Origin of the sequence: Bacillus sp. B1-WWTP-T-0.5-Post-4, assembly GCF_009183795.1 — a bacterium.
Lineage (GTDB): Bacteria > Bacillota > Bacilli > Bacillales > Bacillaceae_G > Bacillus_A > Bacillus_A cereus.
In genome coordinates this window covers 806,070-921,412 of the sequence record NZ_WEIJ01000002.1, presented here as the reverse complement: position 1 = coordinate 921,412, position 115,343 = coordinate 806,070, and the positions used below count along the sequence as shown (strand labels likewise).

Here is a 115,343-nt window from a genome sequence, read left to right as displayed (position 1 = left end):
GGAGAAGTGGCCTGTTGTGAAATATCCGGGGTTTTCATATAGTCCGAAAAGTGATGAGTAAAAATGAAAAATTGCGTTATTCTTTCTGGAGACTGATAAGAAGGGATGGCGTATTTTTTATGCCTAATCTAGTCTTTATCCCGCTATTTGCCGGGTAGTAAGACCCCCACCTCAAAATTCAGCTGAAGTAAAGAAGTTAGGTGGGGGGGGGCGGGCTGTCCGTAAAAGTCCGATTGGTGAGGGCTGATTAAAGTTTCACTTTATTAGTATCCGTCCCTTGTATTATTGTTCGGGAAATTATTATTGGAGCATAGTATAGGGAAGATACATATAAAATAGCGCCATTATAAGCTGTAACGCATAAGTTGCGCAGGAAATGCAACGATAACTAGCTTTACTCTTCATCATTTATTTGAACATAATGGACATAGAGAGGTGATAAACACAGTATGATTTTTAGTGAGCGTTTAAAAGAAGAAAGGGAAAAAAGAAATTGGTCGCAAAATGATTTGGCTGAAAAACTTCATGTGAGTAGGCAATCTGTTTCGAAATGGGAGACGGGAAAGAACTATCCGAGCATTGAAATTATTATTCATTTAAGTGATCTGTTCGGTATTACAATTGATGAACTGCTAAGGAGTGATGAAGAATTGACGCAGAAAGTAATTGAAGATAGTAAGCAATTGGCGTATCCAAAATGGAAGGTGTTTTTGGATAGTCTATTTATAATAGGAGTATTTTTATTTATTGCAAAAATCGTTGTATGGATGCTAAATAAGTTTGCTGGAGCAAGTATTACAATTGTAGCAGATGCGCCATATGTAATGAATCTTTTGCCCCTTGTATTCATGATTATAGGTGGTATAGGTTCTGATAAGTTGAAGAAAATATATAGATAAGAGAAAGATTTGAAAGAAATCCCCGACACTAGCTGTTCTTTTCACTTAAATTGTGTACTATAAAGGATAGGATGACATAAAGAAGGGGACGTATAGAATGGAATTTCATGAACAGAAAATTTTGCCGGCAGTGAGGCAAATTAAAGATTTGGAAAAGCTATTACATAGTTCGTATGAATATATCGTTATTTTAGATATTCATGTCGGCCAATTGAAGAGTGTTATATCGCTTGCGAAGCAATATTGTAAAAAGGTGTTTTTACATGTGGATCTAATTCATGGTTTGCAGAGTGATGGGCATGCGACGGAATATTTATGTCAGGAGTTTAGACCGTACGGGTTACTTTCAACAAAGGCGAGCGTTATTATGAAGGCGAAGCAAAAAGGTGTTGTGGCAATACAACGCATCTTTTTAATCGATTCGAGTGCGATGGAGAAGAGCTGCAATCTTTTAGATAAGACGAAACCGGATTATATTGAGGTACTTCCTGGAGCATTAACGGATGTTATCGCTGAAGTGAAAGAGCGTACTGGTGTACCGATTTTAGCAGGTGGTTTTATTCGTACTGTAGAAGATGTGGAAAGAGCTTTAAACGCTGGTGCGACAGCAATTACGACATCAAAACGCGAATTATGGAAACATTACCAAAAAAAGTGACGAAAATGTGAATTTTTTCGTTGACACCGCTTTCATTTACGGTTAACATTATAGACAAGTTAATAAACGTGACGGAGAAAAGTAGAGATCCACATTTCATTGTTTCTATATAAATTTATATAGAAGCGTGCAAGCTGTGGGTCTTTTTCTTTTGACAAAAACGAATGGCCATTCATTTTACCTCTATCACATTTGAAAGCGTTTAAATTGATTGTGGAGGGATACTATGTCAGCATTTTTAGGAGAGTTAATAGGGACTGCGTTGTTAATCGTACTTGGTGGCGGCGTTTGTGCTGGTGTAAGTTTAAAGAAATCGTTTGCGAAAGATTCAGGTTGGATTGTTATTACAATGGGCTGGGGCTTAGCAGTAGCGGTTGCAGCGTATGCGGTTGGATCAATTAGTGGGGCACATTTGAATCCAGCTTTAACGATAGGATTAGCATTTAAGGGAGCGTTCCCATGGAGTGACGTACCAGGTTATATCGTAGCACAAATGATTGGGGCAATTATCGGGGCAGTTATCGTATATTTACATTACTTACCACACTGGAAAGAAACAGAAGATCCAGGAACAAAGTTAGGTGTATTTGCAACAGGTCCAGCAATTCCGAACACATTTGCAAACCTTTTAAGTGAAATGATTGGAACATTCGTTTTAGTATTTGGTATATTAGCAATTGGTGCAAATAAATTTGCAGATGGATTAAATCCATTTATCGTAGGTTTCTTAATCGTAAGTATTGGTTTATCATTAGGTGGAACAACAGGATACGCAATTAACCCGGCTCGTGATTTAGGTCCGCGTATCGCACACTTCTTCCTTCCGATTGCAGGAAAAGGCGGTTCAAACTGGAAGTATGCATGGATTCCAGTAGTTGGTCCAATTTTAGGTGGATCACTTGCAGGTTTATTCCATCAAGTTGTATTTGAGGGAAAACAAAATTCAGCACTTATTTATGTGATTATCGCAACTGTGATTGTACTAGCAATCTCTTATATGACAAGTAAAAAAAGCGGAAGCAATACAAATAGTAGAAAAGTAGCATAAGGGGGAAACCGATATGAAAAAATATATTCTTTCATTAGACCAAGGAACAACAAGCTCACGCGCAATTCTTTTCAATAAAAAAGGTGAAATTGTTCATTCAGCTCAAAAAGAGTTTACACAACATTTTCCAAAGCCGGGCTGGGTAGAGCATAATGCACAAGAAATTTGGGGATCTATTTTAGCAGTTATCGCAACTTGCTTAAGCGAAGCGGATGTAAAACCAGAACAAATCGCTGGTATCGGTATTACGAACCAACGTGAAACAACGGTTGTATGGGATAAAACAACTAGTAAACCAATTTACAACGCAATCGTATGGCAATCTCGCCAAACAGCTGAAATTTGTGATGAGTTAAAAGAAAAAGGTTATAGCGAAATGGTTCGCGAAAAAACAGGTCTTTTAATTGATGCATACTTCTCTGGTACGAAAGTAAAATGGATTTTAGATAACGTTGAAGGTGCAAGAGAGAAAGCAGAAAACGGCGATCTATTATTCGGAACAATTGATTCGTGGCTTGTATGGAAACTATCTGGTGGTAAAGCACACGTAACAGATTACTCAAACGCATCACGTACGTTAATGTTTAACATTCACGACTTACAGTGGGATGATGAGCTTCTAGAAATGTTAACAGTACCAAAGAGCATGCTTCCAGAAGTGCGTCCATCATCTGAAATTTACGGAGAAACAATTGATTATCACTTCTTCGGCCAAAATGTACCGATTGCAGGTGTAGCTGGTGACCAACAAGCAGCATTATTTGGACAAGCTTGTTTCGGTGAAGGTATGGCGAAAAATACTTACGGAACTGGTTGTTTCATGTTAATGAACACTGGTGAAAAAGCAGTAGCTTCTGAGCACGGCCTATTAACAACAATTGCATGGGGAATAGATGGTAAAGTAAACTACGCATTAGAAGGAAGTATTTTCGTAGCAGGTTCTGCAATTCAATGGTTACGTGACGGAATGCGCATGTTTAAAGATGCAAGTGAGAGTGAAGTGTACGCAAATCGCGTTGAATCAACTGACGGTGTATACGTTGTACCAGCATTCGTTGGACTAGGAACACCTTATTGGGATAGTGAAGTACGCGGCGCTATGTTTGGTGTAACACGCGGTACGACGAAAGAGCACTTCATTCGTGCAACGCTAGAATCTTTAGCTTACCAAACGAAAGATGTATTATGCGCAATGGAAGCAGATTCAGGCATTGAACTGAAAACATTACGCGTTGATGGCGGAGCAGTTAAAAATAACTTCTTAATGAAGTTCCAAAGTGATATTTTAGATGTTCCTGTAGAGCGTCCGGTGATCAATGAAACAACAGCTTTAGGTGCAGCATACTTAGCTGGTCTTGCGGTTGGATATTGGAAAAACCAAGATGAAATTAAAGAACAGTGGCATATGGACAAACGCTTTGAGCCAACGATGGAAGCGAAAACAAGCGAAGAGCTATATGCTGGATGGAAAAAAGCAATTGAAGCAACAAAAGCTTTCAAATAATCATAAACAGTGTTATAATGGTGACAAGTTAATAATTCGGTAGGAGATTTGGAGAGACCACAACGCGCTATAGAGGCGAAATCTATAGCGGAGTTTGTGGTCTCTTTTTTCGTTATCAAAGGGAGGAATTACCATGAAATTTTCAAGTAAACAACGTAAAGACGTATTAAACGGAGTAAATAAACAAGAGTTAGATGTGATCGTAATTGGTGGAGGTATTACTGGTTCTGGTATTGCATTAGATGGAGCAACACGCGGGTTATCAACAATTGTGTTTGAAATGCAGGACTTTGCAGCAGGTACATCAAGTCGTTCAACGAAGCTTGTACACGGTGGTCTACGTTATTTAAAACAACTTGAAGTGAAAATGGTAGCAGAGGTGGGTAAAGAGCGTGCGATCGTATATGAGAACGGTCCCCATGTAACAACACCAGAGTGGATGTTACTTCCGTTCCATACAGGCGGTACGTTCGGATCATTTAGTACATCAATTGGTCTTCGTGTATACGACTTCTTAGCAGGTGTAAAACGAAGCGAGCGCAGAAAGATGTTTAACCGTGAAGAAACGCTAAACAAAGAGCCTCTTGTAAAAAAAGAAGGATTAAAAGGCGGCGGTTACTACGTAGAATATCGTACAGACGATGCGCGTCTTACAATTGAAGTAATGAAAGAAGCAATTGAGCACGGCGCAAAAGCTGTTAACTACGCAAAAGTAGACAGTTTCTTATATAAAGATGGAAAAGTATGCGGTGTACGTGTAATCGATTTACTAGACGGTGAAGTATACGAAGTTTACGGTAAGAAAATTGTAAACGCAGCTGGTCCTTGGGTAGATACACTTCGTGAAAAAGATAACTCGAAAAAAGGAAAAGTACTTCAGTTATCAAAAGGTGTTCACTTAGTAATTGATCAAAAACGTTTCCCGTTAGGTCAAGCGATTTACTTCGATACACCAGATAAACGTATGGTGTTCGCGATTCCTCGCGGCGGAAAAACATACGTAGGTACAACAGATACGTTCTATGATAAAGACGCAGCTGTACCACAAATGACAACAGAAGATCGCACATACATCATTAATGCGATTAACTATATGTTCCCAAGCGTAAAAATTACGGAAAAAGACATCGAATCAAGCTGGGCTGGTGTTCGTCCGTTAATTTATGAAGAAGGTAAGAGTGCATCTGAAATTTCTCGTAAAGATGAAATTTGGACTTCTGAATCTGGTTTAATTACAATCGCAGGTGGTAAATTAACTGGATACCGCAAAATGGCTGAAATGGTAGTAGACTACGTAACGAACTTACTACAAAAAGAAGGCCATAGTGCATATCCGAAGAGTACAACGAAACATATGCCAATCTCTGGTGGACATGTAGATGGTTCACACGGATTCCCAGCATTCGTTGCGAAAAAAGCTGGCGAAGGTACGAAATATGGTTTAACGACAGCACAAGCAGAAGAATTCGCAAAATTCTACGGCTCTAACGTTGATGTACTATTCGACTTAGCGAAAAAACATAAAGACGAAGCGAAAGAATATAACATGCCGCTAGACGTTCTAATCCCGCTTGTATACGCAATGGATTACGAAATGACAGCAAAACCAGTCGACTTCTTCGTACGCCGCAGAGGCGCTGTATTCTTCAACATCCACTGGGTATACGAGTGGAAAGAAGCAGTAATCAACTACATGGCTGCGAAACTAGGCTGGAGCAAAGAAGAACAAATGAAATACACAGCTGAACTAGAAAAAGCACTAACAGACGCTGTAATTCCTGTCGATCAACAAGAACAGGCGGCTGCTTTAGCGTAAAATAGAAAACCACCTGAAGGGGAGCCTTTAGGTGGTTTTTTTTATGGAATATTCTTCTAACTATATTGCATAACGATATATGTTGTTATACGATGTATATAAGGTGGTGGTATTGTTGGACAAAGAAATCTTAAAGGGAAGTATAGATATTTTATTACTTTCTATCATTGCAAAACGTGATACATACGGCTACGAAATAGCTCAAAGTTTAAAGGATGCAAGTGAAGATTTGTATAGTATGGGGCAGGGAACTTTGTACCCTGCTTTAAAGAGATTAGAGAAAAAGGAGTTTCTTGAATCTTATTGGAATGAATCTGAGAATGGGATGAAAAGGAAATTCTATACTATTACAGATAAAGGGAAAAAAGAATTGCAGAAGAAAGTGAACTCTTGGGAGAGTGTAACAGCATTAATTCAAGCTTGTCAGAAAGGAGTTATTTATGAGTGAATTTGACGAGTATATTAAGTCTATTTTAGCCTATTCAGAACTTAGTGATATTGAACAGGATGAGTTATTTCTAGAAATGTATGATCACTTGAACAGTTTGAAAGAAGAATATATGGAACAAGGTATGAATGAAAAAGAAGCGATTTATAAAGCGATTCAAAGTTTTGGAGAATCAAAAGTTATTGGCGTAGAGATTAATAAATCGGTATACGAAGTTCCTAGGCCATTAAAGGTATTATCAAAAATTTTATGTATTCCTTATATAATCATTTGTTTTATTGTCTTTTTAGGAACATTTATTTCAACTTCTACATTTGACTCTGTTCGCAGTTTGACAGGTGGGACTGTCTATCATCCCATTGAATTTTGGCAGCAATTTTTACATATATCTGATTTAGAAACGTTATTACAACTTTTTGGAATAACACTTTGGCAAGTTAAAGATTTTATTGCACATCCAGGTCCTTGGGGAAACTCAACTTATTGGTTAAGCGTTTTACAACATATAATATTAGTAGTTCCATTCGGATTTTTCGTTCCAGTGCTGATTAATAAAGTGACTAACTATAAGAAAGCTCGTAAGTGGTATGTTATGACCTTTCTTGTTTGGGAGATATTACATTTACTAACTTTGTCTGATGTTTTTGATGTGTGGCGGATTGCTATAAATATGCTCGGTGCGTCGGTAGGATATCTTTTATTTATAAGCATGATACAAATAGATAATAAATTTAGGATAATGCGCAAGAACATATTTGAAAATTAACTTGCTATTCTGTAGTTTAAATTATACAAATTTAGTTTGATGGTAATAGAGTATTGCTGAAAACATAGGTGCTATGTAGTGAGGGGATTTTTTATATTCGTAATAGGTGTTGTTCCTTGTTTATTCATCCTGTTATGAAGCGGGTACATAATCCGTCTTTATTGGTGCTATAAATGATGAGAGCGGCACAGCTGAACTAGAAAAAGTCTAGAACAACAAGAACAGGCAGCTGCGTTAGCGTAAGATAGAGAACCACCTGAAGGGGGAGCCTTTAGGTGGTTTTTTCTCTTGACTAAAAATAAATAAAATGTGTTACAATGATGATAGAGTATTTAGTGTGAATTTTGCATAAAATAAAAAAGACAGAAGCCTGAGAAACTTCTGCCTTGTGTAACCTAACTTGCTATTGTGGTGGTAGTAGGTGCGGTTATAAGACAATTACATTAACGTTTTAGCCGAGAACCGCCCTTACCTTTTCCACGAAGCAGGGTGGTTCTCGCTTTTTTGTATACAGAAATTAGCCACGGACCGACGTATCTTCTACCGATGACAACGCCAGCTCCGGTTAGGATACCATACACTAATTTAATTACAAACATCGCGATCATATTATCACCTCCCCCCTTTTTCAAAATGGAAGAGATGATTGCCACACCTACTAGTTATAGCTTATTAAGTTACATTTTAATTGTATTATGTTTTAAAATAGGGAACAAGATATATGGATGAAAATTCCTGTTTTTAAGCAGAGCATTAGTGTCAGGGGACAAGAAGTAAATAAATATTCATAAAAAAACGGTATGGACATTACCATCCGTATTTTTTTATGTATTTATAAAACTTTTCCATACAGTGCGTCGTCTAATATATGGGAAGGAGGAAATGATGTGGATGAATTAACGATAGAAGCGTTTGAAATAGAAGATAAGGAGGACCTTATCGACGAAATAATGAACAAGTATGGACAAGAAGTCCTACAGCTTGTGTATTCATATGTGAATAATAAAGAGGTTGCGGAGGATGTAACGCAAGATATATTTGTGAAATGTTATAAATCTCTTCATACATACAAAGGGAAATCGAATGTGAAAACGTGGTTATGGAGAATTGCGATTAATCAATGTAAGGACTATATAAAAAGTTGGTATAACAAAAAGGTAATCGTTACAGAGGATGAATTTGCGTATATTGGGATTCAAAATGATAGTGTCGAACAAACTGTCATTCAAAATGCTGAGGATAGTAGGTTAGCTTCTGCAGTAATGAATTTACCGATAAAATATCGAGAAGTCATTTATCTATTTTATTATGAGGAATTATCAATTAAAGAGATTGCTACAGTAATAGATGTGAAAGAAAACACGATAAAGACAAGACTAAAAAAAGCGAAGGAACTTTTGAAGGAAGGATTGGAGGAATAATCAAATGGAAGATCGATTAAAAGGCTTGCGAAAATCAATGGAGAACACAACGTTTAAACATTTGAGTTTTTCTGATCAGCACCAGAAGCAGGTGCGCGAAAAAATTAAGCAATCGTCCGAAAAGGAAGAAGATATCCTTTTAGCAGTGTTACAACTTCTTATGAATGAAAAAACAGGTTATGAATTGATGCAGTTACTAAGAGGAAGAGGGATTCAAAAATTCGAAGGTGATGAAGGGTCTCTATACACTTTATTACATCGTCTAGAACAGAATCGCTTTATCCAATCTAATTGGGATCACGCAGGAGCTAAATATTATCAATTAAATGATAAAGGAAACAAGATGCTGCGAAAGGCAGAAAAAAATGCTACGAAGGCACGATTTATATTAAAAGGCTTAGTACAGGAGTGAGAAAAAATTGAACAAAAAAGGGGAGCGTTTTTTAAAAGAAGTTACGAACCATATTAAATCAAAAGAAGCGAAGGACTTGGTAGCAACGGAACTAAATTTTCACTTAAAACAGACGAAGAATATGTGGATGGATAAAGGGTTAAGTGAGGAAGTTGCTGAAGATAAGGCTGTTGAACAAATGGGAAGTCCGATTAAACTTGGCCGGGAACTTAACAAACTTCATAAGCCAAAGGTGGATTGGTTCTTACTTATTTTATTAGTAGCTGCTATGGGGTTAGGGTTTTTACCAATAATCGCTCTTGGGCATACGAACGATTTACTAATGAACAAAGTAATTTTTGTAATTCTCGGCATTGCAACAGCTGTTGGGATGATGCTGCTTGATTACCGGAAGCTAGAAAGACTCGGGTGGCTGTTTTATACAATTGGAATACTTATCTTGTTAGCTATAAAATGTTTTCCGACTGGTTACGTGATTGGGGAAGCGATAATAAAAATTGGCCCCATCAAAATTGACTGTTTAATGACGATACCATTCTTCTTTTTAGCTTGGGCTTCGTTTTTCAATAATAGTAGGTTAAAGTTTATACATCTTCTCATGTTGTACGTATTTTCTTTATATTTATTTTCAACTATATCAATTCTTTTACCCATTTTCATCTACATTACGATGGTATTTGTTATGCTTTGGTGGAGTAAGTTAGGAAAGAAAACGGCATGGCTCATTACGATTTTACCTATTGTACCATTGATTATTAGGGATCTACTTTCCTGGTCTGCTGTAAAAGAATACCGTATGGCCAGAGTTTTAGGAATGTTAAACCCAGAGCATGATCTATGGTATTTACGTTTAAAAGAGGCGATGTCTTCAGCAGGTTGGTTTGGTACATATGAAAATATAAAGTCTATCCGTGCTGCCCATACTGATTTTGTATTTGCAAGTTTGACTTACTATTATGGATATGTACTTGCGCTAGTTCTTGTCGTGATTCTTTCTCTTTTTGCAGTAAGAATAATGAACATAGCTTATAAAATAAATGATGGTTATGGTAAATTGCTTCTCGTTGGCGGAGTGACTCTTTTTGTAATCCATTTTATTTGTAACGTTGGCATGACCCTCGGGATATTACCACGTGTTTCTATATCATTACCTTTTATTAGCTACGGATTGATACCAACTCTGTTTCATGCATTTATAATGGGGATTGTGCTGAGTGTATATCGCCGTAAAGATGTGTCGTTTAGAATGAAGAAAACACCTTGATAATGATCAAGGTGTTTTTTGTAATATACAAAAAGAATTCACTATTATAACCAACTACGGCATACTAAAAGAACAACAAAAGTTATAGGGAGGACAAATAAATTGAGTAACCATACGCGTTTACGTACACAAATTTTAATAACGAACACTTTCATAGAACTATTAAAAGAAAAACCATTCTCATCCATTACGATTAATCATATTTGCGAAAAAGCAATGATTCATAGAAGTACGTTTTACCGTTATTACGTTGATAAGTATGAGCTCTTTAGTGCCACGATAAATACTATTGCCATAGAGCTATTTGAACAAACGAAGCAAGGTTTGAATTTGGAACGTACATTTTTTGAAGAAGTAATTGACTACATAGATGTGAATCGTGCGTTGTTTTTTAATGTTACGAGTAAAAATAATAGCCGTGAATTATATGATAAGTTGATTCAACTTGGCGGGGAGTCCTTATATGAAAATGCAACGCAATATAACGACCCTCTTTCAAGACAAATCCAAAATTCAGATTATCCAAATGTGTTATGTGATTTTTATTGTAGTGGATTTTTTGAGATCGTAAAAAAATGGGTAAATAATGAATATCCGTATTCAAAAGAAGAACTCATCCATATCGTTAACAATTTTCTCATAAATGAACCAAAATAAGACATATGTCTCATTTTGAGACGTATATTCATTTTTATTCATCGTTTTCCTCTAAAGCCTATGATAAATTATTGAGCATAGCAAAGGAGGAAAGAAAAATATGAATAAGGTTTTTGATACAATTGGACGGTTTATCATCAAGTACGCAAAGATGAATATTGCACTTATATTATGTTTAACGATATTTTTCGTATTTGGTATAACGAAAATTGAGATGAAGATGGGGAATGATGTATTTCTAAGTAATACATCTGATGTTTATAAGGATACAGAAACGTACCAAAAACATTTTGGCGGGGATGGTATATACGTATTGCTTAGTGGAGAGAGTGATACATTGCTTTCACAAGAAACAAATAAAGCAATTGTAGAATTCACTAAAAAACAGAAGGTATTAAAGATATTACCGGATCAACACATTATGTTGGCTTATTAAATGAAATGTTATCCGCTCCTGCTCCTTCATTTTCAACATTTGATACAGGAGTAGCAAATGAGAAATTAGAAACAGCTTTGAAAAACTCTATTTCAAGCGAAAAAATGAATGAAATTAATAATAACGTCAAAAGCAGTTTAACGAATGAGCAACGTGAAAAAATGGGAGTGTTTATTCAGCAACAACTTGCAGCTGAACAAATGCAAGAAATACAAAAACAATTAGTCGCGCTCGGACATACTCCTACAGTTGATGAGCAAGAGAAAATAACGCAATCTGTTTTAATGGAAAAGCAAAATGATGAAGTTGCAAAGTATACGCAAAGCATTTTAACAGAGCAACAAAAAGATCATATGCAACGAGCTATTTTGAAAGCTCTACCGAATGTTCAAAATATGAATAATGATTTACTTCATGAAATCGTCTTTTCTAATAAAGGGAAAGTACCAGACCAATTGAAACAACTCATTCCTGGGAATGGAAAACACGTTGTGATTCAGCTTCACACATCAAATAATACAGAGATGACGACGTATGTACGTATGAATAAAGAGCTAAATGAACTTATTAAAGATACGAATTTCAGTCAAGGTGTAACAGTAAAGGTAGCTGGAATGCCTGCAATTTTAGGGGATATTCAAGAAGAGGTCATAACGACATTAGGAATCATGCTCGGTTTAGCGGTTCTATTAATGATTGTTGTACTATTCTTCGTATTCCCTGTAAGACGTCGTATTATTTCATTAGCCTTTGTGTTAATTGGATTAATATGGACATTTGGTTTCATGGGATGGGCCGGAATCCCGATTACGCTCGCAACAATGGCGACACTACCAATCATTATAGGGCTCGGCACTGACTTCGGTGTTCAATTCCATAATAGATATGAAGAGGAATATAAAACGAGTGGATGTAATGCGAAGCTTGCAACATTACATGCCGTTCGTCATATTGGACCTGGCGTGGGAATTGCAGTTGTGATTATGAGTTTAAGCTTCCTGACAATGTATTTATCGAAAGCGCCGATGATGCAACAATTTGGATTAACTTTAGCGATAGGTGTTATATTCTGTTACGTTGTTGAACTATTATTGATGTTCTCAACATTCTACTTATTAGATCGCAAAAAAGAAGTACCTACATTAAAAGGTGATGTAGATAAAAACACAATGTTATCACGTTTCTTAAATCAATACGCGAATCTAGCTATGAAACTCGCAATTCCTATTTTAATCGTTTCAGTTATTTTATCTGGTCTTGGATTTATAGCAGAAAAGTCTATACCAACTGAAACAGACCTAACAAAAATGATTCCGCAAAATATGGAGACATTAAAAAATACGAAACAATTACAAAAGATAGTTGGCTCTACAACATATATTACGTATTTAGTAGAAGCAGAGGACGTCACGGAACCGAAAGTAATGTCTTGGATGCATAATGAAAGTGAAAAGATTGAAAGCAAATATAAAGATGTGAGTGATGTCATATCACTGCCTAAAGCTATTTTGCAAATCAATGGGAAAAGTGCGTTGCCAGAATCTACTGCACAAGTAGCAAATGAGCTTGAAAACGTGCCAAATTCTCTGAAAGAAACCGTTATAAGTAAAAACAAAAAATACGCAACAGTTCAGTTCCAAGTGAATCCAGATCTGTCTTCGGCGGATCAATTGAAGTTGATGCATAACATATCAAAGGATATGAAGCCGATCGATGGTGTGAAAATGAAGCCAGCGGGCGCGCAAGTTATGATGCTGTATGGTATTGATAACATTGGTGCAAATAGTGAATTAATGATTGGCGCAGGGCTGCTCATTATTTTCTTATCTTTACTCCTTGTGTATCGCCGCGTAAAACATGCATTATATCCATTAATACCAATTGTTTTAGTATTAGGATTTTCGCCTGGTGCTTTAAAACTACTCGATATTTCATATAATCCGCTAACAACAGCGCTAAGCTGCCTTGTACTTGGAATTGGAACAGAGTTTACGATTCTCATTATGGAAAGATATCGTGAAGAAGAGGCGAAGGGACTGTCTCCCAAAGAAGCAATTCGCGTCTCTCTTTCAAAAGTGGGGCAAGCCATTACAGCTTCAGGATTAACAGTAATTGTTGGATTCTCAACGTTAATTTTTGTTAACTTCCCAGTCTTACGTGAATTTGGTATTACAACTGTTATTGATACAACACTTTCTTTATTCTGCGCTTTAACCATATTACCAGTCTTAATTGTGTTGTTTCAAAAACGTAAATAGATAGTTAGGAAAAATAACATTCTTATTGTAAAAAAACACCTTGATAATCATCAAGGTGTTTTAGTTATTAGTTCAAAACTATCCGAATCAGCCCCAAGTATAAAAGGACTAACTTCGCCAACGCTATAAAGTTGTAATTCGTGCATTGCGCGCGTACAAGCAGTGTAGAACAATCTACGAACGCTCTCATCGCTGTACACATCTTTAGAAGCATCGTAAATAATAACAGCATCAAATTCAATACCCTTCGCTAAGTAGGCAGGGATCACGACGACGCCTTGCTCATACTCGGCTGAGTTACTCTTCACGAGTTTAATATTCTCGATATGATTAAGTGCTTCGTAAGCAGCGGCGCTTTCAGCCGCAGATTTACATATAATTGCGATCGTATTGTGCTGTTGTTTTTGTAATTCAGCAACTTTGGCAGTAATACGGTCGTGCAGTTCGCTGTGATTTGCTATTCTCGTCACTGTAGGTTTCGCGCCGTCACGTTCAAAGGCGTGAATGTTCTTGCCTTCCGGTACGAGAGCACGTGTGAATTCAATAATCGGTTTTGTTGAGCGATAGCTACGAGTTAAGTTGATACCGTTCGTTTCATCTGGTCCGTATAAGCTAGTAAGTGTATTGAAATTCACTGTTTCACTCGCATGGGCAAATATCGCTTGGTTAAAGTCCCCGAGTACCGTCATTCTTGCAGCAGGGAAGAGACGTTTTAAAAACTCGAACTGAAACGGAGAATAATCTTGCGCTTCATCTACGAGTACGTGTTTAATCGATCTGTTCGTTTGGAAGCCTTCAATTAATTCTTTTAAAAGTAAAAATGGAGTCGCATCCTCGTAATATAGCTTTCCTTCATCAAGCATATTTACTGTTAATGAGCAAATATCATCCCACTCTTTCGGTTTTTCTCCAGTAACCCATGATGCATCTGTGAATAGCTGTTTATATATTCCTGTGAAATTGATAAAGCGCAATGTTTGAACACCTTTACGAAGTGGCTTCAATTTTTTACGGACAATCATACGTCCAAGTACTTTCGCCTCTTTCTCAAAATCGTTAAAGGAGTTGTCGTCAAACTCGCCTTTTTTCTGTAAATATTTATAAGCCTTTTGATATTCATCTTTACTAAGTAGTTCGATTTCTTCTTCTACCCAAGGCTTTTTCAGTTCTGCTTTTTCAAGTGCATCTATTTGCTTATTTAGCCAATCCGTTAACTTCTCAATTCGGCTATGGAAGCGGAGAGAGGAGTCAGTATTATAAAATTGCTCTGTGATTTCTTTAGCTGAGGCAATCAGTTTCCCTCTAAATTTCATTCCTCTAAATAGCATGCCTGAAGATTCAAGAGACTGTCTGTAAGCTCTAATCATCTCGAAAAATTGAGTAGATGCTTTAAATCGGATGCTAGCATTTCTCGTTTTATAGGTAGGGCTATTTGATTCAGTTAGCATATATTCTAATTGCTCATAAGGGTCTTCAACGTCAAATGACTTACTCAGTCTATGATTTAAATATTCTTGGAATGTCACTTGCTGCATATTTTCTTCACCAAGTTCAGGTAGTACGTTAGAAACGTAGCTATTGAACATAGAGTTAGGGGAGAAGAGAATAATTTGATCCGCTTTTAGCCATTCGCGATATTTATATAGTAAGTAGGCGATTCGCTGAAGGGCAGCTGATGTTTTACCGCTACCAGCAGCTCCTTGCACGATAAGGAGTCGGCCTTCATCGTGACGGATAATTTCATTTTGCTCGCGCTGAATCGTAGCAACGATGCTTTGCATATGTTTGTTTGTACCTTTTCCGAGCGCTTGTTGCAAGATTTCATCACCAATTGTCAGGCTCGTATCGAACATAGAATCAATCTCGCCATTTTGAATAATGTATTGTAATTTTTTCTCCACATTACCGTGGATTACGCCGCCTGGTGTACTGTATTCAGCCGGTCCTGGTGGATAATCGTAGTATACACTCGAAATAGGTGCGCGCCAGTCATATATAAGAAAGTTTTCTCCGCTAGCATCCGTAAGTGTAGCAACACCGATATAAATTTGATCCGCAGCAGATTCTCCTTCTTCTTTGAAATCAATTCGTCCAAAATAAGGTGCTTTATGCATGCGTTTTAGTGCGGCAAGTCGATTAAAGGTGTGCTTATGAGTAATTTGTGTGACAGCTAGTGACTGAGCTTGTTGTCTTAAGTTGATAACTGTTTCAAGATAATCATCAAAAGTATCCGTGTTCACTTTCACATCATCCCAAAAGTGTTTACGAATATTGATTACTTCTGCCCGGCGTCTGCCAGTTTCGTTTTCCAGTTTATCAATTTGTTGCGTAATCGTTTCGATTACGGTATCCAATCTTTTTTGCTCTAAATCAAGTTTTTTGTTCATACGGTAGCACTCCTTTAAAAGTGAAAAATAGAGGTTGACTGAAGATGTGTTTTGGTGTACAATTAAGATACGGATAAATACGTTCCTTTCGTTTTAGAAAACGTGTTTCTGTACTAATTTAACATAGTTTTTGAATTTAATCAATGATAATAAGATAAACCTTGGTTCTGCGTGGCGTGGATCAAGGTTTTTTTGTGTTTTTCTTTAAGGAAGAATTGCAATTTTATTGAGGAGAATGTAAGTAAAGCAAAGAAGAAAATCAGGAATAGGGGGATACTGATGCAAAAATATTTTGAGGAAGCGCATCGTTTTTGTTCTCGTAATAGAAAGCACTTAGAAAAGGATGTTATATGTGGTTGTTTCTATTGTTTAGAAATTTTTCATCCAGAAAAAATTACAGAGTGGTGGGATGATGATAACACAGCAGTTTGTCCGCATTGCGGGATTGACTCTATTATAGGAGAAAATTCTGGATTTAAAATTACAGAAATGTTTTTAAGTGAAATGCATAAAAGATGGTTTTAGTTAAACGAATGAAAAAATAAACTTTCATTAACGAAGAGGATACATAAAAAAGCTCGGGCCGAAGCCCAAGCTTTTTTTTACTTCATTATTTCTTTTCTTCTTTTTTATCGTCAGCTTTTTTCTCTTCGAAAAGATCTTTTAAATCTTTATCGTCAACTTTTACGTCAGCTTTTTTGATTTCTTTCATCATAAGATCGTTCATGAATGCGCCATCTTGCACTTTCTTCGCAACAAGTTCTTTTTTGATGTCAGCTTTAGATTGTTCGAATGATTTTTCTGGCTCTTTAATGTCTGTAACTTTAATGATGTGGTAACCGAATTGTGATTTTACAGGCTCACTTACTTCATCTTTTTTCAGTTTATAAGCAGCATCTTCGAATTCTTTAACCATTTTACCAGGTCCGAAGAATCCTAAGTCTCCACCTTTTTCTTTTGAGCCAGTATCTTCAGAGTATTGTTTCGCTAACTCTTCGAAAGATTTACCTTGTCCAAGTTCTTCTTTTACCTTTTTCGCAGTAGCTTCATCTTTTACAAGAATGTGGCTTGCTTTAATTTCAGGCTTGTAGTTGTCTTTTAATTCTTTATCAGTGATTGTTTTTTCAATTGCTTTTTCTTGAGCTAATTGAGCACGTAACATATTTTTAAATGTTTCTTCTTTCAGACCTTGTTGTTTTAACAGTGTATCGAATTGATCACCAACTTGTTTTTTCGTTTCATCGAACTTTTTATCTACTTCTTTGTCGTCTACTTTGTAGTTTTTAATAAGTACTTTTTCCATAACCATGTTGTTTAGTACTTGTTTACCAGCTTGTGTCTTCATTTGATTGTAAAATTCTTCTTTTGTAATGTCACCAGCTTTAGATGTAACAATTTTGTCTGATGATGATGTTCCACATGCTGATAATGCGATTACACTTGTTGCGGCTAAGGCAAGCATAGCTTTCTTCATTCGATAAACACTCCTACTATTATGTATTTTTAATTTATCCTACACCAATGAATTTTGATTCATAAGAGCCCGATTAAGTCTCACTGATACTTTTGCTTTTTTATATTGGTAAAGCGCGCTTAACAGGGCTTACCGAGGCTGAGGATAAAGTTTTGATGAATGTTTTGTTCTATAGTATAAGCAATATGTACAAAATTTAATATATCATATTTCGAACCGTTTTCATATTGATAAAGAAAAATTAACCAGCACGTGTCAGATTTTGAAAGTGTGCCATATTGGGCGTATGCCGCATATATAGAATAGAGGAGGGGATGGGGATGAATTCTCAACTTATTTTATTACTTGTACTGTTTATTTTATTGGTTATTGTAGGTATAATTTGCTTATAGAGGAAAAAAGTGAGGAAGGGGCTTTCCTTCCTCACTTTCCATGAAATATAATTTCTATATAACTAGAAATTAATAAAATTGTTATACATACATTAATAACCCGAAAGACACCGGGCTGGCGGCTCGCAGCTATTTGTTTTCGTTCACACAGTGTATGTGTCATGAAATTCGTGTAAAATATAACAAGAAGTGCGAATGCGACAAAAACAACTGTTATAAGTGTCATGAGGCGAGACCTCCTTTTGGCTAAAATACATATACATATATTGTATCACACGATATTTTGTTCGTGTTACAAAATTCAGAAATAGAAGACTTTGTGTTAGAAAGTGAGGGAGAAAATGGACGTTGTTAGAAGATTAGAACAAGCTGAATACTATGTAGACCTACTATTTAAAATGATTGATGAAGAGAAGTGTCCATTTTATTCTTTGATCATAAAGAAAAAAGCTCGTAAAAAAGATATTGAACGTATACTAAATCTTTGTGAAAAACTGAACGAGCAATATGTAGTGGAGAAAGCAGAAGGGCTTCTTTTGTTCGATGCGCTGTTAGATCAATTTGAAAAAGCGCTTCCACATCAGCTCGAAGTACACGAAACTGCAGAAGCGCTAGCAAAACAAGGTTTATTTAAGCCGCTTATGAATGAATTCTTAAGCATGATTGCGAAAAAATAAATAGATTATTTCTTAACTAACTTTTGATCGGATTCTGTAAAGTTCTCTTCAATATCTTCTAATGATTTCTCAAAAATATCGATAAAGTCTTGTCCGTAAATATTACGAAGGATTGCAATCAGTTCGATATTTTCTGGGAACTTCCCATAAAAATTACGAAGTGCAAGAGCTCCATTAAACACTGAATTATTTTCAGGATCATACTCCTCCATTAAGCGAAGTAGTAATTCTTCCCCTTTGTCTGTAATTTCAATGTACGTATTTCGTTTATCATCTTCCTTTTTTGAGAATACAAGATAGCCGCGTTCTTCCAGCTTTTTAGAGAAGTTAAACGCCGTTGATACGTGCATAACTCCAAACTTAGCAATCTCAGAAATAGAAGCCCCTTTTAAATGATAAGCGATTGTTAAAATATGATGTTCATTAATATTTAAATCGTAAGGTTTAATCCACTGCTGCCAATCTTTCTCTACACATTTCCATAACGCTTTCGATAATTGAGCAATGCGTTGGCTGAAAATCATCGCTTCTTTTACCGAGTAATCTTTTTCTCCACTTTTCATTTACTCACCCACTTTAACATTCTTTTTTCATTACTATCTATTATGCCAGTAAAATAAAAATTAATAAAGTCTTTTTGTGAGAATTGTGAAAATTTTTCGGAAAAATGACATTCTATACAAATCATGCATAACTATGGAAGCGTTTTATGAGTCGTGAATACATACGTTGTCCTTACATGTTAAGTGATAACATATATTGTAAATGCATAAAAACACGGCATATCTATACGACATGCCGTGTCAAGGTCAATTTATATAAAAAATATTTGTTATATGCAAAAAACTAAGCAGGAATTTGTTTACGCTTTTTCTGGAACAGCTTCTTGTAGTTTCTCAATTGACTTTTGGATGTCCAAAATTTCTTTCTCAATATGTCGCTTGTTTTGAGAAATATCTTGCTTCCAGTTAGAAAGTGTATCGTGCATATCGTCTTTTAATTCTTGGAACACTTCTTTACCTTCTGAAGCAGTTTCAACGATTTGACGTTTTAATAATTTCGTATCAGCTGTAATATCAGCTAAAGTCTTTTTAATATCATTTCCTTTTTCTTTTAACTTGCCGCGCATGTCTTTACCAGAAGAAGGAGTTGAGAAAAGAACAGCTAGTCCAGCAACTGCTCCGCCGCAAATAACACCTGTAATAAAGGATTTAGCTTTTGACATAAAAGGAGACCTCCTTATTTTTTGTTCGTATTCATGATGGGAAAATATGCATATCTTTCTTATATGTGCTATGCACAAACAATCATCCCTGAGCATTTTAAGTAAAGAAACAAGCCATGCGGAATTTGATGACTTCAGGGAAGTGGCTTGTTATGTATTACGCCTTCTTATAGTGTCATTATTTCACACTATTTGCAATTGTACTTGCGATGTTTTGTAAATTTTCCATAGTGTATTCATTTTGGTGTGATTTCCAAACAGCACCGAAACCATCTTTTTCACCGTAGCGTGGAATTAAATGAAGGTGGAAGTGGAACACAGTTTGTCCAGCTTTTTCACCGTTATTGTTAAGTAGGTTAAAGCCAACTGGATTAAACTCTGCTTTAATCGCATTTGCGATTTTTGGAACGACAGAAAAAATGTGTGATGCGATTTCTGGCGTTAACGCAAAAATGTCTTGTTTGTGAACTTTCGGAATAACAAGAGTATGTCCTTTTGTTACTTGACTAATATCTAAAAATGCAAGCACATGTTCATCTTCGTATACTTTTGAGCAAGGGATTTGCCCGTCAATGATTTTACAAAAAATACAATTGTCTGCTGTATGATTCATTGATCTCATCCTTTCAAATATCCTTAGCCGTATTTTACCATAATTACATAAGAGAACAAACACGAAAAACAGGAAGCTGACTCAGCTTCCTGTTTTCTGAAGAGGGATTGAAAAAGCATTATCGTAATTTACGTTTCGCAGACACCTCATTTATTTAAGAAATGCACGGTAAATCGGCTAAAGTTTCTGCCGCAGACACCCCATTTTCAAGTGAAATGAATTGCAATCTTTTTTAAAATGAAATTGTTTATTTTTTAAAACAGTATATGCTCTTTCAGAGACACCCCGTTTCGAAAATGAAACAAATGATCTGGTTATGTGTAAATTTCATTGTCCAACTTGGACACCCCATTTCATGATGACTTCACTATGTTGTTGTACTCATCAATTGGTGGTTGCTTTTTCAATGTGTTCCTTCTTCAATAATTATGATGTCCGCTTTCGGGAAATTATATGCTAATAAATTTAAAAATTTTTTTTGAGTACATGGATACTATGTAGTACAGCATAATTTTTGGTAAGATGAATATAGAATGAATACTAATGAAGAAAGTGGTGTCGTATGAGCGAGTTATTGCGTGTGGAAAATGTTACAGGAGGATATACGAAACGACCTGTATTAAAAGACGTTTCGTTCTCTGTTAATAAAGGCGAACTTGTCGGCTTAATCGGTTTAAATGGAGCTGGTAAAAGTACGACGATTAAACATATTATCGGTTTAATGGAACCGAAAAAAGGAACTGTCACAATTAATGGGAAAACAATTCGTGATGATATGACAGCGTACCGTTCTAGCTTTTCATTTATTCCGGAAACGCCGGTATTATATGATGAATTAACGTTAGAAGAGCATTTGAAATTAACAGCTATGGCGTACGGCGTGGATGAAAAACAATATGAAGAACGTGTAGGACAACTACTACAAGAGTTTCGTATGAAAAATCGTTTAAAATGGTTTCCATCTCATTTCTCAAAAGGGATGAAACAAAAAGTAATGATTATGAGCGCATTTTTAGTGGAGCCATCTCTTTACATAGTAGATGAACCTTTCGTTGGATTAGATCCGTTAGCGATTCAATCCCTTCTTCAAATGATGGACCAAATGAAAAAGAGTGGTGCCGGTATTTTAATGAGCACACATATTTTAGCGACGGCAGAGCGTTATTGTGATTCGTTCATTATTTTGCATCAAGGTGAAGTAAGAGCGAAGGGAACGCTATCTGAACTGCAATCACAGTTTAATATGCCAGGTGCAACGTTAGATGATATTTACATCGCGCTAACAAAGGAAGAAGATTATGAATAGCACAGCGTTATGGAAAGAACGATTTCGTCACTTTCTAAAAGAAGTTCGTACATATAGTAAATACGTATTTAATGATCATTTGAAATTTATTTTCGTGTTCATCATCGGTGCGGGAGCGTATTATTACCAGCAATGGTTACAAACGTTAACAACTTCGTTTCCAACTGCGCTCGTAATGGCAGTATTAATTGGACTCGTGTTAACGGCTGGATCCATTCAAACGTTATTAAAAGAAGCGGATCTCGTTTACTTACTGCCAGTTGAAGAAAAGTTAAAACCTTACTTCACAAAGGCATTTCTTTTTACATTTATGATTCAGTTATACATAATCGCAATCGTAGCAGCTGCGCTTGCTCCGTTATACTTCCAACAAATGAAGCAAACAGGAGCTGGCTACATATGGATCGTACTCGCATTTGTCATTGTAAAAGCGTGGAATTTATTTGTAGCGTGGGAAAAGTCATTTTTAACAGATCAAAATATACAAAGGGCTGATTGGTTTATTCGTTTTATCCTAAACGGTTTATTTGTATATTTTCTTGTAGAACGTACTTCAGTTCTTTTCATTGGTGGAATCGTCCTTCTCATGGTGTTATACCTTGCTATCATGCATCAAATGGTCAAAGGAAAGCCACTAAACTGGGAGTATTTAATTTCCGAAGAAGGTAAGAAGATGATGCTACTGTACCGCATTGCGAACATGTTCGTTGATGTACCAGCATTAAAAGAAAGAGTAGCCCGCAGAAAATGGCTAGATTTCATTCTGTCGATGATAGGCGAAAAGCGTACATATTTATACTTATATACGAGAACATTTTTAAGATCTGGTAATTATTTTGGATTATATGTGCGTCTGCTCGCTCTTGGCGGAGTAATTCTTTACTTCATTCCATTTTTATATGGACGATTTATCGTAAGCCTTATCTTCCTATACTTAATCGGTTATCAGCTATTAACTTTATGGAAACATCATCGCATGAAAATTTGGCTTGATTTGTATCCAGTAGGGGGAGAAGAGAAGAAGAAAGATTTTCTTGCTTTATTAAACGCGATTCTAATCATCGGAAGCGTAATCTTTACAGTTATATTTGCACTAGCAACGAAAGATTTCATGATGACAGGAATTTTACTTATCGTAAGCATATTATTTAGTATCGGTTTCGTTTACCAATACGGGGCGAAGCGCATTGAGCGTTTAAATTGAAAGGAATGAACCTATGATTACATACGAAGAGAAGGTTATAAAAGAATTGGAGCAGTGGAAAGCTACATTCATGAAAGATTCTTCTATGATGACACGGTTCTCCAAAAAAGTGCAGACGAAGGTGCAACAGCTCATTCCGGCGAAAGTACAAAAGGTACTAACAGAGACGATTCGTATGATGGTGCAAACGATTAGCGCCGGGTCAAACTTTATAAAGCCGAAACTAAAAGAGACGACATGGTCACTGCAAAGACGTGACGATGAAGTTCGTAAAAAAATGGATGAGTACAAAAAAATAGCAGCGGCAGAAGGAGCAGGGACTGGAGCTGGTGGTATTCTCCTCGGTCTTGCTGACTTTCCGCTTTTACTTACAATTAAAATTAAATTTTTATTCGATGCAGCGACATTGTACGGATTTGATACGAGTAAACAAGAAGAGCGTCTTTTTATCCTTCACGTTTTCCAACTTGCCTTTTCAAGTGACGATCACAGAAAAGAAATATGGAAAGCAATCGAAACGTGGGATACAGAAAAAGAAAATCATATGGACTGGGAAAAGTTCCAAACAGAGTACCGAGACTATATTGATTTAGCGAAAATGCTTCAGCTCGTACCAGTAATCGGTGCCCCAGTCGGCGCATATGCGAACTATCAATTACTGCAAAGGCTTGGAGAAGTGACGATGAATTGTTATCGTATGCGATTGCTGAATAGAGATTAAAAACAAGGCGTCCTACATTACATATGTAATGTAGGACGCCTTTTCTTAGAAGCTAAGTCCGATATAGCTAATTCCAGCTATAATCAATACGATAAAAAGTACAATGATTAATGAAAATCCGCTCTTACCAGCTTGTCCCGCTTCACCGCCGCCATTACCACCACTACCGCCATTACCACCAAGTCCCATATGATATCCTCCTTATTCTTATATGTTGCTTTTACTTTATAACTTTCTGTATTTTCCAATAAATACCTTCTGTAGTGCTAACTAAATTGAAAATCATTTCGTTTTGTTTTATAATTTACTTACCGAACGGTAAGTAAAAATAAGTGAGGTACAGTATGACGAAGAATTTACAAACATCGCAGAACATTGTAGAGGCATCATTTAAACTTATGGCAGAACACGGCATTGAGAAGATGAGTCTTTCCATGATTGCGAAAGAGGTAGGTATTTCAAAACCGGCTATTTACTATCATTTTTCTTCTAAAGAAGCGTTAGTTGATTTTTTATTTGAAGAGATTTTTTCTGATTATCATTTTACAAAATACTTTAATGAAGAGCGGTATACGAAAGAAAACTTTGCAGAAAAGCTAATCGCAGATGGTTTACATATGCTCTCTGAGTATGAAGGGCAAGAAGGAATACTACGCGTTATCAATGAATTTATCGTAACTGCATCGCGAAATGAAAAGTATCAGAAACGTTTATTTGAAATACAAGAGGATTTTTTGCATGGTTTCCATGATTTATTGAAGAAAGGCGCGAGACTGGGCGTTGTGTCACAACATGAAACGGAAGAAAATGCTCATACGCTAGCGCTCGTGATCGATAATATGAGCAACTATATGCTCATGGGATTCCAGTTAAAGTATAAAGAAATTTGGATTCGAAATGTGAAAAACGTAATGAAGGAGGAGTAAAAATGAAAATGCAAAAAAACTGGTGGCTCGGTTTTCTTGGATTTATTGGGGTTTATAAAATACCAGGTATGATTGAAGCTTTTCAAGCGGATGGAAATTGGATGAAGTTAATCGGTTTCATTTGGCTACTTTGGTTCGGATATTTTATTCCTGAGAAGAAAGAAGATTAAATTCCAATTTTCTGTAAAGTTACGTAAAATATAGATTGAGAGTATTCATATATTAGATTACTAGATTTGGAGTGGTTACATGGATCCATTGAAAAATGAAATTCACCCTGACATGGTCAAGGTGTGGAAAGTTCGTGCTGTAATTGAAGAAGGGATCGGTATACTCGTCATTTTAGCTTACCTTTTCCTTATGATAAAGTTTGATTGGTGGGCGTGGATTTTGTATGTGATGATTGGGCTAACAGTTGTGTTCGCACCATTTTCGTACTTCTTATTCCCGAAACTACGTCAACATTATTACAGCTACCAACTAAATGAAGAAGAACTTGAAATTCAGCATGGCCTTTTCGTTGTTAAGCGCGTATTAGTGCCGATGATTCGTGTACAGCACGTAACGATTGAACAAGGGCCAATTATGAGAAAATACGGATTAGCAGAATTACACATTTCAACAGCAGCAACTTCTCATAGCATCCCAGGTTTAACGATGTATGAAGCTGAAATGTTGAAAACGAAAATCGCAGAATTAGCGAAAGTGAGTGATGAGGATGTATAAAAGGCAGCATCCAATCACGATGTTATTAGAGTTAAAAATAACAGACTTTATACCACTCATTATTTTCATGTTTAGCTTAAACGGAAAGTTCCCGTTTTGGTATTTAATTCCCGCTGCATTCGGTTTACTCACCGTCTTTTCAGCGTTTGAAAAATGGTATTACACAACATACTGGGTTGAAAATAACGTATTACATGTGAAACAAGGTCTCTTTGTGAAAAAGGAGAGCTACTTAAATAAAGAACGTGTTCAAACGATTAATACAAGTTCTAACGTACTATATCAAATGCTCGGTTTGAAAAAAATTCAGATTGAAACAGCTGGCGGAGGCGATGAAGCAGAAGTTAGCTTAGCTGGAATTACGGTAGAAGAAGCGACAGAGCTTATTACTTTGCTAAATGAGCCAACTCCAGAAGTGAAAGTAGAAAAAACGTTAGACGAAGCAGCAGAAAATACAGTAGAAAGAGCAATTGTTACAGAGGAAAAACAAGCGAGAGAATACAAATTAACGTGGAAAGAGATTTTAATAGCCTCTGTTACATCTGGTCAATTTGGATTATTATTCTCATTAATCTTTTTTGTGTATCACCAAGTAGATGAGTACATTCCGAAATGGATAGAGAATAGCGTAAAGTCGTATGTAATGGAACATGATATATATGGCTGGATTTTGATGATAGCTATTTTGCTCGTCCTTTCGTGGATTATATCGACAATTGGTTATGCGCTAAAACATGGAGATTTCACAGTGAATCGAAGAAATGACGAAGTCCGTATTTCGCAAGGATTACTGGAGAAAAAAGAACTCGTACTAAAATTGCACCGTATTCAAGGGATTACGATAAAAGAAGGTATTTTACGCCAACCGTTCGGTTATTGTGCTGTGCAAGTAGAAGTCATTCAAAGTAAGGGAACGGGTGACGAAAAAGAAAAAGTTACACTGCATCCTATCATTCGAAAAGATCGAGTGCAACAGTTACTCGCGCATTTACAATTACCATACGAACTGAATGCAAATATTACTTCGTTACCAAAAGCAGCATTGCGCCGCTATCTCATTGATAGTTTCATCTTTTTCGCTATGCTCGCAATCCCGCTTACTGGAATAGGCATATACTTTGAAAAGTATTACATCATGTGGGCATTACTACCGCTCGCAATCCTTATCTTTACACTTGGATACGCAACATTTAAAACAAATGGTTACAGTGTTAACGGAGAACAAATTACACTTGTCTATCGTAGCGTCGGAAAATATACAGGACTTATTAGAAGAAGACACGTCCAATCAATGGAGAAGACACAATCCTATTTCCAGCGCCGTGCGGATTTATGTACGTATAAGTTTTCTAGTGCATCATCTAGTTATAAAATAGAGCATACGAGAGTAGAAGACGCGGAGAGAATGCAGGATTGGTATAAGAAGAAAATAAATGAGATGTAACTTGAGAAAGCTTGCCTATTATGAAAGGCAGGCTTTTTTGTTATAGGGAAAAGAGTGATTTAATCTATATATTAGTACAACTACAGTATATGAAAAAAGGTAATTTGCTTCTATTTAAGGAAAATCTATGGGGTTTTTGATATAAATGGTATACTAAAATATAAATAGTATTAGGAGGTTATATATGATAAGTCAGTTGAAAAGAGAAGCACTTGATGCATTAAAAGGAAGATGGGGACTAGCGGTAGGGGCAACCTTATTAATTGGAATCCTTATTGGAGCTGTTGAAATGCTAACAACAGGTATTTTCTCGATATTTTGGGGTTGGGAAGAAGCAAGTGATTCACTTACAGTAAGTATTATAGTAATGCTTGTTATTGGTCCATTAACAATAGGTGCCTATTATCTTGTTTTAAATGCAATTCGTGGGACTGATGCTCGCATTGGTCATATATTTAGATGGTTTAGCGATGGAAGTAAGTTGATGAAGTCGTTTTTAACATATTTACTAATGTATGTATACTTGACTCTATGGACATTACTTCTTATTATTCCAGGTATTATTAAATCATTTTCTTATTCTATGACATATTTTATTTTGAATGATCATCCAGAATATACAGCGAATCAAGCGATTACTGAGAGTCGTCATATGATGAATGGACATAAAATGGATTACTTTTTACTATGCTTAAGTTTCTTAGGTTGGTTCATTTTAAGTATTCTTACTGTAGGAATCGGTTTCTTATGGTTAGCACCTTATTTCTACGCGACATCAGCCGCATTTTATGAAGAGATTTCAAAAGAATATTATAAAAAAGAAGGCACTACTTTCTAATAAAACATATAAACTATCTACCCTAAAGAATGTAGGGAGCAGATAGCAGATGGTTTAGGTGTTTTGATATTTGTCCTATTTTCGGGATTCACTTCAGGATAAGGTATAGATTTTTATATAGAAATGCTTCCCTCTATGTTTTATCATAGAGGGTTATTTTTTATGTAAAAATGATAGGAAATAATGAATAATATATGTAAAGAAACAAGCGAGGTGAATGAGAGTGAGCAAATTTTTAATACCGTATTCATTTTCTATATTAAGTTTCTTTATTTCAGCAACAGCACTTGATTTATATGATAGGATGGGAAACAATAGTGAGCTGGTTTCGCCGAACATAATTGGAAAGATAATTCAATCTACTGCGCAAATGGGAGTCCTTACATTGTATTTCGGAGTACCTATTATTTTAGGTGGCTGTCTACTTGGTGAGCTATTGTTTAGAGGTATCATTTTACGATTTAAACTCAGCTATATTATATCTTTATTATTATATCTACTTTTAGCTTTTAGTATTGTTTTCGTAACGGTAGGCATTCCAACTACATATGAAGATTCTAATACATTTTTCATGGGGATAACTATGATTTGTGCTGTGACATTCTTTATGGGCCGGAATATATGGGAGAAAAAAGAAATGAATAATGGAGTAACAGAATGAAATATACATGTCCGTGCTGCGGGTATAGAACAATAGAAGAAGAACCACCAGGTACATATGAAATTTGTAATATATGTTACTGGGAAGATGATGAGGTACAGTTTAACAATCCTGACTTTGAAGGCGGTGCAAATGAAGTCTCGTTAAGACAAGCACAGAAAAATTTTATTGTATTTGGTGCTTGCGAGGAATGTTTTATTGGATTAGTTAGAAAACCGACTAGTGAAGATGTGAAGGATGCTAGTTGGCAGCGAATTTGTTAAGTGAAATGTTATTACTCAATTCAATGGGAGTAATAACATTTTTTATTTAGTGCTGAAAGAATTACTGCCGTCTTATAAGGTAATAAGAAGGACTAAATTGGTAAATTTTATTAATGGATATATTTTCAATAAATACAAAAGTATAGATGTATAGTCAGCTTTGTGTGTTTAATGTTATCATATTGAATGATATGGAAATTTTTAATAGAATAAGTAACTAAAAATTCAAAGGTAATGAAGCTTTTGTTGTATAAAGAAAATACTTAGTAGTAATCAACAATATTAAAAATAAGATTCGTATTTATATAAATTTAGTAGAAATGGGGTTTTAAAAAGGAATGAGTATAAGCATAACGCGGCAAAAGATTTTGGCGGCCGCTTCTCAAATTGTGCAATGTAAAGGGGTTGCTAAATTAACCTTAGAAGCAGTGGCAAAAGAGGCGGGTGTAAGTAAAGGTGGATTATTGTATCACTTTTCAAATAAAGAAGCTTTAATAGAAGGTATGATAGTCAGAGGGGTAGAGGATTATGAAGGGGCCATTTACAATAAAGTAGCGGAAGACGCAGAGAGGAAAGGGAGATGGGTTCGCTCTTTTGTAGAGGAAAGATTAAATAATGAGAGAAGAACAGAAGAGTTATCTAGTAGTATGATGGCAGCATTCATGTTAAAACCTGAATTACTTGAGCCATTACAACAATCATTTCAGCAACTGCAAAAGAATATAGAAAATGATGAGATAGATTCAGTTTGTGCAACAATTATTAGATTAGCAGCAGATGGATTATGGTATTCGGAATATTTAGGGGTTGGAAGACTAAGCCCCGAGTTAAGAGAAAAAGTGATTCAAGCTCTTATTGGTAATTCATATAAATAGAATATACGAACTATATAATTCGAAAATAATTCACCATTGCTTCTTTAATGTAGTGGTGAATTATTTTTTTTATTAGAAAAATAGAACAATTTTATAGAGTATTGAATTATAACCGTCCAGACGGTATAGTAATATTTGGTTTAAGAGGAAAATGAAACAAAAAAAGAATAAAAGATATTTTTAGCACACTATTCGAAAGGATAGGCCGCAAAGCTTAGAGTCTACGGTAATACATATTGGTTACTAAGATCGTCTGGTTGCACATTTTTGATGCAACCGGACGGTCTTTTTTTGTTATATAAATATAAAAAATAGGAGGGAACTATGCAAATGAAAAGTACTAAAAGACATATTTCAATGGTTTCATTAGTTTTTCTAGTATTATTTTCAGTGCTGAATGTGTGGGCTCCAGTTATTCAAGCTGCTGTGATGAAAAGTCCAGTGGACGAAATTAATATTTCCCGTACTGATGGCACGACATCTGAACCGTATCAAGCCTCAGATGGTATGAAAGTAGAAGTGAAGTGGTCAGCTAAAGAAAAAATAAAAAGTGGAGATCAATTCACAATTGATATGCCAAAAGAGTTTCGAAAAGACCTTATGAATATGAGTTTTCCTTTAAAAGATGCTGAAGGAAAAACAGTTGGTACATGTGAGATGAAAAAGGGTCTATTAACGTGTACTATGGGTGATTACGTAGAAGGAAAGAATAACATTAAAGGTTCTTTATTCGTAGAATTCTACTTTGGTCTAGAAGCATATGATGGTGTTAAAGAAATTCCATTAGAATTTAACGTTGATGGTCAAATCGTCAATAAAGAAGTAAATGTAAGTAATACGACAGAGAGACCGAAGCCACAGCCCAATACAGATAATCTATTGAAATGGGGTTCTTATAATCAAGAAGATCCTTCGATTGCTGATTGGCTTGTATATGTAAATGCAACTGGAACAGAAATGCAAGATCTTAAATTAACAGATACATTAGGACCTGGGCATGAGTTAATTACAGACAGCGTAGTATTAGAAGAGGCTGTATTTGAAGATGGTTATGCACCAACAAATATTAAGCCAGCAGATTTATCTAACATTAAAATTAATGCAACAAAGGCTGGATTTACAATTGAGTTTCCAGACAGTTCAAAAGGCTATATTTTAAAATATAAAACAAAGGTTACAAATCCTGCTGCGAAGCCTCATAAAAATACTGTGAAATTAGAAGGTAAAAATATTAAAACTGAAGAAAAAGTAGGACAAGTATTTGTAAGTGGTGGGGGAGGATCCGGTTCAGGTGACAATAATCCACCTAGCATTGAAAAAAATATAGTTGATGAGAATGGCAAGCTTGTAGAGAATGAGCAGTTAACAAAAATGGATCAAGTGATTCAATACCAAGTTGGTACACACATACCGAACGATCCTCCTAAATACACATCTATGGTAATTCGTGATGATTTAGAAGATGTTTTAGAAGTATTAGAGGCAAAAGTGTATGATCAAAATGGCCAAGATATTACTTCTAAAGGAACGTTAAATATAGATAAACAAAGAAGTGAAGTAACATTTACGTTTGGTGAGAGTTTTGACTATAAGTCGTATGAAGACCAGATAATTAATCTTAGTATCAAGACGAAAATTAAAAATGATGCAGACTTATCTTCTTACGTAGATAAGAAGATTCCTAATAAAGCGGAATTACATTTTGATGATAAAACATTAACATCAAAAGAAGTAACTATTACGCCGCCTGAAGCTCCAAAAGATGGTACAGTATCGCTTCATAAAATAGATTCTGAGAATCCGAACAAAGGGTTAAAAGGTGCCGAATTTGAAGTCCGAAATAGTGCAAATGAAGTTGTTGCAAAACTGAAAACGGACGAAAAAGGTTTTTCAGTACCTCAAACTTTAGCTCCTGGAACGTATAAAGTTTATGAAACAGTAGCACCAGAAGGATATCAAAAATTAAAAGAACCAGTAGAGGTTACACTTCAAGCTGGAGAAACAAAAACAATTGAAATTAAAAATACTATGCAAAAGGGTCAAATTGAAGTAAAGAAAATTGATTCGGAAAATGGTGAAAAACCATTAGCAAATGCAGAGTTTGATATAGTAAAAGACGGTGTAGTAGTCGAACATATTGTTACAGATAAAGATGGTAAGGCAATCTCTAAACCGTTAGCACCAGGGAAATATATTTTAAAAGAAACGAAAGCGCCTGAAGGCTACCAATTAAAAGAAGCAGAGTTCGAAGTAAATGTAACAGGGGACGGCATATTCCCAATACAAGTGGAAAATGCAATGGTAGACAAAGGTAATATAGAAATTACAAAAGTGGACAAAGAAAACGGAGCAGTATTAGCGGGTGTCGAATTTGAAGTCCAAGATGAGAAAGATGAAGTAGTAAGAAAAGTAGTAACAGATAAAGATGGAAAAGCAAACGTTTCAGATCTATCAGTAGGAAAGTACAAATTAGTAGAGACGAAAAGCTTACCAGGTTATAAAAAGCTAACAGAACCAGTACCATTTGAAATAAAAAAAGGTATGACAAAAGCTTTAGCAATAAAAGTAGAAAATGAGCAGTTAGACAAAGGCTCAGTAGAAATTACAAAAATAGATAAAGATAGCCAAAGAGTACTAGAAGGCGTAGTCTTCGAAGTGCAAGATGAGCAAGGCAAAGTAGTAACAGAAGTAAAAACAGATAAAGATGGTAAAGCAAAAATCTCTGATTTATCAGTAGGGAAGTACAAGTTAGTAGAGACGAAAAGTTTACCAGGCTACAAAAAGCTAACAGATTCAGTATCATTCGAAATTACAAAAGGTATGACAACAGTCCTATCGTTGAAAGTAGAAAATGAACAGTTAGATAAAGGTTCAGTAGAAATTACAAAAATAGATAAAGACAGCAAAAAAGCATTAAAAGGCGTAGTCTTTGAAGTGCAAGATGAAGCTGGAACAGTAGTAAAGGAAGTAAAAACAGATAAAGATGGTAAAGCAAAAATCTCAGATCTATCAGTAGGAAAGTACAAATTAGTAGAGAAAGAAAGTTTACCAGGCTATAAGAAATTAACAGAGCCAGTATCGTTTGAAATTACAAAAGGTATGACCGAGATCTTATCATTAAAAATAGAAAATGAAATGGTAGATACGGGAAATATAGAGATAACAAAGATAGATAAAGATAATAAAGCACCGTTAGCGGGAGTAACATTCATCGTACAAGATGAAAAGGGTAAGGAAGTTACGAAAGTAACGACAGATAAAGAAGGAAAAGCAAATGTTTCAGATTTACCTGTAGGAAAGTATGAATTAGTAGAGGTAGAAAGTTTACCAGGTTATAAAAAGTTAGAAAAACCAGTATCATTTGAAATTAAAAAAGGCATGACCGAGGTCCTATCATTGAAAGTAGAAAATGAAATGGTGGATACAGGGAATGTAGAGATAACAAAAATAGATAAAGATAGTAAAGCTCCATTAGAAAATGTTGTATTTGAAGTACGTGATTCAAAAGGAAAAGTAGTTGCGAAAGTAAAAACGGATAAAGAAGGAAAAGCAAACGTTTCAGATTTATCTATTGGAAAGTATGAGTTGGTAGAAGTAGAAACACCGGCAGGATACAAACCACTAGAAAAGCCAATTTCATTCGAAATTGAAAAGGGTAGAGTAACAGCATTACAATTGACTGTAGAAAATGAATTAGTGGATACAGGAAATGTAGAAATTACAAAAGTAGATAAAGAAAATAAAGATGCTTTAGCTGATGCAGTCTTTGAAATTCAAGATGAAGCAGGACAAGTAGTCGCTAAAATAACGACAGATAAAAAAGGACAAGCACAAGTTACTAATTTATCAGTCGGCACATACAAGTTAGTAGAAGTAAAAGCACCAAAAGGATATAAACAATTAGTAGATCCGATTACTTTCCAAATTGAAAAAGGCATGACAAAATCTCTTGCTTTAACAGTAGAAAACGAAATGTTAGACAAGGGAAATGTGGAAGTAACAAAAGTAGATAAAGATAGTCAAAAAGTATTAGAAGGCGTAGTCTTCGAAGTACAAGACGACAAAGGCAAAGTAGTAACAGAAGTAACGACAGATAAAGAAGGAAAAGCAAACGTTTCAGATCTATCAGTAGGAAAATACAAATTAGTAGAGACGAAGAGCTTACCAGGTTACAAAAAATTAACGGAACCAGTATCATTCGAAATCAAAAAAGGTATGACGAAAGTTTTATCATTGAAAGTAGAGAACGAACTGTTAGATAAAGGTTCAGTAGAAATTACAAAAGTAGACAAAGAAAGTGGCGCAGTATTAGCGGGCGTAACATTCGAAGTGCAAGATGAAAAAGGCAAAGTAGTAACAAAAGTAACGACAGATAAAGAAGGACAAGCAACAATTTCAGATTTACCAGTAGGAAAATATAAGCTAGTAGAGGTAGAAAGCTTACCAGGATATAAAAAACTAGCGAAACCAGTATCATTCGAAATCAAAAAAGGTATGACAGAAGTTTTATCACTAAAAGTAGAGAATGAATTAGTAGATAAAGGCTCAGTAGAAATTACAAAAGTAGATAAAGATAGTCAAAAAGTATTAGAAGGCGTAGTCTTCGAAGTACAAGACGACAAAGGCAAAGTAGTAACAGAAGTAAAAACAGATAAAAATGGTAAAGCAAAAATCTCAGACTTATCTGTAGGAAAGTACAAATTAGTAGAGAAAGAAAGCTTACCAGGCTACAAAAAGCTAACAGAGCCAGTATCATTCGAAATTAAAAAGGGTATGACAGAAGTCTTATCATTAAAAGTAGAGAATGAACAGTTAGACAAAGGTTCAGTAGAAATCACAAAAGTAGATAAAGATAGTCAAAAAGTATTAGAAGGCGTAGTCTTCGAAGTACAAGATGAGCAAGGCAAAGTAGTAACAGAAGTAACGACAGATAAAGAAGGAAAAGCAAACGTTTCAGATCTATCAGTAGGAAAATACAAATTAGTAGAGACGAAGAGCTTACCAGGTTACAAAAAATTAACGGAACCAGTATCATTCGAAATCAAAAAAGGTATGACGAAAGTTTTATCATTGAAAGTAGAGAACGAACAGTTAGATAAAGGTTCAGTAGAGATTACAAAAGTGGACAAAGAAAGTGGCGCAGTATTAGCGGGCGTAACATTCGAAGTGCAAGATGAAAAAGGCAAAGTAGTAACAAAAATAACGACAGATAAAGAAGGAAAAGCAACAATTTCAGATTTACCAGTAGGAAAATATAAGCTAGTAGAGGTAGAAAGCTTACCAGGATATAAAAAACTAGCGAAACCAGTATCATTCGAAATCAAAAAAGGTATGACAGAAGTTTTATCACTAAAAGTAGAGAATGAGCTAGTAGATAAAGGTTCAGTAGAAATTACAAAAGTGGACAAAGAAAGTGGCGCGTTATTAAAAGGCGTAACATTCGAAGTGCAAGATGAGCAAGGCAAAGTAGTAACAAAAGTAACAACAGATAAAGAAGGAAAAGCGAAAATTTCAGATCTATCTGTAGGAAATTACAAACTAGTAGAAGTAGAAAGCTTACCAGGCTACAAAAAGCTAACAGAGCCAGTATCATTCGAAATTAAAAAGGGTATGACAGAATTCTTATCATTAAAAGTAGAGAATGAACAGTTAGACAAAGGTTCAGTAGAAATCATAAAAGTAGATAAAGATAGTCAAAAAGTATTAGAAGGCGTAGTCTTCGAAGTACAAGACGACAAAGGAAAAGTAGTAACAGAAGTAAAAACAGATAAAAATGGTAAAGCAAAAATCTCAGATCTATCAGTAGGAAAGTACAAATTAGTAGAGAAAGAAAGTTTACCAGGTTACAAACAATTAACAGAACCAGTATCGTTTGAAATTACAAAAGGTATGACAGAAGTTCTATCATTAAAAATAGAAAATGAAATGGTAGATACGGGAAATGTAGAAATTACAAAAATAGATAAAGATAATAAGGCACCGTTAGCAGGTGTAGTCTTTGAAGTACAAGACGACAAAGGCAAGGTAGTAACGAAATTAACGACAGATAAAGCTGGAAAAGCAACAGTTTCAGATTTATCAGTAGGAAAGTACAAGCTAGTAGAAGTAGAGGGTTTACCAGGCTACAAAAAATTAGAGAAGCCTGTACCATTTGAAATTACAAAAGGTATGACAAAATCTTTAGCGTTCACTGTAGAAAATGAAATGGTAGATATGGGGAATGTAGAAATCACAAAAATAGATAAAGACAGTAAAGCACCATTAGAAAATGTTGTATTTGAAGTACGTGACTCAAAAGGCAAAGTAGTTGCGAAAGTAACGACGGATAAAGAAGGAAAAGCAAACGTTTCAGATCTATCAGTAGGAAAATACAAATTAGTAGAGACGAAGAGCTTACCAGGTTACAAAAAGTTAACGGAACCAGTATCATTCGAAATTAAAAAAGGTATGACAAAAGTCTTATCATTGAAAGTAGAGAACGAACAGTTAGACAAAGGTTCAGTGGAGATTACAAAAATGGCCGCTGAAAGCAAGGAAGTCTTATCAGGAGCTGTGTTTGAAGTTCATGATGAAAAGGGAAAAGTAGTAGTGAAAGTAACAACAGATAAAGATGGAAAGGCAAAAATCACAGATCTATCTGTAGGTAACTACACACTAGTAGAAGTAGAAGCACCAAAAGGATATGAAAAATTAACTAATCCAATTCCATTTGAAATTACAAATGGAATGATAAATGCAGTTCAATTAGAAGTATTAAACAAATTGAATCATTTAGCACCACCAGGTCCAGAAACACCAGATCCAGAAAAGCCTGGAACACCAGATCCGGAGAAACCTGGAACACCGAATCCAGAAAAGCCTGGAACACCGAATCCAGAAAAGCCTGGAACACCAGATCCAGAAAAACCTGGAACACCGAATCCAGAAAAGCCTGGAACACCAGATCCAGAAAAACCTGGAACACCAGATCCAGAAAAGCCAGGGACACCGAATCCAGAGAAACCTGAAAAAGAATTACCGAAGACAGGGCAGAAAATGCCTGTGGAACCATATATGGGAGCACTTCTTGTAATGATGAGTTTTGGGTTACTCGTATTAGGTAGAAAACAGCAGAGATAATAAAGGTGAAAAGGTATCCTCAAAGTATTTGAGGATACCTTTTTTAGCATAAAAAAAAGCATCTAGCAAAAGTACTAGATGCAAATAAAAACACAAGGGAAGACAAAATTCTTCCCTTTTCCCGTATGTAATTATATCAAAAAATTTATAAAAAACTAGCTATATTTAAAATATAATTTTTAAAAAAGTTATATACATAAATAATTGCAATACGCGCAGTTTTATCTTTCTGAAAGATCTATTTCTTTAATTTCGAATATTAAGACTAATGTTGATAAATCTTCAGATAATTAGAAAAAATAACCAAAAGGATATATAATATTGCTTAATAAATAATTTTAATGAATTACATATATTTCATCTGGTGTATTAATTGAATATCATAATTTAAAATTTTATTAAGCAAGAATCTCGGTTACTTATTGCATTTCTAACATAGGGTGAGATAGAAAAATACAATAGTGTGGAGGTTTTTATAATGACGTTTGTTCTTAGTAAAATGAATGGGTTTAGCATAGAAGAAAAGGTACATGAATTTGAATCTAAAGGATTCCTTGAAATCTCAAATGAAATCTTTTTACAAGAGGAAGAGAATCATCGTTTATTAACACAAGCACAGTTAGATTATTATAATTTGGAAGATGATGCGTACGGTGAATGCCGTGCTAGATCTTATTCAAGGTATATAAAGTATGTTGATTCACCAGATTATATTTTAGATAATAGTAATGATTACTTCCAATCTAAAGAATATAACTATGACGATGGCGGGAAAGTTAGACAGTTCAATAGCATAAATGATAGCTTTTTATGCAATCCTTTAATTCAGAATATCGTGCGTTTCGATACTGAATTTGCATTTAAAACAAATATAATAGATACAAGTAAAGACTTAATTATAGGTTTACATCAAGTAAGATATAAAGCTACTAAAGAAAGACCATCTTTTAGTTCACCTATTTGGTTACATAAAGATGATGAACCAGTAGTATTTTTACACCTTATGAATTTAAGTAATACAGCTATTGGTGGAGATAATTTAATAGCTAATTCTCCTCGGGAAATTAATCAGTTTATAAGTTTGAAGGAGCCTTTAGAAACTTTAGTATTTGGACAAAAGGTCTTCCATGCCGTAACGCCACTTGGAACAGAATGTAGTACGGAGGCTTTTCGTGATATTTTATTAGTAACATTTTCTTATAAGGAGACAAAATGAGAGAGAATAAAATAATTATGATTTCTGGAGCCAATAGCGGTATAGGTCATGCTTGTATAAAATACTTTTTAGAAAAATCATTTCATGTAATAGCGCTTGATATTCATAATAATAATTTAATAGATTATATGAAAACAGATATGCCTTTGAAAGTAGTGCAAATTGATTTAAGTAATAGCGAAGCGATTCATAATCTTTTTACTCAATTAGATTTAGAAAAGCTTTCTCCTGATATATTAATAAATGCAGCTGGTATTCGAGAGATAACACCTGTTTTACATTTATCCGATGATATGTTTAAAAAAGTAATTGATGTAAATTTAGTAGCCCCATTTATCCTTTCTAGGGAAGTAGCTAAGCGATGGTGTGAATCGAAAATAAAAGGTTGTATTGTGAATATAGCATCAGTTTCTGGATTAATGGCTGAACCAGAGCGAGCTGCTTATGTTGCATCAAAGCATGCTTTAATCGGATTGACTAAACAGATGGCTATGGAATTTGGGAAGCAAAATATAAGGGTAAATAGCATTTCTCCCGGTGTTATTAGAACCGAACTTACAGAAGAATACTTTAGTAATAAAGCCTTGATGTCTATGATAAAAAGTAATCAATCTTTAGATACTTGGGGGTTGCCGCAGGATATTGTTTCATGTATTGAGTACTTGATTTCTGATCAGGCCCGCTTTATTACTGGTTCTAATTTTGTAATTGATGGTGGTTGGACTGCTGGGAAAAATTTATAATTGAGTGTTTTTGAGGAAAAGCACCTGTCCTTTTTTTAGGCTGGTGTTTTTCTCACTATAAACCGAGTTTTTATTGGAGGGGGATTAATTTGCTTCAAAAGAGTTTTAAGCAAGAGAAAACGGTACCGGCCTTAAAGATGATAGCATCAATGGTTATCTTTGGATCAGTTGGATTTTTTTCGGTTCAAACAAACTTACCTTCGTTTGAATTAGTGTTTGTAAGGTGTATTTTTGCGACAATATTTTTAAGTGTATGCTGGTTGCTTACAGGGCAATATAAACAAGATAAATGGGAACGAAAAGAAGTTATTCAAGTTTTAATATGTGGTTTTTTCTTAGTATTTAATTGGGTTTTCTTATTTAAAGCCTTTGAAAATATGTCAGTCACCATTGCTATCTCAGTTTATCATCTTGCACCAGTAATTGTACTGTTAATTGGAAGTATCGTCTTTAAAGAAAAATTAACATTCATATCTATCATTTCAATAATTGTGTGTTTTGCAGGAGCTTTATTAATTGCTGGTATCGATGGAAGCTTCTCTTTCGGTTCATTAATGTCTTCAGGTATGATATGGGGATTTCTTGCAGCTCTCTTTTATGCATTTACAACTTTATTTGGTAAAGGGATTAACAAAATGAGTGCGTATGCAATGACATTTTTACAAACATTCTTGGGGATATTTCTTTTAATACCATTTATAGATTTAGATGCTTTTAGTGGCCTCACTCAAAGTAATTGGACATATATTATAGCTACTGGTTTTATTCACACAGGGATAGTATATTATCTGTTTTTTGATAGTTTACGCTATTTGTCTACAAAAACCATCTCAATATTAGTTTTTTTAGATCCGGCAGTGGCAATATTATTAGATACTGTACTTACTGGATTCCGTCCAACTTTAATGCAAATAACAGGAATTCTTTTTATTTTTATTGGCATGACTTTAACATTAAAAAAATCTAAAGATAAAAAACTGAGCCAAAAAGAAAAGCGAATTGAAAGCGATGCTAGTATATCTCAACAATAATGAAATATATTGTGTATAAAACGATAAACCTTACATGAATCATGTAAGGTTTATTTTAGTTCAATATAATTCATATTTATAATACATAATTTTCAAAACTGAGGTGTGTGTTTCTTTAATATGCTTTTGATTCAACTATTTTTATTTGACTATAAATTTACAAAAATGTATATGAAATCTTATTTTTTGATAATATATAAGTAATAAATTCATAGAATTGGAGTGATGAGATGCAGCCGTTAGAAAGGGAGATTCATTCTAATATGCTGAAAGTGTGGCGAATTCACGCTTTAATTGGGACGGCAGTTATACTAACAGTCGTAATTGCGTATTTCTTTTTTATGATTAACTTTAACTGGTGGGGCTGGTTGTTTGGACTATTAGTAACAGGAGCTATTACATTTATTCCACTTGATTATTTTGTGTTTCCAAATTTACGTCAGCGCTATTATAGTTACAGATTAAATGAAGAAGAGATTGAGATTCAAAAGGGAATGTTCGTTGTAAAACGCGTACTTATTCCGATGATCCGTGTGCAGCACGTAACGATTGAGCAAGGGCCGATCATGAGAAAGTATAATTTAGCAGAATTACATATTTCAACAGCCGCAACTTCTCATAGTATTCCAGGTTTAACGACAGAAGAAGCAGAACAGCTGAAAAGACAAATTGGAGAACTTGCGAAAGTGAGTGATAAGGATGTATAAGAGGCAACATCCGATTACGATATTGTTAGGTATTAGGATTGCGAGTTTGTTGCCACTTATTATTCTTGTTTTATTTAAACCTGATGAACAAGTGGAACCTTGGTATTTATTTTATCTTTTTCTTCTGGTTGTTTTATTCATCATGGCTATTTTTTCAGCAATTAAATGGTATTTTAAAGTGTACTGGATTGAGAATAATATTTTACATATAAAGCACGGTGTTTTTGTAAAGAAGGAAAGCTATTTAAATAAAGAGCGTGTACAAAATATTAGTACGTCTTCTAACATCATTTATCAAATGCTCGGACTTATGAAGTTAAATATAGAAGTAGCCGGTGGTGGTAATGAACCAGAAGTGATGTTGGCTGGTATTAAAGAAGACGAGGCAAAACATTTAATTTCTTTATTACATAAGAAAGAAACTACTGTAAAAGAAGAAATAGAAGAGGAAGAAAGCAAGACGGTTTATCAGTTAACAGCGAAAGAGGTTTTAGCCGCAGCGATTACATCTGGTCGGTTCGGACTAGTGTTCTCTGGACTAGTACTTCTTTACACAAAGTTTGATTTTGTTCTTCCTGAAGGATTCACAAGTAAAGTAGAAGCGTATGTGATGGGAAACGGTGTTTATAAACTAATTGTAATTGCATTAATTTTAATGGGAATTTCGTGGATTATTTCCACGGCTGGATATGTGTTGAAATATGCAAACTTTAAAATTGAGCGAAAAGGGGAAGAGATTCGTATCGTTCAAGGATTATTTGAAAAGAAAGAGTTTGTCTTAAAATTGCACCGCATTCAAGCGATTACTGTAAAAGAAGGTATGCTTCGCCAGCCGTTTGGCTATTGTGCTGTTGAAGTGGAAGCAATTCAAAGTATTGGAGCAGCAAGTAACGGAGTAATGTTGCATCCATTTATGAAGAAAAAAGATGTACAGCACCTGATCACATATTTAGAGTTACCATATGAAATCGAAGCGGAGATCGTTCACTTACCAAAAACAGCGTTGCGTCGTTATTTCATTGTGGGCTGGTTAATAAGTATCATACTCACAGTTCTAATTGCCAGCGTGAGTATATATTTTAAACAATATATTGCGTTGTTTGTTATTTTACCGTTATTTATCGTGTTTTCGTTACTTGCGTATGCTAGATATAAAAGTGGCGGTTATGAATTAAGAGAAAATCAACTAACGGTTGTATATCGTAATTTTTCGAAATATACAGGAATAATGCGAAGAAGACATGTTCAAGCAGTAGGTTATAATCAATCGTATTTTCAAAGAAAAGATGAATTATGTACAACTCTTGTAGCGGTAGCTGGGCGGGGTTATGAAGTAAAGCATATGAGAAAAAAAGATTCACTTCGTATATATAATTGGTACAAAGAAAAAGGAAACACCGGTGTGTAATGGTGTTTCCTTTTTGTCATTAAATTGATATCTTTAGTCGAATCGTTGATATATTTCAAGATATGATAGATATATTCGGAAAATCGTTGATATATTTCAAGATATGATAGATATATTCGGAAAATCGTTGATATATTTCAAGATGTGATAGATATATTCGGAAAATCGTTGATATATTCAAAGATATGATGGATATATTCGGAAAATCGTTAATATAATTTCACGTACTGTTAGTGTTGTATTATGTTTTAATTAAACTAACACATCAAAAGTAGTCACAAAAGATGGACGAGAGAAAATACTCTTTTGCTGTTCCGCATGTGGATGCGCTGGAGCTTGTCCTTCTGCTTGCGTGGGACGTTTTTTATGAGCGTTTTCGAATGAACGTGATTCTGTCCAGTCTTTAAAGTTTTGCTCTGTTTCCCACATCGTTAAGATGACGTATGTATCGTTACTTAATGGGCGTAGAACACGGATCGCTTGGAATCCTGGTTCGTTTTCAATAAGGCCTGCGCGGTTTTTAAAACGGTTTTCAAATACTGGGCGACCTTCGTCTGTGACAGAAATGTTGTTACAAACGATATAGCCAGGTTGTCCTTTAAATTCACCGACAGCATCTAGTACATCATATTGAAGTGAACCTTCTATAGATTCTTCTGTATTTTCTTTATAAAACATATTTTTTTCATCATTTTTTGCAGTGAAATGTGCTTGTTCTAGAGGTGTTTCGTATGAAATAATAGCCTTCATTTTAATGCCCCCTTAATAGTTTGTTTCTATTATATCAACTCTCTTAAAAAACTTCGAAGATTATATACATAAAGATACTTCTTTTTCAAATAATAAATGTACCATCATTTGGAAAGAAGGACGATGTATGAAGAAAGTAAAGTGGACTTTATTAGGCGGCGTCGCAACGTTCGTAGTAGCGATTGTAATCTATAAACTTATCGTGTTAGCTGGTGGCTATATGATGGATGAAAAGCAGCTCGTTTTCCACTCTTCATCACGTATCGTTGACCAGAAAGGGAAAGAAATTACGAAATTATACGTAGAAAATAGAGAGCTCGTACCAATCGAGCAAATTCCGAAGTATGTGCAGCAGGCGTTTGTTGCGGTGGAAGATTCTCGTTTTTATGAGCATCAAGGGATTGATTATCCGTCTATATTCCGTGCTCTTTATAAAGATACGTTAGCTAGAGAGAAGGTAGAGGGCGGTAGTACCATTACGCAGCAACTCGCTAAAAACGTCTTTTTAACTCGTGAAAAAACATTTACGCGCAAATTGAAGGAAGTCGCAATTTCTCTTCAATTAGAGCAAAAATATACGAAGCAACAAATTCTTGAAATGTATATGAATCATATTTATTTTGGTCATGGGGCTTACGGCATTCAAGCGGCAGCAAAGTTGTATTTTAATAAAAATGTTGAGGATTTAACAGTAGAGGAAGGGGCAATGCTTGCAGGCCTTCCGAAATCACCAAACGGATATTCACCGTACTATTCTGCAGAGAAGAGTAAGGAACGCCGTGATCTAGTGTTGTCACTTATGCATAAACAAGGCTATTTGACTGCAGAAGAAAGCGTTCGTTATCAAGGGAAGACAATTGCTCTATATAAAAATTTAGATGAGAATGAGCTTGCATATATGCCGTATATTGATATGGTCATAGATGAAGCCGCTCGTTTATACGGATTGTCTCATCAAGAAGTACTTCGCGGAGGATATACGTTTGTCGTACCTATGGATGAAAAGATTCAAAAGGTAGCATATAACCAGTTTCAAGATGCAAGGAATTTCCCTGGGAAAGAAGAGGGGGCGCAAGGTGCTTTCTTATTAATGGATAATCGTACGGGAGGGATTAAAGCGGCGATTGGGGGAAGAAAGTACGTCCCGAGAGGATTTAATCGTGTTTTTGCCAAAAGGCAGCCTGGATCTGTTTTAAAACCACTTATCGTTTATGCACCAGCACTAGAAACGAAAAAGTATAATCCGTATTCTTTATTAACGAACGAAAGAAATTCTTTTGAAGGGTATGAACCTCGAAATTATAATCATGAGTATTCAAAAGAAATGACGATGTATGATGCGATTTTAGAGTCGGCAAATGTACCGGCAGTTTCTTTATTAAATGAGTTAGGGGTAGAAGAAGGAAAGCAATATTTAGAAAAAGGAAATGTTCATATTGCAGATGCTGGTTTAAGTACAGCGCTTGGCGGATTGAAAAATGGCGTTTCAACATTTGATCTTGTAAAAATGTATCGTTCATTTTTAGCAAATGGAAATATTATCGAGCCGCACGTTATTGATAAAGTATTAAATAGACACGGTGCAGTCATTGGGGAATCTCCAAAAGTAGAGACAAAAATCTTCTCGAAGCAGACAGCATGGTATATGACGAAAATGTTAGAAGGAGTTGTGAAGGAAGGAACAGCGAGAGTTGGTGTATATAACGGTGCGTTAGCTGGAAAAACGGGTACAACTTCATTGCCAAATGACGATAAGGGAGCAAGAGATATGTGGTTCGTTGGTTATACACCGAACTTAGTAGGCGCTGTTTGGATTGGTTATGACCGTACGGATAAGGAGCATCAGTTGCAAGGAGAAAGTGCATCTGCGACAAAATTGTTTAAGAAAATTTTAACGAAGGCTAATGTAGAACATAAAGAGAAGTTTATGAAGCCTGAAGGTGTGGAAACAATCGGCGCTCCGATTCGGCTGCGCAAAATTGAAGATGTAAAAATGAAATTATCATTTAGCCCTTTCGGTTTATTTAAAGCAAAATTAAGCTGGACACCACTTCCAGATAACAGAATTATGTACCGAATCTATAGAGTGGAGAATGGAATTCATACGCATGTTAGCACTGTAAATGGTGCTGGGGAATATGAGGAAAAGTTCATTAACATATTTTCAAAACCGAGCTTTTACGTTGTACCATATAATACACAAACGAATCGTGAAGGAGAAAAGTCAAAAGTAGCTAAACCATAGTTTTTCTCTGTGTTATAATAAGAATGTTGTGAAAATAGTAAGCGTTTTTACGAATGTTTGTGTCAATTTAATGAACAACGTACATAATATTATGCATTTTGTTTTTACAAGCTGTATAGTAAAAAAAGATAAATATCGAACGTATTCGAAGCATTGGTAAGGAAGGGAGCAAGGGTCTTGGTAAGAACTATAAATGAGACATTTTTAAAAGCATGTAGGGGGGAACGTACTGATTATGTACCAGCATGGTATATGCGTCAGGCAGGTCGTTCGCAGCCGGAATATAGAAAGATAAAAGAAAAGTATTCTTTATTTGAAATTACACACAATCCAGAGTTGTGTGCTTACGTGACAAAGTTGCCGGTTGATCAATATAACGTAGACGCAGCAATTCTTTATAAAGATATTATGTCACCACTACCTGCAATTGGTGTGGATGTAGAAATTAAATCAGGTATTGGCCCAGTTATCGATAACCCAATCCGTTCTTTACAAGATGTAGAAAAACTAGGGGAAATCAATCCAGAAGATGACGTACCGTACATACTAGATACAATTCGTTTATTAACGACAGAAATGTTAGACGTACCGTTAATCGGTTTTTCAGGAGCTCCATTTACATTAGCGAGCTATATGATTGAAGGCGGTCCATCTCGTAACTACCATAATACGAAAGCGTTCATGTATGCAGAGCCAAAAGCTTGGTTTGCTTTAATGGATAAACTAGCAGATATGGTTATTACATATTTAAAAGCGCAAATTAACGCAGGAGCAAAAGCAGTTCAAATTTTCGATTCTTGGGTTGGAACAGTAAATGTAGCAGATTATCGCGTATTTATTAAACCAGCAATGGAGCGTATTTTTGCAGAAGTTCGTAAGATGGGTGTTCCAATGATTATGCACGGCGTAGGAGCTGCACACTTAGTGAATGAGTGGCACGACTTACCGCTTGATGTAGTCGGCTTAGACTGGCGCTTACCGATTGAAGAAGCACGTGCACGGGGCGTTCATAAGGCGGTACAAGGTAATATGGACCCTTCATTCTTACTTGCACCATGGTCTGTTATTGAAGAACATGTAAAAGGTATTTTAGATCAAGGGATGAAACAGCCGGGTTATATCTTTAACCTAGGTCACGGTGTATTCCCAGAAGTAAATCCAGATACATTAAAACGTTTAACTACATTTATTCATGAATACTCTAAAGGGCAGTTAGCGAAGTAAAGGAGCATTGCTGTATGAAAAAGAAAATTGGTTTGCTTGTAATGGCATACGGAACGCCATATAAAGAAGAAGATATTGAACGTTACTATACACATATTCGCAGAGGAAGAAAGCCAAGTCCTGAAATGCTGGAAGATTTAACAGAGCGTTACCGTGCAATTGGTGGTATTTCTCCTTTAGCTACTATTACATTAGAGCAAGCTAAGAAGTTAGAGAAGCGTTTAAATGAAGTACAAGATGAAGTAGAGTACCATATGTATCTTGGCTTAAAACATATTGAACCGTTTATTGAAGATGCGGTGAAAGATATGCATAACGACGGAATACAAGATGCAATCGCACTTGTTCTTGCACCTCACTATTCTACGTTTAGCGTGAAATCGTACGTTGGACGAGCACAAGAAGAAGCTGAGAAACTTGGAAACTTAACAATTCACGGCATTGATAGCTGGTATAAAGAGCCGAAATTCATCCAGTACTGGGTTGATGCAGTGAAAGGTATATATAACGGTATGTCAGATGCAGAGCGTGAAAAAGCAGTATTAATCGTATCTGCACATAGCTTACCAGAGAAAATTATTGCAATGGGCGATCCATATCCAGATCAATTAAATGAAACAGCGGATTATATCGCGCGCGGAGCTGAAGTAGCAAACTATGCAGTAGGCTGGCAAAGTGCAGGAAACACACCAGATCCTTGGATTGGTCCAGATGTACAAGATTTAACGAGAGAACTAAATGAAAAGCACGGTTATACTTCATTCGTATATGCACCAGTTGGATTTGTTGCGGAACATTTAGAAGTTTTATATGACAACGACTTTGAGTGTAAAGTTGTAACGGATGAAATTGGTGCAAAATATTATCGTCCAGAAATGCCAAATGCATCGGAGGCATTTATTGATTGTTTAACAGATGTTGTATTAAAGAAAAAAGAATCTGTACTGTAAGAAGAAAGGAGGAGCCTGCTTGAGGAAAAAAGTTGTGATCGTCGGCGGAGGCATCACTGGATTAACAGCAATGTATAACTTACAAAAAAATATTCATGAAAAAAACTTGCCGATTGATACATTACTTATAGAAGCATCGGGTAAACTTGGCGGAAAAATTCAAACCGTTCGAAAAGATGGATTTACAATTGAGCGCGGACCAGATTCTTTCTTAGCACGAAAAGAAAGTGCAGCTAGATTAGTGAAAGAATTAGGTCTTGGCGATGAACTTGTAAATAATCAAGCCGGTCAATCATTTATCCTTGTAAACAATCGGTTACATAAAATGCCGAATGGATCAATGATGGGAATTCCAACGCAAATTACGCCGTTTCTATTTTCCGGGCTGTTCTCCCCAATTGGTAAACTAAGAGCTGGCTTTGATCTATTAATGCCGAGGTCAAAGCCAGTATCTGACCAATCACTCGGACAATTTTTCAGACATCGTCTTGGAAACGAAGTGGTTGAAAACTTAATAGAGCCGTTACTATCGGGTATTTATGCAGGGGATATTGATGAAATGAGCTTAATGTCAACATTCCCGCAAATGTATCAAATTGAGCAGAAACATCGCAGTATTTCACTCGGTATGCGTACGCTCGCTCCGAAAGAAGAGAAAGCTGAACCGAAAAAGGGAATGTTCCAAACAGTGAAAACAGGTTTAGAATCTATCGTAAAATCTCTCGAAGCAAAGATGCATGAAGGTACGATAATAAAGGGAACTCGCATTGAAAAAGTTGCGAAACAGGGTGATGGTTATACGATTACTCTTAGTAACGGAAAAGAAATAGAAGCGGACGCCATCGTAGTGGCAACTTCGCATAAAGTATTGCCGTCCATGTTTGCTCAGTACAAGCAGTTTCGTTTCTTCCGTAATATTCCATCCACATCCGTTGCGAATGTGGCACTTGCTTTCCAAAAGTCTGCAATCCAGCGCGATATTAATGGTACAGGATTTGTCGTATCACGAAATAGCGATTACACGATTACAGCATGTACGTGGACGCATAAAAAATGGCCACATACAACGCCAGAAGGAAAAACACTCCTTCGCTGTTACGTTGGACGTGCTGGTGATGAAGCGGTTGTAGAACAAACTGAAGAAGAACTCGTTCAGCTCGTACTAGAAGATTTAAGGAAGACGATGGATATTACAGAGGATCCAGAGTTTACAATCGTAAGTCGCTGGAAAGAAGCGATGCCTCAATATACAGTGGGCCATAACGAGCGAATGAAAAAGCTCACAACATTTATGGAGAAAGAGTTGCCAGGTATATACTTGGCAGGTAGCTCCTATGCTGGTGCTGGACTTCCAGACTGTATGAATCAAGGTGAGGAAGCTGCAAAGCGTGTATTATCTCATTTGGAGAAAGTAATAGATGCTGAATTAATCGCACAATAAATTATAAGAAACGCCTTCAATCATATTGAAGGCGTTTCGTTTATTATATAAAATACTTATTCGCCAATAAACATATATAAGTTATTTGGCTTTATAACAGCATCTCCTGCATAAATAACCCAATCTGTTAAGTTATCAAAATCTAAATGATAACTATTTCCTTCACTCATATCTTCTATAAAATATGGTTCATTGATGAGTATTCCTTGAATCAGGTCTTCTGTAATATGTTGCATTTCAAACCACATATGTTCGCTTTTACCCTCTTCATAGGAAACACCAAACTTAGCGAGAAAACGAAACTCTTCATTGGATTTTTCAATTTGAAAAATGTTGCTGAAATACCCGAAAGTATTTTTCGCATTATAAGCCATACGATCGGTTTCACTATTTGTTTTATAGAACATGAGCCCTGTAGCTTCCTCGTGTTCTTTGAAAAAACTTTCAATATATTCTTCTGAAGTATTAAATTTGAATAAGAGAACGGATGGAGATTGATGGTATTCATCTCGGGCATCCATTCCGCCTAAGAATGTATTTTGTGCATCTATTGGCTGTAATTTCACTTCTTCATCCTCGATTGAAGATAATTGGTCCATACTCGTTTTATGCCCTATATAAGATAATCCTTTCTCCCACGGAACAGCGACTGTATGTATAGAACCTTGCTGACTATGCGCGATAACGATAGGCTCATTCATAGGGACTTGTCCATTCTCAACGGCATTATTAGCAAATGTTTGAAAGAGATCGCCAATGCCGTAGTAGGAAGAAATGCGATTTGGAATAATTAACTCTATTTCAGTTACGCCCGCTCTTAAAAGGCCGTGTGTATGAAACCAATATTGCGTAGGCTCGCCTTCTTTATCGTCTTCATAAACGGAATGAATAACGTATAAGTCAGGAATGTCAGGTAATAATTCATTTTCAACGTGATATTCAATATAGTTTCTAGATATCACTTTCATTGCTGCACTTGAATCGATTACAAATAACAAATCTGGGGCGAGGTTCCATAAAAATTGTATTTGCTGGAAAAAGCAGTCGAGTACATCGCCTACAAATAGCGTACGAGTGAAAATTTCAGTACCGAAAGCCGCATCTTCAAAATTACGATCTACAATTGTAGAATCTTGTCTATTGTACATTTTATATTCTTCTGGGTCATTCGCCTCATCAATATGCAGTTCATACGGTATGATTGTTTCATCCATATGTAACTCAACAATAAGGCTTGTCTCATCACTATAAACAATTTTTAACTCATCAACTTTAGTAGCGATATTTTCTAGCCGTTGTTTTAACTGCTCAATTGTAATTCTAGTTGGTATAACAGCAATCATATCTGAAAAATGACGTTCTAATGTTCCATTCATAGCTGCGCGGTATGTTTCTGTTTGCACTTCCATCCAATCACTCCTATTCAAATGAATCCATTTTACATGCCAATCAAATGTCGATATTTTCTGTTTTCTCTCTCTAACATTATAGAGTGCATTTGTAGAAGGTGTAAAATTATTATTTTGTATTATAGTTTGAAAGCTTGTAAATTAAATGAATCTTTTGTAAAATTTGTCGAAAAATAGTTCTATATAACGAATCATTTGTTATGATAGAAATGCTGAGAAAATATGAAATAGGGAGAGGAAAATGGCTGTGAAGAAATTGTTAAGTGTCTTTTTATCATTCTTGCTATTGCTTTCATTTACTGGAACTTTAGCGCAAGCAGAAGAAACTGCTTCTATGTCAGTAGAAAAAGCAATTCAAGTATTTAAGCAGCAAGGGAAAACGAAGGGGATTGTGGAAGGATATATTGTCGGATATACGCAAAGTTCTTCTAAATATACGAAGGATCCAGCTAAGTTTGATGATACAAACGTAGCAATTGCAGATTCGCCAAACGAAACGAATCCAGACAAAATCATGCCCGTTCAGTTGCCAAAAGGTGATGTGAGAACGGCAGTGAATGTAAAAGATCACCCTGAAAATATCGGGAAGAAAGTTAGTTTGACTGGGACTCTTGAATTATATTTTAGTAACCCAGGTCTAAAATCAGTAACAGCTTATAAGTTTCAAGGTGAAGGACAAAACCGTGTTAGCGATGTAGTAGCTTCACCGAACGGCGGAGAAGTTGCTAAAGGAACAGCGGTGACATTAACGACGAATACAGAAGGTGCAACGATTTACTATACGTTAGATGGCTCTAATCCTACTAATAAAAGTGTTCTTTATAATGGACAAATTATAGTGAATGAAAATAGTGTAGTGAAAGCAATCGCAGAAAAAGAAGGACTTACTTCTTCAGCAATTTCGACATTTTCATTTATTATCGTAAATAATGAACAGGTTCGTATTCATGACATTCAAGGAAAATCACATATGTCTCCTTACAACGGGAAGAAAGTAAACAATGTGGAAGGCGTTGTCACAGCGCTTGATAAAAACGGCTTTTATATAGAAGACAATCAGCCAGATAATGATCCAGCTACTTCAGAAGGTATGTACGTATATAAAAAAGATGCGAATGTAGCAGTAGGAGATCTTATTCAAGTTGATGGAGTAGTAGAAGAATATGTTGGACCAGGATATGCAGAGCGATTTGAAACAGACTTAACGACGACAGAAATTAAGGCGAGTCGCGTTGCTGTAATCGCAAAAGATCAAGTTTTACCAGCACCGATTGTACTTGGAGAAAATGGTGTGAAAATTCCTGATCAAATTATCGATAATGATGCATTCGGTTTATTTGATCCAAATGAAGATGCAATCGACTTTTATGAAAGTATAGAAGGCATGCGTGTTACGATGCCAACACCAAAAATTATTGCACCTCAGAAAAATGGAAATTTATATGTAACAGTAAAAAATGGTGGAGATAAAATAGTAACACAATATGGCACACCTCTATTAGATGAAAACCAATTAAACCCAGAGCGTCTTTCTGTAAAAGTACCTCGCGATTATGTAGCAAAAGTAGGAGATATTTTTACTGGAGATATAACAGGGGTAGTAGGATATGATTACGGTTCTTTCCGTATTTCGCCAATAACAGAACTGCCAGCTGTAGTGGATGGTGGATTTAAGCAAGTAGGCGCAAATATTCAGCCACGTCTTGATAAGTTAACGGTTGCTACATATAACATTGAAAACTTCTCAGCGAATAAAAAAGAAACAACAGATGAAAAGGTAAAAGCGTTAGCGTATTCTATTAAATACAACTTAAAAATGCCAGATATTATCGGTGTAGAGGAAATGCAAGATAATAACGGATCAATTAATGACGGTACAACAGATGCGTCATTAAGCGCAAAACGTATCATTGATGCAGTGCTAGAAATTCGTGGGCCGAAGTATGAGTATGTAGAAATCGCTCCAAACAATAATCAAGACGGAGGAGCACCAGGAGCGAATATTCGCGTCGGCTTCTTCTATAATCCATCACGCGTGAAATTAGCGACGGTACCGAAGTTACTTGATAAAAATGTTGTTCGTATTGGAGACGAAAATCCATTATTTGAAAGTACACGTAAACCGTTAGCGGCAGAATTTACGTTCCAAGGACAAAACATTGTTGTCGTTGCAAATCACTTAAACTCAAAACTAGGAGATGCAACGCCATTTGGAAAAGTGCAGCCGCTCGTATTAAAAAGTGAAGACAAACGAATTCAGTTAGCACAAGAAGTAAATCATTTCGTGCAAGGAATTCAGAAAAAGAATACGAATGCACCAGTTGTCGTGTTAGGTGATATGAACGATTTCGAATTCTCTAAACCACTAAAAACACTAGAGGGAACAATCTTAAAAGATATGTTAAACACAGTGCCAAAAGAGAATCGTTACACGTACATTCACGAAGGAAATGCACAAGTGTTAGATCATATTTTAGTAACAAATAATATCGCACCACACACAATTGTAGATCCAGTGCACTTAAACTCAAATATAATGAAAGAGCACGGACGTGTAAGCGACCATGACCCAGTACTTGCTCAAATTGATTTGAAGAAAGCTTCTTAAAGAAAGGAACGCTTAGGTGACTAAGCGTTCTTTTTTTGCATCGTTATAGAATAGTATAAAGAGATGATTCCTTTTTTTGTAATCTAATGATAAAATTGATTGAATATTTAGTTTTTAAAAAGGGGGACAACAATGCAGTTACAAATAAATGGAAAGGTAATGAATCAGTTTGCAATTTTTTTTAGTACGATCGTCATGCTTCAGTTTGTAGCTGATATAACAGGACTTATAAGCAATCTAGATATTACGTATAACTTAATACATACAGCAGCTTCTTATATAACATTTAGTTTGGCGGTTATTTTCACTTTAATAGGTGCAAGAAGAGAATTAAGTAAATATGCAATTGTTTCATTATGTTTAGTAGTAGCGATTAAAGCGATTTATTTTGTAGCGGTTGTTATTTTATGGGGATTGGCAGGTACACCGTAAGTGAATAGTAAATAAAACCCTAATTTCCAATATAGTAAGGAAATTAGGGTTTTATTATACTTGAAACGCCTTTCTACACCGCTCTCTTTTTTGCAACCTTCTTCTATATTTTTTTCTATCACGTTTTACTCCTTGTATATACATGATTAAGCTAACGAGGAGGAAGAAGGCACATTGTATTGTCAAAATATATGGTGACATGCCATGCAGCGGCTGCCTTGGATCATATAAATGAATAGGCGCTCCACCTATTGTAGGGAGTACCGTATTTAGCAGGACGTAAGGAATAGAGGTAGTTGCAAATGGAAATAGAAGCGCCATATAGTCCTTTTGGGACCATGCAGATGCAGCAAGTCCTAAAAGAGCCATCAGACCTGCAAATAAAAAATTAATTCCGATATATACAGCAATGTAAGTGATGGGAGAAGTTTCATATAAGTTTGCGAACATCCCGTTATCATTTATAATGCCTGAACCAGCCGTTGGTACTCCGTCTGGAATGGTTAATTTGCAAAATAATAACGATAAGATGAATGGAAATGTATAAAGAAGTCCGCCGCAAAAAAATGTAACGATATATTTCGTTACTGAATAAGAAAATAAAGAAATTTCTTTACTGACAAACGGTTTAAAACCATCGGACTTATCCGAGTTATAACTTGTACTAAAGGGAAGACTTGCAATAACTGGCATTAATAATAAATAAACATCCATTTCATTTCCACGAAATCCAATCCATTTAATATCCGTCGATATAGGTCCATTCGCAGCGTCTCCTAAATAACGAATTACATAATAATAATGATAAATACAAATAAGAACAAATCCACTAAACATAATAATTAAAGAAACACGATTACAAAAAGCTTGCTTTATATTTAAACGAAGTGCACGCATCATGACTGAAAAAGCCTCCACTGTTTTGATAAACTTGTCTATTTTCTATATTACTATTAATTGTAAAGATTTTCTTGTTTTTTTATTTGATTATTTGAAAAAGAGGAAATTTGTTGTTGGTAAGTAAGGTTTAGCTGAAATTAATTTTTCTAAAATATGGTTGACAATTAAGTATTACATTTGTAATCTTAATTATAGATTACAAATGTAATACTTAGGAGTGAAACATACGATGACAAATCAATTACCTAAAATATCTGAAGCGGAATTAGAAATTATGAAAGTACTTTGGTCGAGTTCTCCGCAAACAGCGAATGAAATTATAGAAGAACTGGAAGATGCAATGGACTGGAAACCGAAAACAATCCGCACATTAATTAATCGATTAGTGCAAAAGGAAGCCGTTTCTTACCATCAAGATAAAGGGCGTATGTACGCTTATTACCCGTTAGTATCACAACATAATTATTTGCAAGTGGAAACGAAATCTTTACTAAAACGTTTTTGCGGTGCAGCGTTTAAGCCATTACTTGTTAATTTCTTAAAAGAGGAGAAATTATCTTCAGAAGATATTAATGAATTAAAACGCATTTTAGATGAGAAGACAGAGGAGAATAAGAGGAAGGATCGATAAAAATGATAAACACGCTTATAAATGTATACCTTCCTCATTTTTTTGATTGGCTTATAGAAACGTCACTTATGGCCAGCATATTAGTTGGATTTATTTTATGTATAAAAGTTCTATTTAGAAATAAATTAACCCCCCGATGGCAATATATGCTGTGGATCGTATTAATGATAAGACTCCTTTTACCGTGGTCGCCAGATAGCTCTTATAGCATTTACTCATTACTTTCCTATAGTTCTAGTGTATCGGAAGTTATTCCAAAAAATATGCCGGCTACTGAGAATATAGTGAACATAGAAAGCGATCGTAAAGTGGAATTGGAATCAAATCCTAAAATGGTGACAAAAACTAGCGAACCGGAAGTAAAAGTCAGTTCGGAAAAACAGACTACATTTTCTTTATACAAACTTGCTTTGTATGTGTGGCTAGCTGGGGTAATCATATTAGCAGCCATCACGTTTCTTACAAATAGACGTTTATATTCTTACATAAAGAAACAACCGGATATTACGGACGAACAGGTCGCTACAGTGTTTAATTGCTGTAAGCAATCTATGAAAATGAAGAAGGCAGTTTCGTTACGTCTAGCGGGAAAGATTGCGAGCCCAACTGTGTTTAGTTTCTTTCGTCCGAAAGTATTACTATCAAAAAAACATATGAAAGTATTAAATGAGCAACAATTACAATATGTCTTTTACCATGAGTTAGCTCATATTAAGAGAAACGATGTAGCTGTAAATTGGATTATGTACAGTTTAATCCTATTAAATTGGTTCAATCCGATTCTTTGGTACGCCTATTTTTGTATGCGAGAAGATCAAGAATTAGCCTGTGATGCATATGCACTTACTTTTATAGATAAAGAGGAGCAAATTGCATACGGTCATACAATTATTACCCTTTTAGAACACTATTCCTATCAATTACCAAGCCTAGCAAATTTAAGTAGAAATAAACGAACACTAAAAAGGAGAATCATTATGATTAAAAAATTCCAAAAGAAATCGTATCGTCTTTCTTTACTTGGAGTTATTGCGATAGCAGCTATAGCAGGCGGATTTTTATTAAATGCAAGGATAACTGAGGGAGATGAAAGACAGAAGGAAAAGGTTGTAGAAAACAAGCAATATAAACCTGCATTTGAAAAAGCGATAGAAACAGTATATGGTACACCAGAGAATGCAAGTAGAGAATGGGGTATGTCGATAAAATCATATAAAAGAGATACAGATTTTTTGTATTTGGCAGAAAAGAATTTTACAAAAGAAGAATTTGAACAATATGTCCAATTATTTAAAGAGGCTAGCGAAATTCAGAAAAAAGCAATGGTTAAGAAAAATGTGCCTGAGAATTATGATGGAGATACAAAGGAATATAAACCTGAACGCTTGAAGAAAGCTGATCAAGAAAGACTAGCTACTATTCAGAAGAAATTAAAACCTTTTGATGATAAATTGCAGAAGTCTTTAACATATACTATGGAAGAAGCAAAAGAACATGTACCGTATCAAATTAAGCAGCCGACTTATATACCTGAAGGTTATGAGTTAAAGAGAGAGTGGGCTGACTCATATTTTGGAAGAGATGTAGAATTAGTTATTAAATCAGAATATACAAAAGGAAAATATGGTTTTACGATTTATCAGTCAAGGATGTATATGGATGGTAATGGTAATGGCACTAAGGATCCGCTACACTATATGATGCCTGGAGTAGAGAATCTAGAAAGTTATAGTTTAGACGGGAAAGAAATGGTATATAATAAATCTTCTCATGGAGAGGGGAAGTTAAGAGGCCTTAAAATGTTTGTACCAGCACAAGGTGAGAATAGTGATTATCAAATTGTCATAGTGAATGATATTTTTACAAGAGATACAAAGATATACGAAGAGATAATCGATGATGAGCTAACTAAGAAAGAAATGGAGAAAATATTACTTTCTATGTCAAAATAATAGACAGTGTTCTTAAACCTTTGGTTTTAAGAACACTGTCTATTTTATTAAATTTCTAGTGGGATCTAGTCAGCAATTATTTATGAATATATTCTAGCTTTCCATACAAGTATACTTTTTGATAAACTATGGACAGTATGATATAACTTGACTGGAATTTTTTATACTGGAAATAATAAAAAGAGAACTTGTATAGAATGTAAGCGTGTGGTAATATCAAAGATGTACTGATTGACTATATTATCCAATCGGTCATTTTTGGAGGTGACAATGTGGCGATAGATCGAAAACGTTCTATTATTGAAGCTGCAACAAAGTCTTTTTCAGCGTTCGGTTATAAAGCAACAACGATGGATCAAGTAGCGAAGTTAGCGAATGTAGGAAAAGGAACGATTTATACTTTTTTCAAAAATAAAGAAGAGCTATTTGGTGAAATTATTTCTAATTTAATTACAGAAATGAAGCAAGTTGCAGAAAGTGCAATTCGTTCAGATGTTTCATTTTTTGAAAATGTACATAGAGCATTATATAGCATCTTGGAATTTAGAAAAGAACATCAGCTCATGATTAAATTAATTCAAGAAGAGCGCGATATGGGAACGAAAGAAGTACAAGAAGTTATGCAGCAAGTTGATGTGGAAATCGTTTCTGTTATTCAATCGTATTTAAAGATTGCGATTGAAAAAGGTGAAATTAGCAAATGTGATCCAGAAATTACAGCATTTATTATGCTTCGTCTATATGTATCGCTTATTTTTGATTGGGAAAAAAATCATGAACCGCTAGAAAAAGAAAAAATTGCAGAGTTATTTGAACTTTATTTACTAAAAGGATTGTCAAACTAAGATAATCCTTTTAATTTTATAAAAAAAATGACCGAATGAACAATGTGGTCATATATTTAAGTTAAGGGGGGGATATAGAAAAAATATAATCATAATGAGAAAAAGTTGCATAGTAATAAATTCGGGGATAAGGCATATGTATGAACAAGTATAGCCTTTTTGTTTGGGTAAAAATGACTATATGAACATTTTGGTCATTTTATAAAAGGGGGAGAAATTATGAAAGGTAATCAGTTACTTCGGAAAGAGTTCACGGAAATTATAAAAAGTAAAAAAATATTAATTCCAATTATTGCGGTCTTATTCGTACCGATTTTATATGCAGGGATGTTTTTGTGGGCCTTTTGGGATCCGTATAAACAGTTAGATGACTTACCAGTTGCAGTAGTCAATTTAGATAAAGGCGCAGTATTTGATGGGAAACCAATTGAGGTCGGAAAAGGGCTCGTTGATAATTTAAAAGATAATAAAAGTTTTAAATGGGAGTTCGTAAGTGAAAAAGAAGCAAAGAAAGGAATGGAAGGTAGAAAGTATTACATGTTAGTGCGCATTCCAGATGACTTCTCAAGTAACGCTACAACGTTACTAAAAGACAATCCAAAGCCATTAAACTTAGAGTACATTCCAAACGAAAGTTTAAACTTCTTATCTTCACAAATTGGAGGAACAGCCATTGAAAAGATTAAAACTGAAGTATCAAGCACGTTAACGAAAACATATGCAGAGAAAATGTTCGATTCTATTAAAGATGTCTCAAAAGGATTAGCGGATGGATCAGAAGGGGCAAGTAAACTACACGACGGATCAAGTGAATTGCATGATGGTTCAAGTAAAGTGACGGATGGCCTTCATACACTTCAAGGGAAATCTGGGGAGATGAAGGATGGAGTTGGGAAACTATTTGATGGATCTGGGAAAGTGACAGCAGGTTTAAATACGTTAAATAGCAAAACCGGTGAAATGCAAATAGGTATCGGGAAATTAGTAGATGGATCAGGAAAAGTAACAGATGGTTTACATGTATTAAATAGCAATGCAGGTATCGGAAAATTAGTAGATGGGTCAGGAAAAGTAACAGCAGGTTTAAATACATTAAATAGCAAAACGGGTGAATTGCGTGATGGATCTGAGAAAGTGACCGGTGGCTTGAACAAATTAGTAAGTAAATCCGGTGATTTAAAAACAGGAACAACTGATCTATCAAATGGTATGGGAAAACTTGTTGAAGGGCGAAGTCAATTAGAAAAAGGGTCTCAAGAAATTCAAAAGGGATTGCAAGATTTAAATAGTAACGTACAAAAGTCTGCTGCAGGCTTAGAGGAAATGCAGTCGAAAGTTCCTTCTATATTGAATACAGTAAATGAAAAAATAGATGGAGCTGGGGCGAATATAAATCAGTTAAATGAACTTACGCAATCAACAGCAGGAGATGCAAAAAATGCAGCGCAAGATGTAGCGAATTTACAAAAGCAAATTGAAAGTTTACCAAAAGAATATCAAGAGCAGTTACAACCGTTCATAACAAGTGCTGTAAAAAGTACAGCGACAGTTCAGCAAAAGGCTGCCGGAGTAGCAGGTGGAACAAATAAACTAAATGAAGAAGTAAAACAATTAAAGGGCGAAATACATCAAACAACAAATGGATTGCAAAATAAATTACCAAATCCAGCAGGGATGAAAGCTCTGGCAGATGGTGTTGAGAAACTAACGAACGCACAAAATGAATTTGTTAGTAAGTTTCATGGATTTGGTGAGGGATTAGATAATGCAAAAATAGGTGCTGATAAATTAAAAGATGGATCAGTTCAATTAATTGATGGAGTAACGCAATTACAAAGCGGCTCTGGAAAAGTAACAGATGGATTAGGTCAATTATCTGCAGGAGTAAATCAATTAGCAGATGGCTCAAGCCAAGTAACCGGTGGTTTAGGAACATTATCTGCAGGAGTAAATCAATTAACGGATGGCTCAAGCCAAGTAACAGGCGGTTTAGGTACATTATCTGTAGGAGCAAATCAAATGGCAGGTGGAGTAAATCAATTAGCAGATGGCTCCGGTCAAGTAACAACAGGCTTAGGCACATTATCAAATGGCTCAACCCAGCTAATCGACGGAGTAAATAAACTAGCAGACGGATCAGGAAAAGTAACGGATGGTCTCGTAAAAGTAAACGATGGTTCAGGTGAACTTGCAGAGAAACTTGGCGAAGGAGCAGAAAAAACTGGTGAAGTAAAAGGGACGGATAAAACGTATGATATGTTTGCAAGTCCTGTAAAAGTGAAGACGGAGAAAATGGCGGAAGTTCCAAACTACGGAACTGGATTTACGCCGTACTTCTTATCACTTGGTTTATTCGTTGGGGCATTACTATTATCAATCGTATATCCATTACGTGATACAGTCGGCGTTCCGAAATCAGGGGTTAGTTGGTTTATTAGTAAGTTCGGCGTACTACTATCAGTTGGTATTATTCAAGCGATAGTAGCAGATGTTATATTACTGTTCGGATTGGGTGTAGAAGTACAAAGTATTCCGTACTTCATACTCTTTAGTATCGTTACAAGTTTAGCGTTTATTGCATTAATTCAATGTTTAGTAACAGCATTCGGTGATGCAGGCCGTTTTATTGCCATTATCACATTAATTATGCAGCTTACAACGAGTGCCGGAACATTCCCGCTAGAATTGATTCCGAAGTTTTTACAACCATTCAATGCTTGGTTACCGATGACATACTCTGTATCAGGATTGAAAGCAGTCGTATCGAGTGGAGACTTTGACTTCATGTGGCAAAACATAGGAATGCTCATGATCTTTATCGTTGTATTATCACTTGGAACGATCGCTTCCTTAACTTTGATGCACAAACGACAATTTAAAAATGTTGCTGAAAATCAATCGGTTGAAGCGTAGATAAAAGCACCTTTTTGGTGCTTTTTTATTTTAATAGAGGGCACATCTTTTCCTTAGTTCATCTATAAATCTTTCTAAAAGCTATAGAAACGAAAGAAAAGGAATTACAACAATTTACAGAGAAACATAGGGTAGAGGAGTTGATATGATGAAAGGCAATCTTACTTATTATTTTATCGTAAATCCGCTAATAATCTTTCTTGTTTATGCCCTTTCACCTATATTGTTTGATAAAGAAGTATATACAAGTATGAAAGATGCATTTGGAATACTTACGTTCTATTATGTGTTAATGGGTGGATATTACTTTATTGATATTTTAAGTGAAAAGATAAAGAAAAAAAGTGATGGAGGATAACAAAATGACTGAAAGTGAAATGAAATTCCGGGATACGACCATTCGTAACTTTTTCGATAAAGAGGATCGTTTAAAATCGATTCCAGGTCAAAAGAAGAAAAAACTAGTATTGTTAGAGCATTTAATTAGCAAGTTAAATGCTGAAAATCAATATACAGAAAAAGAAATTAATACATTTATAAAACAATATCATGATGATTTTTGTACAATTAGACGTGAATTTATTGTACAGGGGTTTATGAATAGAGAGGATAATATGTACTGTATAAACGGGAGAGAAGTTTGGACGAAGTGGGAGGAGTTAAAATAATGAATCAGCGAGGGGATCCCCGCTGATTATAAGCCTGTGCTAGTCTTGCTGTTTCTTTGTAGTAAGTCTATGAACGCTTCAACATTCGAACTTGTAATGTATCCAAGCGTTATATATTCATCTTCATAGTAAAATATTATTTTTTTGTCAAAGATTCTTCTCTTCGTTTCTATGGATAGAATTTCTTCATAATCAAATTCGGCAATGAATGTATTTTTATATTGGCTAAAAAAGAGAAGTCTTTGATTAGTAGCAAGTAACATGCCAGGATACGGGACTTTATGCGTAATCGTATAGCCAGTAAGTGAACATTTTAAAGTAGATAAAATTTTTTCTTCTTTATGTAATAGTTGTTTTGCAGCTGTTAAGATTGGATTCATTGTATACATTCCTTTTATTTTGATATATGAATATTGTATCAAGAGTAAAAAGATTCTCAATATGTAATATTGCATATTGGCCGTTTTATAGTTGTAATATTATTTTTAAAAAGAAAAAGTACGAGGTGATTCAATGATACGGTTAGTAAAAGAGACTGATGCAGAAGCAATTATGAATATTAGAAAAGAAATTATATTATCGGAAACTACTACAAAATTTTTCATAGTATCCCCAAAGAAGTTACCGAATGATATGAATGCAGAAAGAGAAAAGATACGGAAAAGTAATGAGAAAGGTAATCTTTATATCGTGTATGAAGTAGATGGGAAGGTAGTTGGCTTTTTAATTTTCAACCGATATGAACTAGAACGGTTACAACACGCAGGCACAATGGGAATGGGGATTAAAGAGGCGTATTGTAATCAAGGCATAGGCACGAAATTAATTGAATTTCTTATTAGATGGGCGAAAGGGCAGAAAGGTTTAGAAAAAACTTGTTTAGGTGTAGTTTCTGTTAATGATCGGGCAATTAAAGTGTACAAACGTATGGGCTTTGTAGAAGAAGGTAGACAACGAAAGCAAATTAAATATGAAGATGGATCATATGGAGATGACGTATTGATGGGGTTTTATATTGAATAAAAAAGAGAAGTATTCTATTGATAGAAAGTGGGAATTTATGAGTAATTGTATAGGCGGTACATATTTTAGTGAAGAGACTGCCAATATTGGCAGTCTCTTTTTAGTGAAAATGTTAAAATTTAGCGAATCTTAAGTTCCAATCTTTCTTTCTGACGAAGATGATGAGCAAAATGCATAGAAATAAGTTGAAACCATTCTATTGCATTTAAGTAACCAAGCCCAGGATGTTCGACTTTACAATCACTTGGAATAGAAGAAAGTGTTAGCTCTGTATTTTTTACAATTGTAATTAATTCTAGAAATTGTTTCTGCATTTCTTCTTTGGTGGCTGGATTTTCAGGTGTATATCCAGGATGATTTGGTACTTTAATTTGTATATTTGGGAAAGCACCAAGTTTATATACTTTTTCACCCATCTCTGTTTTTATGTTAGTTATTGATGGTGTTTCTATTTTACATTTTGTGATTGCATTTAACTGCATGTATGTGGAGGCAATTAAATGATTATACATTTGACCAAGAGACCATTCCTCACTAGAAGGCTTCATCCTAAATTGCTCTATAGAGTACTTTTCTAATTCCTCTATGTAATACGTTGCTAACTCCTCAAATTTCTTCATAGTGTTAACTCCTTTTTATAAAAATGTATTTGTTAATACCTAATATAAAGGATGGCTACTGACAACATTATGTCAGTAGTGAAATTAAAGTTTTAACATTTTTTTTGCTTCATCACGAATTTTCTCAGAAAGAATTTTTGGCTCAAGTACTTTCACTTGGCTTCCCCAGCACAATACCCACTGAAATACTTCGTCTATGTTTCTTGATTTCAAAAAAACGTGAAAACTGCTATCTCTATGCTCGTATGAATCTATAAAAAAGTAGCGGGATTCAATAATCTTATGCGCAATATGTGATGGAAATAGTAAATGAACCGTAACAGTCCGATTGCTTTCAGGTTTATAGTTTTGTAAAGAAAAGTCTTTTGGCTTTGTAAAGAATTCTTGTTCTTGCTGTAACGTATCCATACGATCTAAACGAAAATTGCGTATTTGTTTTCGAAGTAAGCAATGTGCAACGATGTACCAAATTCCCGAAATATTGACTAAGCCGTAAGGATGGACGGTCCGCTGCATTTTTGTATTTTCCCTCGGTTTACGATAAGAAAAAGAGACAGCTTGTTCTTTTTGTATAGATTCTTGCAACAGAATCAGTTGGTTTTCAAGTTTTTTTTGTTCAGGTTGTTGCTGCGAAAATATAGGAGAAAGAAAACGAAAAGTTCCTCGTAATTCCCGGGCTTTCTTTTGTTGATCAGCAGGGAGAACAATTTCAAGTTTCTCTTTTGCTGATCGTGCATGTACAGAAAAAGAAGAAGTGAAAGTTTTCTCGATATAATCACCGCCTAATAAAAGAGTAACAGCCTCTTCAGGCGTAAGCTGAATGGGTGGTAAGAAATAACCATCCATTAATGAATAGCCGTAGCCAGGCATTGAATAAATAGGAACACCCGATTCGTTAAGTGCATCCATATCTCGATAAATAGTTCTTATACTAGTTTCGAATTTTTTAGCCAAGCTTTGTGCTGTAACAGTTTGTCTTCTTTGTAATTCAATTAATATAGCTAATAAACGATCTGTCCGATTCATGGAATATCACCTTCAAATTTTTATAAATATACCTACTGTAAACTTCTAAAAGCAGTATAAATTCCCCTGCATTAACAGACTTTTACCTATGTATAATATTAATATAGTAAAATCATAACAACCGATATTGCAGTTTCCAATAATATACTATATAATCAATTTAAGAAAACGTTTTCATGCAAAGGGGGAGAATTTCGTGTCGACTATAGAGGACGTGGCGAAATTAGCGGGGTTATCAAGGACAACGGTTTCTAGGGTGATTAATAATCATCCATATGTTTCAGATGAGAAGAAAAAAAGGGTTCAATTAGCAATGAAGCATTTAGGCTTCGTTCCTAATTCTGCGGCGAGAAGGCTTCGTAAACAAAAAACGGAAACAATTGCGGTGCTCGTTCCAAGGATTACAAATCCTTTCTTCAGTAGATTTATCGAAGCAATCGAGATTGCTGCTTCTGAACATAAATATAAACTGATTATTTGTCAAACAAGATATTTACCGGAAAAAGAGATGGAGTATTTACAATTATTATCTACGAAACAAGTAGATGGGATTATTCTATGTTCACTAGAAAATCCGTGGGAAGATGTAGAGCCATACTTACAGCACGGTCCAATCGTGTTGTGTAATGAATATATTGAGGAAGCAAATATTCCAACAGTGAAATTTGATCATGCGCAAGGAGCATACATAGCTGCGAAGCATGTGTTAGATCAAGGATATCGTAATCTTATTTTTTGCCGTGGTAACGAAACCAAAGTCGTTAGCCAGCAGCGAAAAATGGGCTTTTTACGTGCAATAACTGAGAAGAGCCGCCAAGTAGAAGCGATTGACTTTCTTGAAAACGCTTTCTCTTGGGAAGATGGAAAACGAATATTCCATGAAGTATTAAAGGACAAAAAAAATCCTACCGCGATTTTGGCAGGAGGCGATGAGGTAGCAGCTGGAATTATCTCAGAGGCGAAACGCCATAACTGGAGCATTCCAGATGATCTCGCTGTTATCGGTTTTGATAATCAAATATTATCGCAGATTACAGAACCAGGTATTACGACAATTGAACAGCCAATTGATGAAATGGCCCGAAAAGTTGTCGACCTAATGATGGATAAAATTCATACGAAAAATTATCGAAAAAAAGAATTGTATGAGTTTGAACTGGAGCTCTTGGTGAAAGGTTCAACGATGAAGGATAAGATGTTATTAGCCTAGTAGACTATGTCTGCTAGGTTTTTTTCTGTTCACAAACTACTATTCTTCGTGAACGCAATCATCACATTTGTTATGGTATGCTTCGTGCTGCTCATCAATTTCTTTCCCGCAGTGTGCACAAGTTTTCGTCGGTAAATTTCTGAAAAACTCCATTGGTTGATCGATCATGTCAATCCCTCCATTTCCATTTCTTACTATCATTGTATTAGTACAAAAAATAAAAGTCAACAACTGTTTTATAACAAAATTGAAAATTAATGAAAAAGTTTAGGAAATGGATTATAGTTAACAATGTAGGATGTAAGCAAAACATGCATTTCTACTCGGTTTTAGAAAGGATGGATACATATGAAAATGACTGTTGTCGGCTTTTGGGGCGGCTTTCCAGAAGCGGGAGAAGCAACGTCGGGGTATTTGTTTGAACACGATGGTTTTCGTTTACTTGTAGACTGTGGTAGTGGTGTACTAGCACAGCTTCAAAAATATATAACACCGTCTGATATAGATGCAGTTGTACTGTCGCACTATCATCACGATCATGTTGCAGACATTGGGGTATTGCAATATGCGAGACTAATTACGAGTGCGACAACAAGGCAACTACCAGAACTACCAATATACGGTCATACATTTGATGAGAATGGATTCCATTCTTTAACGCATGAACCGCATACGAAAGGAATCCCGTACAATCCAGAAGAAACACTTCAAATTGGACCGTTCTCGATTTCATTCTTAAAAACTGTTCATCCTGTTACATGCTTTGCGATGCGTATTACAGCTGGAGATGATGCTGTAGTATACAGCGCTGATTCAAGTTATATTCCTGAATTCATTCCATTCACAAAAGATGCTGATCTTTTCATTTGTGAGTGTAATATGTATGCACATCAAGAGGCTGCAAAAGCAGGGCATATGAATAGTACAGAAGTAGCAAGTATTGCAAAAGATGCGAATGTAAAAGAACTTTTATTAACGCACTTACCGCATACAGGCAACCCATCTGATTTAGTAACAGAAGCAAAACAAATTTTCAGTGGTCACATTACGCTAGCGCATAGTGGCTACGTATGGAATTCATGAGGTGATACGATGTTATTTATTGATAATAAAGGAATTACAGACCCTAGAATAAACTTAGCGATTGAAGAATATTGTGTGAAAAATTTAGATATTAACGAAACATATTTACTGTTTTACATTAATGAGCCTTCGATTATCATTGGTAAAAACCAAAACACAGTAGAAGAAATTAATGCAGATTACGTAAAAGAAAAAGGTATTCATGTCGTTCGTCGTCTATCAGGCGGAGGCGCAGTATATCATGATTTAGGAAACTTAAACTTCAGTTTTATTACGAAAGATGATGGAGACAGTTTCAGCAACTTCAAAAAATTCACAGAGCCTGTAACGAAAGCGCTTAGTAAATTAGGCGTAAATGCAGAACTAAGTGGTCGTAACGACATTTTAGCTGAAGGTAGAAAAATTTCAGGTAACGCACAGTTCGCAACGAAAGGTCGTATGTTCAGCCACGGTACGTTACTATTTGACTCTGAAATCGATCACGTCGTATCAGCGTTAAAAGTAAAAATGGATAAGATTCAATCAAAAGGAATTAAGTCAATCCGTAGCCGCGTTGCGAACATTACAGAGTTCCTAAACGAAGAAATGACGACAGAGGAGTTTAGACAACTTCTTCTAGAAACAATTTTCGAAGGAGAAACAGAAATCCCAACGTATGAATTAACAGAAAATGATTGGAAAGAGATCCACAAACTTTCTGAAGAACGTTACCAAAATTGGGATTGGAACTACGGAAAATCACCGAAGTTCAACTTACAACATTCACACCGCTTCCCAGTTGGACAAGTTGATGTTCGTCTTGAAGTGAAAAAAGGAACAGTAACAGAATGTAAAATTTACGGCGACTTCTTCGGTTCATTAGATGTTCATGATATCGAAGAGCGTCTAACAGGCGTTCAGTTCGATAAAGATGCATTCACTGCAGCTTTAGAAGGCGTAGATATTGCACGCTACTTCGGTAACATTACAACAGAAGATTTCTTACATTTATTCTTCTAAAAATGAGGGAGGCTTCCATAACGGGCAGCCTCTTTCTTTTTGCGTAGATTGTCAGGTTTTGTCGGTAAGTCGATATATTTGAAAAATCGCCGATATAAACCGAGTTGCGCTGATATATTTGAAAAATCGCCGATATAAACCGAGTTGCGCTGATATATTTGGAAAATCGCCGATATAAATTGAGTTGCGCTGATATAACTGAAAAATCGCTCATATAATTTCATTTACCAAAAAACATAAAATCACAGGACATTTGCCCCTCGTAAAGGAATATATATATTCAAAAGGAGGCGAATCGAAATGAAATGAAAAGGGTAATGTACGTTGTATTATTACTCAGCTTCGTCGTCGGAATGACAGCGTGTAGCAGTGGATCGCCCTCAAGTCGTACAATTTTGTCTATCGGAAAACCAGCGGAGGATAATGTTATATATTTTACGCATACAGATAACAAACGAAAGATACATGATATACAAGACATGTTTCAAAATAAGAAGTGGAAAAGAAATGAAACATTCAGCACTGTTAATAAAACACCAGATGTCATCTTATCAATAGATGAAGACAATACAGGGTTACCGACATTATATGTTACAGTTTATTTTCATGAAGATGGAGCGGACGCTCTTAACTTGCACGGAGAGCATACGACGTTACAAAAAGAGGAACTTGATAAACTTAGAAAAAAGATGAGTGCATATTATCCTAAAATGATTTTTGGTCTAGTGTTATAAATTACTTGTAAATAAAATCCCCTTATTTTTCCAAAGTAAACTAAGAGAAGGTGATCTGTCTATATGCAGTTAATAGAATATCACTTGCTACTTTAATTTTCTTTTAATATAATTAATTTAGAATTTTTAAATATTCTAAATTTTATAAAGGTGGGGTTTTTGTGAATCTCGTTCAATCTTTGGCTGAAACGGCAAAAAAGAAGGGGGATAAACCGGCTTATATATTTATGGATCAGTCGGTCTCATATGACCAATTAAACAAAATGGTCACAAGGTTTTCTAGCAATTTAGCAGAAATGGGCATTGGAAAAGGGGACAATGTCGCATTAGTTGTTGGGAACTCACCACATTTTTTGGTCGGTTTATACGGAACAATGAAAGCCGGAGCAACTGTTATTCCAGTTAATCCAATTTATACAGCAGACGAAATGCATTATATTTTACAAAATGGAGATGTAAAAACAATCATCGTACTCGACGTCCTTCTACCTGTTATACAATCTCTTACAACAAGACTTCCTTCATTAGAAAACATCATCATATGCGAAACCTCATCAGATTTTAACCATACAGAAACCGAAAAAATGAAAACGTTTACTAGTTTTGTGGGGACTGGAGATACAACTTACGAAGGTCCTGAACTAGATGAAGAAGATGTAGCGGTTATCCTATACACTTCGGGCACAACTGGAAAACCGAAAGGCGCTATGCTTACACATAAAAATTTATATAGTAATGCGAGCGATGTGGCTTCGTATTTACAATATACGGCTGATGACCGTGTTGTTGCGGCACTGCCTATGTTCCATGTATTCTGTTTAACAGTTGCGGTAAATGCACCGATTGTGAACGGGGCAACGATTTTAATGTTACCGAAATTTAGTCCGAAAGAAGTATTCCGTATTTGTCGTACGTACGAACCAACGATCTTTGCTGGCGTACCGACGATGTACAATTATTTATATTTATTTGAAGAAGCAAGCGCAGAAGATGTGAAGACGCTTCGTCTTTGTATTTCCGGTGGCGCATCGATGCCTGTTGCTCTTCTACAAAACTTTGAAAAACGTTTTAACGTTATTGTTTCAGAAGGATACGGTTTATCAGAAGCATCACCAGTTACTTGTTTCAATCCGCTAGATCGTCCTCGTAAACCAGGGTCGATTGGCACAAATATTTGGCATGTAGAAAATAAAATTGTAAATGAACTTGGGGAAGAAGTACCTGTCGGCGCAGTCGGCGAATTAATCGTTCGCGGACCTAACGTTATGAAAGGATACTATAATGCACCAGAAGATACAGCTGCGACATTGAAAGACGGCTGGCTATATACAGGTGACTTGGCGAAAATGGATGAAGAAGGTTACTTCTATATCGTTGATCGTAAAAAAGATATCGTCTTAGTTGGCGGTTATAACGTATACCCTCGTGAAGTAGAAGAAGTATTATATACGCACGAATCAGTAGCGGAAGTTGTTGTAATCGGTGTTCCTGATGAAAACTTAGGAGAAGCAGTGCGAGCTTACGTCGTTCTGAAACAAACGAACGTAACAGAAGAAGAACTAATGCATTACTGTACGTTACATTTATCGAAATATAAAGTGCCGAAAAGCATTGAGTTTTTAATAGAATTACCGAAGAATACGACTGGTAAGTTGTTAAGAAGAGCATTGAGAGAGAAAGCGATGCAAGTGTAAAAATGAGGCAACCATCTTTGAAGGTGGTTGCCTCATTTTTTTGTGCATTGATTAAGCTGTGGTGCCATATATTTAAAGCTTCATATGACCAACAAGGAGGAGATATACATAGAACAGAAGGGATTAACGCTTACGGCGAGTGCAATATCTTATTTGTGAAATTATGGATGAACTCTGAAAATGATAAGAACGGTAATTTTAATCAAAATGGAGTAGTGGACTGTGAATCAATGGCTACGGTGTTAGTAAATACATATAAATTAGAATGGAATGAAAATAGTAAGTTACCAAAAGAATTTGCTGATTTGAAAAATCATTGGGCTCGAAGTATGCCAATATTTTAGTTTAGCAAGAAAATTCAAATTCCAAGTTGACACATATGAATTACAGAATTAAAATGAAAAGAAATCGAATACAATACATTAGAAGCTAATCAGATAAACTGAAGGCGCACAATGTTCACATTTGTGAATATATTGTGTGCCTTTTTCTATTGTATAAACTAAGGGGGCTTAACGATGAAAAAGTGGGGTAAGACAGCGTTTATGAAAAGTACAGGTGTTTTATTATCAGCAGTTGTACTTTTATCAGGGTGTGGTTCGGCAACATCCACTAGTAATTCTGAAGGAAGTGGAGATAAAAAAACAGTTGAGCTTTTAAATGTTTCTTATGATCCAACTAGGGAGTTATATCAAGATTTTAATAAAGATTTTGCGAAGTATTGGAAAGAGAAGCATGGGCAAACAGTAAATGTAAAACAATCACACGGGGGATCTGGAAGTCAAGCGCGCTCTGTTATTGATGGCTTAGAAGCAGACGTTGTTACACTAGCACTTGCTTATGATATTGATGCGATTAGTAAGAAAAAACAATTAGCAGAAGATTGGCAGAAGCGACTTGCGAATAATTCCACTCCATACACGTCAACAATTGTATTTCTTGTTCGAAAAGGAAACCCGAAAGGAATTAAAGACTGGGATGACTTAACGAAAAAAGGTGTGTCTGTCATTACACCAAACCCAAAAACATCAGGCGGAGCACGTTGGAACTATTTAGCGGCGTGGGGATACGCATTGAAAAAATATAATAATAGTGAAGATAAGGCGAAAGAGTTTGTTAGCCAAATTTATAAAAACGTAGAAGTATTAGATTCAGGAGCGCGCGGAGCAACGACAACATTTGTTGAAAAAGGAATTGGAGACGTATTAATCGCGTGGGAAAAGATAAATTTGAAATTGTAACCCCTTCTATTAGTGTACTTGCAGAACCACCAGTAGCGGTTGTAGATAAAGTCGTTGATAAAAAAGGAACGAAAAAAGTAGCAGAAGGATACCTGGAATATTTGTACTCAGAAAAAGGGCAGGAAATTGCGGCGAAAAACTTTTATCGCCCGCGTAATGAAAAAGTAGCAGAAAAATATGCATCCCAATTTCCGAAAGTTCAATTATTTACAGTAGATGAACTATTTGGTGGCTGGAAAAAAGCACAAGAGAAACACTTTAATGACGGCGGCGTGTTCGATAAAATTTATCAAAAATAATGCGTACTGCTAAAGGGGGATGAGGTGAAAGAGGATGAGGAAGAAACGTGTTTTACCAGGGTTTGGATTATCGCTTGGATTTACAATGTTGTACATGAGTTTATTCGTACTTATACCACTTTCTATCGTATTTATTCAAACTTCACAGTTAGGTTGGAAGAAGTTCGCTGGGGTTATAACGAACGAGCGTGTGTTGCATTCCTATCAAGTTAGTTTTACAACTTCATTTGCAGCTGCTATTGTAAATGCCATTTTTGGTTTATTAATAGCATGGGTGCTCGTACGCTACAAATTTCCAGGGAAACGACTATTAGATGGACTCATTGATTTACCGTTTGCACTTCCGACAGCTGTAGCTGGTATTACACTTACAACGCTTTATGCGGAAAATGGATGGATTGGGAAAATATTTAGTCTGTTTCATATAAAAGTAGCTTTTACACCATTTGGAATTATCGTTGCGCTTACTTTTATCGGTTTACCATTTGTCGTTCGAATGGTGCAACCAGTGCTGCAAAATATTGATAAAGAAGTAGAAGAGGCGGCTTCGAGTTTAGGTGCATCCCGCTTGCAAATATTTGTGAAAATCATTTTACCAGAGATCTTTCCCGCTCTTCTTGCCGGTTTTTCACTTGCATTTGCAAGAGCATTAGGAGAATACGGATCTGTCGTTTTCATCGCAGGTAATATGCCGATGAAAACAGAAATTGCACCACTGATGATTATGACGAAACTAGAACAATATGATTACGCGGGGGCAACAGCTGTAGCGACCGTGATGCTTATTATTTCTCTCCTTTTCCTTCTTCTTATTAATATGATTCAAAGCTGGAGTAGAAGGCATGAACTAAAAAGTGAATAGGAGGAGAGAAAATGGAACCAACAGTATTAGAAAAGAAAATAGTAAAAAGCGTATCAGCTAAAAAAGAATCTAAGCTTGTACCAGGCATATTAATTACGATTACAGTTTTATTTTTATCTCTCTTTCTATTACTGCCACTCATAACTATTTTTCTAAAAGCCTTTGAAAGAGGGATGGATGTATACATTGCCGCTATTACAGATCAAGAAGCATTTTCAGCAATTAGATTAACGCTTCTCGTTGCGTTAATCGTTGTGCCGCTTAATACGATATTTGGGGTAGCGGCCGCATGGCTTATTACAAAGTTTCAGTTTAAAGGAAAACAAGTATTACTATCCCTTATTGAATTGCCGTTTGCTGTGTCACCAGTTATCGCAGGATTAGTATTCGTTTTACTTTTCACACCGAGGGGTGCTCTTGGCGAATGGTTACTTGAACATGGAGTGAAACTCATTTTCTCTGTACCAGGCATTATTATCGCAACAATCTTTGTAACCTTCCCGTTCGTTGCACGTGAATTAATTCCGATTATGCAGGCGCAAGGGAAAAGTGAAGAAGAGGCAGCTTTATCACTTGGCGCAAGTGGCTGGAAAATGTTTTGGCGCGTTACACTTCCAAATATCAAATGGGGTCTTTTGTACGGCATGATTCTATGTAATGCCCGTGCTATCGGTGAGTTTGGAGCCGTTTCTGTCGTATCAGGTCACGTGCGTGGTATTACGAATACGATGCCGCTTCATATTGAAATTTTGTACAATGAATATCAATTTTCAGCAGCATTTGCAGTAGCGACGTTAATGTCATTAATTGCAGTGTTTACACTCGTTATAAAAAACTGGATTGAATGGCGAATGGAAAAACGACAATAAGAGGGGGATTACGGTGAGTATTCAAATTCAAGGTGTATCCAAGCAATATGGTACATTTCAAGCACTAACAGACATTCATTTGGATATTCCAAAAGGTGAACTTGTTGCCTTATTAGGCCCGTCAGGTTCTGGGAAAACGACGTTATTACGCATTATTGCAGGATTAGAAGAAGCGGATGGAGGTTCTATTTCATTTGATGGGGAAGATCTAACAGACATTCACGTGAAAAACAGGCAAGTCGGTTTCGTCTTTCAGCACTATGCGCTCTTTAAACATATGAATGTATTTGAGAATGTCGCTTTCGGTTTAAAAGTAAGAAAGAAAAGCTTAAGACCGTCAGCAGAAGCGATAGAAGAAAAGGTAACAGAATTATTAAAGCTCGTAAAAATGGATGGCTTTGCTAAACGTTATCCAGCGCAATTATCTGGTGGACAACGTCAACGTATTGCACTAGCCCGGGCACTTGCAGTCGAACCGAAAATTTTATTACTTGATGAACCGTTCGGTGCACTCGATGCAAAGGTGAGAAAAGAATTACGAAGATGGCTCCGAAAATTACATGACGAATTTCAAATTACGAGCGTATTCGTAACGCATGATCAAGAAGAAGCGTTAGACGTTGCAGACCGTATCGTTGTAATGAATGAAGGGCGCATTGAACAAATGGGAACACCGGAAGAAGTATATGAAAACCCAGCAAGCCCGTTCGTTTACGATTTTTTAGGAAATGTAAATTTATTTCACGGCCGCGTTCATAAAGGAAAGCTAAATGTAGGGTCGGTCGAACTAGAAGCACCAGAGCATAAGCACGTTTCCAACGTAGACGGAATAGCCTACGTAAGGCCGCATGACTTATCAATCTCTCGTACGAAACAAAGCATAGATGCAATCCCGGCAAAAGTATCTTATTCTCACGCAGTCGGAAATATCGTATATGTAGAATTAAAACGAGACGGAACAGATGAATATTTAGAAGCAGAAATTACGAAAGAACAGTTCAAGCAGCTGAACATTCAAGCGGGTGATTTCGTATACGTACAGCCGAAAGAAGTGAAAGTGTTTATTCCGGAGGATTTTGTAATTTAAGAGTGTTCACTCTTAAATTACAAAATCTATTAATAAGAAAAGGTCTCCTAAAAGATATTTTAGGAGACCTTTTCTTTGTTTATCGTAATAACTTTTTCTCATATGAAATGTAGTCGGAAGTTTGCATATATAATAGCGGAGCGTGTTCACACAACTATTTGGTACGAGTAGTAATGAAGATATTCTTCCTACGTTCTTACATAAAATTTTTAATTTTGGATATTTGTATCATATGTTTCTGCGACAAACACAAAGTCTACATGCTCTTTATCAATAAAAATACTTGTTTTAGATGGAAGACCTGTTATGGTAGAAACAATATCAACCTCAACAAGGTCAAATCCTACACGATAAGCATCTTCAATTTCAATTCCACCAGTTAGAAAATGCAATCCATCCCCAAATGACTTAAATACAAATACATTTTCTTTCAAACTTTTATTATCCATTTCAATCCATTCTTCGTTAATATAAATCTTAAATGTTGTGCACTTTGGAACACACTCGATGTGATGTATCCCTTTATAACTATTAAGTGAAAACATATAGGTATGAGTTTCTTTAAAGTTAATATCTATCCCGTATTTAAAAGCAAAAGTTTTATATACCATCTCATAAAACAATGGCATTACAATATCATCCCATGCGTCATAGGCAAAAGCATGAATTGGTATTAGATGAGGATATAAACTTACAATCGCTTTTTGAAAATTAAGTAAGATGGTTGTATCTGTAATTTCTTTTAAAGAATCATCTATTTCATGATCATAATCTTTCGAAATTCTGTTATCAATCATATGACAAACTCCTTACATAGTCTTCTATATACTACGTTTTTCCGCATCATCAGTTTGTTCCTTCTTCAACTAAATTGCAAGTTTAACCGATGATTCCAAAAAGGCCCTTGTCTTATTTTATCAATCGTTAAATCGGATTGGGATACTACAAGCATAAATGAGAAAAGAAATCGTCTTTTCTTTTTTATGATAGATGTATTTATTTTTAAACTGCATTTACTTTACTCTTTATTTTATTTAGATTTGGATATGTAACATTATTGTGTTAAAAAATATTTCAGCGAGGTGAGTTTATGAAAGAAAAGAAATGGTATAGGCAATTAGTCGTAATGGTGTAGGAGTATCATCTAAGGCCATTTTAAATGCCGTTAAAACTGGCGAAAAAGTTATACAAAGTGGTGGTAGAGCTAAATCTACTAGTAAACAGGCTGTAGTAGTTTTAAATAAAAAAGGTAAAGTAATTACAACTTTTGCTAAGGGTTCAAAATAAACTGGGAAAGGAGAAGATAAGGTTGTTTAAATTAAATAAAGAGATGCAGATTTTATTGAAACAGACATTAGAATCACAAAATAAACATTTACTATGGTTAAATGTTTATGAAGACTTAAGTATGATAGAAACTGAAAAAATAAATAAATTGAGAGATATTATAGTAGATGAATTAATGGAAAAAGGTTTTGATGAATGAGACAATATAAACGATTTGGGAAGAGCATTAGAAGAGCTAATTGATATCTTAGGAAATTTAATACCCTAGAAAATGTTAAGCTGTATTGCAAAGTTTTTAGCAGATGGAAAGTTCCGTTAATTACAGAATGAAAGATTATATAACTTCTAACAATGCACTTAATACGAGCGTAGCTATGATTAGAGAGTTTTGCATGTGTAGAATAACTCCAAAAATATAAGGATATATTCTGAGGGCCTATGATTATATAGTATATTTATTGATTCGAATCTTTAAAAGGAGGGGAAACATGGGGAAAATAATAGGGATTATTCTGATTATAGGTGGTATGATTCCATTAATTTATGCAATGATACAAATCTATCGGCAATGGAAAGAAAAAGGGCCTTCTTTTGCTCTTAAATCAATAATTTTCCTAGCCGTAAGCATTTTGCTAGATACTGCAACAACTATTATATTGTGTATAGTAACAGTATTCATTGGTATTTGTTTAATTATCTACACATAATAAGTTCAAGAAGGCTAACTTATCGATTGTTACTAATTGGAGGGATTGGATGAACTTCATTTTACATGGATCTAAACATACAGTTTTAGCTTCCGTTTTTGACTCATTTCAAGGTAGGGAAAAAGAGTATAATTGGCTTATAACAGACATGGAGATTGTCGCATATCAGGAAGAGAAACTTATCCGAGATTATCCTAAAATGTCGCATCCAATAGTTTGGATAGCAGGTGAAGATCTTTCAAATCTCGTAAAAAAATATAATCCTCAATTTATTTGGGGCGTACTATCTGCGTTTGATAAGTCTATAAACATTGATATTCATAATTTGCTTGTAGAGCCCTATGCAAATGGAAACGAAGGGCTCTGGGTACCAAGTCCAAATATTCAGCACCCTCAAGCAAAACTTGAAATTGTTTGTTGGGATTCCAGTTTAATGTTGTTATTAAGTAACGATATAAATATTGATGATAAATTTAGAAATTACTTTAAAGAAGCTAGGGATTTAAATGGCTATAATTCAGAATTTTGATTTTAATGGAGACAACATTAATCCGTTATACGAAACAGATATGGAAAAGGGAATGGTATGCATACTCTACAAGTAGCGTATTATAAGGTGAAAAGTGGATTCTCTGTGAGGAGAATTAAATTATTATTGATTTATAAAAACAAATAGGAATAGATAAACTTAATATTATTAAATGAGAATAGTAGGATGGAATAGGGATAAATATGACTTTGAGAGAGAAGAAGGTGTATTATGGAGTTTACATTCGAAAAGGTTCAACGTATTGAAGATGCAAATATATACCGTGTTAGTAATATAACTGATATTTATGAAACAGATTTATTTGATGATTATAATCGTAATGTTGATAATTTAAGTTTACTTGTTCAAGAGAGGATTAATCAGTTTATTGTACATGTAGATAAATCTGAGGAAAAAAATGTGAAAGAAGAAATAGAGTCTAAAAACATTTCCTACACAGTTTTTGATTCGGGAAGAAGGAACCTTTTCTTTGTTTTTGATTCTATACCAAGGACAGAAGTATCATATATAATCAAGTATTTTTATGGTGTAAGTATAGAAAATACTTTTGCTATTATCAGTTTAGGAAATAGCGTTGGTATTAAACTAGAGGAAATAAATCAAAGTAAATTGATGAAGTGTTTAATGGGAAAATGTGTTGTACCACAAATCGAATTAGTTCCATCATCGGCGTGTGCATTTATCCAATATGATGGTGCGCTTTTAACAATTGCTAGTAATAATTTTGATATTTGTGCAACATGAAAATAATAAGATGTAATTAAATGATTTTTTTAGCGCAAGGAGATACTGGAGATGTCCAAAGTTAATTAATATATATATGTCACACCACTTATATTTTTCAGAAAAGGTGACTTTAAGAATATAGGAGGATAAAAGATACATGGATAAAGAATATGAAGAACTCATAGTTAGGAGTTTTTTTCAAAAAAAAATCCAGGATAGAATTATTTTTGAACTAACTTCACCTAAAAAAAGAGTGAAGGCATTAGGGCGTTTGGCGCATAACCATGATACTATCTTAAATTCTATGTATTTTGAATCTATCCCCAAAAATATGGTGTATGCTGAAGGAATATCAACGCAATTAAAAAAATATGGAGCAAAGGATTCTTGTTACGTAATGTCCCTTATTAGTGAAATTGATGGGAGTTTTATGGAATTAAAATGTGCAATAGAAAAAGTTATTTGGTGTGGTTTACCTTGTTTAATTTCATGCATACCGAATAAATTATTATATTTTCAAGCTGAGCAGGGGAGCGGCCCACCTGAAAGATATATTCTACGTAAAATTTAAAAGCATATCCCTATAAAAAGATATATAAGGTAGGAGAAAGAGTGGCACCATCAATCCATTATATGAAACAGATGGAAAGCGTCCCCCGCTAAATAAAAGTAATAATTGAAAAGGATGAGTGATTATGAGGTTTTTTTTGAGTGGTGAATTAGAAGGTGACATTGCTGAGGAATTTATAAATATAATTTCAGAAATCGGTAGTGACCTTGAAAAATTAAATAGTAATAATTATGGTAGCGAAGTAGAAGAAATAGCTATAATCCCTATAGTAGTTAACATAACTCCGGAATATGAAGATGCGGGTTTTCATAAAGAAAGAAAGCTCTTTAAAAGGAAGAGTAAAGAAGCAGATTTTAGATTAAGGATTGACTATGAAGCATTTTTATCTGCAGATTATGCTACGAGGAAAATATTGATAATTGGAAATATTGTTCAATCTATTAGACTGTTAGGGGAAAAGGCTACGTCGGACTTTAATGCAATAAAGTTAGAGCAAGATATTTTACAAGTTTTTAATATCAAAGAATTGATATAGTGGGACATTTTACAGGTGAATATTATGTAGTACGAAAATACTAAGGAACACCCTGTAGTTCCTCATAAAACATTATTTTAACTGGAAAAAGGAAAAGAAGAACATACTGTATGGTACTCTCTAGGAAAGAAATGGCGATACTATGAGATTGTATGTAGCAGATGATTCAGAATATATAAACGAAATGCTCTCATTTATGTTTGAGGATATGAGCAAGTATGATTGGATATTTGCAGATATGGTGCCGCACGTATTTAAAGGCGGAGCGGAAGTGATGGATACCATATTTGAGCAAGAAAAATTTTATATTTCAGGTGAAAATCTTTATAGTTTTTTGAAAGAGTATAAAGTTTTACTTATATTTGGAGTGGTGATTGCTGTGGAGAAAGGAAATGAAAAACTCCTTGAAAGTATTCCAGACACTCCAATTATTACAGAAAACAGAGAGTATTGGAAAGATGAGTACAATTTAACGTTGCCAGGATCATTAATGGAGTTTGGTTTTTTTGATACATCAATTTTAATGTTTGCCAGTGATGATGACTATAGCATAGAGAAATTTAAAAGCAGTTTTCAAAATGTAGTATTTTATGTAGAAGATGAATTATAAAAGCGTTAGTGAAATTTGAAAGGAAATCCATCGAGTTTTGGAGAGACGTATATAAGTAATTAGTATCTCCATGAGCGGGGATACTTCGTATTGATGCAGAAGAGCTAGTGTTGGCTCTACTTTTTTCTATATGTATTTTATAAACAATTCGATATAATCTTGATAACAAATTAATGGTAGTTTAAGATGCATGGTAATGTTACATATTAGTATGATGTGAATGCAAAACGATTGTTGAATCTTTCTAGTAAAAATAGAATAGCTGCATTAAAAATTTACAATGAACCTTATGCTATAGGAAAAGAAAGAGGGAATTGTTGATGTGGATAGCGTTTCTAGAATTTTTAGAGTTTATTATAGTTTTGAGTTTAAGTCTTATATTAACATTGGTCGTTTTTTTTCAAGAAAATTATCTGTTTGATATTAAAGAAAGTATTAGTAAGAATAGGTTTTTGTTTATTATTCCAATCATACGTATGTCTCTAGGAGTGTGGATATTATATGTTACAGAAACTACTATAATTGCTGTCTCAAAAGTGACTGCAATTCAATTAATTATTTTACTTCTTTTTTGGGCATGTTCGAAGTATGTACAAAAAACTCGTGAAAATTGGCTAATTACTATAGTTGCTTTTGTTATTTATGGTGTTGGTACATACATGTATATTCAGTTTGCTTTTAGAGGCTATTAATATATCACCAGAAAAGTTAGTGGTTAGAAAGATGCATTTGTTAAATGTGTATATGAAGGAAGAGCGAATATAGGCTCTTTTTTCTTTATATATAGGATAGGACATGTATCTAATCCTCGTGGGACAAATCAAAATAGAGAGCGGAAGGAATTATATGAACAAAAAAGAATTAAAATTAAAGCTACTGCAAGGTCTAATTGAAGATTTTTCTGCTATGTAATATTTAGAGGTCCTAAATATTTTTAGTTGTGGGGATGTAATTACAATAAGTTTTATAGAAACATTGTGTAGATTAAAGTAGTTCTCTTTTGCAGAAAGTAATGTTGTAGATGATGATTTTAGTGTCTGTAAAGGGATAGAATTTGGTAGCTTTATGGATAAGAGGCATTATTCGCATGAAAATAAGAGTTTTAATGGTATACAGGAGGGTATTATAATGAAATTCCCAAAAGATGAAGATGGACAAGTATTAAATATGTTATATAAACAAGGTATAGATTTTAATGAAAAACATATAGTAGATTTCTTTATTGCAATTCCTGATCAAGGTAATGGAGAAAAAATAATTGGCAGACTACAAGAGCTGGGCTTAAATTGTGAATTAGATTATAATGAAGAATTTAAAGATTGGACATGTACTTGTTCTAAAGAAATGTTCTTAATTTATGAGGATATTGTAAAGATGCAAAAGGAATTGAGTACCCTAAGTGATGCGTTTGGTGGATATACAGATGGTTGGGGTGCATTTGTGTAATAGTGAATTTGATTATCGTGATAAAATAAATTAGATGGAGTAAAGAAACTATTTATGGAAAGAAGGGCTTATATAAGTTCTTCTTTCTTTGTATATATTAATATATCTTAGTGGTAGAAAGTTATATGATATGTGGGCGGGGGGCTACCGGTAAAAGCCCGATTGGTAAGGACTAATTAAAGTTTCACTTTATATAGGTTTTGAGAGAGTAAGATATAAGATATATTGTTTGTAGCGGAAATCTTGAATGAAGGGAGCGTGTGATAATTGGCAATGACGGATGAACAATTCGAGAATTATCTTGTTATGTGTTATGACAAATTAGAAAGTAAACAGCAAAAATTCATTTCGGATTATAATATCTATAACTTTGATGAGTATTGGTATGATCAAGATCGATGTATATTACAGTTTAAAAAAATGGTCAAGTGTTACTTGAATTTAGTGTTGTTTTTATAGGGTCTTGGTCTGGAAAGAGTAACAGTTGGATGTGGTCTTGGGCTAATGAGAATGTGGCTGATTATGCAAGAAGTAAGTCTAACTGTTTGAAAGATTTACAAAAGATTACAGGAAGTGAGGTTTTTATAAATCCACTTTTTGAATGCGATCAAGAAATGGCGTATGAGCTAGCAGCCTTTTCCATTGAATATTTAGATGCAGAAGGAATGTATATGGCACCAGGTGAGAGAAGTGATGTATTTATGGCTGTTATGTCACCGCGTGCGTTGTGAGTAAGCATATTAAAAATATAGATAAGGTAGAATGAAAAAGGAGTACAGTTTAATAAATTAATAAAAGGTATCATAGGTCCCTGATGCCATGGTGATAAATTTAAAGGAGTGAATTATATTGCTTGAAGTAAAGTTTTACGATTGGAAAAAAAAACGTCCTAAAAAACATTATTTGCTTGTACATGAAATTAGGATTTTTGAGTTGATTTTCGCAAAGAAAGTTAGCGAGTTTGAGATGGGATTAAAAGAAATTGAGAAAGTTACTGTTTATTGTTTAGCTAAGGAGCACACTGATGTTTCATATAAAGTGAATAGGGCATCGGGTGAAATTAGTATACTGGTTCCTTATGATTTTATGAATTTCTTAACACTGGAATCAGTTGAAGAGAAATACAAAGAGTTTTACAAATTAGTACGCCAATATGTTGTCCCTGGACTTGAAGAAAACTCTACTCTTTCATCATCTATTGTTAAAGGGTATATAGAGGAGACTTTAGAAGAGATTGTGAGGCAAAACTATGAAGGGATATTTTTAGTTGGGAAGACACCTAAGAAAAGCCCAAGCCGTAAGAAGATAGCCATATTAAAAGGAATTCATCGTGTTAAAGGTTTCCAGCTACGATGTGAAGTGTATGATGAAAAGGGATTAAAGATTCGAGATCAATTATTGGTGGAAGAGGTAGGGAATGAAATGGTGTATGCAAGATTTTTGGGTACATTAAAATGGGAAAGTGAAAATCTAATAGTAGTTCAATCTAAATCCAGTAGTTGGAAAGAAGAAATCTATCTTTAATAACAAGGTTGTATAGTAGAAGGAGGGTTGTAGAGCATAAATGAATTTTTTTCGAAAAAATAAATTAAGTGACATTCAGAAAAAATACTATGAACATTTTGGAGAGCCGATTCAATTTGTTAATTATTATAGCCGCGGATCGGTTATGTATTTTCAAACGGATGATACGCTTTATTATGTTAATTTACTGAATGTATGAGGTGATAAATGTGAATGAACGTCTAAAGAAAATTGCAATGTTAAGAGAAAAGGTAGAGGAAAAGGCTACTAGAGAAAAGTTTTTAATGTTATGTCCGTCTATAAAAGAATTTGAGATTATTAGCGGGAAGAAAATTGCTTCATTAGTAAACTTTTTAATTGATGAAACACCGAATCCTATCAAAGTTATGAGTGAATTAAATGCTGAACAAGTTATCAATGAAATAAAAGAATTTGAACGTGAATTAACTAGTTTATTGTCTAAGAAGATTATTGTATGGTATGCACATGAAAATTGGGACTTTGGTGTGCAATTAGAATTAGAAGATTTCATGTTATATACAAAAGAAGTATTACATTTCATTGGATATGACGATGCTCAAAGAGGATTAATTTATTCTAGCCTTATTGTAGTAGATGAAGCAATGAGAAGTGCTTTTTCTTTTCTAAAGAATGAGTATAATGTCGAGATAGTACTATGGAAAGAAGGCTGAATGTATTAGAGTGTTTTGAAACAAATTGGATGAATGATTGGATTTATTATTAGAAGAAGTGGTACGTGGTTTAGTGTGATAGAACGAAAAAGAGAGTCTTCAAGGGATATGTATAAGAGAGTAAAGGAGAGAAAATATGTCTTTTTATAAAGAGGAAATAAAAGGGGATAAATTGATTATAAGTGATGAAAGCATTGATATTTTAATGGATGCTTTTCAAGAGATTGAAAAGATATATAATGAAGGGCCTCGCAGATTACCACATATAAATGAGTTAGAGATTATGTTGAAAAATGCATTAGAAATGCAGAGTGATAGTTTTTCTTTAGAGGAACAAGAAGTAGTAGATTGTAAGTTTAAATTAAAGAAACGTCGCAAAAAATCATTTAAGCCAGGGATAGTTTTTGCGATAAATCTTAAAAATATTAATAAGTATGGGTACGGAATGTTAGTGAAAGGACAAAATGTTACGCGGCCATATGATGGGGAAACATATGTAGAATATTTTTCTTTATTTACAGATGAAAAAATACGGATAAGCGAGTTTAAAAACTATTACAAGAATCAAAAAGAAGTATTATTTACGGCGTATACTGCCTGGTCTGGTTGGTTAGATGGTGATTGGAAAATTATTGGTGGATTACCAATGGAATTGTTTGATCCGGGGGAGTATAATCTTCCAGATTTTTTGTTTGAGAATAAGAATCAGGGGACTTATTTTGTGAGCCGAGGGAGAGCAGATGGTCCTTTAATCGATTTTGAAATGGTTAGTGAAGAAGAAGGGAAGAAAATTAAAAATCCTTCAGGGATAGCAGGACAATATGTTATAGAAGATTGGTTGGAAGAGAAATATAGCATTTTATAAAAAAGAATGTTTTTGTGTTGAAGAGATCGAGGGTTTTACTTGTATTTGAAAGGAGTAATAATATGGATATGTATGAGTTAGCTAATGGTGTAGATTCAAAAGAAAAATTAGTAGAATTCCTGTTTTATTTTCAAAAAGATTTCAAAGAAAATAAAGATGAGTGGGAGAATATAACATTAGAAGATTATTTAGAATCAAAGGAAGCATGGCTAAATGATTGTGATGGTGCTTTTCAAAATAAAGATGAAGAGATGCCTAAAAATATATCATGGAATTTCATAGCGACGGTATTACTCGCGGGATCTTATTATGAATAAGTAAAAAAACGAAGAGTTTAAATAGCCCTTCGTTTTTTTTTACTTTATTTTTTCTCTACTAATTTTTTATTCTTCCAATCTAGTGTGAACAATTTATTAAATGTTTTTTGATCAACGTCTTTTACGTTGTTTCCAACCCAGTTTGCAGTTCCGAATGTGTAGCCTGGACGAAGTTGGTAGTCGTCGGCGTGTTTTGTATAAGCGACCTGTAAGTTAGATTGATCTGTATTTTTTTCAGAGATAACAACAGCAATCATACCAGGAGAGAAACCGCTATTTGTTAATGCTGGAAGTTGATCCATCGGTATTAAATTACCTTTTGCATCAGATTCATATAGGTATGTGCGAGAGTACATGAACAGTTGGTTTCCATATAAAGAATGATAGGAGTCACGTGTGTAAATACCCCAGTTTTGATTGTTATATCCGTTAAAGAATACGTTCCACTTTACGTTTTTGTTTGTTTGGTCAATTAAATTTGTTTTATAACTAGTTTGTTTATAGCTTACAGAGTCAGACCAAGTGACTTGACCAGTTGCACCAGCTTCACCGCTAGGGCCATTAGGCGTTACAGAAGCTTTAACAGAGCCACCAAGTTGATAAGATACGCTAGATGTTACAGTCGTTTCTTCTACAGCATTTGTAGGTGCTACGTTAAAGAAACGAGCGCTGTTATCTTGAAGGTTAAATGCAACATCATATTGTGAAGGATAACGTAATGTTGCACTAGCACCAGGGATTGGGTAGTTATCAATAGGTGCATCACTTATAGTAGGATTTGCTTTTAGAAAACTACCAGTTGTATTAATAACGGCAATCTGTTTATCAGCGCTCGGGTCATCGATAAAAGTTACCTTTAAAGACATTGTCATATTATCAGCTTGATCATTATTAAATGTATTATAGCTCGTATGTGTTTTTGCATTTTGCCCGATATCTGTTACAACTTGTGACGTCGTTTGAGCGTAAGCAGCAGGTGTTGAAAGAGTTACAGCGCTACTAGCAAAAACAGCGGATAATGCTAAACATTTTAAGTATGTTTTAGAACGTTTCATACAATCACTTCCTTTTATCTTTGTCGATATATGTCGTATTACATTTATATCGTAACATGAAAATAAAACGGAATGGATGGTTATGCATAATTGCATAGGTGAGTTTTGAACGATAAAGATAATAGAATTTCATCCAACACTTAAGACTCAAAAATGTCCATTACAGCCGTTCTTAAAAATTTTAAGATAATATGTTTATCAATGTTCTTATTATGAAGATTGAAGCGCTTAATATTTACGTTATAAGTGCATAACAAGTTATAATAAAAGAAATCAATAAGGAGGCTGGCTGTGAAGAATCTTCGTTATCTCAATATATTTACCATATTAATTATATACACACTACTTATGTTTTACATCGGCTGGAACGGATGGGTTTGGCTTCATGCGGTATTTGGCTGGGAATCTTGGGGATATTATGCTTTCATAGTCGCATTTATTTCATATGCGTACATTCTCGTGCAAGTGTTTAAGTTTTTGCCATTTCTGCGAACGATAGGTTCGATTTGGTTTGCGGTCATACAATATGCGCTTATGTTGTTGCCATTAGCTGATATTATGGTCTTTCTTTTACAGTTTTCAGTAGAGAAAGAAGCGGCAATTATTTGGACAGGGGCGGCTGTGATAGTTGCATTTATCTTTATCTTTGCGTATGGAGTATTTAATGCGTATAGTCCGGTAGTAAGAAAGTACGAGGTGCACATACCGAAAAAGGTAGAGGGGCGTAAAAGTTTACGCATTGCGATGGCTTCTGATATGCATTTCGGTAAACTGTCTGGCGTTTCGCATTTAAAAAGACTTGTTCGTCATGTAAATGAGATGGAACCTGATATTATTTTACTGCCAGGTGATATTATCGATGATCATCCAGGTGTGTTCATTCAAAAGAATATGGGACCAATCATGAAACAAATGAAAGCTCCATTAGGCGTATATGGCGTTTTAGGAAACCATGAATATTACGGCAGAGCAGTTCCAGAGTTTTTACAAGAGATGGATAAGATTGATATTCGTATTCTTTTAGATGAAGTAATTACAATTGAAGATGACTTTTATCTCGTTGGAAGAAGAGATAAAACAGAGCGAGATCGTCAAAGCTTTGAACAATTAATGAGTACGGTAGATAAATCGATGCCTGTTATCGCAATGGATCACCAGCCATTTGAGTTGAAACAAGCAGCAGCGGCAGGTGTAGATTTATTATTATCCGGTCATACGCACCGCGGACAAATGGCGCCCAATCATATTGTAACGAGAAGAATGTACGAGCTAGACTGGGGATACGCACAAAAAGGCGCGTTCCACGCAATTGTTTCTTCTGGATTTGGATTTTGGGGACCACCGCTTAGACTTGGAAGTAGGTCGGAGATTGTGCAGGTAGAAGTTACATTTGAATAGGGGTTATGAAATAGAGAGCTGATGGCTCTCTATTTTTTCAATAAAAACAAATAACAATAAATATTTATGTTGGTGCTAATTTCATAAAAGAGATACGATTATAAGACTCGATTAAAATAAAGGGGGATTGTAAGTGATCATATCAGATGTACTATACGGAGAATTTGAAGTGGATCAAGTAGTAGAAGAATTAATTTCAAGTAAGTCTATGCAAAGACTAAAGGGAATTCATCAAGCAGGCGCAAGTTACTTAGTGAACGAGAAATGGAATGTAACGCGCTTTGATCATTCAGTTGGTGTTATGTTATTAGTTAAAAAACTAGGTGGTTCAGTAGAAGAACAGATCGCTAGTTTACTGCATGACGTATCGCATACTGCTTTTTCCCACGTGATTGATTACGTTTTTGATAATGAAGATGAAAGTTATCATGAAGAGATATTTAGTTCTGTTGTGAAAAACTCAGAAATTCCAGCGATCCTTGCGAAGCATGGTTATAACTATGAAGATATTTTATTAGATGATTCGAAGTGGACATTACTGGAAAGGTCAGCGCCCGAATTATGCGCAGATCGAGTAGATTATACGTTACGAGATATGTATACATACGGATATATTTCTTTAGAAGAGGTTCATAGATTTTTAGAGGATATTATCGCAGTAGAGGGGAAAATGGTTGTTCAAAGTGTCGAAATGGCAGAATGGTTTACAGAAACGTATTACAAAGAAGTAATTGATTTCTTTATGAAACCAATGAATATTTACGGAAACGATATGTTAGCGAAAACATTAAAGTTATCTCTTCATAAAAAGGTTATTCATGCAGATGATTTTCTTCTTGAAGATGAGGAGCTTATTTCGAAATTGCAGCAATGTAATGACCCCGAAGTAGAAGCTTTATTAAGCAAAGTTCATCCAAATGTAAAGGTAAAAGAAGATAGAAACGATTATGATTTACATCAGAAAAATAAAGTGCGTCTTATTGATCCGCCGTTACTTCGTGAAGGGAAAATCGTTCAGTCATCTGTTGTGTCAGAAAACATAAGACAGATAAGTGATATTGCTTATGAAAAAGCGGTGAGAGGGATGTATGTGAAAGTGATTTCGAATTAAAAAAGAAGTAGCGCATCTTTTTTAGAGCGCTACTTCTTTTTTATTAATTATCAAACCAATTCCAAATCTCAATATCTCCAAGAGTCGCATAACGTACGTGCGGGGAGTTTTGTAATTTTAATAACTCTTTCGATGGGCCAGTAATAACAATTCCGTATACTTTTACACCGTTGTCCTTTATATATTGATAACGTTTATCTAAGTTTAGTTCTTTCTCAGAAAGCGCTGCTATTTTGCTTACCGTTTTTTTATGGATAGAAAGGATGCGCATCATTTCGGTTACTTTGTCTTCTTGCGTTTTCTGCCCGTCAGTTTCATTATCGAGGAATCTTACATGTTCTGGAAACCCTATAGCTTCTCCGCCATGTAGGATATAGTCATCTACATTTTTTCTTTCTTGTCCTGTATCTAAAGCGTACCATAAAGGAGTTGGAGGGAGTTCTTGTGCCTCGAATATGCTATATAAAAGCGGTTCTAATTCTTTTAAAGTGTAAGCTTTATCAAAAGAAATTGCTACTTCTGCAACGGTTCCATCATGTACTTTTGCAAGTGTATCCCATACTTTTTTTGATGAATCCTTTAAATAATCACCCTGCTCTGTTTTTGGATGAACAAAGAAGAGTTTTGGTTGATAGAACGGATTCATCCAAGTTCGCTTCGTAACATCTACAGATGATAAGAAGCTTTTTGTTTCTATTGTACCGAGGGGCATTTCTTTTTTACCGACGGTTCGTACTAAATCAAATTGGCTATTCGTACGGAAAAAAGCTTCTACACTTGTTCCGCCTCCCATAACACGGCTATTTGGGATTGTTGCTTCAAGTGCAAGCGAAGGAACCTCTCTAATTTCTTCTAGCCTTTTATCATTATTAGCTTGAAAATAAAAGGCTGATAATACCCCGCCGATTATATAGATAACGATGCAAATTGATAATATAAAACCAAACGTTTGTAAACGATGTTTCCACTTAATCCGCCAAAAAGGAACTTTAAAATCTTTTGGAGGTAACTTTTTCTTAATTGGTTCTGTTTTTGTTAACAGCTCATCTAAGTAAGCTTCACACGCTTCACATGACTCAATATGACTTTCTAACAGTTCTTGTTCATCATGCGTGAGCGTTCCATTTTCATACTTCTTCCATAGTTTTTTTAATTCTGTACAACCCATCCGTATCACTCCTTTATGCTTTTCGTGTCTTTCCGTCCCCTGTGTAATTCAATTTTCACTTTCGCTAATGAGAGACCAGTCATTTCTGCTATTTCCTTATAGGAGAATCCATAGTAATCTCGTAGTAGTAGGACATTTCGTCTTTCGAGCGGAAGAGCGTATAAACTGTCTAACCAACTAGCAATCTCATGTTTTACGAAATATTCATGTTCTGTACTTGGCACGTTTGGTAAATGGAATTCTGCAACTTCTGTTGTTTTATATTTCTTTTCTTTACGATACCAATCGATAAAGGCATTGTAGGCAATTGTAAATAACCACGGCCTAATTTCTTCTCCTTTATAATAGTCAATATGGACGAGCATGCGGTAAAAGGTTTCCTGCATGAGATCTTCAGCAAAATGAGAATCTCCGGTTAGGGAGAGAAGATAGCGAAATAAATCATGCATATGATCTGAATAAATGTCTTCTAATGATTGTTTGCGTTTCACTAATTTCCCTCCCTTCATACATAACAACGAAATACATATAAAAAAGTTACAATTTTTTATGGAATTATAGTAAAAAACGTCAAGAATTGGATTGCGTTCTCTTTTATCATAATACATATAAGGCGGGTGAACAGAGATGGAAAGCTATGAAACACAAATTCAAAGGTCAATTGATTATATTGAGGAAGATGTAATGGAAAAACAAACGCTGCGTAATTTAGCGCGGGTTGCAGGTTTTTCTGAGTCTCATTTTCATCGTGTATTCCAGGCGTTAGTAGGTGATACGGTAATGGAGTATGTTCGAAAGAGGAGGTTAGCCCGGGCAGCTTATCAACTTTCTCATACGGATGAAAAAGTTATTGATATCGCGTTTGAACATGGCTTTCAATCTCACGAAACGTTCACGAGAGCCTTTAAAAAATTATTTCAAATGACACCGAGTGAATATCGAAAACAAGAAATCGAAACACCGATGTATTACAGAGTGAATGTAAAGCAAAGAAAATTAAATCCGTATTTAGGAGGCATACAAATGGAATATCGTATTGTAAATAAACCAGAATTTTTAGTGGCGGGTTATGAACTGAAGACGACAAGTAAAGAAGGGAAAAACCATCAAGACATTCCAGCATTTTGGCAAGAATATTTACAAAAAGATCTTGGAACGACAATTCCGAATCGTAAAGATACGAGTCAATGGGTAGAGCTTGGATTATGTACTGATTTTAATTTAGAAACAGGGGACTTCACTTATATTATTGGAATGGAAGTTACAGACTTTGAAAATGTACCAAATGAAATTGCAAAGCGTACTTTCCCGGCAGCAACATATGCTGTGTTTACAACGCCGAAAGTTCCTCATGAAGAAATGGTATCGTCTATCCACCAAACTTGGAATGCAGTTTTCTCAGAATGGTTCCCGCATTCAGGCTATGAACATTGCGGCGTTACAGAGTTTGAATTATACGATGAGCGTTGCCACGAAGATAAGAGTGAGTTTGCACAAGTAGAGCTTTGGATACCGGTGAAGAAAAAATAATAGGGTAAGAGCGAATCATTGGGAGATGGTTCGCTTTTTTTATAAGTGGATTGTTAAATTTGTATTGTTTTATCTGTAATACATATGAAAATGGTAAAATAAAGTAGCAATTAAATATTGCGGGTGGAAGGTTATGCCCTTTCTTCATTTTGTGAAGAAAGGAGGTGTAATCGTATGGAATTTCTTTTGCAAATTTTGTTGGAAATTACAAAAACTATAGCTAGAGAAGGTATAGTTTTTGGATTTAAGAAATTAACGGCAAAAAAAGCGCAAAAAGAAGACCACCCGTCTGCCTGCGAAGCGTGGGAAGTCTTCTAAGCGCAAATAAGCTTTAGTTGCAACCTTCCACCTTGCGGTAATTAGTTGCAGTGACGGGGTGTTGGAAGCACCTCGTCTACTTCATTTTATGCAAAACTTAGTTAGTTTATACTTCTATTTATAGTATAACAGTTTAGAAATGTATTTGTTAATAGTTTTATTTTTACTTTGTATAGTAGGGAAGCAGGTTAGTATTGTCGGTTTTTGTCGATAAGTCGATATATCTAGAAAATCGCTGATATAATTCGAGTTGCGCTTATATATTCAAAAAATCGCCGATATAATTTCATATACCTCTAAAACACCTCAAAAAAAACGATCCACATAATTTCAATTACAGTAAAATTATTCCAGTGAAGAAAAAAGACGCCACATAGCGTCTTTCCTACGAACGAAACGGAAATACAAGAATAATCGTCGTTCCTTTTCCGAGTGCACTATCAACGGAAATTGTTCCGTTATGAGCATGAACGAGCTGTTTTGTAATGGCTAGGCCAAGTCCAGTTCCGATGTTGCTTTCTTCTGTGTTTGTTCCGCGGTAATATCGTTCAAATAGAAGTTCTTTCGTTTTTTCATCCATTCCTTTTCCGTCATCTGAAATGGAGAGTGTAAAGGAATTAGCGTTTTGTGATAATTTTACGATGACAGTAGTTGTTTCGTTATTATGTTTTACAGCATTTACTAGTAAGTTTTCGATAATACGCTGGAACCATTTTTCTTCAATGAAATATTGAATTTTATTTGAGCTCGGTACGAATTCAATATTTTGATTTTGAAGTGTTGGATTATTAATAAATTGCAATAATACTTTTTGGACGAACTGATTGATTTCAACGTTTACGTGTTGGGCAGGAAGGCTGTTATTTTTTAATTGATACGTTAAGCTTAAATCATCAATTAATGTTGTCATATATTGAGATTTCTCTTTCATAACACTACCAAATTGCTGAATATCACGATCAGTCCAGTTATATTGATTCGATTCGAGTAATAATGCGTAGCCATATATAGAGCTAAGTGGTGTTTTTAAATCATGCGTTAGACCGGTAATCCATTCTTCTCGTGTTTGCTGGAGTACTTGCCTCATCGCATCATTTTTTTTGAGTGTAATAGAAAGGTGTTCTAGTGAACTTGTTACATCTCTAAACAAACGAAATGACCATTTTTCTTTACCAGATCGCCGGAACCTGACAGGTTTTCCTTTTTTACTAATAGGTTCTTCATACTTTCCACCAGCGATATTTTTAAGCCAGCGCATCGCATGTAATAACGGTTTCCCGAATTTATTACCGTACCAAATAGAAAGAATGACTAAATAAACAAATACGATAAGAAGGATTAATCCGCATCCAATGAGAAACTTCTTAGTAAATACATCTTCAATTTCGTCATCTGGATAGTAGTGCTCATTTTTTGCAGTTACAACGAGAAGGTTGCCACTATTTGCATCGTAAAAGCTAGATGTATTTTCTTTATGATTCCACGGCTCTTTTTCATTAAGGGCAATTTGTATCGCTGAAAATGTTTTTTTCTTTCCAGCTGGATAGGCAAAAACCTCTTCGCCATTTTGATTAAATATTTGAAGTGCTGCTTTTTCTTTAGACAGTAACTGTTTTTCTTGATCTGTTAATGTGAACGAATCCATCGTTAAAGAGGAGTGATCCTTTTGAATTGCTGTCAGTAACGCATTGCTTTTTAACATACCACCATAAATAACAAGTACTTTCTTTTCTTCTAATTCAATTTCCCAATATGTAAATTTATAATTACTTTCGATATGATGTTGTATATATGCGACTAAAGATGTCTTCGTATAAGCATTCGGAACATCATTTGGTGTATTAAAGTGGTAGAGGATTTTTCCGTTTTCATCTACAACTTGGAGCCAATCATTTTTCTCCTTTATTAAATCTTGCACTTCAGATTGTAACGAAATATGCCCATCTTCTGAAGAGATGTATCTTGAAATTGTAAAACTATCAGAATCTGGAATATTAGGTTCGTATAAAGTACTAGTAAGAAGAAAAATTAAATAAGTAAAAGCAGCAACTACAGCGATAAGTAATGTAACTAAAACAAAAACGTGTTGCATGATAAATTGAATAATAAGTCGTTTATTAAAATTCATATCGTCACCCTACTTTGTAACGAACTTATAACCAAGCCCGCGAACGGTTTTTATATATTCTGGTTTACTTGGATCATGTTCAATTTTTTCACGTAGTTTTCGAATGTGGACCATAACAGTGTTGTCATCGCCATTATAGGCAGGTGCTCCCCAAACTTTTTCGTATATTTCCTCTTTCGAAAATACGTAGTTCGGATTCTCGCAAAAGAAGAGTAGTAGTTGAAAGAGTTGAGCGGAGCATTCGACAATGTGCCCATCTACTGTTAGTTCTGCAGAGTGCTGATCAATTTCAAATCTTCCAAATGAAATCGAGTGTGATTTTTGTTCGTGTGGTACGGTTTGTTTCATATGTCTCCGAAGCTGTGCTTTCATGCGTGCTACTACTTCTAATGGATTAAATGGTTTCGTAATATAATCATCTGCACCGTATGAAAATCCGGATATTTTATCTAAATCAGATGCTTTTGCTGATAGGAAGAAAATTGGACAATCTGTTTGTTGGCGAATGATTGGACAAATATCAAAACCAGATTGTCCAGGAAGCATTACATCTAAAATAATTAAATCGTAATTGTTTTGCTTAGTTAGAGATAAAGCCATTTCAGCTGATGTTGCAGTTGTAATATGAGAAAAGCCTTCTTTTTCAAGAATGGTAGTTAGTAATTGTAAAATTGCTGTTTCATCATCAACGAGTAAAATATTTGCTTGGTACATAAACATCCCTCCTAATTTCCTCGAATATCATATCATCATTTTGTAACTTATGGAATTTTTAAGGAAATTTTAAGGTTTTCTTTCGCAAAAAATTAAGAATCAAATGATATGATAAAAGTAACATAGGGGAGGAGATGAGTGTGAACCCGTTTCAAGTGATGCGAGCTAGATATTTTTTAATTGTATTTGCACTATTAATTTTAATAGCGAGAAGTAGTGGCGATTTGCTAACAAGTATATTTCATATACAAAATTCTTCTTTTATAAATATTCTTATATTCTATATCCTTCCGATGGTATGGATTTCTTATGAGTATAGAAAGCACCACATTTCATTTTCATTATTTGTTAATAAAAATGAAACATTTAACTTGGTACAAGTTTTATACATTACGGTTATGTTATGCATGTTTAGTTACGGGTATCTTATTTTGTATATGTATAGTTTTGCATGGATTACACCGGACTTTATTATGAACGCCCTGCATGAACCAATTGTAGATAGTACTGGGGGATATGTATCTCAAGTCATTAGGGTCGTATTCATCGCACCAATTATCGGGGAATTTGTTTTTCGCGGATTTTTACTTCAACGTTTTGCAACAAAATGGGGAACGAGCATAGCGACCATCGTTGTAGCAATATTGTTTGCGTTGTTACATGTTGATTTCCTCGGTGCAGCCATATTCAGCATCGTATTGTCAATCGTATATATTCGTACGAAAAGTTTACTCATGCCAATTGCAATACATATGTTAAACAATGCATTTGTAATAGGTGCGTCTTTTCTAATAAGTAGAGAAAAAATTATGAGTTTTGCCGATTTCTCAAATTATACGACATTCTTTCCTGGACTTATTATTTTTATAACAGGATTAAACTTAGTACTTATCTTTTTATTTGTTAATCGCAAATATTGGAGTAAAGAAGTGCCGGTTATATATGCAGAGCAGGAAAAGAGCTTTTCAGATGTAGTCGGGAGTAAATAAGATGAAGAAGACGGTTGAAAAAATATTAAAAGACATTATAGATTCTACGTCTATTACAGATATGTGTGATAAAAGCGTTTGTCATTGGCTTCAACCTGTAGTAGATACGATTGTGTTTCCAGAGTATTACTTATTTTCTAGTACTCATTTAAAAGAAAATATTATTTCTCTTCTTATTGTGTTCGGGGTTTTACTAATATTTGGTCTAATTGTAGAAGAAATGATGAAGCGCATCTTCAGAAAGAATGAAGAGAAGTATATGTGGATTCATAAAGTATTCGAGAAAGTAATGGTGGCTTTCCTTTTGTTTTATGGTATAAAAACAATCATTTACTTTATAGCTTTGAAACATCATTAATTCGAAATTTGAAAGGGATGTATAAAATTATATGAATGAAACGATATCATCAAATAAGTTTTTTTATTTGATTTTACTTAGTCTAGTGTTAATAACGACAGTGAATGTTATTTTGCGCTGGGAGGAAGCTTATTTTTTCATGTATTTAGCGCTCCATTTGCTAGGGATTTTATGTATAAGTGGTGGAGTGGTTACTGAAAAAAAGAATGAAGAAAGCGTTAACTATATGTGTGTGATCGGTCTTGTTTTACTTTTAGCTGTACAAGGTATTATGAAATATAGTTCTTTCTCTTTACAAGATTTTAGTTTATTAATAGATGTACTTCCTTAAAGAGGCTTTTTATTTTATCTAAAAAGCAAGTAGGGTACGTGTTGGTTTGTAAGTGTGATCCTTATTACGGATTGTGAACCGAAGAAAGTGTTTAAAGATAGGTAAAACTCTTCTTATGTAGAAGAGTTTTTTTATGTAAATAAAAAGATCCAGAGCAATTCACATAATAAGCTTGTTCTAATTTAGCGTGTACGAACTTACAATAATAATAGACAGGCAGCATAGAGGAGGGAATAGCGTGAGGAAGGTTATCGGTTGGTCGCTTTTTTTGTACGTTGGATTTGCGTTACTTATATATTGGTATTTATTTGGATGGAATCATGAACTTATTCCGGACATGTATAAGGGAACGAGTGCAGATCCAGAAACGTTTATGAGTACGAGAGAGCTTACGCTAAGCCAAGATTATTCGCGCGTGAAAAATTTACTATACTTTTTAGCGACGCCTCTTGAATGGATTATTTTATTATTTGTACTTGTGCTAGGTATTTCAAGAAAGTTTGAGAAATGGTCGAAGGAAACGACTAAAATAAGTGTTTTGCAAGTTGCGATTTATTTCTTTTATTTATCATTACTGACAACAGTGCTTGCCTTACCGATGCAATGGATTGGCCGGAAAGTGTCCGTTGATTACGGCATTTCAACACAAAGTACACAAAGCTGGATAAAAGATCATGTTATCGGTTTTTGGGAAAGTTATGCGACTATGTTAATCGTAGTTACCGTTCTATTATGGCTTATCCGTAAATTTCCGAAGAGATGGTGGCTCGCAGGATGGGCGCTCTCTGTTCCATTTACAATCTTTTTAACATTCATACAGCCTGTCGTTATTGATCCACTGTATAACGACTTCTCGACGCTGAAAAATAAAGAATTAGAAACGAAAATTTTAGCGATAGCAGACAAAGCGGACATTCCTGCTAAACACGTATATGAAGTAAATATGTCAGAAAAAACGAATGCATTAAATGCTTACGTAACAGGAATTGGCCCTAACGCCCGTATTGTAATGTGGGATACAACACTTAAGCAGTTAAAAGATAAAGAGATTTTATTTATCATGGCCCATGAAATGGGGCATTATGTTATGAAGCATATATATTTTGGCGTTGCAAGTTATGTATTGCTATCGTTTATAGGTATGTTTTTAATTAGTCGTATTATAAATATGTGTATTCGCAAATGGGGAGATACATTGCAAATTTCAAAAGTGGCATGTTTCTCCATTTTACCTTTATTTTTCTTAATTTCTTCTATACTCTCATTTGCAGTACAACCAGCAACAAACTATGTTTCACGTATAGAAGAAAGAGCGGCAGATCAATATGCTTTAAATATGACGAAGGACGGAAAATCTGGTGTGAAAACTTTTCAATATTTATCAAAAACAAGTTTAAGCCAAGTGAATCCGCCTGCGTTAGTGAAATTTTTCTTATACACGCACCCACCAATTTTTGAAAGAATTCATACGTTTGAACAATATGAGAAACAAAGAAAAAAGGAGTAGCTATTATGCTACTTTTTTTTATAGAGATATAAGTTTCATATTGGGAATATTTATCATTGCTTTTTATTGCGATTTTGTAAATAATAAGCTATAAAATTCTAAAAATCTATATATAAAGGAATAAAGGTGAAAAAATGTATTTTTTACAAAATTTAAAAGTGAAATATAAATTATTAGCGCTTATTTCATTAGCAGTTTTAGGTATGGTAATTATAAGCAGTGTAGCAATTAGTTCTATTAATAAGATTAAGCATGATACAGAGGTTGTAGTAGATGATTATCAATATTCTGCAATTTTATTAGAAGGAATGCTTCGCACACAAAATTCACTAGAATATAACCTACTAGAATTAATTACGGTATCACAAAATGAAGTGGCAAATAAAGAGGGAATAATTGATAATATTGAAAAGGATCTTAAAAAATATGATTCTTTATTAAAAGAATATGATGATGGTTTTAATTTAAGTAAGCAAGAGGATGAACTGTTTCAGAAGATGAAGAAATCTTTGCCAAGTTATAAAGATACATATAAAAAATTATTTGAAAAGGCAAAGGCAACAAACGAGCCACAAATGGTAAATGAATTTCAGAAGGAATTAAAACCGAAGGGAATAGAGTTAGCCGGTTATGCAGTGGATCTAGAATCGTATGTTTCAAATTTAGCTGACCAAGTATTTAAAGATTCTCAAAAAATGATTGATCGTTCCGTTATTACCTTTATCATTCTTGTAGTAGTTACTACAATCGTTATATGTATAGTAAGTTATATTATTAGCAAGCTTATAGTTGCTCCTTTACAAACGGTTAGTCGTATGATGGAAAGAGCGAAAGAAGGAGATTTAACCGTACATGGTGATTATAATGCTAAAGATGAATTAGGTGTATTAGTAAGTAATTTTAACGAGATGATTGCAGGGCTAAGAACAAATATGCAAGAAGTAGAGAATAATATTCAGCTTTTATTCCAACATGCAGACGGAGTAGTATCTGCATCAGAAGTATCTAGTAGTGCAGCGAAGAAAATCACTATGGATATTGAAGAAGTCGCAAATGGTGCAGAGAGTCAAATGCAAGCAATGGAACAAACTGCGGGTGCGATGGAAGAGTTGACACAAGGAATGCAGAGTATAGTCAATACATCATCCTCTGTAAATGAATTATCTGCTCAATCAGCATTAGATGCAGAGAGTGGTAACAAATTAATGAAACAAATGATTCAACAGATGGATACAATCCAAAATTCGGTACATAGCGGTGTGAAACAAGTAGAGACTATGAAAGAACAATCAGAAGAAATTGTTAAAATCATTGATGTTATGCAAGGTATTACCTCCCAGATTAACTTATTAGCATTAAACGCCGCAATTGAGGCTGCACGTGCTGGTGAAAGTGGTAGAGGATTTGCAATTGTGGCAGATGAAGTGCGGAAATTAGCAGAACAATCTAGTGATTCTGCAAAACAAATTGAGAATCTTATTACTCAAGTTATGGGAACAACGAACCATACGGTACATATGATGGGGAAAGTAGATAATGAGGTACAGGCAGGTACACAAGTAGTAATGCATACAGAAAAAGTATTTGGAACAATTACAGAAAAAGTACAACAAGTATCTGAGCAAATTCAAACGGTATCTATGTCTACAGATGAAATTGCAGCGAGTAGTGAGGAAATCTCGGCTTCTGCAGAAGACATGGCTCAAATTTCCCAAAGATCATCTGACCGAACTGATAGGGTAAAAGAGTCTATTCAACAGCAAGAAAAATCTGTTCAAGAGATTTCGGTTTCAATTGAACATATGCATAACGCAGCAGGAAAACTAAAACAAATAGTTGCCCAATTTACTCTTCAAAAGTAGTAGCATATTTGAGTGTTAATAAATATAAAAAATCATCCTCTTTTAAGAAAAAAGGATGATTTTTTTATCCCGCTATTTGCTGGGCAGTAAGACCTCCACCTCAAAATTCAGCGAAAGCGAGTTATCAGTGAAGGGGAATGCTACCTCTGAAATATAAACCATGAATATAGTAGCCTCCACTAGGTATCTCCTTTAGGTGCCAATAAAGGGAAGTTATAAAGTGAAAAGGAGTTTATAAAGAGATTGTAGAATGTTTTAGTATATAACACCTTAGATGTGACAACTTCCTTTTTGAAAAAGAAAGAAGGGAGTATAAAGCAGAAAGGTAGTGGAAATATTTCTTCTAGAAGATTTACATTTTATCTTACATTCACCAAAAAATAATACTCCTGAAACAATGAAGTTCATTTTATTTGAATGAAATAGGGAGAGAGGACAATGAAGAAAAAAATATTGGGTGTAATGATGATTGCGACAATGGCAGGAGGTATATTTGCAGGGACGAATGTGACGCCTGTAAAAGCAGAAGAGTATCCACAAATGATTGTGTTTGAAGATGTTCCATACGGATTTTGGGCATATGATGCTATTATGGACTTAGCATATCATAAAATTATATTAGGGTATGGAAACGGGAAGTATGGTGTTGGCGATCTTATAACACGTGAACAAGTAGCTGGGACTATTTACAGAACACTTGAGATAAAAGAAGAAGGGCCAGTAGCGAATCCATATAAAGATGTTTCTGATAGTACAACAACTTTTAAAAAGGAAATTTTGGCGTTAACAAAACGTGGTGTTTTTTCAGGGGATGGCCAAGGGAATTTTAGGCCGAAAGCACCAATCTCTAGAGCGGAAATGTCTGTCATTTTAAAACGAGCATTTAATTTTGAAACGAAACAAAAACATACATTTAAAGATATTCCAAAAGGCCACTGGGCAGAAGATGCAATTAGTGCGTTACAATCTAATAATGTTGTGAGAGGAACTGGGAATGACATGTATGAATTAAATCGCCCTGTACCTAGAGAACAATATGCTCAGTTTATTAATAATGCGATTATTAATTATCATTTGAAAGAGGATTGGAAGTAGAGTGAAATATGAAAGCACAAATAGAAATATTTGTGCTTTTTTGTTTGTTTAAAAAAGAATTATTATTCTCATTTATGTATTTTTATGGTTATACACAAGCTTTATAATCAACCCGATGAAAAAGACATGATGTGTAATATGATTCACAAAACCGTCACGAAATGTGTCGAAAAATATATTGTCACTATACCATTTATTCTGTATATTTTTAAAAAAACATATACATATTGGGGAGATAATTTGATGAGCAAAAAATTATTAAAAACAGCTACAGCATTAACAATTATGGGTGGGGTGTTATTCTCAGCAGAGAGTAACAGTGTAAAAGCGGAAAGTGCACCGTTGCAAAAAACAAATACAATTGTATTTAAAGATGTACCAAAAGGGCATTGGGCATATGAGGCAATTCATGAATTAGCGGAACAAGAAATTATTTTAGGATATGGCGATGGAATATTCGGTTTTGGGGATAATGTAACACGTGAGCAAGTTGCAGCTTTAATTTACCGTGTGTTTGATATGGAAGAACAAGATGAATATGAAAACCCATATGGAGATATTGATGAAAATTCAACAAGCTTTATCGAGGAGATATTGGCTTTAACGGAAATGGGAATTTTCCAGGGAGACGAGAATGGAAACTTTAGACCGAAGGCGACGTTAACGCGTGCAGAAATGGCACAAGTTCTTACGAATGCTTTTGACTTACAGGCAAAGGGATCTCATAACTTTAATGATGTTTCAGCAAATTCATGGGCAACGAATGCAATTAGTGCAGTACAAACAAATGGTATTACAATAGGAATCGGAGAAGGTAAATTCGGTCCGTCTATGAAGGTAACGAGAGAACAATACGCACAGTTTTTACATAGAGCAATATTGCATGATATGGAACAAGGGCAGTAATAAAGTTTAACTAGTCAAAGTGAAATTTAAAAATAATACAAAAAGGTCGTTGTTGTATAACAGCGGCCTTTTTTGTATGAAATAAAGCGCGAAAGAATGGCGTTTTGAAAAAAATGAAATGAATTTTCAAAAAAAACTTCCTTTTCTGAAGATTTGTTATATAATATAAAACATAAAATCAAATCTGTTATAAAACAGTTTAAGAAGGGGATGCTAATATGTCGACGCAAACTTCACGGGTTACACTGCCCGGAGAAATGTTACCAGCGTACAACGAAATATTGACACCTGAGGTGCTTAGTTTTTTGAAGGAACTACATGAGAATTTTAATGAGCGCCGCATAGAACTTTTACAAAAACGTGTAGAAAAACAAAAGAGAATTGATGCAGGGGAGTTTCCGAAGTTTCTAGAAGAAACAAAACATATACGTGAAGCGGATTGGACAATTGCCAAGCTGCCAAAAGACTTAGAGGATCGCCGCGTAGAGATTACTGGACCGGTAGATAGAAAGATGGTCATTAACGCTTTAAATTCAGGAGCGCATCTTTTTATGGCGGATTTTGAAGATTCGAATTCACCAACTTGGGAAAACGCAGTTGAAGGGCAAATCAATTTACGAGATGCAGTAAAGGGAACGATTTCACATAAAAATGATAAAGGGAAAGAATATAGATTAAATGAGAAAACAGCTGTACTCATTGTACGTCCAAGAGGATGGCATTTAGAGGAAAAGCATATGCAAGTTGATGGGAAAAATATGTCGGGTAGTTTAGTAGATTTCGGCTTGTATTTTTTCCATAATGCGAAAGCTCTTTTAGCAAAAGGGAGCGGCCCATACTTTTACTTACCGAAAATGGAAAGTTATTTAGAAGCGAGATTATGGAATGATGTATTCGTATTTGCTCAAAAATATATCGGCATTCCAAATGGAACGATTAAAGCAACTGTGTTACTAGAAACGATTCACGCTTCGTTTGAAATGGATGAAATTTTATATGAGCTAAAAGATCATTCTGCTGGCTTAAATTGCGGAAGATGGGATTATATTTTTAGCTTTTTAAAGAGTTTCCGTAATCATAATAAATTCTTACTACCAGATAGAGCACAAGTCACGATGACGGCGCCATTTATGCGTTCGTATTCTTTGAAAGTAATTCAAACATGTCACCGCCGTAATGCACCAGCAATTGGAGGAATGGCGGCACAAATTCCGATTAAAAATAATCCAGAAGCAAATGAAGCAGCTTTTGAAAAAGTGCGTGCTGATAAGGAACGCGAAGCTTTAGACGGTCATGACGGGACTTGGGTCGCCCACCCTGGACTTGTACCGGTTGCAATGGAAGTGTTTAATCACATTATGAAAACACCAAATCAAATTTTTAGAAAACGTGAAGAAATATGTGTAACAGAAAACGATTTACTAGAGGTACCGGTGGGAACGATTACAGAAGAGGGCCTTCGCATGAATATTAGCGTAGGTATTCAATATATTGCATCTTGGTTAAGCGGACGGGGAGCAGCACCCATTTATAACTTAATGGAAGATGCGGCAACAGCTGAAATTTCAAGAGCACAAGTATGGCAATGGATTCGTCATGAAGGTGGAAAACTAAATGATGGTCGTAATATTACGCTTGAATTAATGGAAGAGCTAAAAGAAGAAGAATTAGCAAAAATAGAAAGAGAGATTGGTAAGGAAGCCTTTAAGAAAGGGAGATTCCAAGAGGCGACAACGTTGTTTACAAATCTCGTTCGAAATGATGAATTCGTACCATTTTTAACATTACCGGGTTATGAAATTTTATAAAAAACGAAAAGGGGATGGAACAAATGAAAAACGAAAGAATCGAGAAGTTGCAAGAAAGCTGGGAATTAGATGAGCGTTGGAAAGGGATCACACGTCCATATTCGGCAGAAGATGTAATTCGCCTGCGCGGGTCAATTGACATTGAACATACGTTAGCGCGTCGCGGTGCTGAGAAGCTTTGGACATCGCTTCATACAGAAGACTATATTAACGCACTTGGCGCATTAACAGGAAACCAAGCGATGCAACAAGTAAAAGCTGGGTTAAAAGCGATTTACTTAAGTGGTTGGCAAGTAGCAGCTGATGCAAACCTTTCTGGACATATGTATCCAGACCAAAGTTTATATCCAGCGAACAGCGTACCTGCTGTAGTAAAACGAATTAATCAAACGCTTCAACGTGCGGACCAAATTCAGCATATGGAAGGAAGCGATGATACAGACTATTTCGTACCGATTGTAGCAGATGCAGAAGCTGGATTTGGTGGGCAATTAAATGTATTCGAACTGATGAAAGGTATGATTGAAGCAGGTGCATCAGGTGTGCATTTTGAAGATCAATTATCTTCAGAGAAAAAATGTGGCCATTTAGGTGGAAAAGTACTACTACCAACGCAAACAGCAGTACGCAATTTAATTTCTGCACGCCTTGCAGCAGATGTAATGGGAGTGCCGACAATTATCGTTGCAAGAACAGATGCGGATGCAGCTGATTTAATTACGAGCGATATCGATCCTGTTGATAAAGCATTTATTACAGGAGAAAGAACACCAGAAGGATTTTACCGTACGAATGCAGGTCTTGATCAAGCAATTGCGCGCGGTTTAGCGTATGCACCGTACGCAGACCTCGTTTGGTGTGAAACGTCAGAACCAAATTTAGAAGATGCAAAACGATTTGCGGACGCAATTCATAAGGAGCATCCAGGGAAGCTACTTGCATATAACTGCTCACCTTCATTCAACTGGAAACAAAAACTAGATGAAAAAACAATTGCAAGCTTCCAAAAGGAAATCGCATCTTACGGTTACAAGTTCCAATTCGTAACACTTGCTGGATTCCATTCATTAAATTACGGTATGTTTGAACTAGCACGTGGCTATAAAGAGCGCGGCATGGCAGCATACTCTGAACTACAACAAGCAGAATTCGCAGCTGAAAAACATGGCTACTCTGCAACACGTCATCAACGCGAAGTAGGAACAGGTTACTTTGATGAAGTAGCACAAGTGATTACAGGCGGAACTTCATCAACGACAGCGTTAAAAGGATCTACGGAAGAAGCACAGTTTACGAAATAAAAGGAAGGGGCACCTTTTTTGAAAGGTGCCCCTTGTTATTTTCTAAACGATTCGAAAAGAGAGATGGAGTTGTCGGCAAAAAACGATACTCCCTTTTCTTTATTACTAAATCAACTCCACTCAGCCCTATGATCACGAATAAACTTTATATCTTTCTCATAATGCTCTAGATGTCCTTCATCGATCATTCTTTGGAAATTCAAGTCGCCTTCTTGCGCTTTTCGTTTCATATATGTACATAATCCTTCTAATCGAAGTAACACCATTCCTAAGTAATCTTCATTCATATTTTTATCATAGGACTGAACGAACAAATTCATTCTCTCTTTAATACGATCTGCATGTTGCGATGAGTCATAATGAACGGCTTCACCGGATTCTGTATAATATACTCTACTTAAAGGCACACAAGTATAAAGTGTATAAGCGATATCCCATAGTCTTGGACCAGGAGCAGCAACATCGAAATCAATAATCCCTACTGGCTTCTCATTATTAAAAATAATGTTATATATGGCAAAATCATTGTGACATAAAACCTCAATGTTATTTGGAGTATGATCCATCGGTTTCCAATCATCTAATAACGGAAAATCACTTACAGCATCATGGTAAAGGCGGAGCATCTTTGCTATTTCTTTTAATACATCATTAGATCGCATATATTCTTTTAAAGGATAATTGCCAGCTTCTCCTTCAATAAAGGATAAAATCTCTCTATCCTTTTCATCTACACCTAAAAACTTTGGAGCATAATGAAATCCTTTGTTTTCTAAATGTTGCAATAGCTTATGAATCTTTTCACTGCCTGGCTTTAACTCTCGCCGAACAGTATTTTCAGAACGATATACGCTTGAGACGTTTCCCCCTGTTAGCCTTTCTTCTTTAGCGTAGTTTGACATGTGAAAATTCCCCCTGTAATTAAAAAATCCAATTCCAAATAGTGAATAGACCAACAACGGCAGAAAAGAGAAGGGAAGCAAGCAATGCTAGACAGCCAAAAGGAACTAGCTTATCTTGCCATGTTTCTTTATACTCATAAATTAACTCCTCTGCTACTTTCTTCTGCACTGAAGATAAAGGTTGATCTTTATACAAACCTTTTATATGGTTAGAATCGCCTTTAAACTTTAAAGCACGTGCAATATGATGAGGACTATTTCCCATTGATTTTTCAAATAATAAACATGATTCATGCATAATATCTGTTTTATGCTCTTCTAGATACCAGTAACGTCCAGCCATTTCTGGATATTGTAATGTATAATAAATATCTCCGAGTTGTTTTCGAAGATGTAATTCATTTGGGTATGTAAAGATGAGGCCGTGCAATCTATCTCTTGCTTTTCCAAGATTATTATTTTCAATATCCTCTTCAATTCTTTTTAATGTTTTTCTAGGAATTTTATTGGTCATAAACTCCTCCTTATTTAGAATAGAGATAAGTATATTTTATAAGAAATACTAAAAATTAGAAATTCTATTTTCGAAAAAGATTGTACATTTTATTTTAATGTGCTATGATGATGTCAGTTGAATAGTTAAATTAAGCAATCCATATGTTATCAAGTGCTGAAAACGAACGAGAAAAAGTATGTGAGAACTAGTTTATGTTTCGTATTTGATAATGTGTGGATTCTTTTTTTAGACAGGAAGACTAAAAAATTTAAAATTTGTATTTTCTTAGGAGGAAATAATTATGGCAGTAACAGGACAAGTAAAATGGTTTAACAACGAAAAAGGTTTCGGTTTCATCGAAGTTCCAGGCGAAAACGACGTATTCGTACACTTCTCAGCAATCGAAACTGACGGTTTCAAATCTTTAGAAGAAGGTCAAAAAGTTAGCTTCGAAATCGAAGACGGTAACCGTGGACCTCAAGCTAAAAACGTAATCAAACTATAATTTTATAGTTGATGATGGAAAAAAGGATGGCTAATGCCATCCTTTTTTTGTTGTGGGGAAAGTTTTTTCAGAGCCTGTTTTTATATCTAAATCTCTTTTTCTATGTTACAACGGGTGAAAAATTATCTGGAATGCGTATTAGTTTCTGTAGAAGAATTAGTTCAGCAAGAGCATTTGCTGCGTATGATAGTAAATAACTATAAATTTGTATTCTCTATTGAAATAGGGGAATCTTTTCCAGATAGACCTTGAGTAACATCTTTTTTGTTAGCATTGTTGTTGGAATTTTGTACGTTTTGAGATGATGTTTCTAACAGTTGTTCTTGTTCCTTACTAGGGGTATTCAGAGCATCTGAGGGAATGCTATTAACCTGCTGATTTAATGGATTTTCTTTATCCATAGTATACAACTCCTTTTTAGAATTCGATAAAAAGCAATGTAATTATAAATAGCTACTTATATATATTGTGTTTTTGAATGACATTATATACAAAACTTATATTACAAAGTTAACTAATTAACGAATTGTTAGTGATGGATAAAGATGTACAAATTTGAAGTGTTTAATAAAAATTAAAAGCGGGTAACAAGTAATACTCTTTCTCATGTTTTATATAAGGATCATATTACAAATCAAAAAAGATGTAGAGAACCTTGGAAGAAAATATAGTCGTTTTTTAGGGGGAAGAAGAATAAATAAAATGATACTACGAATGTAAAAAGGCATTCCATAAAGGAAGGCCTTTTATTGTTCTTGTCCTGATTTTTTCTTCTCACGTTTTTTACATTCTGGACATTTTGATTTACGAAACGGTTTGGCAAAGAATAGCAGAATGAAAAATAAACCGAATATAATACTAGCTGAGTTTTTCACGATAATGACGCTACTATTTTTCATTTGAATCGATGGTTGGATCTCTTTTTCTTCCATAGTGGCCCTCCATATATTGGATTTACATTTTAATTATAGCAAAGTTAATTGTTTTCATGATGTGAAAATAGGAAGGGATAATAAATATTTATAGGTAGTATAAATGCTGTTTTTATAACTTTAAAATTAAATCATTACTATATCGTGATTTTTTTATTTAACAAATGTTTGATAAATGATAAAAAATTGTAAAAAAGCGGAACTTGTAAGCTATTTCCTTTTCATAGATGCTAAAATTATATATGCAGCTGCTAATATAAATGGAAAAAAGGAGATAATGGAGTATGGAAAGTAAAGTGGAACGCTATGTCGAAAATTATGTTGTAACGAAAAATACGATGGCCTTACTTCCTGTTATTCTAAGTGAAAAGAAAATTGTTACGCGAGTCGTTGAAATGAATGATTCTTTTTTCGTATTTCAAAAACCTCTAGATATTATAGAAAGAAGTTGCCGCAAGCATGGCTCTAGTTTCTTAGGCAGAAAAGAAGGAACGAAAGAGTTAACTCATATTACACATAAAGCACCGATTGCGATTAGTCCAGCAGATCAACTTTATTTTTTCCCTACCTATTCTTACTCTAGAAAAGAGTGTGCTTGGTTGTCTCATTTTTATATTGAAAGTAATAAAGAATTAAAAGATGGAAATCTTATTATTAGATTTATAAATGGCTTTGCTGTGAAATTAGAGATATCAAAAACTAGTTTTGAAAATCAACAAAATCGTACAGCAAAATTACGTACTGAATATGAAGATCGTAGGAAAAAACAAGGGAATCCTTGTTTTAAAGAGGTTGATAAAAAAGAGGAATCAACATTAAGACCCGCTTATGAGAGTGTGTATTTTGTAAAGGAAGGCGAAGTGTGAAAGGATGGGGGAATCCCCATTCTTTTTTTGTTTATCCTGTTATTTGTGGGCAGTAAGACCCCGCCTCAAAATTCAGCGAAAGCAAAGAAGTTAAGCGGGGTATCAACAAAATCCCCACTGATTAAAGTTTCACTTTATCAGTCTTTGTAGGTAAGGCGATATATTAGAAAAACCGAGTTGTAATTGTTATATTTAGAAAATCACCATTGTAATTTCATTTACCGAAAAAATCAAAAAACAATCTAAATAACAAAACGAACGACACGTCCTGTCGAATATTGATAGATTATCATAGCTAAATAATGAAGGAATTCTTATGAAAGATATGGAAACTTTAATAAATACATCTCCATATGTCGTATCTACCATTTCCTCTTTCATATAAGCAATGATACAGTAGGGATAGTATTTAGAGTAAAGGGGTAAAGTGTAGAATGGATTTTCAGACAATCAAAGAGTATTTTTCACCAGAAAATATGGATCATATTGTTGAGAGTTATAAAGCGTTCGGACCACTTCTTGGTATTGGTTTACCGATGATAGAGGCGTTGATTCCAGCATTACCGCTTATCGTATTTGTACTGGCGAATGCTGTTGCATTTGGCTTTTGGCTCGGTTTTCTTTATTCATGGCTTGGATCAGTAATGGGTGCATTACTTGTCTTTTTCATCATCCGCCATTTTGGTCGCAGTCGTTTCTTTTCGTTTGTAAATAAGCATGAGAGAGTACGAAAAGCAATGGGGTGGATTGAAAGGAAAGGATTCGCACCGATTTTTGTTATATTTTGTTTTCCGTTTACACCGTCAGCGCTCATAAATGTTGTCGCTGGTTTATCACGAATTAGTGTAAAACAGTTTGGTCTAGCGTTAGCATTCGGAAAACTTGTGATGATTTTTATTTTAACGTATATCGGTCATGATTTAATGTCATTTATTCATAATCCGGTGAAATCAGTTATTGTAGCGATTGGTATTTTTATTTTATGGTATGTCGGTAAGAAAATCGAAGTAAAGTTAGAACTACATTAAGAATAGTCTTCTTTGTAAAGGAAAGCTTCAGTATTAAAGGATAAGGGGAGAAGCAGATGAAGAAAACTTTGAAAAAAGAAGGCATGGAGTGGATACGAACAATTTTAATTGGTGTATTATTAGCTGTATTTTTTCGAACGTTTTTCTTTTCAACGTATGTTGTAGAGGGGAAGTCAATGATGCCGACATTGCAAGATGGCAATATGCTAGTTGTAAATAAGGTGAGTTATCAAGTTGGGGACTTGAACAGATTTGACGTTGTGGTATTTCATGCGAATAAAAAAGAGGACTATGTAAAGCGGATTATCGGTTTACCTGGAGATCATATTGAATATAAGCAGGATAAGTTATATATAAACGGTCAATTTATTGATGAGCCGTATTTAGAGAAGTATAAGAAAGAGATAAACGGAAGGCAACTAACAGGTGACTTTACATTAGAAGAGTTAACGAAAGAAAAACTGGTGCCACCTGGGTTTATTTTTGTAGTAGGTGATAACCGGCTCGGGAGCTGGGATAGTAGACACTTTGGCTTTGTAAAAGCTGATACAGTCGTCGGTAAAGTTGATTTGCGATATTGGCCAATTCAGGAGGTGCAAACGAATTTTTCAAAAGGTTGATATAATAGATAAAAGTATAGAAAAAGGCAAACAACTCAGTTTGTCTTTTTTCGTGTCCTATAATACAATTATAGTAGCAAACTAACGTTCGTTATGTAAGTGAAAGGTGGGGTTACATGTCACTTCGATTTGTGATTGGTAGAGCGGGAAGTGGAAAAAGTACACTTTGTTTACGCGAAGTGCAAGAAGAGTTAAAACAATGCCCGAGAGGGAAAACAATATTATATCTTGTGCCAGAACAGATGACATTCCAGACGCAGCAGGCGTTAATTGGAAGTGAGGATGTAAGAGGTTCTATTCGGGCACAAGTTTTTAGTTTTTCACGATTAGCGTGGAAGGTACTGCAAGAAGTTGGCGGAGCGAGTCGTCTTCATATTGATGAAGCTGGTGTACATATGTTACTCCGTAAAATTGTAGAGTCTCGTAAAGATGGATTATCGGTGTTCCAAAAAGCAGCGGAGCAAAACGGTTTCTTTGAACATCTTGGCAGTATGATTGCAGAGTTTAAACGTTACAATGTAACGCCATCTAACGTATATGAAATGTGGCAACAATTAGATGCGCATAGTAGCAGTGCCGAACAAAAGTTACTAGCGAATAAAGTGTATGATTTACAGCTATTATACGATGATTTTGAACGTGCTTTAATTGGAAAATACTTAGATTCAGAAGACTACCTGCAATTGCTAGTGGAAAAGCTTCCGCAGTCTGAATATGTAAATGGTGCGGAAATTTATATAGATGGATTTCATTCATTCTCCCCGCAAGAGTTAGAGATTGTAAGACAGCTTATGATTTGCGGAGCGAGAGTTACAATCACGTTAACGATAGATGAAAAAACGTTAGCGCAGCCAGTAAATGAACTCGATTTATTTTATGAAACGACGTTAACGTATGAAAAAATAAAACAAGTAGCGCGTGAAGAGAAAATAGAAATTGAAAAAACAATTCCACTTATGGAACAGCCGCGTTTTCATTCTCCGGCATTAGCGCATTTAGAAGCTCATTATGAAGCGCGTCCGAATGAAAAATTTAACGGTGAAGCGAGTGTAACGATTAGTACAGCTGCGAATTTACGAGCGGAGGTAGAAGGTGTTGCGCGTGAAATTCGTAAACTTGTTGCGAATGAAAAATATCGTTACCGGGATATTGCAGTGCTTCTTCGTAATGGGGAAAGTTATTACGATGTGATGCGAACGTTATTTACAGATTATAATATCCCGCACTTCATCGATGAAAAGCGCCCGATGTCACACCACCCATTAGTAGAATGTATTCGTTCTGCACTCGAGATTATTAGTGGGAATTGGCGTTATGATGCGGTGTTCCGTTGCGTGAAAACAGAGCTTTTATATCCATTAGACGTAAGAAAAGAAACGATGCGTGAAGAAATGGATGAATTTGAAAATTACTGTTTAGCGTACGGTGTACAAGGAAAGAGATGGACTTCAGAGGATCCATGGATGTATCGCCGTTATCGTTCTCTTGATGATACGAACGGGATGATCACAGACAGTGAACGTGAAATGGAAGAGAAAATAAATAGGTTACGTGACGTTGTAAGAACACCTGTTATTCGCATGCAAAAAAGGTTAAAGCGTGCAGGAACAGTTATGCAAATGTGTGAAGCAGTTTACTTATTTTTAGAAGAACTGGATGTTCCGAAAAAACTAGAAGAATTACGTATACGTGCAGAAGAAAGTGGAGATTTCTTATTTGCGACAGATCATGAACAAGTATGGGAAGAAGTAATGAGCCTTCTTGATACGTTTGTAGAGATGCTTGGTGAAGAGAAAATGTCTCTTTCTATGTTTACGGACGTTATGTCGACTGGTCTTGAGGCGCTTCAATTTGCTAACATTCCGCCGTCATTAGACCAAGTGTTAATTGCTAATATTGATCACTCCAGGTTATCTGATGTGAAAGCAACGTTTATTATAGGTGTAAATGAGGGTGTTATTCCAGCAGCACCTATGGACGAAGGTATGCTTTCTGATGAAGAAAGAGAAGTTCTTGGTGCAGCAGGGATTGAATTAGCGCCAACGACGAGACAAACTTTGTTAGAAGAACAGTTCGTTATGTATCAAATGGTAACGAGAGCATCTGAGAAGCTATACATTTCATGCCCGCTTGCAGATGAAGAAGGAAAGACGTTACTTGCGTCTAGCTTTATTAAGAAAATAAAAAGAATGTTCCCTAATGTGAAAGATTCATTTATTACGAATGATGTAAACGATTTATCACGTTCAGAACAAATTTCATACGTAGCAACGCCAGAAGTAACGTTATCTTACGTTATGCAGCAACTACAAACGTGGAAGCGATACGGATTTGAAGGGAATTTAGACTTTTGGTGGGACGTATATAATTTCTACGTAACTTCAGATGAATGGAAACAAAAAAGCAGCCGCGTCTTATCAAGTTTATTCTATCGAAATCGTGCGAAGAAACTAAGTACAGCAGTAAGTAGAGATTTATACGGAGATATAATTAAAGGAAGTGTCTCTCGTATGGAACTATTTAACCGTTGTGCATACGCTCATTTTGCGCAGCACGGTTTATCGCTTAGAGAGCGTGATATTTTCAAGCTTGATGCGCCAGACATCGGCGAATTATTCCATGCGGCATTAAAGAAAATTGCGGACAAGTTATTGCGTGAAAACCGTACTTGGGCGGATTTATCCATAAAAGAGTGTGAGCATCTTTCTGTTTTAGTAATAGAAGAAATCGCACCGTTATTACAACGACAAATTTTATTAAGTTCAAACCGTCATTTCTATTTAAAACAAAAACTACAACAAATCATTTTCCGTACTTCAATCATTCTTCGTGAACATGCGAAGTCAAGCGGATTCGTACCAGTTGATTTAGAAGTGCCGTTCGGTATGGGTGGTACAGGATCACTTCCGCCGATGGAATTCTCATTACCAAATGGTGTGAAGATGGAAGTAGTCGGCCGTATTGACCGTGTTGATAAGGCAGAAGATGAAAACGGGACGTTCTTACGTATTATTGATTATAAATCAAGTTCAAAAGCGTTAGATTTAACGGAAGTGTATTACGGATTAGCACTTCAAATGTTAACGTATTTAGATGTCGTTACTTCGAATGCACAGACGTGGATGAAAAAAGGCCACGCAGCATCACCAGCTGGTGTATTGTATTTCCATATTCATAACCCAATCGTTGAGATGAAAGGTGACGCATCTGAAGCTGAAATTGAAAAAGAAATTTTAAAGAAATTTAAAATGAAAGGACTCGTATTAGGAGATGCTGACGTTGTTCGTTTAATGGATAACAAACTTTCAACAGGGAGCTCAGATATTATTTCTGCTGGCCTGAAAAAAGACGGTAGCTTTAGTGCGCGTTCAAGTATTGCAAGTGAGCAAGAGTTTAACGTACTGCAAAAATATGTACACCATACGTTTGAAAATATCGGAAAAGATATTACAGAAGGTGTTATCGATATTGCTCCTTATAAAATGGGAAATAAAGCAGCATGTACGTTCTGTAACTTCAAGTCTGTTTGTCAATTTGATGAGTCACTTGAAGATAATCAGTTCCGATCGTTAAAAGATATGAAAGATAGCGAAGCGATGGAGAAAATAAGAGAGGAGGTTGGCGGAGAATGATAGAAAATTGGCCTAAAAAACCAGAAGGTAGTCAATGGACAGATGACCAGTGGAAAGCTGTTGTAGCAAACGGGCGTGATATTTTAGTTGCGGCTGCAGCTGGATCAGGTAAAACAGCAGTATTAGTTGAACGTATTATTAAAAAGATTATTAATGAAGAGAATCCAGTCGATGTCGACCGCCTGCTCGTTGTAACATTTACGAATGCAGCAGCGCAAGAGATGAAAAACCGAATCGGGGAAGCGTTAGAAAAGGTATTAATTGATGAACCAGGCTCTCAACACGTAAGAAAGCAGCTGAGCCTATTAAATAAAGCTTCCATTTCAACAATTCACTCATTCTGTTTACAAGTAATTAGAGGATACTACTACATGCTTGATGTTGATCCTCGTTTCCGTATTGCGAATCAAACAGAAAATGAATTGTTAAAAGAAGAAGTGCTAGATGACATATTAGAAGAAGAGTACGGAATCGAAGATAATACAATCTTCTTTGAACTTGTTGATCGTTATACGAGTGACCGTAGTGATGATGACTTGCAACGTATGATTTTAGCGCTTCATACAGAATCAAGGGCGCATCCAAATCCGGAAAAATGGCTTGATAAATTAGTAGAAGCATATGACGTAGAAGGAAAGACAATTGAAGATTTAGTATATGCTTCTTATTTATTAGAAGATGTGAAATTCCAGCTTGAAACAGCGGAACAGCATATTCGTAAGGCAACTGAACTCGCAATGCTTCCTGATGGTCCAGCGCCTCGCATTGAAACCCTGCAAGCAGATGTAGCATTACTTGGAACGCTATCATCAGCTGCTCGTGAATCGTGGACAAGTGTGTATGAAGCGATGCAAAACGTATCGTGGCAAACGTTAAAGCGTATTAAGAAAAGTGATTACAATGAAGATGTTGTAAAACAAGTAGATTCTCTTCGTAATAAAGCGAAAGATGAAGTGAAGAAATTACAAGAAGAGTTATTTAGCCGCAAACCTGAAAGTTTCTTACGAGATTTTCAAGATATGCACCCAGTATTAGAAAAGCTTGTTCAACTTGTAAAAGTATTTACAGAGCGTTTCCAAGCGATGAAGCGAGATAAAGGAATGGTTGATTTCACAGATTTAGAGCATTTCTGTTTACAAATTTTAAGTGAACAAAGTGAAAATGGTGAAATGAATCCGTCAGCAGTGGCGCTCCAATATCGTAATAAATTTGCTGAAGTATTAGTCGATGAATATCAAGATACGAACTTCGTACAAGAATCAATTATTAAATTCGTAACGAAAGATTCTGAGAGTGAAGGAAACTTGTTCATGGTAGGTGACGTGAAGCAGTCGATCTATCGTTTCCGACTAGCAGAACCAGGATTATTCCTAGGAAAGTATAAACGCTTCACACAAGAAGGATTAGGCGGCGGAATGAAGATTGACTTAGCGAAAAACTTCCGTAGTCGTCATGAAGTACTAGCAGGTACGAACTTTATTTTCAAACAAATTATGGGCGAAGAAGTTGGGGAAATTGACTACGATGCTGACGCCGAACTAAAGCTAGGTGCTACCTATCCAGAAGGTGAAGATGTAGCAGCAGAATTATTATGTATTCAGCAAACGGAAGAAGAAGTAATAGACGGTGAAGAAGGTGCAGAAGTCGAAAAAGCACAGCTTGAAGCTCGCCTTATGGCGCAGCGCATTAAAGCGATGGTTGATTCCGGTTATGAAGTGTATGACCGTAAAAATGATAGTATGCGTCCGGTGCAATACCGCGATTTCGTTATTTTACTTCGCTCCATGCCGTGGGCCCCGCAAATTATGGAAGAGTTAAAATTACAAGGAATTCCAGTATACGCTGACCTCGCGACTGGTTATTTTGAAGCGACGGAAGTAAATATTATGATGAACGTATTCCGCGTTATTGATAATCCGATGCAAGATATTCCGCTTGCTGCTGTACTTCGTTCCCCAATCGTTGGATTGAGCGATGAAGAACTTGCAACGCTTCGTGCTCATGGAAAGAAAGGCTCGTTTTATGAAGTAATGAGCTCATTCTTAAAAGGGGCACCGCTTGAAGAGGAGCAAGAACTTCATGATAAATTAGAGTGGTTTTATAACTTACTGCAAGGATGGCGTGAATTTGCACGTCAACAATCACTTTCTGATTTAATTTGGAAAGTGTACGGTGAGACAGGTTATTACGACTTCGTTGGCGGTTTACCAGCTGGAAAGCAAAGGCAGGCAAACTTACGCGTACTATATGACCGCGCAAGACAATATGAAGCAACATCATTTAGAGGATTATTCCGCTTCTTACGTTTTATTGAACGTATTTTAGAACGCGGTGATGATATGGGTACGGCGAGGGCTCTCGGTGAACAAGAAGACGTTGTTCGCATTATGACAATTCATAAAAGTAAAGGGTTAGAGTTCCCAGTTGTATTTGTAGCTGGACTCGGTCGTCGTTTTAATACACAAGACTTAATGAAACGTTTCTTATTGCATAAAGATTTCGGTTTCGGTTCGCAATTTATCGATCCGCGTAAACGAATTAAATATACAACATTATCACAGCTTGCGATTAAGCGTAAAATGAAAATGGAATTAATTGCGGAAGAAATGCGCGTACTATACGTAGCATTGACGCGTGCGAAAGAGAAGTTAATTTTAATCGGCACAGTTAAGGATGCAAATAAGGAAATGGAAAAATGGCTTGATGCGAGGGAACATAGTGAATGGTTATTACCAGATCACATACGTGCCGGAGCGTCTTGTTATTTAGACTGGATTGCACCTTCATTATATAGACACCGTGATAGTGAAATGCTTCTTGAATTAGGAAAAGGAAGTATTCCAGATGAAATTTACGGGTATGACACTAGCTGGAAAGTAGAAGTTGTGGACGGTAACACGCTACTTGCACCAGAGCCAGTTCAAGAAGAGAAACAAGAATTGTTAGAAGCGCTTCGTGAGAAAAAGGCTGTTCCCCTGCAAAGTGAACGGAAAGAAGAAGTGTACGACAGATTAATGTGGAAGTACGGATATGAGGATGCGACATCTCATCGTGCGAAGCAATCTGTTACAGAAATAAAGAGAAATTATCAATCTGAAGAAGGTAGCGATAACGCCTTTATTAAAAAACTACGTGCACCAATTAAAACACGCCCGCGATTTATGGAGAAAAAAGGGTTAACGTACGCAGAGCGCGGAACAGCAGTCCATGCCGTTATGCAGCATGTTGATTTGAAGAAACCGATTACGATTGAGGTTCTTCAAGAGCAAATTGCTGGAATGGTAAATAAGGAATTATTAACATTCGAGCAGGCGGAAGAAATAGCGATTGAAAAAGTAATTTCATTTTTTGACAGTGACTTAGGTAAAAGGGTATTAGCGGCGAAAAGTGTTGAGCGTGAAGTACCATTTACGATGATGCTTGCAGCAGAAGAAGCATATCAAGATTGGCAAGGGAAGAGTGGGGAAATGATTCTTGTCCAAGGGGTTATCGACTGCATGATTGAAGAGGAAGATGGCATTACGTTAATCGACTTTAAAACAGATACGATTGAAGGGAAATTCCCAGGCGGATTCGAACAAGCGAAACCAATTTTAGAAGATCGATATAAAGTGCAGCTTTCGTTATATGCAAAAGCACTGGAGAAAAGCTTACAACATCCTGTAAAAGAGAAATGTTTATACTTCTTTGATGGG

At 35.3% G+C, this 115,343-nt stretch carries 114 protein-coding genes, 4 pseudogenes and 1 riboswitch (2 of these 119 cut by a window edge); of the genes and pseudogenes, 92 read left to right on the top strand and 26 right to left on the bottom strand.

The annotated features are described in order from the left end of the window. The 8 genes from GBN91_RS10390 to GBN91_RS10355 form a co-directional block, all read left to right on the top strand. Positions 1-61: the end of an oxalate decarboxylase family bicupin gene (locus tag GBN91_RS10390; protein ID WP_152121444.1), read on the top strand. Its footprint begins 1,136 nt before the window's first position; 61 of the gene's 1,197 nt are visible here — the last part of the coding sequence; the start codon falls outside the window, past its left edge; the stop codon is at positions 59-61. Positions 62-449: 388 nt separating this feature from the next. Next, complete coding sequence (locus tag GBN91_RS10385) at positions 450-899, top strand: helix-turn-helix domain-containing protein (RefSeq protein ID WP_000577663.1); 450 nt, start codon at positions 450-452, stop codon at positions 897-899. 97 nt (positions 900-996) lie between these two features. Next, a complete protein-coding gene (gene glpP, locus GBN91_RS10380; RefSeq protein WP_000394285.1) occupies positions 997-1,557 on the top strand; it encodes a glycerol uptake operon antiterminator GlpP in 561 nt (186 codons plus the stop codon). Positions 1,558-1,783: 226 nt separating this feature from the next. Continuing rightward, positions 1,784-2,605 carry a glycerol uptake facilitator protein GlpF gene (glpF, locus tag GBN91_RS10375; protein WP_001272200.1) on the top strand — a complete coding sequence of 274 codons (822 nt, stop codon included), beginning with the start codon at positions 1,784-1,786 and terminating at the stop codon, positions 2,603-2,605. 13 nt (positions 2,606-2,618) lie between these two features. Beyond that, positions 2,619-4,109, top strand: a complete 1,491-nt coding sequence (gene glpK / locus GBN91_RS10370) for a glycerol kinase GlpK (RefSeq protein ID WP_000760009.1) — start codon at positions 2,619-2,621, stop codon at positions 4,107-4,109. Positions 4,110-4,242: 133 nt separating this feature from the next. After that, positions 4,243-5,925, top strand: coding sequence for an aerobic glycerol-3-phosphate dehydrogenase (gene glpD / locus GBN91_RS10365; protein WP_016122054.1), 1,683 nt, complete (start codon positions 4,243-4,245; stop codon positions 5,923-5,925). A gap of 115 nt (positions 5,926-6,040) precedes the next feature. Continuing rightward, positions 6,041-6,373, top strand: coding sequence for a PadR family transcriptional regulator (locus GBN91_RS10360; RefSeq protein WP_000356630.1), 333 nt, complete (start codon positions 6,041-6,043; stop codon positions 6,371-6,373). Next, positions 6,366-7,139: a VanZ family protein gene (locus tag GBN91_RS10355; RefSeq protein WP_025687727.1), complete on the top strand. Its 774-nt coding sequence runs from the start codon at positions 6,366-6,368 to the stop codon at positions 7,137-7,139. The genes GBN91_RS10360 and GBN91_RS10355 overlap by 8 nt, the downstream gene beginning before the upstream one ends. Positions 7,140-7,582: 443 nt before the next feature. On the opposite strand, the gene GBN91_RS28815 is transcribed toward GBN91_RS10355, so the two are convergent. After that, positions 7,583-7,747, bottom strand: coding sequence for a hypothetical protein (locus tag GBN91_RS28815; protein WP_000561154.1), 165 nt, complete (start codon positions 7,745-7,747; stop codon positions 7,583-7,585). A 279-nt stretch (positions 7,748-8,026) separates the two neighbouring features. On the opposite strand from GBN91_RS28815, the gene GBN91_RS10350 reads away from it, so the two are divergent. The 6 genes from GBN91_RS10350 (at position 8,027) to GBN91_RS10330 (ending at position 13,587) form a co-directional block, all read left to right on the top strand. Beyond that, entirely contained in the window at positions 8,027-8,560 is a 534-nt protein-coding gene (locus GBN91_RS10350) for a sigma-70 family RNA polymerase sigma factor (RefSeq protein WP_006924784.1), read from the top strand. 4 nt (positions 8,561-8,564) lie between these two features. Further along, positions 8,565-8,972 carry a PadR family transcriptional regulator gene (locus tag GBN91_RS10345; protein ID WP_000390147.1) on the top strand — a complete coding sequence of 136 codons (408 nt, stop codon included), beginning with the start codon at positions 8,565-8,567 and terminating at the stop codon, positions 8,970-8,972. A gap of 7 nt (positions 8,973-8,979) precedes the next feature. Beyond that, entirely contained in the window at positions 8,980-10,236 is a 1,257-nt protein-coding gene (locus GBN91_RS10340; protein ID WP_152121443.1) for an FtsW/RodA/SpoVE family cell cycle protein, read from the top strand. A gap of 102 nt (positions 10,237-10,338) precedes the next feature. After that, positions 10,339-10,893, top strand: coding sequence for a TetR/AcrR family transcriptional regulator (locus GBN91_RS10335; RefSeq protein ID WP_152121442.1), 555 nt, complete (start codon positions 10,339-10,341; stop codon positions 10,891-10,893). Positions 10,894-10,993: 100 nt separating this feature from the next. Then, the gene (locus GBN91_RS29230) at positions 10,994-11,329 is read left to right on the top strand and encodes a hypothetical protein (protein ID WP_226800151.1); all 336 of its coding nucleotides are present in this window, start codon (positions 10,994-10,996) and stop codon (positions 11,327-11,329) included. 5 nt (positions 11,330-11,334) lie between these two features. Next, positions 11,335-13,587, top strand: coding sequence for a hydrophobe/amphiphile efflux-3 (HAE3) family transporter (locus GBN91_RS10330; RefSeq protein WP_226800149.1), 2,253 nt, complete (start codon positions 11,335-11,337; stop codon positions 13,585-13,587). 50 nt (positions 13,588-13,637) lie between these two features. Here GBN91_RS10330 and helD read toward each other — a convergent pair whose 3' ends face one another. Continuing rightward, the gene (gene helD, locus GBN91_RS10325) at positions 13,638-15,974 is read right to left on the bottom strand and encodes an RNA polymerase recycling motor HelD (protein WP_152121441.1); all 2,337 of its coding nucleotides are present in this window, start codon (positions 15,972-15,974) and stop codon (positions 13,638-13,640) included. Positions 15,975-16,253: 279 nt separating this feature from the next. Here helD and GBN91_RS10320 point away from each other — a divergent pair, with 279 nt between their 5' ends. Further along, positions 16,254-16,499: a hypothetical protein gene (locus tag GBN91_RS10320; protein WP_001174905.1), complete on the top strand. Its 246-nt coding sequence runs from the start codon at positions 16,254-16,256 to the stop codon at positions 16,497-16,499. Positions 16,500-16,584: 85 nt separating this feature from the next. Here the strand turns inward: GBN91_RS10320 and prsA are convergent, their stop codons facing one another. After that, positions 16,585-17,448, bottom strand: a complete 864-nt coding sequence (gene prsA, locus GBN91_RS10315; RefSeq protein ID WP_000710074.1) for a peptidylprolyl isomerase PrsA — start codon at positions 17,446-17,448, stop codon at positions 16,585-16,587. 278 nt (positions 17,449-17,726) lie between these two features. On the opposite strand from prsA, the gene GBN91_RS29560 reads away from it, so the two are divergent. Beyond that, a complete protein-coding gene (locus GBN91_RS29560) occupies positions 17,727-17,840 on the top strand; it encodes a hypothetical protein (RefSeq protein ID WP_002023459.1) in 114 nt (37 codons plus the stop codon). Between the two features lie 31 nt (positions 17,841-17,871). Here the strand turns inward: GBN91_RS29560 and GBN91_RS10305 are convergent, their stop codons facing one another. Further along, complete coding sequence (locus tag GBN91_RS10305) at positions 17,872-18,066, bottom strand: hypothetical protein (protein ID WP_000172690.1); 195 nt, start codon at positions 18,064-18,066, stop codon at positions 17,872-17,874. Positions 18,067-18,181: 115 nt separating this feature from the next. Between GBN91_RS10305 and GBN91_RS10300 the strand changes: the two genes are divergently transcribed. Then, entirely contained in the window at positions 18,182-18,517 is a 336-nt protein-coding gene (locus GBN91_RS10300; RefSeq protein WP_000383655.1) for a DUF1878 family protein, read from the top strand. Between the two features lie 5 nt (positions 18,518-18,522). On the opposite strand, the gene GBN91_RS10295 is transcribed toward GBN91_RS10300, so the two are convergent. The 3 genes from GBN91_RS10295 to GBN91_RS10285 form a co-directional block, all read right to left on the bottom strand. After that, positions 18,523-19,080, bottom strand: a complete 558-nt coding sequence (locus GBN91_RS10295) for an HTH-type transcriptional regulator Hpr (RefSeq protein ID WP_000834924.1) — start codon at positions 19,078-19,080, stop codon at positions 18,523-18,525. A gap of 299 nt (positions 19,081-19,379) precedes the next feature. After that, positions 19,380-19,742 (bottom strand): YtxH domain-containing protein, encoded by a 363-nt coding sequence (locus GBN91_RS10290; RefSeq protein WP_000030300.1) that lies wholly within the window; start codon positions 19,740-19,742, stop codon positions 19,380-19,382. 178 nt (positions 19,743-19,920) lie between these two features. Then, positions 19,921-20,355, bottom strand: a complete 435-nt coding sequence (locus tag GBN91_RS10285) for an HIT family protein (protein WP_001016835.1) — start codon at positions 20,353-20,355, stop codon at positions 19,921-19,923. Between the two features lie 562 nt (positions 20,356-20,917). Between GBN91_RS10285 and ecsA the strand changes: the two genes are divergently transcribed. Genes ecsA through ecsC form a run of 3 tightly spaced genes read left to right on the top strand, consistent with a single transcriptional unit; the run spans position 20,918 to position 23,586 of the window. Next, positions 20,918-21,661: an ABC transporter ATP-binding protein EcsA gene (gene ecsA / locus GBN91_RS10280; protein ID WP_001292603.1), complete on the top strand. Its 744-nt coding sequence runs from the start codon at positions 20,918-20,920 to the stop codon at positions 21,659-21,661. Then, positions 21,654-22,865, top strand: a complete 1,212-nt coding sequence (ecsB, locus tag GBN91_RS10275) for an ABC transporter permease EcsB (RefSeq protein ID WP_001089131.1) — start codon at positions 21,654-21,656, stop codon at positions 22,863-22,865. The genes ecsA and ecsB overlap by 8 nt, the downstream gene beginning before the upstream one ends. 13 nt (positions 22,866-22,878) lie before the next feature. Next, positions 22,879-23,586 (top strand): ecs operon protein EcsC, encoded by a 708-nt coding sequence (gene ecsC, locus GBN91_RS10270; RefSeq protein WP_000634142.1) that lies wholly within the window; start codon positions 22,879-22,881, stop codon positions 23,584-23,586. A 45-nt stretch (positions 23,587-23,631) separates the two neighbouring features. On the opposite strand, the gene GBN91_RS10265 is transcribed toward ecsC, so the two are convergent. Next, a complete protein-coding gene (locus GBN91_RS10265) occupies positions 23,632-23,775 on the bottom strand; it encodes a YjcZ family sporulation protein (protein WP_000522758.1) in 144 nt (47 codons plus the stop codon). A 155-nt stretch (positions 23,776-23,930) separates the two neighbouring features. Here GBN91_RS10265 and GBN91_RS10260 point away from each other — a divergent pair, with 155 nt between their 5' ends. The 14 genes from GBN91_RS10260 (at position 23,931) to GBN91_RS10200 (ending at position 41,543) form a co-directional block, all read left to right on the top strand. Beyond that, a complete protein-coding gene (locus GBN91_RS10260; RefSeq protein WP_000164838.1) occupies positions 23,931-24,512 on the top strand; it encodes a TetR/AcrR family transcriptional regulator in 582 nt (193 codons plus the stop codon). A gap of 2 nt (positions 24,513-24,514) precedes the next feature. Beyond that, positions 24,515-24,682: a hypothetical protein gene (locus GBN91_RS28810; protein WP_000783813.1), complete on the top strand. Its 168-nt coding sequence runs from the start codon at positions 24,515-24,517 to the stop codon at positions 24,680-24,682. 79 nt (positions 24,683-24,761) lie between these two features. After that, on the top strand, positions 24,762-25,238 hold the full coding sequence (locus GBN91_RS10255) for a PH domain-containing protein (RefSeq protein ID WP_152121440.1): 477 nt from the start codon (positions 24,762-24,764) through the stop codon (positions 25,236-25,238). Then, positions 25,231-26,682, top strand: a complete 1,452-nt coding sequence (locus GBN91_RS10250) for a PH domain-containing protein (protein WP_152121439.1) — start codon at positions 25,231-25,233, stop codon at positions 26,680-26,682. The genes GBN91_RS10255 and GBN91_RS10250 overlap by 8 nt, the downstream gene beginning before the upstream one ends. Positions 26,683-26,866: 184 nt before the next feature. Further along, a complete protein-coding gene (locus tag GBN91_RS10245; protein ID WP_000625400.1) occupies positions 26,867-27,520 on the top strand; it encodes a DUF975 family protein in 654 nt (217 codons plus the stop codon). A 223-nt stretch (positions 27,521-27,743) separates the two neighbouring features. Then, positions 27,744-28,181, top strand: a complete 438-nt coding sequence (locus GBN91_RS10240) for a hypothetical protein (protein WP_000033012.1) — start codon at positions 27,744-27,746, stop codon at positions 28,179-28,181. After that, positions 28,178-28,444: a CPCC family cysteine-rich protein gene (locus tag GBN91_RS10235; protein ID WP_000877842.1), complete on the top strand. Its 267-nt coding sequence runs from the start codon at positions 28,178-28,180 to the stop codon at positions 28,442-28,444. Before GBN91_RS10240 ends, GBN91_RS10235 begins: the two co-directional genes overlap by 4 nt. A 338-nt stretch (positions 28,445-28,782) precedes the next feature. Then, the gene (locus GBN91_RS10230) at positions 28,783-29,319 is read left to right on the top strand and encodes a TetR/AcrR family transcriptional regulator (RefSeq protein WP_152121438.1); all 537 of its coding nucleotides are present in this window, start codon (positions 28,783-28,785) and stop codon (positions 29,317-29,319) included. Between the two features lie 172 nt (positions 29,320-29,491). Further along, positions 29,492-29,584, top strand: a riboswitch (cyclic di-GMP riboswitch). A gap of 59 nt (positions 29,585-29,643) precedes the next feature. Then, on the top strand, positions 29,644-36,438 hold the full coding sequence (locus GBN91_RS10225; RefSeq protein WP_152121437.1) for a SpaA isopeptide-forming pilin-related protein: 6,795 nt from the start codon (positions 29,644-29,646) through the stop codon (positions 36,436-36,438). 478 nt (positions 36,439-36,916) lie between these two features. After that, on the top strand, positions 36,917-37,654 hold the full coding sequence (locus GBN91_RS10220; protein WP_000144813.1) for a 2OG-Fe dioxygenase family protein: 738 nt from the start codon (positions 36,917-36,919) through the stop codon (positions 37,652-37,654). After that, positions 37,651-38,397, top strand: coding sequence for an SDR family NAD(P)-dependent oxidoreductase (locus GBN91_RS10215; protein ID WP_001208938.1), 747 nt, complete (start codon positions 37,651-37,653; stop codon positions 38,395-38,397). Before GBN91_RS10220 ends, GBN91_RS10215 begins: the two co-directional genes overlap by 4 nt. Before the next feature lie 89 nt (positions 38,398-38,486). Beyond that, entirely contained in the window at positions 38,487-39,428 is a 942-nt protein-coding gene (locus GBN91_RS10210; RefSeq protein WP_000939621.1) for a DMT family transporter, read from the top strand. 230 nt (positions 39,429-39,658) lie between these two features. Beyond that, on the top strand, positions 39,659-40,135 hold the full coding sequence (locus tag GBN91_RS10205) for a PH domain-containing protein (RefSeq protein ID WP_086412766.1): 477 nt from the start codon (positions 39,659-39,661) through the stop codon (positions 40,133-40,135). Then, positions 40,128-41,543 (top strand): PH domain-containing protein, encoded by a 1,416-nt coding sequence (locus GBN91_RS10200; protein ID WP_086389240.1) that lies wholly within the window; start codon positions 40,128-40,130, stop codon positions 41,541-41,543. Before GBN91_RS10205 ends, GBN91_RS10200 begins: the two co-directional genes overlap by 8 nt. A 252-nt stretch (positions 41,544-41,795) precedes the next feature. Here the strand turns inward: GBN91_RS10200 and hmoB are convergent, their stop codons facing one another. Then, entirely contained in the window at positions 41,796-42,293 is a 498-nt protein-coding gene (gene hmoB, locus GBN91_RS10195; RefSeq protein WP_016122062.1) for a heme-degrading monooxygenase HmoB, read from the bottom strand. 127 nt (positions 42,294-42,420) lie between these two features. Here hmoB and GBN91_RS10190 point away from each other — a divergent pair, with 127 nt between their 5' ends. The 4 genes from GBN91_RS10190 (at position 42,421) to hemY (ending at position 48,153) form a co-directional block, all read left to right on the top strand. After that, positions 42,421-44,538, top strand: coding sequence for a transglycosylase domain-containing protein (locus tag GBN91_RS10190; protein WP_000756287.1), 2,118 nt, complete (start codon positions 42,421-42,423; stop codon positions 44,536-44,538). Between the two features lie 177 nt (positions 44,539-44,715). Then, the gene (gene hemE / locus GBN91_RS10185) at positions 44,716-45,762 is read left to right on the top strand and encodes a uroporphyrinogen decarboxylase (RefSeq protein ID WP_000252605.1); all 1,047 of its coding nucleotides are present in this window, start codon (positions 44,716-44,718) and stop codon (positions 45,760-45,762) included. A gap of 14 nt (positions 45,763-45,776) precedes the next feature. Next, positions 45,777-46,712: a ferrochelatase gene (gene hemH, locus GBN91_RS10180; protein WP_000726779.1), complete on the top strand. Its 936-nt coding sequence runs from the start codon at positions 45,777-45,779 to the stop codon at positions 46,710-46,712. 19 nt (positions 46,713-46,731) lie between these two features. After that, the gene (gene hemY / locus GBN91_RS10175; RefSeq protein WP_001228101.1) at positions 46,732-48,153 is read left to right on the top strand and encodes a protoporphyrinogen oxidase; all 1,422 of its coding nucleotides are present in this window, start codon (positions 46,732-46,734) and stop codon (positions 48,151-48,153) included. Between the two features lie 56 nt (positions 48,154-48,209). Here the strand turns inward: hemY and GBN91_RS10170 are convergent, their stop codons facing one another. Then, complete coding sequence (locus GBN91_RS10170; protein WP_000453703.1) at positions 48,210-49,562, bottom strand: DUF4026 domain-containing protein; 1,353 nt, start codon at positions 49,560-49,562, stop codon at positions 48,210-48,212. 241 nt (positions 49,563-49,803) lie between these two features. Here GBN91_RS10170 and GBN91_RS10165 point away from each other — a divergent pair, with 241 nt between their 5' ends. Together GBN91_RS10165 and GBN91_RS10160 are read left to right on the top strand one after the other, a co-directional pair. After that, on the top strand, positions 49,804-52,170 hold the full coding sequence (locus GBN91_RS10165) for a DUF6359 domain-containing protein (RefSeq protein WP_152121436.1): 2,367 nt from the start codon (positions 49,804-49,806) through the stop codon (positions 52,168-52,170). Between the two features lie 132 nt (positions 52,171-52,302). Further along, complete coding sequence (locus tag GBN91_RS10160) at positions 52,303-52,602, top strand: hypothetical protein (protein WP_001176847.1); 300 nt, start codon at positions 52,303-52,305, stop codon at positions 52,600-52,602. A 54-nt stretch (positions 52,603-52,656) separates the two neighbouring features. Here GBN91_RS10160 and GBN91_RS10155 read toward each other — a convergent pair whose 3' ends face one another. Continuing rightward, positions 52,657-53,502 (bottom strand): membrane protein, encoded by an 846-nt coding sequence (locus GBN91_RS10155; protein ID WP_000984146.1) that lies wholly within the window; start codon positions 53,500-53,502, stop codon positions 52,657-52,659. A 229-nt stretch (positions 53,503-53,731) separates the two neighbouring features. Between GBN91_RS10155 and GBN91_RS10150 the strand changes: the two genes are divergently transcribed. From GBN91_RS10150 to GBN91_RS10125, 6 genes are all read left to right on the top strand, one after another. Continuing rightward, entirely contained in the window at positions 53,732-54,133 is a 402-nt protein-coding gene (locus GBN91_RS10150; RefSeq protein WP_000184510.1) for a BlaI/MecI/CopY family transcriptional regulator, read from the top strand. A gap of 2 nt (positions 54,134-54,135) precedes the next feature. Further along, positions 54,136-56,085, top strand: coding sequence for a M56 family metallopeptidase (locus tag GBN91_RS10145; RefSeq protein WP_152121435.1), 1,950 nt, complete (start codon positions 54,136-54,138; stop codon positions 56,083-56,085). 272 nt (positions 56,086-56,357) lie between these two features. Further along, positions 56,358-56,930, top strand: coding sequence for a TetR/AcrR family transcriptional regulator (locus GBN91_RS10140; protein ID WP_000963381.1), 573 nt, complete (start codon positions 56,358-56,360; stop codon positions 56,928-56,930). A gap of 219 nt (positions 56,931-57,149) precedes the next feature. Next, on the top strand, positions 57,150-59,843 hold the full coding sequence (locus GBN91_RS10135; protein ID WP_152121434.1) for a YhgE/Pip domain-containing protein: 2,694 nt from the start codon (positions 57,150-57,152) through the stop codon (positions 59,841-59,843). 145 nt (positions 59,844-59,988) lie between these two features. Continuing rightward, positions 59,989-60,201, top strand: a complete 213-nt coding sequence (locus GBN91_RS10130; RefSeq protein WP_001986098.1) for a hypothetical protein — start codon at positions 59,989-59,991, stop codon at positions 60,199-60,201. A 4-nt stretch (positions 60,202-60,205) separates the two neighbouring features. After that, entirely contained in the window at positions 60,206-60,511 is a 306-nt protein-coding gene (locus tag GBN91_RS10125) for a DUF2087 domain-containing protein (protein ID WP_000140291.1), read from the top strand. Between the two features lie 26 nt (positions 60,512-60,537). On the opposite strand, the gene GBN91_RS10120 is transcribed toward GBN91_RS10125, so the two are convergent. Beyond that, the gene (locus GBN91_RS10120) at positions 60,538-60,891 is read right to left on the bottom strand and encodes a PH domain-containing protein (RefSeq protein ID WP_001068223.1); all 354 of its coding nucleotides are present in this window, start codon (positions 60,889-60,891) and stop codon (positions 60,538-60,540) included. 133 nt (positions 60,892-61,024) lie between these two features. Between GBN91_RS10120 and GBN91_RS10115 the strand changes: the two genes are divergently transcribed. Continuing rightward, on the top strand, positions 61,025-61,534 hold the full coding sequence (locus GBN91_RS10115) for a GNAT family N-acetyltransferase (RefSeq protein WP_152121433.1): 510 nt from the start codon (positions 61,025-61,027) through the stop codon (positions 61,532-61,534). A 119-nt stretch (positions 61,535-61,653) separates the two neighbouring features. Here the strand turns inward: GBN91_RS10115 and GBN91_RS10110 are convergent, their stop codons facing one another. After that, on the bottom strand, positions 61,654-62,154 hold the full coding sequence (locus GBN91_RS10110) for a DinB family protein (RefSeq protein WP_049107261.1): 501 nt from the start codon (positions 62,152-62,154) through the stop codon (positions 61,654-61,656). A gap of 84 nt (positions 62,155-62,238) precedes the next feature. Further along, complete coding sequence (locus tag GBN91_RS10105) at positions 62,239-63,180, bottom strand: helix-turn-helix transcriptional regulator (protein WP_152121432.1); 942 nt, start codon at positions 63,178-63,180, stop codon at positions 62,239-62,241. Between the two features lie 196 nt (positions 63,181-63,376). On the opposite strand from GBN91_RS10105, the gene GBN91_RS10100 reads away from it, so the two are divergent. Continuing rightward, positions 63,377-64,390, top strand: coding sequence for a LacI family DNA-binding transcriptional regulator (locus GBN91_RS10100; RefSeq protein WP_000103715.1), 1,014 nt, complete (start codon positions 63,377-63,379; stop codon positions 64,388-64,390). 39 nt (positions 64,391-64,429) lie between these two features. Here the strand turns inward: GBN91_RS10100 and yhfH are convergent, their stop codons facing one another. Next, a complete protein-coding gene (gene yhfH / locus GBN91_RS10095; protein ID WP_000567010.1) occupies positions 64,430-64,558 on the bottom strand; it encodes a protein YhfH in 129 nt (42 codons plus the stop codon). Between the two features lie 180 nt (positions 64,559-64,738). Between yhfH and GBN91_RS10090 the strand changes: the two genes are divergently transcribed. From GBN91_RS10090 to GBN91_RS10050, 9 genes and pseudogenes are all read left to right on the top strand, one after another. Then, entirely contained in the window at positions 64,739-65,473 is a 735-nt protein-coding gene (locus GBN91_RS10090) for an MBL fold metallo-hydrolase (protein ID WP_016122068.1), read from the top strand. A gap of 9 nt (positions 65,474-65,482) precedes the next feature. Continuing rightward, a complete protein-coding gene (gene lplA, locus GBN91_RS10085) occupies positions 65,483-66,472 on the top strand; it encodes a lipoate--protein ligase (protein ID WP_000897277.1) in 990 nt (329 codons plus the stop codon). Positions 66,473-66,777: 305 nt separating this feature from the next. Then, complete coding sequence (locus tag GBN91_RS10080) at positions 66,778-67,206, top strand: hypothetical protein (protein WP_000832639.1); 429 nt, start codon at positions 66,778-66,780, stop codon at positions 67,204-67,206. 161 nt (positions 67,207-67,367) lie between these two features. Beyond that, positions 67,368-68,900, top strand: coding sequence for a fatty acid--CoA ligase family protein (locus GBN91_RS10075; RefSeq protein WP_152121431.1), 1,533 nt, complete (start codon positions 67,368-67,370; stop codon positions 68,898-68,900). A 167-nt stretch (positions 68,901-69,067) separates the two neighbouring features. Then, entirely contained in the window at positions 69,068-69,244 is a 177-nt protein-coding gene (locus tag GBN91_RS29555) for a hypothetical protein (RefSeq protein ID WP_048656907.1), read from the top strand. 174 nt (positions 69,245-69,418) lie between these two features. Beyond that, positions 69,419-70,440, top strand: a pseudogene (locus GBN91_RS10065) (sulfate ABC transporter substrate-binding protein). A gap of 34 nt (positions 70,441-70,474) precedes the next feature. Further along, positions 70,475-71,302 (top strand): sulfate ABC transporter permease subunit CysT, encoded by an 828-nt coding sequence (cysT, locus tag GBN91_RS10060; protein WP_152121430.1) that lies wholly within the window; start codon positions 70,475-70,477, stop codon positions 71,300-71,302. Between the two features lie 11 nt (positions 71,303-71,313). Next, positions 71,314-72,171, top strand: a complete 858-nt coding sequence (gene cysW, locus GBN91_RS10055) for a sulfate ABC transporter permease subunit CysW (protein WP_000433860.1) — start codon at positions 71,314-71,316, stop codon at positions 72,169-72,171. A 13-nt stretch (positions 72,172-72,184) separates the two neighbouring features. Further along, complete coding sequence (locus tag GBN91_RS10050) at positions 72,185-73,258, top strand: sulfate/molybdate ABC transporter ATP-binding protein (RefSeq protein WP_063246191.1); 1,074 nt, start codon at positions 72,185-72,187, stop codon at positions 73,256-73,258. A 209-nt stretch (positions 73,259-73,467) separates the two neighbouring features. Here the strand turns inward: GBN91_RS10050 and GBN91_RS10040 are convergent, their stop codons facing one another. Beyond that, positions 73,468-74,055, bottom strand: coding sequence for a hypothetical protein (locus tag GBN91_RS10040; RefSeq protein ID WP_000566764.1), 588 nt, complete (start codon positions 74,053-74,055; stop codon positions 73,468-73,470). 512 nt (positions 74,056-74,567) lie between these two features. Here GBN91_RS10040 and GBN91_RS10035 point away from each other — a divergent pair. From GBN91_RS10035 to GBN91_RS09970, 15 genes and pseudogenes are all read left to right on the top strand, one after another. Beyond that, a complete protein-coding gene (locus GBN91_RS10035) occupies positions 74,568-74,744 on the top strand; it encodes a hypothetical protein (RefSeq protein ID WP_225989763.1) in 177 nt (58 codons plus the stop codon). A 289-nt stretch (positions 74,745-75,033) separates the two neighbouring features. Beyond that, complete coding sequence (locus tag GBN91_RS10030) at positions 75,034-75,252, top strand: hypothetical protein (protein WP_016117399.1); 219 nt, start codon at positions 75,034-75,036, stop codon at positions 75,250-75,252. 49 nt (positions 75,253-75,301) lie between these two features. Beyond that, positions 75,302-75,781, top strand: coding sequence for a hypothetical protein (locus GBN91_RS10025; protein WP_152121429.1), 480 nt, complete (start codon positions 75,302-75,304; stop codon positions 75,779-75,781). A gap of 231 nt (positions 75,782-76,012) precedes the next feature. Then, the gene (locus tag GBN91_RS10020) at positions 76,013-76,546 is read left to right on the top strand and encodes a hypothetical protein (protein ID WP_152121428.1); all 534 of its coding nucleotides are present in this window, start codon (positions 76,013-76,015) and stop codon (positions 76,544-76,546) included. A 139-nt stretch (positions 76,547-76,685) separates the two neighbouring features. Then, positions 76,686-77,099 (top strand): hypothetical protein, encoded by a 414-nt coding sequence (locus GBN91_RS29220; protein ID WP_063535855.1) that lies wholly within the window; start codon positions 76,686-76,688, stop codon positions 77,097-77,099. Positions 77,100-77,223: 124 nt separating this feature from the next. Continuing rightward, entirely contained in the window at positions 77,224-77,634 is a 411-nt protein-coding gene (locus tag GBN91_RS10010; protein ID WP_152121427.1) for an Imm44 family immunity protein, read from the top strand. A gap of 142 nt (positions 77,635-77,776) precedes the next feature. After that, the gene (locus tag GBN91_RS10005) at positions 77,777-78,244 is read left to right on the top strand and encodes a hypothetical protein (protein WP_001242144.1); all 468 of its coding nucleotides are present in this window, start codon (positions 77,777-77,779) and stop codon (positions 78,242-78,244) included. Positions 78,245-78,564: 320 nt separating this feature from the next. Continuing rightward, positions 78,565-78,936 (top strand): hypothetical protein, encoded by a 372-nt coding sequence (locus GBN91_RS10000; protein ID WP_000264706.1) that lies wholly within the window; start codon positions 78,565-78,567, stop codon positions 78,934-78,936. Positions 78,937-79,372: 436 nt separating this feature from the next. Next, positions 79,373-79,690 carry a ribonuclease E inhibitor RraB gene (locus tag GBN91_RS09995; protein ID WP_152121426.1) on the top strand — a complete coding sequence of 106 codons (318 nt, stop codon included), beginning with the start codon at positions 79,373-79,375 and terminating at the stop codon, positions 79,688-79,690. Between the two features lie 267 nt (positions 79,691-79,957). Then, positions 79,958-80,421: pseudogene (locus GBN91_RS09990) on the top strand (DUF6882 domain-containing protein). Between the two features lie 118 nt (positions 80,422-80,539). Then, on the top strand, positions 80,540-81,214 hold the full coding sequence (locus tag GBN91_RS09985) for a hypothetical protein (protein ID WP_152121425.1): 675 nt from the start codon (positions 80,540-80,542) through the stop codon (positions 81,212-81,214). Positions 81,215-81,254: 40 nt separating this feature from the next. Next, complete coding sequence (locus tag GBN91_RS28805) at positions 81,255-81,413, top strand: hypothetical protein (protein WP_162871155.1); 159 nt, start codon at positions 81,255-81,257, stop codon at positions 81,411-81,413. Between the two features lie 10 nt (positions 81,414-81,423). Next, positions 81,424-81,906 (top strand): hypothetical protein, encoded by a 483-nt coding sequence (locus GBN91_RS09980; protein WP_001005735.1) that lies wholly within the window; start codon positions 81,424-81,426, stop codon positions 81,904-81,906. A gap of 136 nt (positions 81,907-82,042) precedes the next feature. Then, entirely contained in the window at positions 82,043-82,771 is a 729-nt protein-coding gene (locus tag GBN91_RS09975) for an Imm26 family immunity protein (RefSeq protein ID WP_152121424.1), read from the top strand. A gap of 62 nt (positions 82,772-82,833) precedes the next feature. After that, on the top strand, positions 82,834-83,088 hold the full coding sequence (locus tag GBN91_RS09970; RefSeq protein WP_152121423.1) for a DUF7660 family protein: 255 nt from the start codon (positions 82,834-82,836) through the stop codon (positions 83,086-83,088). Positions 83,089-83,132: 44 nt separating this feature from the next. Here the strand turns inward: GBN91_RS09970 and cytK2 are convergent, their stop codons facing one another. Then, a complete protein-coding gene (gene cytK2, locus GBN91_RS09965; RefSeq protein ID WP_000830629.1) occupies positions 83,133-84,143 on the bottom strand; it encodes a beta-channel forming cytolysin CytK2 in 1,011 nt (336 codons plus the stop codon). Between the two features lie 143 nt (positions 84,144-84,286). After that, positions 84,287-84,400 (bottom strand): annotated as a pseudogene (locus tag GBN91_RS29550) (TetR family transcriptional regulator); the annotation flags it as partial. Positions 84,401-84,434: 34 nt separating this feature from the next. On the opposite strand from GBN91_RS29550, the gene GBN91_RS09955 reads away from it, so the two are divergent. Beyond that, positions 84,435-85,541 (top strand): metallophosphoesterase, encoded by a 1,107-nt coding sequence (locus GBN91_RS09955; RefSeq protein ID WP_152121422.1) that lies wholly within the window; start codon positions 84,435-84,437, stop codon positions 85,539-85,541. Between the two features lie 133 nt (positions 85,542-85,674). Further along, positions 85,675-86,652 carry an HD domain-containing protein gene (locus GBN91_RS09950; RefSeq protein ID WP_152121421.1) on the top strand — a complete coding sequence of 326 codons (978 nt, stop codon included), beginning with the start codon at positions 85,675-85,677 and terminating at the stop codon, positions 86,650-86,652. Between the two features lie 43 nt (positions 86,653-86,695). Here the strand turns inward: GBN91_RS09950 and GBN91_RS09945 are convergent, their stop codons facing one another. Together GBN91_RS09945 and GBN91_RS09940 are read right to left on the bottom strand one after the other, a co-directional pair. Then, a complete protein-coding gene (locus GBN91_RS09945; protein ID WP_152121420.1) occupies positions 86,696-87,820 on the bottom strand; it encodes an anti-sigma factor in 1,125 nt (374 codons plus the stop codon). Between the two features lie 5 nt (positions 87,821-87,825). After that, positions 87,826-88,329, bottom strand: a complete 504-nt coding sequence (locus GBN91_RS09940; protein ID WP_152121419.1) for an RNA polymerase sigma factor — start codon at positions 88,327-88,329, stop codon at positions 87,826-87,828. A 118-nt stretch (positions 88,330-88,447) separates the two neighbouring features. Between GBN91_RS09940 and GBN91_RS09935 the strand changes: the two genes are divergently transcribed. Then, a complete protein-coding gene (locus GBN91_RS09935) occupies positions 88,448-89,350 on the top strand; it encodes an AraC family transcriptional regulator (RefSeq protein ID WP_000446855.1) in 903 nt (300 codons plus the stop codon). A 174-nt stretch (positions 89,351-89,524) separates the two neighbouring features. Further along, a complete protein-coding gene (locus GBN91_RS28800; RefSeq protein ID WP_006916098.1) occupies positions 89,525-89,668 on the top strand; it encodes a hypothetical protein in 144 nt (47 codons plus the stop codon). 385 nt (positions 89,669-90,053) lie between these two features. On the opposite strand, the gene GBN91_RS09930 is transcribed toward GBN91_RS28800, so the two are convergent. Together GBN91_RS09930 and GBN91_RS09925 are read right to left on the bottom strand one after the other, a co-directional pair. Further along, the gene (locus GBN91_RS09930) at positions 90,054-91,796 is read right to left on the bottom strand and encodes a sensor histidine kinase (RefSeq protein ID WP_001010447.1); all 1,743 of its coding nucleotides are present in this window, start codon (positions 91,794-91,796) and stop codon (positions 90,054-90,056) included. 9 nt (positions 91,797-91,805) lie between these two features. Then, positions 91,806-92,510 (bottom strand): response regulator transcription factor, encoded by a 705-nt coding sequence (locus tag GBN91_RS09925; RefSeq protein ID WP_000283871.1) that lies wholly within the window; start codon positions 92,508-92,510, stop codon positions 91,806-91,808. 140 nt (positions 92,511-92,650) lie between these two features. Here GBN91_RS09925 and GBN91_RS09920 point away from each other — a divergent pair, with 140 nt between their 5' ends. The 10 genes and pseudogenes from GBN91_RS09920 to aceA all read left to right on the top strand — a co-directional run bounded on the left by GBN91_RS09920 (position 92,651) and on the right by aceA (position 102,667). Further along, positions 92,651-93,499 carry a CPBP family intramembrane glutamic endopeptidase gene (locus GBN91_RS09920; RefSeq protein WP_001067985.1) on the top strand — a complete coding sequence of 283 codons (849 nt, stop codon included), beginning with the start codon at positions 92,651-92,653 and terminating at the stop codon, positions 93,497-93,499. 1 nt (position 93,500) lies between these two features. Then, on the top strand, positions 93,501-93,857 hold the full coding sequence (locus GBN91_RS09915; RefSeq protein WP_000754334.1) for a hypothetical protein: 357 nt from the start codon (positions 93,501-93,503) through the stop codon (positions 93,855-93,857). A gap of 31 nt (positions 93,858-93,888) precedes the next feature. Continuing rightward, the gene (locus GBN91_RS09910) at positions 93,889-94,188 is read left to right on the top strand and encodes a DUF2101 family protein (protein WP_001006050.1); all 300 of its coding nucleotides are present in this window, start codon (positions 93,889-93,891) and stop codon (positions 94,186-94,188) included. A 238-nt stretch (positions 94,189-94,426) separates the two neighbouring features. Further along, on the top strand, positions 94,427-95,695 hold the full coding sequence (locus tag GBN91_RS09905) for a M48 family metallopeptidase (RefSeq protein ID WP_001233328.1): 1,269 nt from the start codon (positions 94,427-94,429) through the stop codon (positions 95,693-95,695). A gap of 134 nt (positions 95,696-95,829) precedes the next feature. Further along, positions 95,830-96,609: pseudogene (locus tag GBN91_RS29675) on the top strand (MCP four helix bundle domain-containing protein); the annotation flags it as partial. Continuing rightward, positions 96,604-97,557, top strand: a complete 954-nt coding sequence (locus GBN91_RS29670; protein ID WP_409194079.1) for a methyl-accepting chemotaxis protein — start codon at positions 96,604-96,606, stop codon at positions 97,555-97,557. The pseudogene GBN91_RS29675 and the gene GBN91_RS29670, both read left to right, overlap by 6 nt. 438 nt (positions 97,558-97,995) lie before the next feature. Continuing rightward, positions 97,996-98,652 carry an S-layer homology domain-containing protein gene (locus GBN91_RS09895; protein WP_140159368.1) on the top strand — a complete coding sequence of 219 codons (657 nt, stop codon included), beginning with the start codon at positions 97,996-97,998 and terminating at the stop codon, positions 98,650-98,652. 138 nt (positions 98,653-98,790) lie between these two features. Continuing rightward, the gene (locus GBN91_RS09890) at positions 98,791-99,558 is read left to right on the top strand and encodes an S-layer homology domain-containing protein (protein ID WP_139304517.1); all 768 of its coding nucleotides are present in this window, start codon (positions 98,791-98,793) and stop codon (positions 99,556-99,558) included. Between the two features lie 218 nt (positions 99,559-99,776). Continuing rightward, positions 99,777-101,366 (top strand): malate synthase A, encoded by a 1,590-nt coding sequence (aceB, locus tag GBN91_RS09885; RefSeq protein WP_000107314.1) that lies wholly within the window; start codon positions 99,777-99,779, stop codon positions 101,364-101,366. A 23-nt stretch (positions 101,367-101,389) separates the two neighbouring features. After that, positions 101,390-102,667: an isocitrate lyase gene (gene aceA, locus GBN91_RS09880; RefSeq protein WP_000787346.1), complete on the top strand. Its 1,278-nt coding sequence runs from the start codon at positions 101,390-101,392 to the stop codon at positions 102,665-102,667. A 110-nt stretch (positions 102,668-102,777) separates the two neighbouring features. Here aceA and GBN91_RS09875 read toward each other — a convergent pair whose 3' ends face one another. After that, the gene (locus GBN91_RS09875) at positions 102,778-103,569 is read right to left on the bottom strand and encodes a phosphotransferase (RefSeq protein ID WP_000073793.1); all 792 of its coding nucleotides are present in this window, start codon (positions 103,567-103,569) and stop codon (positions 102,778-102,780) included. A gap of 19 nt (positions 103,570-103,588) precedes the next feature. Continuing rightward, positions 103,589-104,083: a DUF6584 family protein gene (locus GBN91_RS09870; RefSeq protein ID WP_000182396.1), complete on the bottom strand. Its 495-nt coding sequence runs from the start codon at positions 104,081-104,083 to the stop codon at positions 103,589-103,591. Positions 104,084-104,366: 283 nt separating this feature from the next. On the opposite strand from GBN91_RS09870, the gene cspA reads away from it, so the two are divergent. Next, positions 104,367-104,570, top strand: coding sequence for an RNA chaperone/antiterminator CspA (gene cspA, locus GBN91_RS09865; RefSeq protein WP_000301518.1), 204 nt, complete (start codon positions 104,367-104,369; stop codon positions 104,568-104,570). A 197-nt stretch (positions 104,571-104,767) separates the two neighbouring features. Here cspA and GBN91_RS09860 read toward each other — a convergent pair whose 3' ends face one another. Together GBN91_RS09860 and GBN91_RS09855 are read right to left on the bottom strand one after the other, a co-directional pair. After that, positions 104,768-104,971, bottom strand: coding sequence for a hypothetical protein (locus tag GBN91_RS09860; protein WP_000356924.1), 204 nt, complete (start codon positions 104,969-104,971; stop codon positions 104,768-104,770). 345 nt (positions 104,972-105,316) lie between these two features. After that, positions 105,317-105,502 (bottom strand): hypothetical protein, encoded by a 186-nt coding sequence (locus GBN91_RS09855; protein WP_000391373.1) that lies wholly within the window; start codon positions 105,500-105,502, stop codon positions 105,317-105,319. Between the two features lie 284 nt (positions 105,503-105,786). On the opposite strand from GBN91_RS09855, the gene GBN91_RS09850 reads away from it, so the two are divergent. The 5 genes from GBN91_RS09850 to addA all read left to right on the top strand — a co-directional run. Then, positions 105,787-106,368 (top strand): competence protein ComK, encoded by a 582-nt coding sequence (locus GBN91_RS09850; RefSeq protein WP_000444443.1) that lies wholly within the window; start codon positions 105,787-105,789, stop codon positions 106,366-106,368. Between the two features lie 434 nt (positions 106,369-106,802). Continuing rightward, a complete protein-coding gene (locus tag GBN91_RS09840) occupies positions 106,803-107,396 on the top strand; it encodes a TVP38/TMEM64 family protein (protein WP_000347517.1) in 594 nt (197 codons plus the stop codon). Positions 107,397-107,452: 56 nt separating this feature from the next. Then, the gene (gene lepB, locus GBN91_RS09835; RefSeq protein ID WP_000751919.1) at positions 107,453-108,016 is read left to right on the top strand and encodes a signal peptidase I; all 564 of its coding nucleotides are present in this window, start codon (positions 107,453-107,455) and stop codon (positions 108,014-108,016) included. Positions 108,017-108,132: 116 nt separating this feature from the next. Next, positions 108,133-111,648, top strand: a complete 3,516-nt coding sequence (addB, locus tag GBN91_RS09830; RefSeq protein ID WP_086389261.1) for a helicase-exonuclease AddAB subunit AddB — start codon at positions 108,133-108,135, stop codon at positions 111,646-111,648. After that, positions 111,645-115,343, top strand: partial view of a helicase-exonuclease AddAB subunit AddA gene (gene addA, locus GBN91_RS09825; protein ID WP_152121418.1) — the 5' portion only. 27 nt of this gene lie beyond the right edge of the window; 3,699 of the gene's 3,726 nt are visible here — the first part of the coding sequence; it begins with the start codon at positions 111,645-111,647; its stop codon lies off the right edge, out of view. Before addB ends, addA begins: the two co-directional genes overlap by 4 nt.

What these genes read in the sequence shown, in the direction of transcription:
- GBN91_RS10385 (WP_000577663.1), top strand. Translation starts at nt 450, where the DNA reads ATGATTTTTAGTGAGCGTTTAAAAGAAGAAAGGGAAAAAAGAAATTGG.
- glpP (WP_000394285.1), top strand. Translation starts at nt 997, where the DNA reads ATGGAATTTCATGAACAGAAAATTTTGCCGGCAGTGAGGCAAATTAAA.
- glpF (WP_001272200.1), top strand. Translation starts at nt 1,784, where the DNA reads ATGTCAGCATTTTTAGGAGAGTTAATAGGGACTGCGTTGTTAATCGTA.
- glpK (WP_000760009.1), top strand. Translation starts at nt 2,619, where the DNA reads ATGAAAAAATATATTCTTTCATTAGACCAAGGAACAACAAGCTCACGC.
- glpD (WP_016122054.1), top strand. Translation starts at nt 4,243, where the DNA reads ATGAAATTTTCAAGTAAACAACGTAAAGACGTATTAAACGGAGTAAAT.
- GBN91_RS10355 (WP_025687727.1), top strand. Translation starts at nt 6,366, where the DNA reads ATGAGTGAATTTGACGAGTATATTAAGTCTATTTTAGCCTATTCAGAA.
- GBN91_RS28815 (WP_000561154.1), bottom strand. Translation starts at nt 7,747, where the DNA reads ATGATCGCGATGTTTGTAATTAAATTAGTGTATGGTATCCTAACCGGA.
- GBN91_RS10345 (WP_000390147.1), top strand. Translation starts at nt 8,565, where the DNA reads ATGGAAGATCGATTAAAAGGCTTGCGAAAATCAATGGAGAACACAACG.
- GBN91_RS29230 (WP_226800151.1), top strand. Translation starts at nt 10,994, where the DNA reads ATGAATAAGGTTTTTGATACAATTGGACGGTTTATCATCAAGTACGCA.
- GBN91_RS10330 (WP_226800149.1), top strand. Translation starts at nt 11,335, where the DNA reads ATGTTATCCGCTCCTGCTCCTTCATTTTCAACATTTGATACAGGAGTA.
- helD (WP_152121441.1), bottom strand. Translation starts at nt 15,974, where the DNA reads ATGAACAAAAAACTTGATTTAGAGCAAAAAAGATTGGATACCGTAATC.
- GBN91_RS10320 (WP_001174905.1), top strand. Translation starts at nt 16,254, where the DNA reads ATGCAAAAATATTTTGAGGAAGCGCATCGTTTTTGTTCTCGTAATAGA.
- prsA (WP_000710074.1), bottom strand. Translation starts at nt 17,448, where the DNA reads ATGAAGAAAGCTATGCTTGCCTTAGCCGCAACAAGTGTAATCGCATTA.
- GBN91_RS10305 (WP_000172690.1), bottom strand. Translation starts at nt 18,066, where the DNA reads ATGACACTTATAACAGTTGTTTTTGTCGCATTCGCACTTCTTGTTATA.
- GBN91_RS10300 (WP_000383655.1), top strand. Translation starts at nt 18,182, where the DNA reads ATGGACGTTGTTAGAAGATTAGAACAAGCTGAATACTATGTAGACCTA.
- GBN91_RS10295 (WP_000834924.1), bottom strand. Translation starts at nt 19,080, where the DNA reads ATGAAAAGTGGAGAAAAAGATTACTCGGTAAAAGAAGCGATGATTTTC.
- GBN91_RS10290 (WP_000030300.1), bottom strand. Translation starts at nt 19,742, where the DNA reads ATGTCAAAAGCTAAATCCTTTATTACAGGTGTTATTTGCGGCGGAGCA.
- GBN91_RS10285 (WP_001016835.1), bottom strand. Translation starts at nt 20,355, where the DNA reads ATGAATCATACAGCAGACAATTGTATTTTTTGTAAAATCATTGACGGG.
- ecsA (WP_001292603.1), top strand. Translation starts at nt 20,918, where the DNA reads ATGAGCGAGTTATTGCGTGTGGAAAATGTTACAGGAGGATATACGAAA.
- ecsB (WP_001089131.1), top strand. Translation starts at nt 21,654, where the DNA reads ATGAATAGCACAGCGTTATGGAAAGAACGATTTCGTCACTTTCTAAAA.
- ecsC (WP_000634142.1), top strand. Translation starts at nt 22,879, where the DNA reads ATGATTACATACGAAGAGAAGGTTATAAAAGAATTGGAGCAGTGGAAA.
- GBN91_RS10265 (WP_000522758.1), bottom strand. Translation starts at nt 23,775, where the DNA reads ATGGGACTTGGTGGTAATGGCGGTAGTGGTGGTAATGGCGGCGGTGAA.
- GBN91_RS10260 (WP_000164838.1), top strand. Translation starts at nt 23,931, where the DNA reads ATGACGAAGAATTTACAAACATCGCAGAACATTGTAGAGGCATCATTT.
- GBN91_RS28810 (WP_000783813.1), top strand. Translation starts at nt 24,515, where the DNA reads ATGAAAATGCAAAAAAACTGGTGGCTCGGTTTTCTTGGATTTATTGGG.
- GBN91_RS10255 (WP_152121440.1), top strand. Translation starts at nt 24,762, where the DNA reads ATGGATCCATTGAAAAATGAAATTCACCCTGACATGGTCAAGGTGTGG.
- GBN91_RS10250 (WP_152121439.1), top strand. Translation starts at nt 25,231, where the DNA reads ATGTATAAAAGGCAGCATCCAATCACGATGTTATTAGAGTTAAAAATA.
- GBN91_RS10245 (WP_000625400.1), top strand. Translation starts at nt 26,867, where the DNA reads ATGATAAGTCAGTTGAAAAGAGAAGCACTTGATGCATTAAAAGGAAGA.
- GBN91_RS10235 (WP_000877842.1), top strand. Translation starts at nt 28,178, where the DNA reads ATGAAATATACATGTCCGTGCTGCGGGTATAGAACAATAGAAGAAGAA.
- GBN91_RS10230 (WP_152121438.1), top strand. Translation starts at nt 28,783, where the DNA reads ATGAGTATAAGCATAACGCGGCAAAAGATTTTGGCGGCCGCTTCTCAA.
- GBN91_RS10225 (WP_152121437.1), top strand. Translation starts at nt 29,644, where the DNA reads ATGCAAATGAAAAGTACTAAAAGACATATTTCAATGGTTTCATTAGTT.
- GBN91_RS10220 (WP_000144813.1), top strand. Translation starts at nt 36,917, where the DNA reads ATGACGTTTGTTCTTAGTAAAATGAATGGGTTTAGCATAGAAGAAAAG.
- GBN91_RS10215 (WP_001208938.1), top strand. Translation starts at nt 37,651, where the DNA reads ATGAGAGAGAATAAAATAATTATGATTTCTGGAGCCAATAGCGGTATA.
- GBN91_RS10205 (WP_086412766.1), top strand. Translation starts at nt 39,659, where the DNA reads ATGCAGCCGTTAGAAAGGGAGATTCATTCTAATATGCTGAAAGTGTGG.
- GBN91_RS10200 (WP_086389240.1), top strand. Translation starts at nt 40,128, where the DNA reads ATGTATAAGAGGCAACATCCGATTACGATATTGTTAGGTATTAGGATT.
- hmoB (WP_016122062.1), bottom strand. Translation starts at nt 42,293, where the DNA reads ATGAAGGCTATTATTTCATACGAAACACCTCTAGAACAAGCACATTTC.
- GBN91_RS10190 (WP_000756287.1), top strand. Translation starts at nt 42,421, where the DNA reads ATGAAGAAAGTAAAGTGGACTTTATTAGGCGGCGTCGCAACGTTCGTA.
- hemH (WP_000726779.1), top strand. Translation starts at nt 45,777, where the DNA reads ATGAAAAAGAAAATTGGTTTGCTTGTAATGGCATACGGAACGCCATAT.
- GBN91_RS10170 (WP_000453703.1), bottom strand. Translation starts at nt 49,562, where the DNA reads ATGGAAGTGCAAACAGAAACATACCGCGCAGCTATGAATGGAACATTA.
- GBN91_RS10165 (WP_152121436.1), top strand. Translation starts at nt 49,804, where the DNA reads ATGGCTGTGAAGAAATTGTTAAGTGTCTTTTTATCATTCTTGCTATTG.
- GBN91_RS10160 (WP_001176847.1), top strand. Translation starts at nt 52,303, where the DNA reads ATGCAGTTACAAATAAATGGAAAGGTAATGAATCAGTTTGCAATTTTT.
- GBN91_RS10155 (WP_000984146.1), bottom strand. Translation starts at nt 53,502, where the DNA reads ATGATGCGTGCACTTCGTTTAAATATAAAGCAAGCTTTTTGTAATCGT.
- GBN91_RS10150 (WP_000184510.1), top strand. Translation starts at nt 53,732, where the DNA reads ATGACAAATCAATTACCTAAAATATCTGAAGCGGAATTAGAAATTATG.
- GBN91_RS10145 (WP_152121435.1), top strand. Translation starts at nt 54,136, where the DNA reads ATGATAAACACGCTTATAAATGTATACCTTCCTCATTTTTTTGATTGG.
- GBN91_RS10135 (WP_152121434.1), top strand. Translation starts at nt 57,150, where the DNA reads ATGAAAGGTAATCAGTTACTTCGGAAAGAGTTCACGGAAATTATAAAA.
- GBN91_RS10130 (WP_001986098.1), top strand. Translation starts at nt 59,989, where the DNA reads ATGATGAAAGGCAATCTTACTTATTATTTTATCGTAAATCCGCTAATA.
- GBN91_RS10125 (WP_000140291.1), top strand. Translation starts at nt 60,206, where the DNA reads ATGACTGAAAGTGAAATGAAATTCCGGGATACGACCATTCGTAACTTT.
- GBN91_RS10120 (WP_001068223.1), bottom strand. Translation starts at nt 60,891, where the DNA reads ATGAATCCAATCTTAACAGCTGCAAAACAACTATTACATAAAGAAGAA.
- GBN91_RS10115 (WP_152121433.1), top strand. Translation starts at nt 61,025, where the DNA reads ATGATACGGTTAGTAAAAGAGACTGATGCAGAAGCAATTATGAATATT.
- GBN91_RS10110 (WP_049107261.1), bottom strand. Translation starts at nt 62,154, where the DNA reads ATGAAGAAATTTGAGGAGTTAGCAACGTATTACATAGAGGAATTAGAA.
- GBN91_RS10105 (WP_152121432.1), bottom strand. Translation starts at nt 63,180, where the DNA reads ATGAATCGGACAGATCGTTTATTAGCTATATTAATTGAATTACAAAGA.
- yhfH (WP_000567010.1), bottom strand. Translation starts at nt 64,558, where the DNA reads ATGATCGATCAACCAATGGAGTTTTTCAGAAATTTACCGACGAAAACT.
- GBN91_RS10090 (WP_016122068.1), top strand. Translation starts at nt 64,739, where the DNA reads ATGAAAATGACTGTTGTCGGCTTTTGGGGCGGCTTTCCAGAAGCGGGA.
- lplA (WP_000897277.1), top strand. Translation starts at nt 65,483, where the DNA reads ATGTTATTTATTGATAATAAAGGAATTACAGACCCTAGAATAAACTTA.
- GBN91_RS10080 (WP_000832639.1), top strand. Translation starts at nt 66,778, where the DNA reads ATGAAAAGGGTAATGTACGTTGTATTATTACTCAGCTTCGTCGTCGGA.
- GBN91_RS29555 (WP_048656907.1), top strand. Translation starts at nt 69,068, where the DNA reads ATGAACTCTGAAAATGATAAGAACGGTAATTTTAATCAAAATGGAGTA.
- cysT (WP_152121430.1), top strand. Translation starts at nt 70,475, where the DNA reads ATGAGGAAGAAACGTGTTTTACCAGGGTTTGGATTATCGCTTGGATTT.
- cysW (WP_000433860.1), top strand. Translation starts at nt 71,314, where the DNA reads ATGGAACCAACAGTATTAGAAAAGAAAATAGTAAAAAGCGTATCAGCT.
- GBN91_RS10040 (WP_000566764.1), bottom strand. Translation starts at nt 74,055, where the DNA reads ATGATTGATAACAGAATTTCGAAAGATTATGATCATGAAATAGATGAT.
- GBN91_RS10030 (WP_016117399.1), top strand. Translation starts at nt 75,034, where the DNA reads ATGGGGAAAATAATAGGGATTATTCTGATTATAGGTGGTATGATTCCA.
- GBN91_RS10025 (WP_152121429.1), top strand. Translation starts at nt 75,302, where the DNA reads ATGAACTTCATTTTACATGGATCTAAACATACAGTTTTAGCTTCCGTT.
- GBN91_RS10020 (WP_152121428.1), top strand. Translation starts at nt 76,013, where the DNA reads ATGGAGTTTACATTCGAAAAGGTTCAACGTATTGAAGATGCAAATATA.
- GBN91_RS29220 (WP_063535855.1), top strand. Translation starts at nt 76,686, where the DNA reads ATGGATAAAGAATATGAAGAACTCATAGTTAGGAGTTTTTTTCAAAAA.
- GBN91_RS10010 (WP_152121427.1), top strand. Translation starts at nt 77,224, where the DNA reads ATGAGGTTTTTTTTGAGTGGTGAATTAGAAGGTGACATTGCTGAGGAA.
- GBN91_RS10005 (WP_001242144.1), top strand. Translation starts at nt 77,777, where the DNA reads ATGAGATTGTATGTAGCAGATGATTCAGAATATATAAACGAAATGCTC.
- GBN91_RS10000 (WP_000264706.1), top strand. Translation starts at nt 78,565, where the DNA reads ATGTGGATAGCGTTTCTAGAATTTTTAGAGTTTATTATAGTTTTGAGT.
- GBN91_RS09995 (WP_152121426.1), top strand. Translation starts at nt 79,373, where the DNA reads ATGAAATTCCCAAAAGATGAAGATGGACAAGTATTAAATATGTTATAT.
- GBN91_RS28805 (WP_162871155.1), top strand. Translation starts at nt 81,255, where the DNA reads ATGAATTTTTTTCGAAAAAATAAATTAAGTGACATTCAGAAAAAATAC.
- GBN91_RS09975 (WP_152121424.1), top strand. Translation starts at nt 82,043, where the DNA reads ATGTCTTTTTATAAAGAGGAAATAAAAGGGGATAAATTGATTATAAGT.
- GBN91_RS09970 (WP_152121423.1), top strand. Translation starts at nt 82,834, where the DNA reads ATGGATATGTATGAGTTAGCTAATGGTGTAGATTCAAAAGAAAAATTA.
- cytK2 (WP_000830629.1), bottom strand. Translation starts at nt 84,143, where the DNA reads ATGAAACGTTCTAAAACATACTTAAAATGTTTAGCATTATCCGCTGTT.
- GBN91_RS09945 (WP_152121420.1), bottom strand. Translation starts at nt 87,820, where the DNA reads ATGGGTTGTACAGAATTAAAAAAACTATGGAAGAAGTATGAAAATGGA.
- GBN91_RS09940 (WP_152121419.1), bottom strand. Translation starts at nt 88,329, where the DNA reads ATGAAGGGAGGGAAATTAGTGAAACGCAAACAATCATTAGAAGACATT.
- GBN91_RS09935 (WP_000446855.1), top strand. Translation starts at nt 88,448, where the DNA reads ATGGAAAGCTATGAAACACAAATTCAAAGGTCAATTGATTATATTGAG.
- GBN91_RS28800 (WP_006916098.1), top strand. Translation starts at nt 89,525, where the DNA reads ATGGAATTTCTTTTGCAAATTTTGTTGGAAATTACAAAAACTATAGCT.
- GBN91_RS09930 (WP_001010447.1), bottom strand. Translation starts at nt 91,796, where the DNA reads ATGAATTTTAATAAACGACTTATTATTCAATTTATCATGCAACACGTT.
- GBN91_RS09925 (WP_000283871.1), bottom strand. Translation starts at nt 92,510, where the DNA reads ATGTACCAAGCAAATATTTTACTCGTTGATGATGAAACAGCAATTTTA.
- GBN91_RS09915 (WP_000754334.1), top strand. Translation starts at nt 93,501, where the DNA reads ATGAAGAAGACGGTTGAAAAAATATTAAAAGACATTATAGATTCTACG.
- GBN91_RS09910 (WP_001006050.1), top strand. Translation starts at nt 93,889, where the DNA reads ATGAATGAAACGATATCATCAAATAAGTTTTTTTATTTGATTTTACTT.
- GBN91_RS29670 (WP_409194079.1), top strand. Translation starts at nt 96,604, where the DNA reads ATGATTGCAGGGCTAAGAACAAATATGCAAGAAGTAGAGAATAATATT.
- GBN91_RS09895 (WP_140159368.1), top strand. Translation starts at nt 97,996, where the DNA reads ATGAAGAAAAAAATATTGGGTGTAATGATGATTGCGACAATGGCAGGA.
- GBN91_RS09890 (WP_139304517.1), top strand. Translation starts at nt 98,791, where the DNA reads ATGATTCACAAAACCGTCACGAAATGTGTCGAAAAATATATTGTCACT.
- aceB (WP_000107314.1), top strand. Translation starts at nt 99,777, where the DNA reads ATGTCGACGCAAACTTCACGGGTTACACTGCCCGGAGAAATGTTACCA.
- aceA (WP_000787346.1), top strand. Translation starts at nt 101,390, where the DNA reads ATGAAAAACGAAAGAATCGAGAAGTTGCAAGAAAGCTGGGAATTAGAT.
- GBN91_RS09875 (WP_000073793.1), bottom strand. Translation starts at nt 103,569, where the DNA reads ATGTCAAACTACGCTAAAGAAGAAAGGCTAACAGGGGGAAACGTCTCA.
- GBN91_RS09870 (WP_000182396.1), bottom strand. Translation starts at nt 104,083, where the DNA reads ATGACCAATAAAATTCCTAGAAAAACATTAAAAAGAATTGAAGAGGAT.
- cspA (WP_000301518.1), top strand. Translation starts at nt 104,367, where the DNA reads ATGGCAGTAACAGGACAAGTAAAATGGTTTAACAACGAAAAAGGTTTC.
- GBN91_RS09860 (WP_000356924.1), bottom strand. Translation starts at nt 104,971, where the DNA reads ATGGATAAAGAAAATCCATTAAATCAGCAGGTTAATAGCATTCCCTCA.
- GBN91_RS09855 (WP_000391373.1), bottom strand. Translation starts at nt 105,502, where the DNA reads ATGGAAGAAAAAGAGATCCAACCATCGATTCAAATGAAAAATAGTAGC.
- GBN91_RS09850 (WP_000444443.1), top strand. Translation starts at nt 105,787, where the DNA reads ATGGAAAGTAAAGTGGAACGCTATGTCGAAAATTATGTTGTAACGAAA.
- GBN91_RS09840 (WP_000347517.1), top strand. Translation starts at nt 106,803, where the DNA reads ATGGATTTTCAGACAATCAAAGAGTATTTTTCACCAGAAAATATGGAT.
- lepB (WP_000751919.1), top strand. Translation starts at nt 107,453, where the DNA reads ATGAAGAAAACTTTGAAAAAAGAAGGCATGGAGTGGATACGAACAATT.
- addB (WP_086389261.1), top strand. Translation starts at nt 108,133, where the DNA reads ATGTCACTTCGATTTGTGATTGGTAGAGCGGGAAGTGGAAAAAGTACA.